Here is a 115343-nt window from a genome sequence, read left to right as displayed (position 1 = left end):
AGGAGGTGACGGGCGCGGGCGGGCGGTTTGCTGCTGGCCTGGCTCGCTTTGCTCTCAATCGGATAGCGCCACAGGGACAGCGCAGGCCCGCTTGAGGACTACATGCAGGAAAAGCATCAATCGGTGCCGTGCTTTTCATTGGACGTTGTTCTGCAAGCCGCGCACCATACGGTCTTACTAGGGTTAACCCGGAGAATGCCATGACAACCTCTCACGCTCTTCATCTGTTCGCATCTTCCCGCGCCGTGGGCGCTTCGGCCGCTGGCGCCGGCACCGTGGCCGCTGGCGCCGCCGTCAGCCTGGTCCCCAGGGCCGCGATGACCTTGCGCATCGCCGAAGGCCAGGCCTGGGTGACGCTGGGCAAGGGCCTGGGCGACAGCAGCGATGTGTTCCTGTGCGCCGGCCAGTCGCTGCAGCTCGCCGCGGGCCAGTCGGTGGTGGTGGAACCCCTGAACGGCCGCCGCCTGCAGTACCGCTGGGTGCGCGGCGAGGCTGCCAGTGCCCGCCCTGCATCGTGGTGGCGCCGCGCATCCGTGGGCAACGGGGCTCCCGCCTGGGGCGACGCCGCCTGCTGCGCCTGAGGGCTCCGGCCTGATCCGGAGAGGGGCCTGCCCCGCCGGTGTTCGGGTGTGCAATAGAGCTTCAAAGAGCTGCTGGCGCTTGACCATCAAGCGCTAGCAGCTCTTTTTTTGATAGCAATGGGTGAGCGCCAGGTTGTCAGCGTGCGTTGCCGTCGCCCAGCAGCCCGATCAACTGGGCCTGCAACGTCGTCAATATTTCATCCGACAACGCCGGCCGCGCCGCGGCGGTGGCGCGGGCCAGCACCAGCCCGCCGACCATGGTGGCCAGCACCTGCATGGCGCGGGCGCGGTCTTGGGGCTGCACGGTGGCGTCCCCACCGCAGAGCAGCTGGGCAAAACGCCCGATGTTGCGCTCAATGCCCTGGGCGAACACTTCCGACAGCTCGCAGCCCGCCCGCGCGGCGTCCACCGCCAGCGCGGCGGCCGGGCAGCCCGTGCCGGGCGAGTCGCGGTGCTGGGGCGAGAGGTAGCTCTGGATGCGCTCACCGACCGTGGTGTTCGGGGTGGCGCCGTCCAGCGGGGCGATGGACCAGTCGAACGCCCGCGCACAGGCCTCCTGCACCAGCGCGTCCTTGGAAGCGAAATGCCGGTACAGCCCGCCATGCGTGAGCCCGGCGTCGCGCGTGATGTCGGCCACGCCCACGCCGGTCAGCCCCCGCTCGCGGTACAGGCGGGAGGCCGCGTCGAGGATGCCCTGCCGGTTCTCGGCGGCCTGTGCTTTGGAAACCTTCATGCTGCCTCTTATTGATTGCGATCGTACGCAAAAAGTGGTGATGCCTTTATGATGACGGCTGCAATCATAAAGGCGCGGATCGTTTCCGCGTGTCGCCGCAGTGCCCTGGAGCCGGTTCCTGGTGCTGCGCCCAATCTGTCTGACGAGGTGAATCCATGAAGAAGATGATCCATGGCGGCCGTGGTGCCGAGGTGTGGAATGGTGTGTGCTGCGACAAGGCGGTGGCCTGATGCGGCGCGTCGTGGTCACGGGCATGGGCCTGGTGTCGCCGCTGGGCTGCGGTGTGGAACTGGTGTGGCGGCGCCTGCTGGCGGGGCGCTCGGGCCTGTCGCGCCTGCCGGACGCTGTCACGGACGGCATTACCGCCAAGGTGGCGGGGCAGGTGCCGGATGTCGCTCAAGACCCCGAAGGTGGCTGGGACGTGGATGCCGTCGTCTCGTCCAAGGACCAGCGCAAGATGGACCGCTTCATCCCCTTTGCGCTGGGCGCGGCGCAGCAGGCGCTGGCGCAGGCCGGCTGGCCGCCTGCCGACGAGCGGGCGCGCGAGCGCACGGCCACCGTGATCGCCTCGGGCATTGGCGGCTTTGGCGCGATCGCCGAGGCGGTGCGCACCACTGATACGCGCGGCCCGCAGCGCCTGTCGCCGTTCACGGTGCCGTCGTTCCTGGTCAATCTGGCGGCGGGGCAGGTGTCGATCCGCAACGGGCTCAAGGGGCCGCTGGGCGCGCCGGTCACCGCCTGCGCCGCCAGCGTGCAGGCGATTGGCGATGCCGCGCGCCTGATCCGCAGCGGCGAGGCCGACGTGGCCGTGTGCGGGGGCAGCGAGGCGGCCATTGACCGCGTGAGCCTGGGCGGCTTTGCGGCGGCCAAGGCCCTGGGCACGGCGTTCAACGACACGCCCGAGCAGGCCTCGCGGCCGTTTGACGCGCAGCGCGACGGTTTCGTGATGGGCGAGGGCGCGGGCATGCTGGTGATCGAGGCGCTGGACCATGCCCTCGCGCGCGGCGCGCGGCCGCTGGCCGAGCTGGTGGGCTACGGCACGTCGGCCGACGCGTACCACATCACCTCCGGCCCCGAAGACGGTGACGGCGCCGCGCGCAGCATGTGGGCCGCCCTGGCGCAGGCAGGCCTCACGGCCCAGGACGTGCAGCACCTGAACGCGCACGCCACGTCCACGGGTGTGGGCGACCGGGGCGAGCTGGCCGCCATCCGCCGGGTGTTTGGCGCGGGGGCGCAGGTGGCCATCAGCTCCACCAAGTCGGCCACCGGCCATCTGCTGGGGGCGGCGGGAGCGGTGGCGGCCATCTTCACCGCGCTGGCGCTGCGCGACCAGGTGGTGCCGGGCACGCTGAACCTGCACACGCCCGATGCGCTGGCCGAGGGGCTGGACATGGTGGCGTTGCGGCCCCGGCCGATGGCGCTCACGCACGCCATGCTCAACGGGTTTGGTTTCGGCGGGGTGAACGCCAGCCTGCTGCTGCGGCGCTGGCCGGACGCCGCATGACGCGGCTTCAGCCCCCGCAGGGGCCCATGGGGGCCGGCGCGTGGGCGCGTGTCAGAGGACGAGCTGGCTGCGCATGGACTCGAACGCGGCCAGCGCTGCTTCGCCGTCGAGCCGTTCCATGCGCGCGAGCGCATCCACGTCCTCCACCGTGCTGAAGGCCAGGCTGAACTGCTGGAAGCGGCGCGCCGCCAGCGGGCCGTTGTGCAGCACCTCGACGTTGATGTGGCGGGGGTCGTTGCGGATGCGCTCGATGAGCTTGAGCACGGCCTTCTGCGGGCCTTCCAGCTGCTGGCAGAAGCGCTGGCCGTCGAAGATCAGCAGCCCCGTGATGTCAAGCTGCGCGTTCACCAGGCGCGCGCGCCCGGCGACCTCGGCCACCACGCTGGTGGGTTGGTCGGGTGCGAGGGTGCTCACGTAGAGCACTTCGTAGAGGTCGGGGCTGGGTTTCATAGACGATCCCAATGTAGGGAGCGCCCGGTGGTTGTGCAATGTCAAAAGACATACATGTAACTATCGCGCCACCGGGCGGGGCCGTGGCATCGTGGAGCCCTTGGAATGCCGGCCGCAGTCCCTAAAATCTCCCCACCCTCCGTCACGCCATGAACCCCAGCCTGCCCACCCATGCCTGCCCGCCCACCTGCCATGAATGCAGGCTGCGCGCAACGGGGGCATTCACGGCGGTGAAGCCCGAGGTGCTGGACTTCATAGAAGGCTTTCGCACCACCACCCTGGCCGTGGAGGCCGGTGGCGCGCTGGTGCGCGAGAACGAGGTCAATGCCAGGCTGTTCACGCTGTATGCGGGCTGGGCGTTTCGCTACAAGACGCTGAGCGACGGGCGCCGCCAGATCCTGAACTTCCTGCTGCCGGGCGACCTGGTGGGGCTGCAGCAGGAGTTTGGCGAGGTGTCCACCCATGGCATCGAGGCGCTCACCGACTGCGCGCTGTGCGTGTTCCAGAACGACAGCCTGTGGGCGTTGTTTCGCGAGCACCCGCGCCTGGGCTACGACATCACCTGGCTGTCGGCGCACGAGGAGGGCCATGTGGACGACAACCTGCTGACCGCCGGCCGCCGCAACGCCACCGAACGCGTGGCCATGCTGCTGATGCACCTGTACCGGCGGCTGGACCGCATCGGGCTGGTGGAGGCCGACGGCACCGTGGCGTTTCCGCTGAACCAGCAGCACATCGCGGATGCGCTCGGGCTGTCGCTGGTGCACACCAACAAGACCCTGCGGCGGCTGGCCACCCTGGGCCTGCATGAAATCAGGAACGGGCGGCTGCGCCTGCTCAACACCCGGGCGCTCGCGCGCATCGCCGAGTACTACGACAGGCCGCCCCGCCTGATGCCGCTGCTGTAGCGGATTGCCCGGCACGGGCGGGCGCAGCCGATAATCGTGGCCCAGCCTGCGCGGGGCTTCCCGCCCGGTATCGAATCTCCCCCAGAAGATCCATGACGCAACTCGACATCCTCATCATGGCGGCCGGCAAGGGCACGCGCATGAAAAGCCGGCTTCCCAAGGTGCTGCAGCGCCTGGCCGGGCGCCCGCTGCTGCACCACGTGCTCGACCAGGCGGCGCACCTGCAGGCGCGCAGCGCCATCGTCATCACCGGCCATGGTGCTACAGAAGTGGAAGCTGCCAGCGCAGGTGCAGCAAGCGCTGGGGGCACTTTGGATGTGAAATTCGTGCGCCAGGAACCCCAGCTCGGCACCGGCCACGCGGTGCTGCAGGCCGTGCCGCACCTGCGCGACGACGGCATGGCGGTCGTGCTGTCGGGGGACGTGCCGCTCACGCAGGCCGACACGCTGCGCGCGCTTGTCGCGGCCTCGGCCGGCGGGCAGCTCGCGCTGCTCACCGTCACGCTGCCCGATCCCACGGGCTACGGCCGCATCGTGCGCGATGGCCAGGGCCGGGTGCGGGGCATCGTCGAACACAAGGACGCGAGCGAGGCCCAGCGCGCCATCACCGAGGTCTACAGCGGCATCATGGCCGTGCCCGCGCGCCTGCTGCGCGGCTGGCTGGCCCGCCTGACCAATGACAACGCGCAGGGCGAGTACTACCTCACCGACATCGTCGCGATGGCCGTGGCCGATGGCGTGCCCGTGGCGGCCCACCGCATCACCGATGCGCTGCAGGTGGCGGGCGTGAACAGCCCGCTGCAGCTGGCCGAGCTGGAGCGTGCGCACCAGTTGCGCCAAGCCCGGGCCTTGATGGAGCAGGGCGTGCGCCTGGCCGACCCCGCGCGGTTCGATGTGCGCGACGACACCCGCACCGGCGCGCGCGGCGAGCTGGTGTGCGGGCAGGACGTGGAGATCGACGTGAACTGCGTCTTCACCGGCCGCGTGGAGCTGGGCGAGGGCGTGAGCATCGGCGCCCACTGCTGCATCGCCAACGCGCGCATCGCTGCGGGCGCGGTGGTCCATCCCTTCACCCACATCGACGGCGAAAAGGCAGGCGCCACGGTGGGCGAGGGGGCGCTGATCGGCCCGTTCGCCCGCCTGCGCCCCGGCGCGCAGCTGGGCCGCGAAGTGCACATCGGCAACTTCGTCGAGGTGAAGAACAGCACCCTGGCCGACGGCGCCAAGGCCAACCACCTGGCCTACCTGGGCGATGCCACGGTGGGCGAGCGCGTGAACTACGGCGCGGGCGCCATCACCGCCAACTACGACGGCGCCAACAAGCACCGCACGGTGATCGAGGCCGACGTGCACGTGGGCAGCAACTGCGTGCTGGTGGCGCCCGTCACCATTGGCGCGGGCGGCACCGTGGGCGGCGGCAGCACCATCACCAAGAGCACGGCCCCGGGCGCCCTCAGCGTGGCGCGCGGCAAGCAGGTGAGCATCGCCAACTGGGCGCGCCCCGCCAAGCTGCCGAGGCCATGACACCCTCCGACGCCACCGCCGGGCAGGAGCTGCAGCTGTTGCGCGCCGAGCTGGCACGCAGCCAGCAGCAGGTGGCCGGCATGGCGGCGGCGCAGGAAGAGTTTCTGCGCGCCGTCTCGCACGACCTGCGCGCGCCGCTGCGGCACGTGACCTCGTACGGCACGCTGGTGCGCGAGGTGCTGGGCGACCTGCCGCCGGACGTCGCGCAGTCGGCTGCGGTGCAGGAGGCGCTGCGTTTTCTGGGCACCATGGACCAGTCCGCGCGGCGCATGGGGATGATGATCGACGGCCTGCTCGCTCTGGCGCGTGCCCAGCGGGCGCCGCTGAACCTGCAGCCGGTGCCGCTGGCGGACGCCGTGGCCCGGGCGCGTGCCGCCCTGGCCTCCGCCGAGGCGGGCCGCGCCATCGACTGGCGCACCGCGGATGCCACCCGCCTGCCCACGCTGCAGGCCGACCCCGCCCTGCTGCAGGAGCTGCTGGTGCAGCTGCTGGGCAATGCTCTCAAGTTCACGCGCCACAGCGCGCGGCCGTGCATCGCGGTGCAGGCCGAATCCGACCCCGCGGCGGCGCAGGCGGGGCAGGTCGTGTTCACCGTGCAGGACAACGGCACGGGCTTCGATCCTGCGCGCGCCGACGGCCTGTTCGGCGTGTTCCATCGCCTGCACCGCGAGAGCGAGTTCGAGGGCGTGGGCGCGGGGCTGGCGCTGTGCCAGGCCATCGCGCAGCGCCACGGGGGCGCCATCACGGCCACCGCATTGCCCGGGGCGGGTTGCACGGTGCGGGTGGCGTGGCCGGGCTCGGCGGCTGTTGCTGCCGTTGCCGCGCCATCGCGCGCCTGAGGCCGCGGTTGTCCGTGGGCAGGCCGCGGGCCCGGCGCTACGCGGCGGGCACCAGTGGCGCGGCAGCGTCCGGGCCGCCCGAGACGCGGTTGCGCCCGGCGTTCTTGGCGGCGTAGAGCGCGGCGTCGGCCGCATCGGTCCATTCGCGCACGCTGGCGTGGCCGCGCTGGGCAGGCGCCACGCCGATGCTGCTGGTAAAGCGCAGCTGCGGCAGGTTGCGCAGGCGCGTGCCCTCGGTCTGCTCGCGGATGCGCTGGGCGATGGCCATCGCGTCCCGGGCCTGCAGCCCGGGCAGGATGATGGCGAACTCGTCGCCGCCGTAGCGGCCCGCGCAGTCGCCAGCGCGCACATTGCCCCGCACCACATGGGCCAGCGCCCGCAGCGCCTCATCGCCCACGGTGTGGCCGTGGGCGTCGTTGATGTGCTTGAAGTGGTCGATGTCCATCATCAGCATGCAGGCCGGTTCGCCGGTCGCGTGGTGGTGGCGCAATGCGGCCTCGGCCTGTTCCTCCCAGTGGCCGCGCCGGTACAGGCCGGTCAGCGAGTCCACGCGGCGCAGCTCGTCCAGCTGCTGGTTCTGCCGCGCGGTCTTGCGGATCAGCCGGTAGCTCACCACGCTGACCGACAGCGTATGCAGCATCATCACCGGCAGGCACGCCACGATCACCCGCATGGAGGTCTCGGGCGCCCAGTGCATGCCGGTGGCCACCGCGCTGGCCACACCGGCCGCGAGCATCACCGGGATGGACCGGGCCCAGAGCCCGCCGATGCCGGTGGTGATCTTGTCCACCATCGTCAGCGTGACCAGCAGCGCGCTGGGCAGCAGGTTGAAGTGCATCAGCGGCACCAGCGCGGCCGTCATGGCCGAGTCGGCAAGCAGGTTGCGGATTTCAGCGCGGTAGGGGTCGGCGCTGCGCCGCGCGAGCAGGTAGGCCCCATGGGGCCAGACGAGGGCGGCCAGCACCAGCGCCGCCCAGGCCGGGAACGAGGCCTGGCGCTCCCACAGCACCACACCCACCACCATCCCGCCCAGCCCCATGCCCAGGACCCGGAGCGGGTAGATACGGCGGGGCATCTGGCGTTCGGGTGTGGGCATGGGTCCTGGTGTGCATCTGGCGGACCCGCCGGCATGCGGTACCGCGCGAAGCCCGGCGGGCTGGAGGGTGGAAGTCTGGGGCAGCTTACCTTGCCGCGGGGCAAGAGGCCAGCAAGGCATGGCACCTAGCGGGGGAACTGGCGGGGGATGCGCCAAGCAGGCGGTTGCTATGAAAAATATAGCTTATAGCGCTTGTCAATCCAGCGATAGCGGCACTTTTGTATCAAATTTTGCCCTGCGGGTGGCGAAAAAAGCCTTGACGTTGCGCACATTGGCGTCGCCGGTGAAAAGCCGCTGCGACAGCGCCAGGTAGCCGGGCATGTCCCGCGTGTGCACCACCAGCACGAAGTCCGGCCCCGGCGAAACCCGCCAGCACTGCTGCACGGCGGCGTCCGCCACCGCGCGGGCCTCGAACGCGTCGAGCTGCTCGGCCCCCTGCCGGTCCAGCGACACCTCGACGATGCACGCCAGCCCGTGGCCCTGGAGGGCGGCCAGCCGGTCGGGCTGCAGGATGGCGACCTGCCGCTCGATGAGCCCGGCATCCTGCAGGCGCTTGACCCGGCGCAGGCAGGTGGGCGGGGAGACATGCACCCGCTCGGCCAGGGACTGGTTGCTTTGCGCGGCGTCGGTTTGCAGGAGGTTGAGCAGCTGCAGATCCACGAGGTCGAGTGCGATAGATTCCATATTTCAATGAAAACTGATTGAAAATTTCATCAACGATTGATAGTGAAATTAAAGTTCAAAACAAGATGAATATCAATCATTAATTTCTTTCTGTGCCGCCTACCATCGCCCCCATCGCTTTCCAACCAGGGCAACCACCATGTGCGGCATCGTCGGCGCGGTCTCCACGCGCAACATCGTTCCCATCCTCGTGCAGGGCCTGCAGCGGCTCGAATACCGGGGCTATGACTCTTGCGGCGTGGCCGTGCACGCCTCCAGCCTGGACGCGGCACGCCCCGCCGGCCTGCAGCGCGCGCGCAGCACGGCCCGCGTGGCCGAACTGCTTGAACAGGTGCAGGCCGACCATGTGGATGGCGCCACCGGCATCGCCCACACCCGCTGGGCCACGCACGGGGCACCGGAAGTGCACAACGCCCACCCCCATTTCAGCCACGGCGCGGGCGATGCGGCGGGCACCCCGGGCCGCGTGGCGCTGGTGCACAACGGCATCATCGAGAACCACGAGGAGCTGCGCGCCGCCTTGCAGGCGCGCGGCTACGTGTTCACCAGCCAGACCGACACCGAGGTCATCGCCCACCTGGTGGACAGCCACTACAGCGGCGACCTGTTCGATGCCGTGCAGGCCACGGTTGCCCAGTTGCACGGCGCCTACGCCATCGCCGTGATGCACAAGGACGAACCCCACCGCGTGGTGGGCGCACGCGCGGGTTCGCCGCTGATCCTGGGCGTGGGCAAGGATGGCTCAGAACACTTCCTGGCCAGTGACGCCATGGCCCTGGCGGGCGTCACCGACCAGATCGTGTACCTGGAAGAGGGCGACCTGGTGGACCTGCAGCTGGGCCGCTACTGGGTCGTGGGCAAGGGCCGCGAGGCGCTCACCCCGGCGCAGCGCCCCGTGCGCACCGTGCTGGCCCACAGCGGCGCGGCCGAGCTGGGCCCCTACCGCCACTACATGCAAAAGGAAATCTTCGAACAGCCGCGCGCCATCGCCGACACGCTCGAAGGCGTGGAGGGCATCGTGCCCGAGCTGTTCGATGGCGCGGGCCAGCACGGCCAGCCCGGCGCTGCCGCCTGGCGCGTGTTCAAGGAGATCGACAGCGTGTTGATCCTGGCTTGCGGCACCAGCTACTACAGCGGCTGCACGGCCAAGTACTGGCTCGAGGAGATCGCCGGCATTCCCACCCAGGTCGAGGTGGCCAGCGAGTACCGCTACCGCACCAGCGTGCCCAACCCGCGCACGCTGGTCGTCACCATCAGCCAGAGCGGAGAAACCGCCGATACCCTGGCCGCCCTGCGCCATGCACAAAGCCTGGGCATGGCGCACACGCTCACCATCTGCAACGTGGCCACCAGCGCCATGGTGCGTGAATGCAAGCTGGCCTACATCACGCGCGCGGGCGTGGAGATCGGCGTGGCCAGCACCAAGGCCTTCACCACGCAGCTGGCCGGCCTGTTCCTGCTGACGCTGGCACTGGCCCAATCCAAGGGGCGCCTGACCGAAGCGCAGGAAACCGCCCACCTCAAGGCCATGCGCCACCTGCCCGTGGCCCTGCAGGCCGTGCTGGCGCTGGAGCCGCAGCTCATCAGCTGGGCCGAGGACTTCGCGCGCATGGAGAACGCGCTCTTCCTGGGCCGGGGCCTGCACTATCCCATCGCGCTCGAAGGTGCGCTCAAGCTCAAGGAAATCAGCTACATCCACGCCGAGGCCTACCCGGCGGGCGAACTCAAGCACGGCCCCCTGGCCCTGGTCACCAGCGCCATGCCCGTGGTCACCGTGGCCCCCAACGATGCGCTGCTGGAAAAGCTCAAGAGCAACATGCAGGAAGTGCGCGCCCGCGCGGGCGTGCTCTACGTGCTGGCCGATGCCGACACCCGCATCGAGAGCAGCGAGGGCATCCACGTGATCCGCATGCCCGAGCACTACGGGCCCTTGAGCCCGCTGCTGCACGTGGTGCCGCTGCAGCTGCTGGCGTATCACACGGCCTGCGCGCGGGGGACGGATGTGGACAAGCCCAGGAACCTCGCGAAGAGCGTGACGGTGGAGTGAGTGACTGCAAGAAATAAAGTTCTGACTCCAATAAATAAAGTCAGTCGGGCGCAAATAAAGTTCGTCGGGGATATTCCATATTAAGAAATGCAAAAGAACCTAAGTTGAGGCGCCTTTTGTGCCTTGTGGCGAATGTGTGTAGGCGGTGGGGCGGTCTGCTTCAGGCTGATCTCGGTCGTTCGACCATGGCGCTCTAGGTGACTGCTATTGCCGAAAGCGGTCGAACGACCTGGGACGGTCTGGCCGGCAGCTTCGCCCCCCGGAATAGGCCGTTAGGCCCGGCGTTCGCAATTGAACTGGACGAGTGACCGTTATCGCGTCCCGCTACGGCACCTGGATCAGGCCGACTCGCCATTGCGCTTCCTCTTTAGGTGTCGAGCATGCCCGCTCAGCTTGCTGTCCTTGGTCTCAGAAGAATTTCTTCTTCGCGCGACGCTGAGACCGCCGACGAGGCATGCGGAAGGTCGAGTCGTTCCGAGGGCGGATCCGATGGTCAATTTCGTCAAGCGTTGCTCGGGCCTGGAAGGCGTCAATCTCGAGGAGCTGCTCGAACATCGCAAGCCCTTCTAGCCTGGTCGCGTCGAGGCCGTGCAGCGTCAGTACCAAGTCAATGAAGTGCTGGCCGCCCCAGGAGATCAGTGTGGAACTCGGATCCTTCAATTGATCCTTCCAACGGCGGATGAGAGGGCGGGCAATGCGTGCAATGAGCTGCGCGTGCAGTGGCAACAGCGTGTTCAAGCGTTCAACGAAAGCTGAACTCTGCGGGATCGGAGCGTTGTCGATCTTGGCTGCGATGACCTCGAGCAGCCCCAGCGTGTAGGGCTCAGATTCCAGTCGATCGACGAGGGTGAAGAGCTCGAACAATTGCTCCCACACCCCTTTCTCGTCGTGCTCCATCAGGTGAATCAGCAACTCGGTTGCTTTGGGGCGGAAGGGCAACTCGTGCCAGAGCAGTTGAACCGCGGATGCGGTCGCACCCAGGCGCGCGTCACCGTACTGCGGGTCGCGCCAGATCTCGGTGAGCCAGTCTTGCATCTGCGGATCGCCTCCCACGATAGCGATCACAGCCACGAGCTCGCCGTATCCCTTCCGGGCAGACAGGCGCGATGAATCGCGCCAGCGCCGCAGCGAAGGAACGATCTCCGGTAGCGCAATCTTGTAGATGCGCGCCATCAGGTGAGCTGGCCCTCGGGTGCCATCCAGTTCGGGCATCGACGCGAGGAGTTCGCCGATGAACGCCTTGCCGCCCGGCAGAATGGCATCCGTCAGGGGCGCCAAGTCGTCGAGCACGCCCTCCAACGCCTGCGAGGAGTGAGGGTTGGCGTGATACTGCTTCAGCGTATCGAGGAGCCGGGATTTCTCCTGCCGCTGGTAGCGCGCGTAGACGATCGCGCGCAGGAGCGTGTAGTCAGGGTCATCGTACCCCTGCCCGCCTTCGAATCCGGAAAGTAGGAAGCGCCGTGGATCTTCAGCATTGCTCTCCAAGCCGAGTGGGCCTCGCGGGTCATTCTCCCGAGCTTCCCTGACCAGCCAGCTCTCGAGCATGGCAAGGAGATCATCGGAAAGCCGGACGTCCTTTTCCAGCAGAGCGTTGACTGCCTGGCACGCCAAATACCGGAATTCGCTGCTGTCGGACGCTCCGAACCCCGCTTTGTGCAGGTCGACCAGTGTCTCCATGAGCAGGGTTGAATCGATCTTGTCCTTGGCGAGTTCGCTAACGATTGCGCCGGCTGTCCGTTGGCCGAACGACGGCTGCATCAACTTGAGCACCGCCATGCCCAGTTCTGGCTTTTGCGCGGCTGCTTCGCCAATGGCTCTGGCCAACTGGATATTGCCGCCTCGATGAAAGTGATTGGGGTGTTCCCAGTTGGTGCCATCGGGCACCTTCCTGACCGCATTGGCGATTTCAGCGGGTGTGGCCTTGAGGAGTTGCTCGACGCTGATGGGCGAGCCAATGAAGCCTCCCGTCATCTCGGAACGCGGAAGCTGGGGGAAGATTCGGGTCTCTGCGTCGATGTTTTTCTGGAGATCGTCAGTGCGAGCACGAAGCGGCAACGCGCGCACCATTGCCAATCGGGTCCGGCGTACGGTGCGCGACCAGTGCTTGATCAGCTCGGGCGTGTTGCGCTCCGGAGGGCGTGGCGGCGAGTAACGCTTGACCGCCGCCGTGAACGTTGCCACCTGAGTCGAGTCCCAATGCGGCGAGACTGCTTCGACCAACTGGACGGTCGTACTCCAGCTGTCATGGTGGCTGCCGAGAAAAAAGCGCCGGTCGTCGGCGAGCAAATACTCGAGCGCACGTTTCGCAAACCGTGCCGGGTTCTGGGCCAAGGCGTGCGAGATCAAGCGTTGCACCGGTGTGAACTCGATGCCTTCCTGCTCGTTCACCCACTTCTCAAGCGCGTCGGGTGAGTCGATTGCCATCTTTTCAAGCGTGAAGGTAATCGTTTCCAGCAGCGCGGAGGGCGTCAGCCCGTTGGCGGCTTCGCCCTCAAAGCGCAGGTCGACGTAGAACCAGAGCGGGTAGCCAAAGTATCGATCATCGCCCGCAGTCATCAGGCTCGCTAGGGCTCGGCAGGTGTTGACGAACCACGGCCAAATCAGGTCAACGAACTGCTCGGGAACTTGCTCCGCGATGGCCTGGAGTCCGTCCCAGGAGTTAGTGTCGTCGAGCATGTCCAGAACCGGGCGCGTCGGCAAGGACACGGTGAGGATGTCATCCTCGTCGCTCTCGTTGCGAGCTCGCTTCTCGGCGCGGTTCTCTTCCCGCTGCCGCGCAGCCTCTGCGCCTTGAGCCGTCCGTCGCTCGAGCTCGCTGTCCAGGTACCAACGGAGCATCTGGATCGCGACTGCCGGGGATTTTGAGCTGACCTCCACAATGGCGTGATCGACATAGATCGTGCCGAGCGCGCCGCGCTGCAGCACCAGCTTGGCGAGACCCAGGTTCGCGTCAGTCCAAATAGGAGCGATTCGAAGCGTTGCCAGAGTCGCGCGATCGTTCTTCTCGATGGGTGCCCAACGCTGCGTCAGAAGGTGCGTCACAGTCTCAGGCTCGACCGACCATCCCCTGGTCAGCAGCGGAAAACACAGCTCTGCGAGCACGTCATCCGCCATCGCCTGGGGGATGATGTTGTTCGCCAAACGCTTGAACCAGCCTTCACTGCCCTCGACGGACTTCAGCACCAGAGGTCGGAGCTCGGGTGTCCCGAACGCTTCGACCATGTAGATGGTCTCCTGATCGCTCGGATGCACCTGCGACCCGAGAAAATCGATGAGCAAGAAGCGCAGATGTGCACGGAGATCCTTGTTAGCCCATAGCGTCTTGAACTCGCTCTCGTATGCGGAGCTCTGGGTATTTCGCAGGAACGTCAGCCCATAGAGCACCTTCGGCCTGACGAAAAGCGAATCCATGCGGCCCAGGACGTAAGTCGACAAGCCACCCATTGTTTTGACGAAACTACGGGCGAGCGCGTATTCGAAAACGGTCTGGTGGGAAAAGCCGATCTTGCCGTGCTCGCCCTCGGTGATCACCCCCGTTGCCAGCAACGCCGTCAGATCATCGTTCGCATCTTCGAACAGCAGCCGCGAGAGCCAGAGTTCCTCGCGATCGGCCATCGCCTCGGCTATGCGATATGCGAGTTGTGAGATCTGCACCCGCTGTCCCTCCACGACGCGGGCATTCCATAGGCGCTCGAGCATCGCCTGGTAGTTGGAAACCGGCTCGTCGATGCCTTGGGCTCTCAGTTGCAAGAATGTGTTGAGCTGCTGGGGAACACGCAAGACGTTTTTGGCGTCATCTGGCCAGCCGCTCGTGGCAACGCCGTTGGCTTGAAGGATCGGCACGACCTCTTCCCACGAGGGTAGCGCGAGCGCGACCTCTTGCGCAGATATGGTCGTCAGGCGCGTGTCGTGACTGAACTCGAAGCGCCTGCAGGACAGGAAGACGCGGACGCCCGACACGAAGCTCATCTGCTGGATAAGGGTCAATAGCAGGCTGAGTCGGCTAGTCTTCAGATCCAGCCGGTCGGCCAGTGCGTCAACCTGGTCAAGCAGCAGCACGACCTTGCCTTGCTTGGCCAGTTTGCGGAGCATCACGCTCGGCGGCTCGGGCAGCCCAAGATCGGCCTGTAGGTCGCTTTCGGTTGTCACGGACCCAGAGATCAGGTCGGCCTTGATGGCCAGCACCGTGAGATCGTCTCTGGCCGAAAGCTCACCGGCAAACTTAGAGAGGAGCGCAGACTTTCCGGAGCCAGGGTCACCCAATAGCGCGCAGGTGACCGACTCGTCCTGCTCAAGCAACTCGTGCAGCCGCGCGAGTTCTGGTCGGTCGATGTGCTCACCGGCGCCGGCGCCAACTACCTGTCGCCATCCGAGAAGCGGCTTGGAAGCTGCGGCGAAGGCAGTCTTCCAGGTCTTCAGCATTTCGGCATCCGGCTCCTTGAACTGCGACTGAGCCGACACGGTTTTTCCGAGATCAGATTCCAACCGGTTGATCCGGTTGATGATCACTTCAGTGGCTGCGGCCGTCGTAGCCGCAGCACCAACATCGTCCACGCGCGTTGTGATGTTGGCGACCATCACTGCACGGATGGAATTGAGAAAGGCCGCCGACTCCTGGGGATTGGCGCTGGCGACTTCCTCATAGTGGCGAGCAAGGCGTTCAAGAGTTTCGGAAGACGCAGGCCGCTCTAGTACGTCAGCCGCTTGAACCTCACGCAGTGCATCGACGATGCCGGGCGTATCGAAGAACTGGCGAGCGCTGACATCAGTCAGCTGCGACGGCAGCAAGACGTTCGCCACGACTCGCTGACCGGAATCGACGAAGTTGTCGTGCACGGTCGGCGACTGTAGTCGCCGCAAGGGCGCTTTCAATGTGGCCTCGGTCACAGGCTCTGCCAGCTCTGGCTTGCGCGCGACCTTGAACTCTTCGCGGACGGTACGAGTGCTCTTGAGCGCCACCGTGGCGGCATCCTTGACTTTGTCAAAGAGGACCTTGGCGCCCAAGATCAAGCCGGTCAGAGACATTCCAATATCCTTCAGCTGGCATTCGGCAGATCGCGTCCTGTTGCGGCGATCCTAGCCGGCTGATCCATTATCCCCTCTGTTCACTCCTCTGGTTTCGACTTGAGTGACGGCCTGAAGCAGTCGCGGCGCATTCCATCTGCACGCCGTGTGGTCAACGACCGCAATGCCAGCGAGAGCTGTTAGCGGCATCGCAACCGTGGACGACGGCTATCGCTGCCAAACCGTCATCAGAGTCTTAGGGGCTGCTGTAGGCTGAAAGAAGTCACCTATCTCGCCGTTAGCGAAAGTCCGCCCGTATCGAGAGAAGTTGTTGGTTGTCCAGGCTATACCGACCACTCAGAACAAGATCTGACACAGCCGGAGCGGTTAGCCGATTCGGTCATTTCTCCGGGGAAAGGTCCAACCCCTCAAGACCTAGCAAGGCAGTTGCACCAGGCACGCAGTAAGGCTGAGAGCAAGGGGGCAGGCATGGACGACAACAACACGCTCAGCGCTCTGCTGGAGCTGCATGTACCGCCGGCGGGCCTTTTCCGCCACAAGGTTCAAAGAGTGCAGGTGATGTTCGCAGGTATGACCTGTCAGCGCTCGGTGCCAGTTGCATTGCGACTCGTGTTCCAGGAACCGAAGGCTGGCAACTAAGGCGGCTCAAAGCCGGCCGATGGCACCGGCAGAATCTCTGATTCAAGCTCAGGCTGCGTTAGGTTAGTAAAGTCTAAGCCAACGCGACAGACAACAAATTGGGGTGCATCGTGCAATTGAATAAGGATAGTCGGCAGCCTGAGGTCTTTCTTTCGTACCGGGAGGGCGAAACCCGGGTCTCGGAAATCAATGCTTGGCTCAAGCAGCGGGGTGTTCGGACTCACTACTTCCATGACATGGTTGAGCTTGGTAAGCCTATCAACGAAGCTCGTGCACTCCGCGATTCCCGTTGCATGGTCGTATTTCTCGGTGACCGGGGCTGGGGTAACACCCAACAACAGCAGGTGGCCTCATTCCAGGCATCGGAACGACGAGTCCTCCCGGTCCTGATTGGCGATCCGCCCGAGAATGCGAAGTTCGAGCTCCAAGGTCTGTTCAGTCAGCGTCTCTATCTAGACATGCGTACGCATGATGAGCGCAAGCTCGAGCAGTTGCTCCACGCTATACGTGCAGCAGTCGATGAATCGAGGTTGGAGCTCAACCTTTCCGAAACTAATCGCGAGTCTTCGCAGACGTTGATTGATTCGGATGACGATCGACCCACCAGCGCACGAATTGCTCACGTGCTGCACATCCTCAAGGACGGCAGCGATCGGGAGCGACTGGACGCGCTGAAGCAGCTCAACGGGTTTCACACCATTGACCGCGGCACCCTCGCCGACAACTTGCGCAGGCACCTGCGCGGCGACTTTGCCGTCGGAACCGAGGAGAACTTCGCTGCAGCCGTCCGATCACCGAAGCGGCTTGCGTCTATCCGGTCCTGGATGCTCAGTGCGCTGATCCAATTGGATGCAGAAGGCAATGCTGACCTGATCCACCAACACATCCAGGAGTCGTTCGAGCCCGATCGCAATGTCCGCTTCTGGGCGCTGGCTGGCCTCTATGGCAGGGATGTAAGTTTCGAAAGCGAAGCGACTCTAAACGCATTGGCTGATTCAGAGCCCGAGATTCGCCTGCTGGCCGAGCTTATGCAGCGGCCGTCGGATCCCAAGCGCCTCTCAGAGCTCACAGAACGGCTTCAGTCCGGAGACTTCGAGACGGTATGGCAGGTGCTGCGCGCGCTGCGAATCGTTCCTGTACCGTCATTGGTTCCAATCCTAAGCGAGATGCTGTTCTCCTCAGCTAGTGGGACGCCACTCGCGTATGACGTGCTCTACGCGTTCACCACGCCACCCATGGCCAAGGCGGCGGCGCCAATTCTGCTGGATCGATGGACATCGGCCAAGGTGACCAAGGAGATCGTTACGACCACGGCCGGCTCGGCCTACCAGGCGGGCGAGCACTTCGTGAATCTGCTGAGCCTACTGGTCCCCGCAGAGACGATCGGCGCACTCAAGCAGTGTCTGTCCGACCCTCGGCTGAAGTACTCGGCGGAGCAGCTGTTGAGCCAGCTTCACCGTCTTAACGGCGAGACGGCCGGCCGCGCGCGGCACCGGCCGGGGTTCCACAGCGACAAACCCGGCGACACCACCGATCGCCTGGGCATCACCGCTGAAGCCAGGACCTTCGCCGCCATCATGACGGCTCACGACGTCAGCCCCCCGCTGGCAATCGGCCTGTTCGGCGATTGGGGGTCGGGTAAGAGCTTCTTTATGGGCGAGATGCGGCGTCAGGCGGAGGCCTTTTCCGACCACGCCAAACTCGACGACAGTTCGCCCTTCTGCGCGCAAGTGGAGCACATCGAGTTCAACGCCTGGCACTACGCCGACAGCAACCTGTGGGCAAGCCTGGTGAGCTGCATGCTGGAGAAGCTTCACGGCCGGGTTAATGGCCTCAAGACGCCAGCCGAGGAGCGAGCGGAAATTGAGCGGCAAATGCTCCAGGCGTTGCAGGACCAACAGAGCGCAATGCTCAAGGCGGATCAGGCCGCCGAGGAGCTGCGCAGGAAGAGCGAGCAGTTGGCGGCAGCGCAAGCGGAGCGCCAGCAGCGCCCGGTCAAGGTCACCGAGCTCGGTGCGGCAGACTGGAAGCGCCTGATAGACAAAGACGAGAACGCGAAGAAGGCCATCGCGAGTATCGCGGGCCGACTCGGAATGGGCGACCTCATGGCCGCCACGACGGACTGGCAGGCCGCGCTATCGGAACTTCGTTCCCAGACCGAAGTCAGCGTGAGCCTTGCCCGTGCCGTCGCCACGGAGTCGCGCAAGCCGCTGTGGATGGCGCTCCTGGTCGCTTTCCTCGTGATCCCGCTGGTGGCCGTGGCAGTGAACCACTGGTTGGCAACGGACCAGAGCCAGGCGTGGCTCGTCAAGCTGGGCGCGATCTCCGCACAGATCACGGCCTTGCTCGCCGGCTCCGCGGCTTGGCTGCGCAAGGCCATGGCGAGTTTCAGCGATCGCAGGAAGCACTTGGAATCGGCGCGGGACTGGGTGAACCAGCTCCTGCAGGCCAAACGCCAGGAGGTCCCGGCGGCGGAGGCCCAGCTAAAGGATGATGTCCAGAAGGCCGTGACCGTCAAGGCTGCGGCAGACCAGCAGGTCGCCGCAGCCCAGATCGAGATTACCCGGCTGGAGGTTGAGCGGGAGAAGATCAGTCTGGCGCGCTTCCTAAGCGATCGCCACAACTCCGACGACTACCGCAAGCAACTGGGCATCTTCACGACGATCCGGCGCGACTTCGAGATCCTGGTCGATCGGCTCAAGCCCGTCCCCGGACAGCGCGCGGAACTCGATCGCATCGTGCTATACATCGACGATCTTGACCGGTGCCCTGCCGACAAGGTGGTCGAGGTGTTGCAGGCCGTCCACCTGCTGCTCGCCTACCCGCTGTTCGTGGTCGTGGTCGGTGTGGATTCAAGGTGGCTCCTGCACTCGTTGTCCAGCCACTTCAAGCAGTTCGACGACCATGTCGCCCGCCTCAGCCGGGAGCAGGATGATGACGAATCGGAGCACTGGACGGCCACGCCGCAGCACTACCTGGAGAAGATCTTCCAGATTCCCTATGCCTTACGGCCGATGACTGACGGCGGCTTCGGGCAGATGATGGACGCCCTGCTCAAGCCGGCCGATGACAGCAACACATTGCCACCAGCCGCGTTCGATGCGATGTCCGCGCAGCAAACAGGGTCTGAGCTTGGGTCGAAGATGTCCGAGTTCATGACTCTACCCGAGGAACAGGCCGGCCAGTTGGCACGCCAACAGATTCAACCAGCATCCGCCATCGCATCGAAGCCGGTTGCCCAGAACGAGGACGGTCCCGGGCCGGCATCGCAGAAGGCCGGTACTCCCGACGAGTCGCCGCTGCCCGTCCTGGACGAGCCGGCGTTGACCATCCAGCCTTGGGAAACAGAGTACTCGAAGCGGCTGTGCGCTTTCATCCCGTCGCCTCGGGCCGCCAAGCGATTCAGCAATATCTACCGCATCATGAAGGCCACAGTGCCGACCAATGAGCTGATGCGCTTCGAGGGATCAGCGAACTTCCCAGGCGAATTCAGGGTTGCGATGATCCTGCTGGCCCAGCAGATCTCGTCGCCGCAGCGCGCGGCTCGCTGGTTCGAGTTCCTCGCGGAACAACCGCCCGAGAGCACTTTGGAGGACGCCTTGCAAAGCCCACTCATTGAGCGGTTCTCAGACAAGAAACTAGTCAAGGACGCGCTTGAGGGGGTGCTTACTCACGATGCGCGTGACCTCTCCATCGAACGGATCCAGCACTGGCTCTCCGTAGTCGGTAGATTTTCCTTCGATCTCACTCGACGCCGAATCTGAAGTCCCAGAACCGCATACGATGACTCGTTGGGGCCGAGTCGTCCAGTGATTTCTCCTTGCGTCAATCCGGGGCGAGTCGTCTTGCAAATCCGGCCTGTACTTCAGCAGGTCAGCCTCAGCCTCGCTGCAGTCGGTCATGGCAGCTTGACCGACTGCGTCAATCGCTACGCAGCGGCAGTAGCGTTGATTTTCACGTAAGAGTGACACACTGGGGATGCGGACGAAAACTTGGACTATCAGGAGGTAGTTCATGTATTCCTACGAAGACCGAATCCGAGCCGTTGAGCTCTACATCAAGCTGGGCAAGCACGTCAGACCCACAATCCGTCAGCTGGGTTACCCCACCCAAGAATTCCTTGAAGGGCTGGTTCCGTGAATACGAGCAACGTCTTGATCTGCCAGCCGGCTACGCAGGTCGAGAACCCAAGTTCTCACCGGCTCAGAAAGCGGCGGCGATCGAGCACTACCTCGCCCATGACCGATGCATCGCGGCCACGATGAGGGCGCAGGGCTACCCCTGTCGTGGAACGCTTACCAAATGGGTGCGTGAGGCATCCCTGAGGCCAGGAGGGCTGTCGTTGGCAGTGTGGGCCAACGAAGGTATCCCGAGATGTTGATTTCCACGCAGAAGTGACCCACTAACCCCCAGGATTTCCATCCAAATCTGATCCACGTACTAACCCTAACCTGCTGCTTTGTTGAGCAGCAGGAGACCAGGAGTGATAGACGTGGCAACACTGAGTGTCATCAGGCGCTGGGCCCTGCGAGAGCAGCTGTCCATCAGGGAGATCGCCCGCCGCACGGGCCTCTCGCGCAACACCATCCGCAAGTACCTGCGCGCAGGCGAGGCCGAGCCGCACTATGCCAAGCGAGTCAGTCCATCCAAGCTCGATCCCTTCGCCTTGAAGCTCGCCGGCTGGCTCAAGACGGAGGCTGGCCGATCCCGCAAGCAGCGGCGCACCGTCAAGCAGATGTACGTGGATCTGCAGGCGCTCGGTTATGGCGGCTCCTACAACCGTGTGGCGGCCTTTGCGCGCCTCTGGCACGAGCAGCGCCTGGTTGCACAGCAGACCACCGGCCGAGGTACCTTCGTTCCGCTGACCTTTGGCCCGGGTGAGGCCTTCCAGTTCGACTGGAGCGAGGACTGGGCTGTTCTCGCCGGCGTGCGCACCAAGCTGCAGGTAGCCCACTTCAAGCTCAGCCACAGCCGAGCGTTCTACCTGCGCGCCTATCCGCTGCAGACGCACGAGATGCTGTTCGATGCCCACAACCATGCGTTCGTGGTCCTGGGTGGCGTGCCCCGCCGTGGCATCTACGACAACATGCGCACCGCTGTAGACCGGGTGCGCCGTGGCAAGGAGCGCGACGTCAATGCGCGCTTTGCGGCCATGGTCAGCCACTTCCTGTTCGAGGCCGAGTTCTGCAATCCCGCGTCGGGCTGGGAGAAGGGCCAGGTGGAGAAGAACGTGCGCGATGCCCGCCATCGCCTGTGGCAAGTGGTGCCGCCATTCCCAAGCCTGCCCGATCTCAATGCCTGGCTTGAAGAGCGCTGCGTGGCGCTGTGGCACGAGATCGAGCACGGCAAGCTGCCGGGCACCGTCGCGGATGTCTGGGCTCAAGAGAAGCCCGCCTTGATGCCAATGCCCCGGCCCTTCGATGGCTTTGTGGAGAACACCAAGCGCGTCTCACCCACCTGCCTTGTCCACTTCGAGCGCAATCGCTACAGCGTGCCGGCGCCGTATGCCAATCGGCCGGTGAGCCTGCGGGTCTATGCGGATCGCTTGGTGATTGCCGCCGAAGGCCAGATCGTGTGCGAGCATCAGCGCCTGATCGAGCGTAACCACCATGGTGCGGGACAGACCGTGTACGACTGGCGCCACTACTTGGCGGTGCTGCAGCGCAAACCAGGAGCTTTGCGCAACGGCGCCCCATTCCTGGAGCTGCCAGCGGCCTTCAAGCGACTGCAAGCCACCTTGCTCAAGCAAACCGGCGGCGACCGGGAGATGGTGGAGGTACTGGCACTGGTGCTGCACCACGATGAACAGGCTGTGCTCGCTGCAGTGGAGTTGGCACTGGAGTCAGGGGCTGCCAGCAAGACGCACATCCTGAACGTGCTGCACCGCCTGCTGGACGGCAAGCCCGCTCCAGCACCGGTCACGTCGCCGCAGGCCCTCAAGCTGGCGGTGGAACCCCAGGCCAATGTGCTTCGCTACGACCAATTGAGGGAGGTGCGCTATGCGTCATGACCCTGCCATCGCTTCCATCGTGATCATGCTGCGCGAGCTCAAGATGCACGGCATGGCCCAGGCGGTTGCGGAACTGGCTGAGCAAGGTGCACCGGCCTTCGATGCGGCGCAGCCCATCCTGTCCCAACTGCTCAAGGCCGAGACCGCCGAGCGCGAAGTGCGCTCTGTGGCCTACCAGCTCAAGGTGGCCAGGTTCCCTGCGTACCGGGACATGGCGGGCTTTGACTTCAGCCACAGCGAGGTGAACGAGGCACTGGTACGCCAGTTGCACCGCTGCGAATTCTTGGAGAACGCCAACAACGTGGTGCTGGTGGGTGGACCGGGTACGGGCAAGACCCACATTGCCACGGCCCTCGGGGTGCAAGCCATTGAGCACCATCACCGCAGGGTGCGGTTCTTCTCCACGGTGGAGCTGGTCAATGCACTGGAAGAGGAGAAGGCCCAGGGCAAGCCGGGGCAGATCGCGCACCGCCTGGCCTATGCTGACCTGGTGATCCTGGATGAGCTGGGCTACCTGCCGTTCAGTACGTCAGGAGGAGCCTTGCTGTTCCACCTGCTGTCCAAGCTGTACGAGCGCACCAGCGTCGTGATCACCACCAACCTGAGCTTTAGCGAGTGGGCCAACGTGTTCGGCGATGCCAAGATGACCACGGCGCTGCTGGACCGACTCACGCATCACTGCCATATTCTGGAAACCGGCAACGACAGCTACCGGTTCAAGAACAGCTCCGCACAGCAACCACCACAGACCACCAAGAAGGAGAAGATAGCCAAGAACTTATCCACAACGTGAGCGTGAAGTTCACGAACAAGGGTGGGTCAGATCGAGATGGAAATGGTGGGTTACGGTTGGATGGAAATCAACAGGAGTGGTTAGATCGAAATGGACTCAGTGTTCAGGCGCGCCTGGAATACGCAGCACTATGGCTTGCCAGAGCTCCTTGCACAGTTAGGTCTTGCACGCGGTGGGCGACAAGTACCTCTCTGCACGTCGTGCGATCACCGACATCTTTGAGTCGAACAACCGCTGCTATGGCTATCGCAGGCTACAGGCCTCGCTGACCAGGCAAGACGTCTCCATCTCAGAGAAGGTGGTGTAGCGCCTGATGAAGCAAGAGAGCCTGGTCGTTGCAAAGCCCAAGCGGCGCCGGTACGCGTCCTACCTTGGCGAGATCAGCCCGGCGCCGGAGAACATCGTCAACCGATACTTCCAGGCTGCAGCGCCCAACGAGAAATGGCTGACCGACATCACAGAGTTCCAGATCCCAGCAGGCAAGGTGTGCCTGTCGCCCATCATCGACTGCTTCGATGGCATGGTAGTGTGAGCTGGACCATTGGTACGAGCCCTGATGCACAGCTGGTCGCACCATGCTGGATGCAGCTATTGAGACGGTGACTGAAACAGGCGCCCGACCAGTGGTCCACTCTGACCGCGGTGGTCACTACCGCTGGCCTGTCTGGCTATCTAGAATGAGCGATGCCAAGCTCATCCGCTCCATGTCCCGCAAGGCCTGCTCTCCTGACAACGCTGCTTGCGAGGGCTTCTTCGGGCGGCTAAAGAATGAGCTGTTCTATCCTCGGGACTGGAAGGGCACGACCCTCGAGCAGTTCATTGAAGTGGTCGACTCGTACATCCGCTGGTACAACGAGAAGCGGATCAAGATCTCCCTGGGGGCCCTCAGCCCGATCGAATATCGGGTGAGTCTTGGACTTGCGGCATAAAACCAGTCCAAGTTTTTATCCGCACGCCCTTCCCGATGAATGCCAGTACCTTCAGCACCTCCCGGAGATAGATACCCCAGCCACGAATAGCCATCATGGGCCGCAGCAACCGCTGCACCAACAACCCGAATGTAAGGCAGCAAACTCTTCAGACCATCACGACTTAGAAGCTTGTTCTTCTTGGGCGGACCATGTAGGCGATTCAAATGTGGAAAGAATCAGAGATCGAGATCTCGAAAGACAATGCCTACAATCCGTACGCCTTTCTCCTCTCGGGAGTCGGTCAACGTGACATGGATTGACACTGGAGAAGTGGGCTTGCCTTCTTCAAATACTAAGAAGCACCGGTTGTAGGCGATATGCAGTTCCTTGCCTGACGGGTTCATGCACCGACCAGGATTTGCACGGTATGTCATCCATTTTTCGTTCTTGGCTGATGCGAGTATCGAATAGATGTCACTACTCATCATCTCTGTCGATGCTCCGGTCTTCAGTTCAAGTTTTTGTTGCAGTAGCTGGTTTTTGCTGTCATTGACCACAAGCACACTTGACGTGAGGTAGTTTGGGACTTCTGCCTCAGAAATGCCGCCCTGAAGCAGCCGCGCAATCCGATCAAAGTTCTCTTTTCCTGTTCCCTGGACCTTCTGATTTCGAAGGCGGTTAAGGTCTTCATAGCTGCTGATGGATGCGGCCAACTTTGGCGTAAGTGCAAGTGCTTCGCGAAGAGTATTTTCGCAGCGCGGATTATTCGCATCTCTAAATTGGACATCAGCGTTCCACTGGCGAGTCTGTAGAGCTATAAGCGTGAGTACGGCTGAGTCATAGATGTTGAGACCATGTTTTCCCAGGCTGCTCAGCATGTCAAAGCAATAGGCCTCGAAGTCAATCGTCGTAGAGAGCTTAGGGTTTGCAGGCCCCCCAAGTTCACCGACGGAGACACCACCAACTTCGCGACGCCTGATTTCTAGCGAACCTAGCTCGCTGACCAGGGGCTTGTCCAACGACATAACGCTTCCATCGGTAGTCAGCAGACTTGCGCGAGTTTGTACATCTACCGTAAGAACCACACTAGCGCCCCGAGCGTCACGGGACACGAAGTCAATGGCTGAGTGGATTTCCGGGTTGATCTCTATCGTTTCCGAGGCAGAGTCTTTTCCACTCAGCAGATCTGCAAGTCTCTTGTCGGCTTCAATTGCTGACTTTTTTGCGCCTGCTGACGTAAGCGCGGTGACGGCTGCACCATAGGGGCCGGTATACAGAGGCGCGAGGAGGGTGCCAGCGGCAACTAGCGTGTCGAGAATAGATACGCTAGCCACTTCGGTGAACTTTACTGCGACCTTCACAAAATTGTTGCCTAACGTAGACCTCGTGAAATAAGGAGAAACACTACATGTTTCCTTGAGAATGCGCTGTCGATACTGCCCGCCGTCCTTAATACCTGCAAACACCGGGATCGGAGAGACAGTTTGACCTGCTGCCCCAGCACCGAGGGTTATGACGCTCTCCTGAGTTTTGCTGTAGACATACTGCTTCATGAAACTTTCCAGCGCACTGTTCTGCTCTATAGATAGCCGGGCGGAATCTGTGCAAGGAATTTTCAATCTCCAGTATTGGTCTCCCAAATCAAGCTTATTCGCGCGTAGCCGGGCAGTGACATCGAACTGCGATGCATACTCGCGCGCGCTGACCTCCGCGGAGTTGGTCTTACCCACCTTTGCTGGCAGGCGGGAAAGCAATTCCTGCTCCCCTTCGGTTTGTGCGAAGGAGGTTGTGCAAGCTACTCCGAGCGCCAAAGTAAGTGCGGTTAGTTTGAACATTTCTGTCTCCCCCAGTTCGTATTTCTTAGATCTTGCATGGCCATTGATGGGCGACATTTGGAAATCTCTCTCGAATCAGCCGCGCTCCATTGACCATGCGCCTTTCATGTGAGGTGGATACGGATCGGTTGGTCCGCTTGTTGCCATCTACCCCACCAGCACGATCGAGCAGCACTTCACATATCGTTGTCACGTTGCTGGGCAGGCTGATGGAATAACCACTTACGTTCTCCAAGTCGACCGCCAGGACTCCCAAAGCGGTGCGTTCATCCTTACTCCAATGTGGATATCTCGCAGACAAACGCTTCTCCCAGGTTTTTGTGTTGGCGTCAACATAGAGGGCGTGCGACGCTAGCAGGAGTTCTTTTGCCTCAATACGCGAAAGCTCTTCATTCGCTGCTCGTCCCACCACGGCATACCATTGATTTAACTGATCCACATCCCAACGACGCACAGGCGTTCGATATGCGGTTTTCGGTTTCATCGTGCCTAGCGTTGATGGCATCAGTCGCGCAACGAGTTGGTTAGCCTGTTCATTGTTCGTGCCAAAATCGAGTTGCCTCAATCCAGTGCTAACCCCTGAATTCAAGTAAAGGGCATCGCCCGTGTGAAAAGCCTCGCGGGCCAGTTCGTCACCAGGTGGTGCAGCTTCGTTCTCTTCGATCAATTCGGCTGCCACGCATGCCAAGTCGTGGGATGTATTGGTGCAATTCAGGTTGGCTTCGCGTTTGAAGGTTGCGCTCAAATCAGCGCGAGTCGGTCGACGACCTTTCGGGAACTCCGAGACAAGTTCTCGGTTGCGGTAGGTGCGAAGAGCTAGATTGATCCATGCTTCCGCGATCCACCGCTTCTGATCAACATTCGTCGTCTGGCGATAGGCCGCGTCATAGCTTTTCGCCAATGACCATGGCTCATCAAATCCCCCGCCAAACAACGCTGGAAAGATCCAAATAAAGCGGCCCGACGCGTCGCCGTCCATTTTCCACGGCCTTCTGCGAGCATCTTGACCAAACTCAGTGTTGAAACGGCCGTCATCAACACTCGCCAGCAAGCGGCCGTTGGCTAGACGTTCGATTCGCGGCTTGTAAACCCGCATGGTGATCCGATTGCAATGTTTCGCACTGTCATAGTCTGGGACGTTCTCAAGCCTCACGCCGAGAACTCCAACATCTCGCGAATACCGACCTACCATGCCGATGAGCGAATCTAAGTCTTTTCCCAAGTCAAGAATCAACGTCTGGCGGTCGTACTTGCTATGTCGCTGGTTGATCTGCTCAGATGCCTCAGTCTTGACAATGGTGTCGTCCGCAGGCGGAGGAGGCTGTTCAGGAATGAATCCGCTGCGATGATTGCATTGCGCGCTGCGCGCTTCTGGGTGGAACAGGAGTGCGACTACGGTTGCAATGCACATGCTGATAGTCTTGACCGACATTTTCGCGTCCCTCCAAGCTGGAATTCGCAGACCCGACGCTGTGGTTGTCGTCGGGAAATTCTGAGCTGACGAGAGACTAGTAAAAATGGACGGGGAACTCAACCAATCAATTGCCCTACAGGAGCCCAAGTGCATCAACATACCGACGTACACTGAGTGTGGGACTCAGTGAGGAGCAAAACCAAAACGGAGGCTAATTGCGCATGAATAGTCTCGCTTCAATTGCGAGGAACCGCTTTTGTGCAAGCAGCAAGGCGATCATCGCCACCCCATGCGCTGTAGGCAGCATTGGCTCTCGCAACCGTTGCTTCCTCGTTTTTGCTGTCGAACTTCTCCGGAGGATTTTTGAAGAAGACCCACAAAATTATCGGTTTGTCGACTTGACCTACGAAGCGCTCGCTCCTGGGGATTTCGGGCTTGAGCGGCTGTCCGGCTACTAGGCGCGCGAGCGCAACACTTCCTTCGCCTATTCGGGGCCCTAAATCCCCGACCACGAACGGGACTGCGATTTTTTTGTTCAAATCATAGGCAACACCGAAGCTCCCTATTTCGATGCCGCGGGACAGTACGCTCTTAGGTACTACAGCTGCTGGCACGCGCAATGCATTGACATAACGCGACTGATCAGCGCGATCCTCGATGGCCGAATCGGCAAGCGCTGTGGGTGAAACAAAGAATCCCGAGCCATCGGTTTGAGCGACGGGCACAACGGACTTCACCTTGCGCCCTGCGATTCTCACCGAATCGCTACCCAAGATCCCGTACCAGTTGACTGCTCCTACAGAAGGGTTCTTCCAGCCTGCAGCGCCGATGCGCGCCACGTCGGTCATGAAGCGCCCGGTACAAGTAGCGTTGCTCTCAGAACCTTGGTACGAAGTACCATCGGCCAAGAAAACTTCGCCAGCATTGCATAAGTGAATTAGTGCTCCAGCTTCCGCGTTCTTCGGATGGTAGGCGCGCTTATAGCCGTCAACGTTAATGTTCATCTTCGCAAGGGCTGCGATACCTCCATCCGATAGCACCCAAGCACGACTCACCCCTCCTAGCTCGGAAATCGCAGTGCCGGCGCAGTCAGCAGCATTTGCGCTGTTCGGCACAATTGCAGACGCCAGCGCGGCTGCGATCAATCCAGTGGAAATGCGGCTCATAGGCAAACTCCTTGTACGACGGCAGCGGCAACTCATATGAAATCGCCCCAACAATGACGGAAAAATAAGACGCTTGTGGTAGCCGTCTCGGCTGAGAGGCCCAACGTGGCAATGCAGCGCTAACAACTCGTTGGTTCCACCGCCATTAGGTGATTCGACACCCCATCTTTCGTTTCGCACCGCCAAGTGGCCCAGAGTTTTGAGCCAGCGGCATTGGCCCCACCAATATCCAGCTCGAGAGCAAGCCAGTTCCGGGCAGCCAATACCCGCCTGTTCGACTGCGGGAAGATCAGCATCTCTGCACTGGTGTTGACGTTCAAGTTCTGCGTGATCCGGCCCACGTTATCTAGGACATGAAAGAACAGTCGCTCGGCCACAGACACCAGCGACGGGTGCACCACCGCTGTCGATGTGAACTGCTGAATCTGTGCCCAGTTGTCTTGCGGGCCTACGTCTTTGCGGTAAGCGACTCCGTGAGCCGCCACATGCACGTCCCCTGAGACGATGGCCACTCTGAGTTGCTTAGCCTTTGCGGTCGCGAACAGGGTTTCGAGCAGACGCAGGCGTTCGCCCTCATGGTCGTCATGGGTCCAGTGATCTTTCAGATCATCTGCACTGCTATCGAGCACATGGTCGGAACCGAAGTTGTCGAGGAACGCTTCCGCAAGCGAAAGCTTCGGGTGAACGACCGGGACGGAGGACATAAACAGCAGGTGCTGGCAACCTTCTCCGGGGTGCTTGCGCCCGTTCTCTGGAATCTGCTCGAGCCAGGCCTTCAGCGCAGTCCATGTTTCCGGTCCCAGTACCTGCTCGTGCGAGCGTTCTGTTCGCAGATCGGCAACCAGTAGCTGCACCGGGCCTATAGCGTGCGCGAAACTGAAGCCCGGCTGTTTGTTCAGTAGAGGTAAGGCCAGAGCATCGCCTTTGAGTACTGTCTTCCACTCAATCTCTTTGAAGAGCGGATCGTTCGCTCTGACTTGAACGTCATCCCTCGGCTCAAGATCAGGGAGGCAGTCAGCCGCATGCTGCATCTGGAATACCCAGAATGCTCGACGTGCATGATGGAAGAGCCGTTTAAACAGTGGACTGTGCTGCATCTCGCAGCTGTAGGAACCCCACCCATCGAAGATATCGTGGTCATCCCACATCATCACTGTGGGAGTCCGCGCCATGGCCTGCGCCGCATCAAGCGGCTTTGTCTCTCCACCCCAAGTGCCTCGCTCTTTGGGTAGCCATCTGTCAGCGTACAGGTTGAGGTAGTAGTCCTCAATCCTCGCCTCCAGCTCGGGGCCGATGGGGAATACCAACTGCTCCTCTCTGGGTAGGCCAATCCACCCCTTGAGTTCCTTGACGTCTTCCCAGATAGAGTCAAAGTAGATCTGATCTCCTCCCATCAGCAGCAAGTGGAAACGCTGTAGATTCTTGTCTTGGGTCCTCGACTCATGCCAAAGCTGCTCCTTGTCGAGCATGTAGCCCGCAGGGCGCACATGCTTGTCGTGGTTGCACAGCAGATCCGCCCAGACGGCGTTTTCACCCTTGATCAGCTTGCGGATGCTGCTGGGGTCCGAAAAGCCATTGCACGACACATAGGCCATGCGAGGTGCATAGTTTTGTCCTGGCACAGTGAAGTGCCATACCTCGTCTACGCCTCCAATCGTGTACTCAACCTTGCGCTCTTGATTCCCTTGATCCGTTGTCAGGTCGTAGCGCAGGTATTGGCGTCCTCCATGTTTGAGCAACAACTTGCTCTTTGGCGCAGCCTTCCCATCGACGATGACTTTGGGTGCTTTGTCGCCCTCATCAATTCCGATGAGCGCACTGACTTTCCACTTTCCTTGCGAGACTCCCCGAAACGAAAGTACGGGCCCAAGCAGAATTTTTGTTGCCATTGAAGTGATCCCTCCGTGGTTTTCGTTGAACTTCTTTCAAGCCTTCTGACGCTGCTCTTGAGCAATGGCTTTGACGATCCGCGCTCGTGCCTGCGCCCGCTCGGCCAGGTACTTGCCTTCGCCTGACTGTTCCAGCCAATCCAAAAATCGCTGCACCGCATGACGCGTCTGACTTGGATCCCGGCAGTTCGCCAAGAAGACGAACTGCATTTTCTGAATCTCGTCAGCCACATAGATACCAAAGGGGCTGCTCACCACGGTGGCATCTGGAAACCCCAACAAGTTGGTTGCCTGGGTCTCGGTCACAGACCGGTGACATGCGATGAGATGCACAGGACCTCCTACCTTCTGCAGCGCGTGGGCAGAAAGATGATCCTGAAGATGGGGCCTCCCGATGGGTTCTCTTGCTGCTGCGATGGTGAACGCAGCAGGGACCGCATCGACTTTGATCAAAGTCGGTTTTTGGTCAATGGGCAGAACCACGCCGACTTCAGTCGTTTGCGAGCCAGTCCGCTGCCCTAAGGCGTCACCGACAACATGACGCATGACCTCGCGCCGTCCGGCGAAGTCCAGCCTGTTCCATTCCAAGGCCGCGCCCAAATCAGAACGAAGCGTTCCAGTTCCTTTGCCACCTTCGCGGGCCTGTGCGAGTACAGCGTCCACCAGTGCTTTGTGAACCTCGTTGACAAGTGCCGGAACTTCCTGAGGAACTACCCCGCCCCGAAATGGTGACTCGCTGTCTTTGAATACCTTGAAGCGATCATTCCGATCAGTCTGAGCCACATCGCTCGTGGCTGCGCATGCGGGCAGTTCTATCAGCCGAACCTTGCTTCTTGAGGTATTCAGGCCCTCTATGTACTCCGCGTGGCAAATGCCGATGTCACCTGCTGCTCTTGCCCATCCAGCGTGGCCGTTGTAGAGAACGATCAGCACGTCACAATCTTGGACCTGTTTCAGGCAGGCATCCCAGCTGTTCTCCACGTGGTCAAGAGCTTCAGCGTCTTCATTGATCCAGACTTCGAAAGCCTTTGCGCCAAAGAGTTTTTCCGCCTCGATACTCTTCTTGATCTGACGCCGTATGTCAGTTAGTGGCGTTCCTCCTTGACCGGGAAAAAGATCTACGCATCGGCTGGAGATCATTACGCGAAGTTTTCGACTTGTTGCCATGAGGTAGTACGGTATTCCCTTGAAGAGATGCGCTGCTGGTGCTGAGCCAATGCGTTGAGGAAACGCGTCATTTCACTGTCTTCTCGCAAGATGCTGCCATCTCAACGCTAGTTCATCAAGAAGAACATGGCACGGACAGCTACACAACTTCAAGCATGGCCAGCACCGAAGCGTCCAGAAGCCTGATCGACTGCGACCAAACTCCCATTTGAAAAGTGCCTGGGCAGCTGATCCCGCGCGAAGCACTCTCTCGCTTCGGGCGCTCAGGCCTTTGGCTGCCACAAAGGTTATTCCGAAAGCAACCGTGTCATGAGGCAGTTCGTTCAGGATGTAGAAATCTGCTGAGAATCCCTGACCGAGCCTGGGCCACTGCAAACTTTTCAGAGCTTGGAAGATGGAGACGTTCTGCACTTTTTGCGCTAGAGTAATTTCAAGACTCAAATCTCCCGATTGGTGATTTTGCGCAGTTGTTACCATCGCTCATGGATAGAGGAGGGCATATGGACGATGAGATCAGAAGAAGAAATGCCGCAGCTACACAGCGCCAAATCGCGTTTTCCGAGGCGCTGCCAAAGGCATTGCGCGATGAGGAAGATGCCATTCCAGATGTCATTCGCGCAATGAATGCATCAAGTCGAAGCAAACTGCAGCGGATTTATCGCATCGCAGATGCAGTCAGGAGTACCGGGAGCCATTTGTTGCGTGCAAAAAGGGATGTTCAGATTGTTGCCATATGAACATCACAATCTCGACCGGAGAGGCTGCCAGAATAGGTGCCGCTAGTCGACGAAAAGTAGAGAAATTGCTCAGTAACGTCCAGCACGAAGTGACCGCCTTCGCGGGCATTCCTTGCCCGTTTCTAGAAGCTGACTCTGCTTGTTCAGCATATGCAGAAAGACCCTTGGTCTGTCGAAATCATGCGTCGTTTGACGAGGATGCCAAGCTGTGCAACCCGAAGCTGATGAACGATGTTCAGATGCCTGCGGTGAATTACGCGGGAATCGAGGAAGCTTTTGGCTCCCTGGTACCGGCAAGCAAAAACTCGGTACTCGCAGATATTCGGGATTTTTTCCCGAATGTTTCAGCGTGAGCGTGAGGTCAATTTCACAAAATGCAAACTGCCGCCGTCGACTACAGGCTGGTTGCTGACGTCTACGCGACCAAGCTTGAGCGACCGCTAGTGACACGTTGCAAGCGTCGTCGAGCTGCGCTCTCGTTGAGCATGGTCTTACTCCGCCAGTCAATCGCGATCGTCAATCTGGTTAATGCTATGGGGCTGAAACCCTTGCGACTCGGCGACCATGCGCCACAATCAAGTAAAAAGCTATAGGGGACCACTAGTGGTAGCTGCACCGAGCACGGCGTTTGGAAAGCTTCTAGACCGGATTGACGGGCTCGACAACGTGTTGAAGGAGGTCGACGCCAGCCCACGACTCGAACAGCCTCGCCTGCTTTTTCTGAGGTTTCGCCAAGAAGAACCAGAACTAGATGCGCTTGCCGAATTGTTGACCGATCTACTGGTGGACTACGCGATTCCGCTAAGCAAGCGCCAACAGGCAAACGCGGCCGGTAGCAACTCGGCGACCCAGGGCAACACGGTCATGCATGTCCGGTTGTACCGAGAAGCCAAAAGGCTGCTTATCGAGTACGAGAAGATCAATCAAGGTCGGTACGGCGAACTAGGGGAACTGCTTTCGTACGCTCTCGCCGTGCACTACCTCGGCGCCGCACAGATAGGGTCCAAGATGGCCCTGAAGACGTCCCAGGGCATGCCTGTTCATGGCGTCGATGGCTTGCACGTGAAAGCCAACGCTGACGGCACGGTCACGTTTTTCGTTCTGGAGTCGAAGGTGATGCCGGATGCCACCGATGCGTCGAGGGACATGGTCGCGTCGATTTCGGATTATCGGGCAGACCGTTCCAAGAAGCTCAACGAACTCAGGTTAGTTACTGACCTGTCGAACTTTGACGCCCTGATCGGCGAGCAGCGGGAAGCCGCGAAGTCATTCTTCAATGCCTATCAAGGAAACGGAAACCATTTGAAGCGGCGCGACGTGCACGTTGGGAGCTTGGTTTTCAGTGAGTCGGCATACCAGAATCGGCTGCCCGTTGACCACGAGAAGCCCATTACGATCCACGAAGAGCACCTAGAGAAACAGTACAAGAAGAAGCATGACCGATTCAAGGCGAACCTTGAACGGCAGGCCGTGACGAAGAGCCTCGACTTAGGGAACTGCATCGTCTTCTTTGTGGCTGTTCCAGACATTAATGAATTGAAGCGAGTGTTCGCGGAGCTCAATCAATGAAAAGCTTTGCATCTGAGCTCGCCCACGATATTCGCCAAGAGCCCGCGTTTTGGGTTGACCTTGCTTCGCTGCGAGCCGTGGGAATTCGCTCCACCCTGCTGTCCACGGACGTGGACAATTCGTTCTCAGTGGGCACCACAGTCAATGGTCCAAACCTGGACGGCGAGGCTCTCATCAGGCTCCTGAATTCGGCAAGTGTCTTCGCGCAGGCAACCGATGAGTCGAGTCGTGACCTAGCGCAACAGATCGCCGTCTTTGCGTCCCTTGCCTCCAGCGATGCCGGCATTCATGACGCTGCGGTCCATATTCTCTCGGGCCTCGGTAACTTCCCAGGATTGAATAAGCTTCGGGGGGTGGGGTACGAGACTCAAGGCTTGCAGGCTCGCGTCCGCAACGCCCTATTGCGAGAGCTTAATTCTGTAGACATGGCCGGTAAGCGAGTGGCTCTCACGGAGTTCCAGTTGGAAGTGTGGGACAGCCTTCGAACCAAGGTCTCGACGGCAATATCTGCTCCAACGTCAGCAGGTAAGTCGTACGTCGTCATGGAGTACCTCTGCGAAAGCGCCATCGCGGCCGAGCACTTTGTTGCGCTCTACATAGCCCCCACGCGCGCGCTACTTGCGGAGATTCAAGGAAAGCTGGAAAAGCGTCTGGCATCAGTCAGCAAAAAGCTGCGGGTGACGACGGTTCCAGTTCTGGATCCTGAGGACCGGCCGAAGCAAATTTACGTGCTGACGCAGGAACGAGCTCAGCTATTGTTGTCTTCCGTCGACGTAAGCGGTCTGATCGACTTAGTCATTGTCGACGAGGCCCAAGCCATTGGCGACGATAGCCGCGGCATGATCCTCCAGGATGCTTTGGAAAAGGTTCATGCGAGTAACCCCGGGGCGCGCATCCTGTTTCTCGCACCTGGTGCTAGCGGTTTCGGGCTTGTTGGGGATAGCGTCGGACTCTCGAAGCTGGACGTGAAGGAAACCGGCCTGTCGCCGGTCGTGCAGAACCGCATCAGCGTTCGGTTCCCCATCGAGAACGAACATTTGGTTGAACTCGACTTGGTTACTCCCACGCGCCTCGAGCGCATCGGTTCGTACACCTTCGAGCGCGGCTTCGCCCTCACTGAAGACGCGAAGCTTGCTGCGGTAGCGGAGGAATTTGGCTCCTCTGGACGGTCGCTCGTTTATGCCACCGGCGCAAAGAACGCCGAAGACCTGACGGCGCTCATTGCGCTGAATCGCGAGGACCGGGACTCGTCCCCCCTTAAGGAGTTAGCTAAGTTCATTGAGCAGCATGTTCATAAGCAATACTCCTTGGCGCGATTCGTGCGTCGTGGCGTAGCGTTTCACTACGGCAACATGCCAAGCCTTCTTCGCGAAGGGATCGAGGCGAGCTTTCGCGATGGACATCTCGACTATCTCTGTTGCACGACAACGCTGTTCCAGGGTGTCAACCTGCCTGCAAGGAATGTGTTCATCGACACCCCAACCCGAGGAAAGGGCGATCCGCTGGACGAGGCGGCGTTGTGGAACTTCGCAGGACGCGCGGGCCGCCTTGGTGAGGAGGTCGTGGGCAACGTCTTCTTAGTCAACTACGAGAACTGGGAAACGCAGCCGCTGACCACCCGCAAGCCCTTCGAGATAAAGGTCGCCTTCAAGGAGACGATTGAGGATAGCTTTGACGAGATCCTCGATGTCCTTGAGGGAGCAAGCCGACCGCAGCCAGACGAGATGCGCAAGCGTGTGGAAGACCGGGTGACCGCTGCGGCTGGCCTGGTGCTCTTCCGCGCAGCACAGGGCAATCTCGACGCGCTTCTTGGGAGAGCAAACCTTTCGCTCAGTCCAAATCAAAAGGCAACGCTATCCGCCAGTGCCGGTCTTGCGGTAAAGCAACTTGGCCTACCACCGGCAGTTCTGACAAGCAGCTGGATGGTCGATCCAGTGGCGCTGGCCAGTCTCTTGAAGAGACAGAAAGAGCTGATCCGCAAGGGAGAATTTCAAAAGCTGATGCCTGTCAATCCAGCGACGGACTCGTACGCCGTGTACAACAGCATCATTCGCCGCATGTACAAGCATCTTGGCAGGATTACGCTCAGTGGTGATGAGGGTAAAAGGGCCCGAGGCTTTGTCAATCACGTTACAGTGACCGCTCTCAGTTGGATGCGAGGCGACCCACTCACAAAGTTGGTCCGAGAGGCAGTGAAGTACCGGGTTTCCGTTGCCAAGCAAGGCCCTAAATCTAAGTCTGAGCAGGCTGTCGTGGATGCGGCCATTCGCGAGATGTTCACACTCATCGAACAGACGATCCGCTTCAAACTTGTCCAATGGGCCAAAGCCTATGTCGATCTTCTCAAGTTCGCGCTTGAAGCAGAGGGAAGGTCCGAGATGGTTGCGCAGGTATATGACTTTTCACTGGCGCTAGAGCTTGGGGTGTCAACGAAGACCGGTAGGTCGCTCGTAGAGTTCGGGCTGTCCCGAATCAGCGCGTCCGCGATTGCGGGCCTCATCACTGACTCTTCGCTGCCTCCGGACAAAGTGAAGGCCTGGATACAAGCCCAGCCAGAGGAAATGCTGTCGAAACTGTCCAGTCTCATCCTCGCAGAGCTGAGAGCCAAAGACCTGCTGCGCTCCGATTCGGTGGCCGACGTGGTTTTGTCAGTCCAGGAGGCCAGCTTCTTGGCCGACAGCGGACGCTCGGAATAGGCTTTGCGAACGACAGCACCCGCTGCGTTGAGGTCGCCGCCCGATTCGATCGATGGGGCGACGGATTTCATCCTCGCTGGTTTCAGGGTGGTCCTCCCACGGTAGCATCTTTCGCTTGCCAAGAAAGGCCCTCTCATGCTCACGACACTACTTGCCATCACATTGCTTCACTGGATCGTTCTCGTCACGCCAGGTGCTAACGTCCTCGTCGTAGTGAACATGGCCGCGAGTGGGCAGCGCAAAGCTGCCTGCTTCGCTGCTGCCGGCGTCACCACGGTGGCCGGGATCTGGTCTGCTTTGGCCGTCATGGGTGTCGGAGCCATTTTTTTGACCCTGCCCACTTTGCGAGTCGTAGTGCAGTGCGCGGGTGGCCTGTATCTGTTCTATGTGGCCGTGCGCCTATGGCGTAGCCAGCAGATTGATGCGACGGGTGCGGCTGATGGCGTGAGCCCGTTAGCTGCCTTTCGCATGGGGTTCCTGACGAACATCCTCAATCCGAAGTCGGCCCTGTTCTTTGGCAGCGTGTTCGCCACGGCACTACCGTCCAATCCGTCCGCCGAGTTGCTGGCAGCATCCGTGGCCCTGGTGTTGGTCAATGCTCTGGTGTGGCACCTCTTTTTAGCCTTCGCTTTCTCGGCCACGCCTGTCCAGAACGCCTACGCACGCCAGCGACAACGGCTGAACAAGATTGCCAGTGTGCTGGTTGGCTTTTTTGGTGTGCGGCTGCTCGTGACCGCCTTCCAGAATCGCAACTGACCGCAGGCTCTCGGCGAACCTGTGAGTCAGGCGACTGCCGCTTTGGTCGATGACCAGATGGCTTCGTGTTGTTTTCCGATTTTCACTGTGCCCACACGGACGCTGGAGTGTTGAACACGAAAGAAGGAGCTGAGGGGCCAGAAGGTCAAATTGCGGGTGTTCTGAATATCTGCGAGTTTCATGGGACGAAGAGGGTCAATAGCCATCAGCACCCGCCACTTCGAAAACACGTGCCAGATGACCCTGCTCTATAGCCTGGCGCGGTGTCCGGCCGCCCAAAGCGCCCGATGGCGTCTCCAAGAAGGCAAGCAGCGCCCAGCCCTCGGTGGTTCCCAAGGCTTTTGAAAGCTTGGGCACGGCATCCCATAGAACGGGTTCAAACTGCCAACTTGGCAACTTGGATCCACGCCGAGGTTGAGCCAATCCGATAGCCCGCCCTTTGGCGATCCACGCATTGATCGTCATTGGGGTGGTACCAACCAGATCGGCAGCCATGTCTGTGCTGAGCATGTCCTTGGCTTCCAAGCGCGCCATCCGGGCAGCCAGACTGCCAGCCAATAAGGCCTTGGTCTGAGCAGCAGACGCGTAGGGCGACGGATGTGCAACCGCGCTTGGGGTGTTGTTTGTGCGGTGGCGAGTCGTTGAGGTTGATGTTGTCGAGGGTGTTTTCATGGGGACTTCATCAATGGCGCGTTGTGGCCGTTGACCTTGCTACTGAAATAGGAAGTGCGGGGCAAGTTCAAAGCTAGAGCCTGCTTCAGCTTAGCCATCGGACGTGAGAACAAGGCGAATACCTCGGCACTATGGCGAGCCGGTACTTCAAGAACCGCAGGGCACATCTCAAGCGCCATGACGTCGAAATGAGCTGTCCGACGTGCGAGCACATTGGACAAGATCGGGAGTGTGTCGCGACTTTCCACGATGCCAGCGACAGATTGCAAGACCGCAAGGACCTTGTCTTTTGCATATCGGAAGATGGGCTTGCCATAACGATCCAATCAATGAAGCCGGCGGAGTAATTGATGTGATCCCACCCTACGTCTAACTGCCATGGAGGGCTGGCGAGAGCATCGAGGCATCAGGTTGCCCAAGCGTCATCACCCACGGTCCACCGCAACTCGTCCACCACCCTGCGCATGATCCACACACACTGCGCATCGGTGCACCACCGCTTGGCCAGCAGGCCCTTCAGCGCAGCCTTCACTGTCGCCTCCTGGTTGCCTTCGTAGGTGGCGAGTTTTCGCTGGCAGTACGCGACCATCTGCGAGACCAGATCGTCACACATCTGGAAGGCCGCCATGACCTCCCCTGGCGACGTGCCCAGGGCATAGAACTTCCCACCTTCTTCGACCAGGTTCATCTTGGGCTGGGCACCCGCAATGGCAGACGGTACTGCCGTCACCGGAAAGTCTTCCGGCACCCCGGGATAGTTGGCACGGTCCATCGACATATCGACTCCTTGCTGGCTGATGCACCATACAACCGGTACCCGGTGCGGTGCAATCGAATTGCTTCAAAACGGCGCAGGCGACTCCACCAGCACCACAGGCCCGGGCCCCGCATACAGCACTTCACCCGAGTGCTTCACCGTCACCCGCCAGATCTCACCCTCCTGCGTTACCGCATACGCCTCCGCCTCCAGCGGCAGCACGGTCTCCGTAGGGAACACACCATCGGCTCCGCCCGGTGGCGTGCGCATCAGCGTCGGGTAGTTCCAGGGCGCGTTGATCGGCATGGCGTGTCCTCAGTGGACCTTTACCCTCACACCAGCCGAACTTCAAAGTACGCCCCATCCCCTTCGCCCAGGTCCCGGAACCCCGCCTGCCTGGCCGCCGCACTGGCCTTGCCCCAGGCCTTGAGCAACGTGAGATCGCCAGGCGACACCACCTCGGGTGGCGACTCTTCCAGGCTGTGCATGGTGTCCAGGGCGGCGGCCACCTGCTCGGGGCCACCAAGCTGCTTTTCGAGGGCTCGGGCATACCGGGTTTCTGCGGCAATCCGCTCCTTGGCGGGGATCTCTTCGGGGTAGTCGCGCAGGGTGACGGCATAGGTGGATTCGATGACTTGCATGGCGCTGCTTCTCCTGTGGTTGAATACTGGATAAATATACAGCTTTTGCCACAAAAGCGCATGTAGCATGAACCCAAGGAGGCCTCCCCATGGAGCACTCTTTCGCCCCCCACAGTCCTGGTTTCAATCCCCTGGTCGGGACCGCCTCCTGGTCGGACAAGACGCTGCTCGACTGCGGCAAGTTCTATCCACCCACGGCCAAGACGCCCGAAGCACGGCTGCGCTTTTACGCCTCGCAGTTCAACCTGGTGGAGGTGGATACCAGCTACTACGCCATCCCTGCAGTCACCACTGCCCAGCACTGGGCAGAACGCACGCCTCCTGGGTTTGTGTTCAACGTGAAGGCTTTCAGTCTGTTCACAGGACAGTGGACCAGTACCGATGTCTTGCCCAAGGACATCAAAGAGGCATTAGGGCCTGGGCGGCGCATGGTCTACAAGGACATGGCGGCGGAGTTTCGGGAAGAGCTGTGGAAGCGCTTTGTGGCCTGCCTGGTGCCTTTGCAGGTCAACGGCAAGCTGGGCCTCGTGCACTTCCAGTTCTCGCCGAAGGTGGTGCGCCACCCAGCTGCTGTGGCCCACATCGAGCACTGTGTGGAGCATCTTCCCGGTCACACCTTGAGCATCGAATTGCGGCATCCGAGTTGGTGGGAGAACGATGCGGTGACGGCAGACACCTTGGGCCTGCTCTGGAGCCTGGGCCTGGTCCACACCATCGTGGATGGGCCGCAGGGATCGCCGCACAGTGTTCCGGCAATCTGGGAGACCACCCATCCGGAGCATGCACTGCTCAGGCTCCATGGGCGCAATGAAGTGGCGTACGGGATGCCTGCCAAGTCAGCGGCCGAGCGGTTTGACTATGCGTACACCTCCGCAGAGTTGCAGGTGCTGGCCAAGCGTTACAGCCCGATTACGCGCTCGGTGCGGTATCCGCATGCGGTGTTCAACAACTGCATGGAGGACAAGAGCCCGCTCAATGCGCGGGAGTTTTTGGAGGCTTTGAAGGCGTGCTGACGGAGTGCTGAATGAGAAGCGAAGGAGCGGAGTTTCGGCGTAGGAAGGCGCTGAAAGATTGTTCTCGATACTGGAACAGTTAGTTTGTGACTGGATGGTTTTTCTCTGAACACCATCGGCGTACAGTTCAACCCATCGATGAGCCGAACCCGCAAGGCGACTCACCGAACCCGGTTCAGGAATGGTTTTTGACCCGGCTTTTTTGAGACGCTTTTAACTTTCAAGGATTTTCATCATGAACAAGACCGCTCGTTTCCTCTCCGTCGCCGCTGTTGCTGCTTTCGCCGCTTTTGGCGCCCATGCTGACGAGGCCGATGGCTCGCAATTTGCCCTGAAGTTCGACACGAACCGCACCCGCGCTGAAGTGGCTGCTGAAGCTGCTACGGTCGCCCAGACTCGCAGTATCGAGCCCGCAGGTTCGCGTGTGGTGACTTACAAGTCCACCGCTGACCGCGCTGCCGTGCGTGCCCAGGCTGCTGAAGCTCTGCGCACCGGCCAGATCCCTTCGGGCGAATTCAGCGCCATGTAATTGGTAGACCAACTGCTTGAGTTTGGTTGAAGCAGTTGCGGGACGTCCCATGGTGGCGGCGCTTTGCATTTGCGGGTGCTGCTGCCATGGGGAGTGTTAACTGAGCCGCAGGGGCGGGCAGGCAGAAAGGGCTCCCTTTGGGAGCCCTTTCTGTTGGTGGGCCCCTTCTCTGCAAGCAGCTGTAAAACCCTGCAGGATCCGAGCATTCGAGCCAGGAGTGAGCGATGAACGGTGCTCCAATCGGGCTCCGTTTTGTTCGACCCGAATGCCCCTTCTGTGAATCGTTTGTTCTCTTGGCCAGGCCGTGTGCGCCTGGCGGCTGTGCTGGTCCTGTCTCTCGCCAGCGTTGCTCTTCCGAATCTTTCCTGGGCGCGGTTTCCGCAAATTGACAGTGCGGCGCTGCTCACGCCCGAGCCCACCTCTTTTGCGCAGTGTCCGCAGTTCTTTGTGAATGGCACACCACCCGCCATCACGCCCCGGCCGCAGCTGCGCGAGCTTTGCTATGAAGCTTTTGCGGTGCTGCACTCCGGAACCACCAAGACACCGGTGTTCGTAGCCCAGCGCTTGAACCGAAAGCTCATCGAGGATGCCGATGAGAAACGGGCGAAGCGGTTCTTTGCGGATGCGCGCTTGCCCAGTGGGGAGCGGGCGGAACTGGAGGACTACAAGAACTCTGGCTACTCCCGAGGGCACATGGCACCTGCGGGAGACATGCCGACGCCAACGGCGATGGCCCAGAGCTTCAGTCTGGCGAACATGGTTCCTCAGAATGCTCAGCACAACGGCGGAGCGTGGAACAAGATCGAGCAGGACACGCGGCACTATGTGAAGCGGGCCAAGGGAGATGTGTTTGTAATCACCGGACCGGTGTTTACGGATGCGGGGCCACGCATTGGTGCCAATGGGGTGAAGGTGCCGACCTATCTGTACAAGCTTGTGTATGACGCCACCACCCAGAGGGCCTGGGCGCACTGGCAGGAGAACCGCGAGGGGGAGACGGTGGGTCGACCTATCAGCTACCAGGAGTTGGTGAAACGCACGGGCGTGGAGTTTTTGCCAAGAAGTGCACTGCAGCATTGAGTCGCAGCAAGGGCCGTGTCAGCGGCGAGGTTATAAATCGGTCCTTCCAACCTCTACACGTGAGCATCCATGAACCGCGCAGAACTCGTTGAAATCCTGGCTTCCAAGAATGACCTGTCCAAGACCGCAGCCAATGCAGTGCTGGAAACGCTGATCGACACCATCCAGACGGCCGTGAAGAAAGGTGACGCCGTGCAACTGGTGGGCTTTGGCACCTTCAAGTCGGCCAAGCGTGCAGCGCGCACGGGCAAGAATCCATCGACCGGTGCTGCCCTGAAGATCCCTGCAAGCACGGTGCCGAAGTTTGTGGCGGGCGCGAAGTTCAAGGCGGTGGTGGATCCCAAGGCTGCCAAGCGCAAGGCGGACAAGGCTGGGAAGTAAGTACCGCGTTCTCGGTCAACGTCGAATAAACCGCCACAGGCTATTGCCTTTGGCGGTTTTGTTTTTGGGGGGGCGAAGAATGAGTGCGACAAAGCCGGTGCGTCTGCACCCTAAGTGCGCGATAAGGCGTCAAAGTTACCATCGGGCATATGAATACGTTTTCCAATGCCTTTCGCGCTGAAGTTGTTCGCATGGCGCGCAAGGAGCTCAAACCTGAACTTCAGGGCATGCGCAAGGCGATCACTGGCCACCGCTCTGAGATCGTCGCTCTTAAGCGGGAAGTGAAGAGCCTCACTTCTCAGCTCAAGACAGCACAGCGCCAAGCCAAAGTTGTGGGCGTGGCTGCGCCATCTGATCTGCCCAAAGTTTCGAAACGCGCCGCGCGCGAGGACTTCGTATTCGCGCCGGAGATGCTGGCGCAGATGCGCAGTGCATTGGGCGCCACCCAGCTTCAAATGGCGGCCCTGCTGGCCGTCTCTCCTCTCACGTACTCGCGGTGGGAGAAGGGGCAGGCTCATCCCCGAACCAAACAGCTGGCGAAGATCGAAGAACTGGTCCGCATGGGGCCAGTCAAGGCCGAGAAGAAGATGCGTCAGGCTGCCAAGGCCTGAGGTCCAGTTGCGCGGCATGTGTGGCGCACACCCTTGCAGGAACTAGGCGAAGCTGCCTTTCTGGATTTGCAGAAGCGTTGCTCGGATCAGCGCCAGCCCTTCGGGTTCTTGCAGTACGTCCCACGGACGGCGGTTTCCAAATGCGGGGAGTGGCGCCGCTAGCCACTCCTGCAGCCAAGCCTCGGCGTTGAAGCCTTCAGGATTGCCAGACTCCACCACGATCTGCTGGACCAGGTCCGTCAGAACTTGTGGGGGATGTGCGTCGTTGGTGTGGGCCATGCCGCATTCTGGTCTCGTGCCCTTCCACTCGCAACACTGGGGCTGAGTCTCTGCGTGAAGATTTCGCACGGCGCGTTTGCCTATCATGCGTGTGTTGATTAATTTGGTCGTGTTCCTTCCGCCGCTGCTATGCTCGCCCCCAATACATCCCAAAAGGCCTCCTCGTCGGCGAAGATGAACCTGTTTGAGGGGTACCCGGCCATGGTTCCGGTGGCCATGCCCTGGAACCTTGATTGCGTCAGGGCGGGGCTCTGACTCGCCCCGGCGCTCGCCTTGACCTGTTCAATCGCCTTTTCGCGGGCAATGCCTTTTTGCAGATCAGCCTGAAGTCGGGCTCTCGCGAGCGAGTTGATCAGGGGTTCGCAGTTGGGCGCGGTGGCACTCAGGAAGTAGCGGAGCCCCATCGTGTGGACTTCGCCAGCATGGGTGCGGGTGCGCAGGATCTGGATCGTGCCGGCGCTCTCGTCCACGGCCACGATTTCCCCATGCAGGGGGTATGTGGTGGTGTCTTCGCCGCGCCGCTCGAATGCCATCTCCACGCCCGAACCAGCAAGCGCGGAGAGGACTTTCAGGAACTCATCGTCAATTTCGCGGTGCATTGAATGGCCTCACGCGGCAGAACGACAACCTAAACCACCGGATATAAAAGGCATGAATATGGGCCCTTGAGTGAAGCTGGGCAACGTTTTCAGGAGGAATGGCCACCCCTTATGGGGGATCAGAATTTCATTTTTCTGCGGTGTCGTCCCACGCCAACCCGAGAGCCCGCTCTGTCGCCAGTCGGCGGGCCTGAATGAATTCCTGGCGCTCTTCCTCGCTGTCCAGCGCGTAGCGCAGGAAATAGTCATCGGCGTCCTCGCCAGCCTGTTTTGCCATGTCGGATATGGCCTTGTAAGTATCGGACTCGTGGATCTCAGCCAGCTCGACTCCCAATGCGTTAGCCACCGCCTGAGGTACAGATAGCACCTTGGCCTTGACTTCGGGATGCGCATCAAGGAAGCGCTCTCGGCCGGTGGCCTGCTGTACGGGGCTTAGTTTCATAGTTTTCCTTGTGTGAGGTGGGTACGGGGGCTCAGGGCCCAAGAATCGTCTCAAAAGACAACTGGCACGTGGCTAGGAACAACTTGGGATCGATATCGCGGTCGCGGGGGATTCTGGTGGCGCCCTGGATGTCCGGTGTGACCCCTGAAAACGCCTCCTGGATCTCGCGCTCAACGGTGGCCACCTCACGGGCGTGAAGGGTGGGCTTCACGATCGCGTTCCACGTGTGTTTGAGCTGGGGCAGCATGTGTCCGAAGAGCAGAAGCGTGTCATGCACGTACAGAAGGTCCTGCTGGCGCTTGTTCTTCGTGCGGTCCTTGAGGATGAGGAATTTCTGGACCATGAAGCACAAGGGGTTGGCCACCTGCAGGTCAACCGGCCTGTCGAGTGGAACGCCGACCTCCGGGCCCACCGTCACGATCCATGGGTCTTCCAACAGCACGCCCAAATGCGCGATCTTGTGGGCGGAGATTCCGGCCACAGCCGCAGTCGCATTTGGCTCACCGTTGCGTTTGAAGGGGGGCTCCATGAGCGGGGTCAGGAACTCGGCATAAAACCCGTTTTCCTCATTGCCAAGGGTGTAGTGGGCTGCAGGGGGCTTGGAGGTGCCGGAGAACTCCTCATTGAAGCCATGGGCCGCCAGCGCGGCCTTGATGTTGCCTTCCAGCGGCGCGCGGTTGGCAAAAGCGAGGTCGGTGTCGCGGGTGAACACCGGCTCGAAGGCCTGCTTTTGGGCGTCTGGATGCAGGGTGTGAAGCCGGTGCCCCCACCCGCCAATGAAAATCATCTGCCCGCGCCACGGATCCAGCGCTTGGACAAGTTTGGCGAATGCTTCGAGGTCGTTCATCAGTACGCCTCCACCAGCGGCTGCAGCACCTTCCGGTAGATGTGGTCCGCCTGCTCGGCGCCCCGCGTCGGGTGGTTGACCACATCCAGCCACACCTGGATCACGTCCGTGCACAACTGGCCATCGCGCAGCACAGCGCCTCGGAAAGTGGAGGTTGGCGCCATGGTCTGCCGGACGTAGAAGTCCGGCGCTTCTCCGGTCTTGCACACGTCCGCAACTTGCCATTCGGGTCGCTGCGCCAATATCCCAGGTAGCTTCTGCATGTAGATGTACGGGGGAACGCCACTCACGTGCCCCATGCCCAATTGATCAGCCGCAGAAAAGAGCCCCAGGCAGGCCTTGTCGCCCAGCTTGCGTAGCAGGGTTGCGAGCTGGTCTTTCATGGCAACGCGAGCGCGAAAGCGCATGGAGTATTCGGCAGGGGAGGCCATCGACGCGGAGCGCCAAAGGTTGAAGAACTCCTCCCGCCTTCCCAGGGTGAGCCCGGTGCGGCCTTCTGCCAGGAACCGCTCTTTCTTGAGGTACTGCAGGAGTCGGTTCGCACTCATTGAGGAGGCCCCTGCAGCGCGCGCCAGATCGGCGCCCGAGTAGATAGCCTCACGGGGGGCGGTGAGGAACTCAAGGCTGATTTCTGGTGCAAGGAGCACCTTCAGCATCCACTGGTTGAGGTCTGAGAATGGGTTGAAAGGGGCAGCGTTCGTCGGCCCGCGACCGAGGAAGTTCCGTTCTTTCGCCTCGTACAGAGTCGCCTCCAACATGGCGTTGTTACTCCAATTGCCTTGGAGCTTCAGAAGACTGGCGCCCTCCTGTGTCACCAGGGCTACGTTCGCTTGGTCTGCATACTGGTCTGCGAATTCCCTGACTTGGCGGAGCATTGAGGGGAGCACATTGGACACATAGACGATGGCCAAGGGCTCGGAGCCCGGAATCTGCTTGGCATAGTGGCTGGCCTGGATGATGGCCACGCTCAGTTGGGCTATCACCCGATCAGCGCGGCCGTCCCTTACGACCTTTGCCTCTGCGACGTACAGAGCCCCCCGCCCATCGCTGAACACGAAGTCTGGCCCGCCTGGCAGGCCGCCTTGGTGGTCACGATCCTCCGTAAGGCCGTAGCTTGACGCGGCGTTGCGAATTGCAATCTCGGAGGCGTCGCCCTCATGGGACTTGTTCAGGTCGGGCATGGCGGAAGGCGCGTAACACGCGCGTGATTCATAACGTGCGCATGTTATCAATCGTGCGCGTGATATGCAACACGCGCGTGTTATCTGGGAGTTGGCTCTTGTAGGGGTGATCTCGTTTTTCGTGCAAAAGACCCGGTTAGCGATTCGATGAACCCTTTGAAATCAACAGCTTAGCGTTCTGGTGAAGAAATAGGCAGCTCTTTTTGCGTGCGATTTACCGGGTTAGCAGTTCTGGTGGGGGTCCTGGCCGGGGCTCAGGTTTCCTTTCCCCAATGAACATGCTCTTTCCCCAATCGAGTTGGCCACCTGCTCTTGCGAATCAAGGGGTTGCATTGGAGAACAGACGCTAAAAATCCCCAATCACCCCCAATGCCCAACCCAATCGAGCATTGGCTGGCCTTGCGCGTGAAGAGGTTCACGAAAGCCCCCGGCGATGGCAGAAGCTGCAGGAGGGGGCTCCTATGATGGTGGCAATCCACTGCCACCCACCCGAGCATGCGCTTCACCTTCACCCCATTCCTGGCCGCCTGGCTCCTCACTGCAACCGGTGTCACCCACGCGGGGCTCTCATCGATCGCCACCATCCCAAAGGCAGGGGGCAAAGTCATTTTCGAGCTGTACGACGACCCGGCAACCCTGCCAGAGTGCACCGGCCGCAATGACATGGGAGCGATCGCACGCATGGAAACCGGTGGGAAGGTGTCCCCATACGGCACCGGCTGCTGGAGCGCAGGAGGGGACGGCTTCATCACCTTGAAGATCAAGAGCCTCGACGACGGTGTGGTCCGCACCAGCCGTGTACACAACAGCGAGTTCAAAGCCCCACCAGTTGCTCAGTCAGGCGGAAAGGCGAACATCGCCTCGGGCTTCACCCCCTGGGAGTTCAGCAAGGGGGCCACCAGCCGTGGGACACCCGTTTGCGCGCTGTCGGCGGCCGACAACATGAAATCCGGCGCGCGGAACATTTCGATCAAGGCCCTGGGCAACCGAGACCAGCTCAACATCACCCTCTACGACACTCGCTGGGGCTACAAGGCCAACAGCAAGCACATGGCAACGTTGGATTTTGATGACCAGAAGCCGCTGCAGCTGGATGCCTACGGGGATGGCCAGGTCCTGGATTCCGATCTGCCGGTGGCGGCGACGGCTATCTTCCTGTCGCTCTTGCGGGAGAAAAAGACGCTGCGGATCTCTCCACCAGGTGGCGAGGTTGTCACGGTGGGGCTCACTGGCATTTCTGAGCCCCTGCGCAGCTTCGTGGAGTGCGCGCGGGGGCTCAAGAAGCGGTGAGGGGTCTCACCTCTCTCATCAGAGCACGCAGAGTGGTTGGTGGCCCTGCCCGCGTGACTGCAGGGAGACAACATTCCCTTTGACCCATTGGGTTGAAAAGAAGGATCTGAAAGACAGCGCCCCATAGGGAGATAGCGCTTCGCATCGAACGGCGAAATTGGGCCGCAGGCCAAAACGGGCGGACGCCAGCCATAGTGCGGCCCATGAAAACCCTTTTCCACCTCATTGCGGCGATCATCATGGCCGTCGTCGTCATCCACGCGCTGCAGCCTGACACCAAGCGCCTGGTGTTCAGTGCACCGGGGATCAAGCTCGAAACAAAGTGAGCCCCGGCCCCGACGCCCACCAGCCACGCAACCCCAGGAGCCATCTTGTACGTCTACCTCGAATCCAAGGCCGAGATCGCAAAGGCCCAGAAGGCTCTGGAAGCAACGATCAGCAAGGAGTTCACGACGCGGCTGGTGAAGAACATCGGCTGGCCGAGCGGACGTTTGCACTCGAAGACCTTGCACGCCAGCGATGGATGGTGGTTTTTCTCGGAGAGTCGTCGCGAAAAAGCTGTGCCGCAGACATTGAACTTGTTTGGCCGGCACGGTGAAGGTCGGGGCGTCCAGATCACAGTCGAGGTCAATGTGCCCTCGGAGGGCCGACACGATTCCATTGCGGGGTTCTTCGCGCGACACGTGGACACCGGCCGCGTCTACCTCTTCCACTCCGGCCGCGTCGGGGGCGGGGCAAAAGGCGTCGGCAAGGAGACCTTTCTGGCGTGGTCTCAGGTTGACCTTCACCAGGTCATCGATTCGGCAGGGGGCTCGCGCGATGGAGTGATGGTGATGCCGGTGGAAGGACGCTGGGCGACCAGGCCCGCTCTCGCCTATGTGCAAAGCATCGTTGAGTTCAAGAAGGCCGCGAGGGCGGGGGTGATGGAGCGCCCCGAGATGCAGCGGCGGATTGACAGGCTGCAGGCCTATTTTCGTGAGAGCAGTGGGCGGCGAAGGGGGTATTCACCGGGACGGGCCATCGACTACGTGTCGCGGCATGGCGATGTGGTGGATGCCCTGGCCAAATGGGTTATGGAGGTGCGTGGTTTGCCGCGTGGGGGCTCGCTGGCCAAGGATCGCCTGATTGACCTGGGCGCCCAGGTCAAAGGGCGGCTCGTGGAGGTCTGGGAGGTCAAGTCGAGCCTCTCGCGCGGCGACCTTTACACGGCCATAGGGCAGTTGTCTGTGCACGCCCCTGATGCTGATTGCAAGCAGACGATCGTGCTGCCAGCAGATGGCCAGATGCCCGAGGGTCTTGAGCGGGCGTTCAAGCGCCTGGGGGTCTCAGTGATGCGTTACAGGCTGACATCAAAGAGCGTAGAGCTGCTGGCTTGATGTCGGCCTGCGCGTCGAACGCAAGCTATAGGGATGCTAAAACCCGTGAGCCCTCTGCCTAGGGTTTCGGAAGGAGGCGCGATGAACCCGCCAGAGGGCAGAGAGGCTTTCGAGCTGGTGTCAGTTACCTCTCTGGGGGAGCAGGCAGAGCACATTCTTAGGAAGGTGCTACGCCCCTTGGTTTAAAACGGCTGTCGTGCACATGGTCAAACACGGGGCGTTGCGCGATCACTCTGCAGCGATTGCCGTCTGTTGATTTCCACGCAGAAGTGACCCACTAACCCCCAGGATTTCCATCCAAATCTGATCCACGTACTAACCCTAACCTGCTGCTTTGTTGAGCAGCAGGAGACCAGGAGTGATAGACGTGGCAACACTGAGTGTCATCAGGCGCTGGGCCCTGCGAGAGCAGCTGTCCATCAGGGAGATCGCCCGCCGCACGGGCCTCTCGCGCAACACCATCCGCAAGTACCTGCGCGCAGGCGAGGCCGAGCCGCACTATGCCAAGCGAGTCAGTCCATCCAAGCTCGATCCCTTCGCCTTGAAGCTCGCCGGCTGGCTCAAGACGGAGGCTGGCCGATCCCGCAAGCAGCGGCGCACCGTCAAGCAGATGTACGTGGATCTGCAGGCGCTCGGTTATGGCGGCTCCTACAACCGTGTGGCGGCCTTTGCGCGCCTCTGGCACGAGCAGCGCCTGGTTGCACAGCAGACCACCGGCCGAGGTACCTTCGTTCCGCTGACCTTTGGCCCGGGTGAGGCCTTCCAGTTCGACTGGAGCGAGGACTGGGCTGTTCTCGCCGGCGTGCGCACCAAGCTGCAGGTAGCCCACTTCAAGCTCAGCCACAGCCGAGCGTTCTACCTGCGCGCCTATCCGCTGCAGACGCACGAGATGCTGTTCGATGCCCACAACCATGCGTTCGTGGTCCTGGGTGGCGTGCCCCGCCGTGGCATCTACGACAACATGCGCACCGCTGTAGACCGGGTGCGCCGTGGCAAGGAGCGCGACGTCAATGCGCGCTTTGCGGCCATGGTCAGCCACTTCCTGTTCGAGGCCGAGTTCTGCAATCCCGCGTCGGGCTGGGAGAAGGGCCAGGTGGAGAAGAACGTGCGCGATGCCCGCCATCGCCTGTGGCAAGTGGTGCCGCCATTCCCAAGCCTGCCCGATCTCAATGCCTGGCTTGAAGAGCGCTGCGTGGCGCTGTGGCACGAGATCGAGCACGGCAAGCTGCCGGGCACCGTCGCGGATGTCTGGGCTCAAGAGAAGCCCGCCTTGATGCCAATGCCCCGGCCCTTCGATGGCTTTGTGGAGAACACCAAGCGCGTCTCACCCACCTGCCTTGTCCACTTCGAGCGCAATCGCTACAGCGTGCCGGCGCCGTATGCCAATCGGCCGGTGAGCCTGCGGGTCTATGCGGATCGCTTGGTGATTGCCGCCGAAGGCCAGATCGTGTGCGAGCATCAGCGCCTGATCGAGCGTAACCACCATGGTGCGGGACAGACCGTGTACGACTGGCGCCACTACTTGGCGGTGCTGCAGCGCAAACCAGGAGCTTTGCGCAACGGCGCCCCATTCCTGGAGCTGCCAGCGGCCTTCAAGCGACTGCAAGCCACCTTGCTCAAGCAAACCGGCGGCGACCGGGAGATGGTGGAGGTACTGGCACTGGTGCTGCACCACGATGAACAGGCTGTGCTCGCTGCAGTGGAGTTGGCACTGGAGTCAGGGGCTGCCAGCAAGACGCACATCCTGAACGTGCTGCACCGCCTGCTGGACGGCAAGCCCGCTCCAGCACCGGTCACGTCGCCGCAGGCCCTCAAGCTGGCGGTGGAACCCCAGGCCAATGTGCTTCGCTACGACCAATTGAGGGAGGTGCGCTATGCGTCATGACCCTGCCATCGCTTCCATCGTGATCATGCTGCGCGAGCTCAAGATGCACGGCATGGCCCAGGCGGTTGCGGAACTGGCTGAGCAAGGTGCACCGGCCTTCGATGCGGCGCAGCCCATCCTGTCCCAACTGCTCAAGGCCGAGACCGCCGAGCGCGAAGTGCGCTCTGTGGCCTACCAGCTCAAGGTGGCCAGGTTCCCTGCGTACCGGGACATGGCGGGCTTTGACTTCAGCCACAGCGAGGTGAACGAGGCACTGGTACGCCAGTTGCACCGCTGCGAATTCTTGGAGAACGCCAACAACGTGGTGCTGGTGGGTGGACCGGGTACGGGCAAGACCCACATTGCCACGGCCCTCGGGGTGCAAGCCATTGAGCACCATCACCGCAGGGTGCGGTTCTTCTCCACGGTGGAGCTGGTCAATGCACTGGAAGAGGAGAAGGCCCAGGGCAAGCCGGGGCAGATCGCGCACCGCCTGGCCTATGCTGACCTGGTGATCCTGGATGAGCTGGGCTACCTGCCGTTCAGTACGTCAGGAGGAGCCTTGCTGTTCCACCTGCTGTCCAAGCTGTACGAGCGCACCAGCGTCGTGATCACCACCAACCTGAGCTTTAGCGAGTGGGCCAACGTGTTCGGCGATGCCAAGATGACCACGGCGCTGCTGGACCGACTCACGCATCACTGCCATATTCTGGAAACCGGCAACGACAGCTACCGGTTCAAGAACAGCTCCGCACAGCAACCACCACAGACCACCAAGAAGGAGAAGATAGCCAAGAACTTATCCACAACGTGAGCGTGAAGTTCACGAACAAGGGTGGGTCAGATCGAGATGGAAATGGTGGGTTACGGTTGGATGGAAATCAACACCTATGGCCCTCAGGGACCTGACCAAGGCTGTCAGCATGCCTTCCGGGAAGATCCATCCCTACTTGGTGAGCTTTGGGAAGATCGGGCTCGTGGCACAGGACCCCGTAACTGGTCAGTACTTGCTGGGACCTATGGCGATCCAATTGGGGCTCACCGGGCTGCAGACTCTCAATCCCATTCGCGAAGCGACGCCCATGGCGGAGGCGTTGGCTGCTGAAACCGGGCACACGGTTGCGATCGCGGTCTGGGGAAACCTCGGGCCCGTCATCGTTCGCCTGATCGACGCCGCGTACCCGATCAACACCAACATCCGTACCGGAACGGTGATGTCGCTGGCCAATACAGCAACCGGCAGGGTGTATTCAGCTTATTTGCAAAGGCCATTGATCGACCGGATGCTTCAGGATGACTACATCCGTTTGGGCCCTGACATTGCCCATCCGCTTGATGGCAAGGCGGTTGAGGATCTGATCGAGGAGGTGAGGGCGCGGGGAATGTCGCGAGGGGTGAATCATCCAACGCCGGGGATTGTTTCGTTCTCGGCACCAGTCTTTGACTACTCCGGCGCGATTGCCCTGACTATCACGATGATGGGCCCTACGGGTACCTTTGACCCTGATTGGAATGGTCCGATGGCCGTGGCCCTGCGCACTTGTGCCCTCGCTATCTCGCAGAGGCTCGGATTCAGGAAGGCGTAGGTGAACCTCGCCAGCGGCAGGCAATCCCGGCCAATGGATGTCAGCGCGGATCCAGAGAGGCTCTTGAAGGTCCGCCTAGGCGTTTGGATACCTCTTGGCCGCATGCGCGCACGGCTGTGGCTTGGGTGCCATTCCAGTCCGTGTCAAAAGACCTTGAGCGCCCCATGAGCGTGACGCCCAGGACGATGTTGCCTGAATAGTCAAAGACGGGCGCGGCAAAAGAGCAAACACCAGGGGTGGGGTTGTTGACCGAGCGCGATACCCCATGCTTGCGCACCTCGATCAACATTCTCTGCAGTTCTTCCGTGTCGACGGGTTTCGCAATGTCCGGCCCTAAGCGCCGCTCGTCTTCCAGCAACGACTCTTCGATCAGTTTCGCGGGAAGGTATGCGGCGAACAATCGACCAGTCGCAGTACCGGCAAGGGACATTACCGTTCCAGTACGGATGTTGGTGTGCAGCGGATAGATGGCGTCAAAGAGGAAGACCATCGTCGGGCCTTGATTTCCCCAGACGGACAATCCGACGCTGTGCCCAGTTTCCCGCGCCAGCTGCTCGGCGAAGGGAGTGGCTTCGCGTACTGGATTGAGCATGCGGAGGGTCACAAGGCCTAGTTGCATTGCCGTGGGTCCTAGCCAATAGAAACCCGTCGAGGCTTCCTGGGTCACAAGCCCCAACTTGGCAAAGCTCACGAGATAGGGGTGCGCCTTTCCTGGAGCCATGTCGGCAGCTCGCGCCAGTTCTCTCAACGGCAACGGGCGACCTTGCGCACCAAGTGCGAGAAGCAACTGACCGCCGGCTTCAATAGACTGAATTCCTCGGCGCTCCTTCTCGGAACCACCTTCATTGCCGTCTTCATCAAGTGCGCCCATGGTCTTGTCCTTGGAGTTAAATTTGGCGGTCTCGTTTGCCATAGATGAATTTTTAGTCTAGTGCTTATGCATTAGGATGTCTGTGACCAGGCGCAATACGGCGCTGAATCGGGAGCCATGGGGCTTTTGTTTCCGTCTGTTCATTTTTTTGCTCTGCACTCAGGCGCCGCGCCGGAGGCTCCCGAGGCGCGTGGAGATCGCTGAGCCGCATGCTCTTGCCGCCTTTGCCTGGTTTCCGCTCCAGGCTGTGTCAAATGACCGGGTACGCCCCAGGAGTGTGACCGCCATCACAACATTGCCCGAATAGTCGAAAACCGGGGCTGCAAACGAGCTGACCCCCACTGTGGGCATATCCACGGAACGTGAGAGTCCATGTTCGTGTACCAAGCTGAGCATATCTTGCAGCTCGCTCGACTCAACGGTTTTTGCGATATCTGGGCCCAGGCGACGGTCATCCTCCAGCAGTGACTCTTCTATGAGTTGTCGAGGTAGATAGGCCACGAACAAGCGCCCTGTTGCTGTTCCGGCAAGAGACATCACCGTCCCCACACGCATGTTGGTATGAAGGGGATAGGTCGCATCGAAAAGCGATACCACCGTCGGCCCTTGATTTCCCCAAACAGACAGTGCAACGCTGTGCCCTGTTTCTTGCGCGAGCAGTTCCGCAAGCGGTGCGGCTTCGCGCAAGGGATTGACGGTGCGAAGCGTCAGGAGGCCGAGTTCCATGGCGGTACGACCGAGCCAGTAGTGGCCGGTTGAGGCGTCTTGAGTCACCAGACCGAGTTTTGAGAGGCTCACCAAGTAGGGGTGTGCCTTTCCCGGAGCCATGTTGGCAGCCCAGGCAAGCTTCTTGAGGGGAAGAGGGTGCCCGTGGGCCTCCAGCGCAAGAAGCAGCTGCCCACCAGCCTCTATGGCTTGAATGCCTCGGCGCGCCTTGTCTGGGGCCACGTCAATTTCTTCCATCACAGATGTCCCCGTAGTCGATGCATGGTATCTGATCCATTCAATTGCATTTGATTGGGGTAAACCATTAGTCTATAAAAAATGCATTAGCACCATACTAACGTCATTGGGTCGCTAAAAGCGGCCCCTACGTCCAAGGAGTGATGACCATGAGTGAGCTGGAAACGAGCTATGACGTTTTGGTAGTTGGAACTGGAGCGTCCGGCATGTCCGCGGCCGTGACGGCTGCGTACGAGGGGTTGAAGGTACTGGTTGTCGACAAGGCGCCTGTCTATGGGGGCACCACGGCCCGGTCTGGTGGCTGGTTGTGGATTCCCGGGACAAAGCTCGCCAGGGAGCAAGGCATCAGCGAACCCCCAGGGGCGGCACGGGCATACCTGCAGCACGAAACCACTACGCATTTCGATCCCGCGCGCGTAGACGCCTTTATCGAGAACGGGCCAAAGGCCATTGATTTCTTCACGGAAAAAACGTGCGTGCAATTCGACATGCCGCCAGTGTTTCCGGACTATCACGCAGAGGCCCCCGGCGGCCAGCCAGGTGGCCGCTCCATGGTGACCCGCCCATTCGATGCCCGTGAACTCGGAGCCTATGTTTCAAAACTCGCCCCCCCCGTGCCCGAGTTGACGGTTTTCGGGATGATGCTTGGATCAGGTAAGGAGCTGTGGCACTTCTTGCGTGCCTTCAAGTCGCTCGAGTCATTCTTGTATGTTGCCAAGCGCTTCGGCGGACATCTCATGGATGTTGTCAGGTACGGCCGTGGGATGACGCTGACCAACGGCAATGCACTGGCCGGTCGGCTGGCCAAGGCCGGCATGGACCTGAACATCCCCGTGTGGCTGAATGCTCCGGTCAAAAAACTCATCGTGGAAGGCGATGCGGTCGTGGGTGCAACTGTGGTGCGGGACGGCAAGTCAGTAGAAGTTCGAGTGCGCAGAGGCGTCGTTCTTGCCTGTGGTGGCTTTCCCTACGACATCGAGCGTCGCAAGCAGTTGTTCCCACATGCGCCAACCGGCCGAGAGCACTTCACTCCGTCCCCTGCGCTGAACACCGGTGACGGGTTGCGCCTCGGCGAATCCGTAGGGGGCTGGGTCGATCCCAGCATCCCGAATGCGGCCGCCTGGTGTCCAACCTCGGTGGTCCAGCGCAAGGATGGCACCCAGGGAGTTATGCCGCACTTCATCGATCGCGCGAAGCCCGGTGTGATCGCCGTGACTTCAAGGGGGCGGCGATTTACCAACGAGGCGATGTCTTACCACGACTTCATTCAGGACCTCGTGAAAGCTTGCAAAGGGTCCGCCGAAGTGACCTGCTGGCTCGTCTGTGATCACGAGCACCTGCGCGAATATGGGTTGGGGGCGGTAGCTCCATTCCCTCTGCCCATTGGCAAGCATCTCAAAAGTTGCTATTTGAAGCGAGGCAGCAGCCTTCAGGAACTGGCGAGCCTCATCGGCGTTCCAGCCGCCGCCCTCCAAGAAGAGGTCGAAGCCTTCAATCGGGATGCCGCGTCTGGAGTGGACACAAAGTTTGCCAAGGGAAGCACCGCCTATAACCGGTATCAGGGCGACTCGCTGGTCAAGCCCAACCCCTGCATGGCCCCGATCCATAGAGGTCCGTTCTATGCCATCAAGATAGTTGTGGGTGAAATCGGGACGTTCGCAGGGTTGGCAACCGATGAGTCCTGCCAAGTCCTTTCAAAGGACCGGCAGCCAGTCAAGGGCTTGTATGCAGTTGGCAATGACGCCGCCAGCATCATGGGCGGCAACTACCCAGGCGCAGGCATCACCCTCGGTCCAGCGCTCACTTTTGGCTATGTCGTCGGTCAGATGCTCGCAAGGAAAACAAGTGAACCGACAGCCAGTCCGAATCGGACCTCTGCTGGGCGCCTGCAACCCCAAACAGCATAGATCGAATACATACCAAGAAAGACAGCAATGGAAATCTCTGAACTCATGGCGCCCAAGGTCCTCCATGGACGCATCGCGCTTGTGACCGGCGCAGGACAAGGCAATGGCAGGGCTATTGCCAAGGGCCTTGCAAAGGCAGGGGCTCGGGTCGTCGTGACGGACTTGAACGAAGAGAACGCCAAGCTTGTTGCCGCAGAAATTAGGGCCGCTGGCAGTGATGCAATCGCGTACAAGTTGGACGTGACCTCCAATGATGCTTGCCAAGCCTTGGCAAAAACTGTGGCCACTGAAATCGGCAATATCGACATCCTGGTCAATAACGCGGGCATCATCATTCGCGAGGGGCTGGACAGCCCCCAGGTGGCGTCCAACCTCGAGCGCACTCTGAATGTCAACGTGATGGGATCTTTCCTTCCATCGCATGCATGGCTGGATGCGCTGAAGCAGACCAGGGGAGTGATCATCAATGTGGGGTCTATTGCCTCGAGCACTGGAATCCCCAACGTGGTGGGCTATTCACCATCCAAGGGCGCCGTCAAACTCATGACGCAAGCCCTCGCCGTCGAGCTTGCCAAGGACGGAGTTCGGGTGAACGCAATCGCTCCCGGAGTCATCGAAACTCCGATGACTTCCTACACACGGGAGGCTCCTGAGCGACTCGACAAATTCATGCTGCGCACGCCCATGGCACGCGTCGGCCAGCCCGAAGAATTGGTCGGTCCCGTGGTTTTCCTGGCATCCGGCATGGCCTCCTATGTGACGGGGGTCACGCTTCCTGTGGATGGCGGGTTTCTCGCCTCCTGAGTCCTTGAGTCGTTTCCATCCAGATTTCCAACCCAGAACTCACCGAGTTCACCATTCCAAAAAGGAGACAGCCATGAGTATTCCTAAGCTCTTCAAGCGAGCCATCCTGGCAGCCGGCGTTATCGCTGCTGCCACCGCAAGCGCGCAAGACATCAAGCTTGGATACAACGGAGATTTGTCCGCATCCCCATCGGCGCAAAGTGGGCAGGCAGCGGTTCTGGGCATGGAGGCCGCAATCGCCGACATCAACGCTGCAGGCGGCGTTCTGGGCAAGAAGCTGACGCTGGTTACGCGGGACGATACCTCTGCGCCTCCAAAGTCGATCCAGAACATGAGCGAATTGATCGACAGCGAGAAGGTCTCTGCGGTCTTTGGTCCGACCAACTCCGGCAATGCGATGGCCTGGAAGCACATCGCCAACCAAAAGAAGATCCCTGTGATCGGCAACGTGGGGTCGGGCACCGATATCACCAAGCCCATGAGTCCTGGTGCGGACAACTATATGTTCCGAGTCTCGATGGTGGATCGTGAGCAAGTAGCGGCCTTGATGGCCTACGTGAAAAAGAATGCGGGCCAGTCAAAAGTAATCGGTTTGATGGCGGAAACCACGGGCTATGGCCAGGGCGGTCTCAAGGACATGGAGGAAATCGCGAAGCTGCAAGATATCAAGATTGCAGCGACTGAGCGCTTCGGTGTGGGCGATACCGATATGACGTCTCAGCTGAGCAAGATGAAGTCCGCGAACGTGGACACTGTGGTGGTCTGGGCTCAGGGGACGCCCATCGCGCAGCTTGTTCGCAGCATGGAGAAGACAAATTACTTCCCCTTGGTGCTGACCTCCTGGGCTGCCGACAACATCACTTTCTATGATGCGGCAGGCAAGGCGCTTGCCGAGAAGCCAATCTTCATGCGCACGGTGAGCGAGACGCGTACACCTTCCCAGCAGAAGCTGTTTGATCGCATCGGGGCCAAACTCAAGGCGCCCGGCTCGTTCTCCTTTGCATTGCATGGCTACGACTCGGTGCAGCTCTACGCTGCGGCTGCCAAGCAAGCCAACAGCTTTGATGGCTCGGCTGTACGTGTCGCGCTGGAAGATCTGAAAGCACCGGTTCAAGGCGTACTCAAGACTTACGACAAGCCGTTCAGCAAGGCCAACCATGAGGCTCTGACAGCCAAAGACCTGGTCTGGATTCGCTGGAAGGACGGCAAGCTGATGCCCTATGCGGATCCGATCGTGAACTCGCTGAGCAGCGCGGACTTCAAGCAATAACGCGCAACGCTTGTCTGGACTGCGCGAAGCAGTCCAGGAAATCATCTCGGAGATAACAATGACAGAGGCGCTCTTGCAGGCGATTCTCAGTGGCTTGGCCGTGGGCGGTGCCTACGCCCTGGTAGCCCTGGGTTTCAGCATCACATTTACAACCACCAAGACCTTGAATTTCTCCCATGGGGAATTCGTGTCCGCGGGTGCATTCATCGGCATGAGCGCGCTCTTCCTCGTCCTCGGTCTTCCTGTGACTTCCACTACGTTCGGCCAGGCCCAGCCTGGTGCCGGTGCCCAGCTGCTGGCGCTTGTTGCAGCCCTTGGAGTGATGGGCTTTTTGGGATGGCTCCTCTACGTGATTGGCGTACGCCCTTTCGCTGGGCGGCCTGGCATGGCATGGGTCATGAGCACCCTGGGCTTTGGCGTCATCCTCCAGAGTATCGGCTTGGCCATTTGGGGCCCCAAGCCGGTGGTCGTCCCGGGACCGGTGGGCGACACTGTAATACGTCTCATGGGAGTCGGTGTGCGACCGCAGGAGCTGCTCACGTTGGGGGTCGCCGTTGTCATCATGATCGGCTTCGACTTTGTGATGAACCGAACGATGGTGGGCAAGGCCATGCGGGCTGTTGCGGCTAACGGCAACGTCGCGAGCCTCATGGGCATCAATACCAACGCAGTGATGATTGGCGCTTTCGTTGTCAGTTCTGCGCTGGCTGGCCTTTCGGGCTTCCTTCTCGCTCCTATTGCGCAGGCATCCCTTTTCATGGGCCTCACCGTGGGGCTGAAGGGATTCTCCGGCGCCATGATCGGCGGGTTGAGCAATCCACGTGGTTGTGTGATTGGCGGGTTCGTTCTCGGCGTCCTTGAGTCCCTGGTGAACCTGTGGTCGGCGCAGTGGCGCGAGGTCGCTGTTTTTGCCCTTGTCATTCTTGTTCTTGCGTTCCGGCCGACCGGTCTTTTCGGCAAGCAGATGGTGGAGAAGGTATGAAGCGCGGCCAACATCTTTTCGGGGTCATGCTTGCCGTCGCTGTTCTCGCAGGCCTGGTTTCCTTTCTGGGAAATGACTACTACCTGCGCATCGTTTTCATGATGTGCGTGTATTACCTCTGTGCTGCAGGCATGAACGTGCTTGTGGGCTATGCAGGGCAGAAGTCACTGGGCCAGGCTGGCCTGTTCGCAGCCGGGGCATATGCGGTGGCGTTGATCACAACGCGCACGGAGATCAACCCGTGGTTCGCGCTGTCGTTGGCAGCTGTTGTCTCCGGCATCTGCGGCGTGCTGATCGCGCTGCCGTCCTTGCGGGTCAAAGGACCCTATCTCGCGATGGTGACGCTGGCGTTCGGCATCGTTGTCGAAAAGCTCGTCGGCGAATGGACTGACGTTTTTGGGGGCGCCCAGGGTATCTACGGCATCAAGCCACTGACCTGGAACGGACAGCCCCTTACGTCCCTGCAATGGGTGTGGCTGGGCATCGCCCTGTGCGCGGTGACGCATCTGCTGCTGCGCAATCTTTTGCAGGGCCGTTTTGGCCGGGCGCTGCTCTCACTGCAAGCCGATGAGATCGCTTCATCTTCGGTGGGCGTCCGTGTCTATCGAGCCAAGGTCATAGCCTTTGTGGTTGCGGCAGTTACCTGTGGCATTGCTGGCGCGCTGGTGGCACAGCAGAACCAGTACATCAACTCCGACTTCATCACATTCCATCTGTCGATCTTTATTCTGCTGTTGGTGCTGTTTGGTGGTGCTGGCTCGCAGTACGGCCCTTTGGTTGGAACAGTGGTTCTGACTGTGATCGACGCTGCTCTGGCCCGTTGGCCGTCAGCCCAGCACTTTCTCTATGGATTTCTGCTGCTGTTTGCGCTCTACATCATGCCGGGAGGGGTCATGGGGCTTCTTTCGACGTGGTTCCGCCGGCCGGCGGCTGCCCCTGACATGCCTATCAAATCCGCAGCTCCGACGCGCATTGGTCCGCAGGGAGAGGGCGAGTTGCTGGTGGCCCAAGGTGTCACCAAAAACTTTGGTGGAGTACGGCCTGCTCAAAACGTGTCTTTCCGACTTCAGCGTGGGCATATCCACGCGCTGATCGGACCCAACGGTGCGGGTAAGAGCACGATGATCAACATGCTCACGGGTCTTCTGGATCCAAGTGAAGGCTCGATCAAGTTTCTTGGCCAGGAGGTATCGAGCCGACCGGTGCATGCGATCTGTCGCATGGGAATGGGGCGCACCTTCCAAAACCTGCGGCTGTTTGCAGATCTGTCGGTTCTGGACAATGTCATGCTGGGCCGCCATACGCGCATGACGAATGGGTTTCTCGCATCCTTGTTTGCGCTACCCAGTGCTAGAAAGCAGGAAGCCGCCACCCGTGCCCGCGCCTTGCAACTGCTGGATTTGGTCGGTCTGCTGCATCTGGCCTATCAACCGGCCGGCAGCCTCCCCTATGGCCTTCAGCGCCGTGTCGAGCTTGCACGGGCGCTAGCCACTGAGCCTCAACTACTGTTGCTTGACGAGCCAGCTGCAGGTCTCAATCCACAAGAGACAGCGGAGTTGGGCGATCTTCTTGTCCGTATTGGCAAGTGCGGTGTGACCATCTTGATGGTGGAGCACCACATGGATCTCGTCATGTCGATCTCCGACCACGTGATCGTGTTGGACTACGGGATCAAGATCGCAGAGGGAAGGCCCTCTGAAGTGCAAGCCAACCCCCGTGTCGTCGAGGCCTACCTAGGCGTTGACGAACCGGCGGACGCTCTTGTCGCCCCCTGATCTGGAAAGCACCCTATGTTGAAACTCGATTCAGTGAAGGTCGCCTATGGCGCGATCCAGGCCGTCAAAGGCGTGAGCTTGGAAGTGCGGGAGGGCGAAGTGGTCACCATCATCGGTGCGAATGGCGCGGGTAAAAGCACTCTTCTCAAAAGCATCTGCGGGCTGGAACCCGTTGCCGAAGGCAGCATACAGATTGATGGGAAGGATGTCGCGAAAGTCAGAGCACACGAGCGCGTCGCGCTGGGGGTAGCCATGTCGCCCGAGGGCAGAGGTGTCTTTGCCGACCAGACAGTTCGCGAGAACCTGATGTTGGGCGGCTACTCCCGCCGGCGCAATCCAGCCGCGATTGAAGCGGCGATCGAGCGAGAGTTCAACCGCTTCCCGAGATTGCGTGAGCGTCAGAACCAGTTGTCCGGAACCATGTCGGGCGGTGAACAGCAGATGTTGGCGATCTCGCGTGCGCTGATGAGTGAGCCACGGCTCCTGTTGCTGGACGAGCCGTCTCTCGGATTGGCGCCTTTGATCATCAAAGACATCTTCAATGCCATCCGCCAGCTGCGCGAGTCGGGTCTGACGATCCTGCTGGTTGAGCAGATGGCCAAGCAGGCTCTCGGTGTCGCAGATCGTGCCTACGTGCTCGAGACTGGCCACATCACTTTGGAGGGGACCGGTAGTGCACTCCTTAACGATCCCAAGGTCAAGGCCGCGTACCTCGGCTCACATTGACCGTCATCAATCTATTTCAGAAGGAATATCCCATGAGCCAAGAAACCAAGAAGTTTGCCTCGCAAGCCGACCTTGAAGAGAAGAAGGTCACCTTTAGCCAGATATCCGAACACGCGTGGGCCTACACAGCAGAAGGCGATCCAAACACCGGCATCATCATTGGCGACGACGCAGTGCTCGTGGCTGATACACAGGCCACGCCGGCCATGGCGCAAGACGTCATCCGCCGTATTCGCGAGGTGACCGACAAGCCGATCAAGTACGTCGTTCTGACGCACTACCACGCTGTGCGCGTGCTCGGTGCCAGTGCATACGGCGCAGATCACATCCTTGCGAGCCAGGACACCTACGATTTGATCGTTGAGCGTGGCGAGCAGGACAAGGCCAGCGAAATTGGTCGCTTCCCTCGTCTCTTCGCGGGAGTTGAGACCGTACCCCCTGGCATGACTTGGCCCACGATGACTTTCACCGGAAAAATGACGCTGTGGCTTGGCAAGGTGGAAGTCCAGTTGTTGCAACTCGGCCGTGGTCACACCAAAGGCGATACCGTCGTGTGGCTGCCTGGTGAGGGTGCTCTGCTGTCTGGCGATCTGGTCGAGTTCGGCGCCACACCCTATGCGGGCGACGCCTACTTCAAGGACTGGCCGCAAACCCTGAAAAATCTTGCTGCCCTCAAACCAAAGGCGTTGGTGCCAGGACGCGGAGTGGCTCTGACCACTCCTGAAGAGGTCGCCAAAGGTCTTTCAGAGACAGGTGAATTCATTGCCGACGTGTATGCGAATGTGCAAAAGGGCGTCTCTGCGGGCAAGGATCTGAACACGATCTACAAGGAAACATTCGCAGCGCTGAAGCCCAAATATGGTCACTGGGTCATCTTTGACCACTGCATGCCGTTCGATGTAACCCGTTGCTACGATGAGGCGACTCAATACGCTGATCCACGCATCTGGACTGCAGAGCGCGACATCGAAATGTGGAAGACGCTGGAAGGCTGAGGTTTCTCCTTCAGTCCCCAACCATCTGTTATCTCGGCTCGGACCGACCTTTGGGACGGTGCGGACGGGTCGGTCCGTCCCTGCATTCTGGGGATTTGCCGGCTCGCAATACCTGTCAAGGAGCAAAGCGTGATTGACCACTTGAATTCGGAACGCCGCTATCAAAGTGGCTTCGGCAACGAGCATGCCACGGAGGCCGTGCCTGGCGCGCTGCCTCAGGGGCGCAATAGCCCGCAAAGGGCTCCGTTTGACCTGTATCCCGAGCTTATTTCTGGAACTGCGTTCACCGCGCCGAGGCATGAAAACCGCCGTACATGGATGTACCGACGCCAGCCCTCGGTGGTGGCGGGGCGCTACAAGGCATACCACCAGCCGTTGTGGACCACGGGTGGAGATCGCGGAACGCTCCTCGCGCCAGAGCCAATGCGCTGGCATCCCATTCCTTTCGAGGAGGGCGTGGAAATCGACTTCGTTGATGGAATGCGAACCCTGGCAGCCAATGGCGACGCGGATGAGCAAGCGGGTGTTGGTTCTTTGGTGTACCTGGCGAACAAGTCCATGGACAGGCGCGCATTTGTCAATGCGGATGGTGAATTGCTCATCGTCCCCCAGCAAGGGCGGTTGGTCATCACAACCGAATTGGGCGTCCTGGATCTCAGGCCCGGGGAGATTGCAGTCTTGCCTCGTGGCTTGGCCTTCAAAGTTGCAGTGCCGGATGGACCATCGCGGGGGTATGTGTGCGAGAACTATGGTGCGCAGTTTCGCTTGCCTGAACTGGGGCCCATTGGGTCGAACGGGCTTGCGAATGCGCGAGATTTTCTGTCTCCTGTTGCTGCCTTCGAAGAGCAAACAGGTTCCTGCGAGCTGATAAAGAAATTTGGTGGGCACTTCTGGGTTGCACCTGCGAAGGGCTCGCCATTTAACGTTGTGGCGTGGCATGGAAACTTGGCGCCGGTGAAGTACGACACGGCCAACTTCATGACCATCGGTTCCATCAGCTTCGACCACCCAGATCCTTCCATCTTCACGGTGCTTACTTCGCCCAGCGATACGCCTGGCACGGCGAACTGCGACTTCGTGATATTCCCGCCGCGATGGCTCGTCATGGAAGACACCTTCCGACCGCCTTGGTACCACCGCAACCTGATGAGCGAGTTCATGGGCCTGGTCTACGGCGAGTACGACGCAAAGCCTGGTGGGTTCAAACCTGGCGGTGCCAGCCTTCACAACGCGATGGTGCCGCACGGCCCTGATGAAGAGGCCTTTGAAAAGGCCTCAAGCGTGGAGCTGACACCACAGAAGCTGGACAACACCCTGGCGTTCATGTTTGAAAGCCGGTATCGCTTCATTCCTTCCGCCTTCGCACTCAGCAAGGCGCCTTTGGATCATGACTATGCCGACTGCTGGGCGGGTCTCAAGGATCAGTTCAAGCCTGCCGGAAGGAGTTAAGAGACTATGTATGACATCGACGCTACCCACGACCCGAAGCTAAAGAGCTGGGTCGATTCGGCCAATCTTGCAGGCTGCGATTTCCCAGTGCAGAACTTGCCTTTCGGGCGATTCAAGCGAGTGGATAGTCAGGGCGACTGGAAGATCGGTGTGGCCATTGGTGATCAGGTCTTGGGTCTTCGGGCCGCTGGTTTGATTGACACCGACGACATGAACCTCGTCATGGGCGCTTCGATGAGCGATCGGAGGGCCCTGCGTCACAAGATTTCTGAAGGCTTGCGTGACGGAAGTCCTCAACGTGCGACCTGGTTGGGCGCCCTGGTGCCGCAGGTTGAATGCGAGTACACAGTGCCTTGCCGTGTGGGCGACTACACCGACTTCTACACGAGTGTTCACCACGCGACCACGGTGGGCAAGCAGTTCCGTCCAGACAACCCATTGCTGCCCAACTACAAATGGGTACCCATTGGGTATCACGGCCGCGCATCTTCGATCGGTGTGAGCGGCGTCACCTTCAAGCGGCCCCGTGGCCAGATCAAGGCTCCCGACATGTCTGTACCTGGTTTGGGGCCGTCCAGGCGCCTGGACTATGAGCTGGAGCTGGGTTGGCTCGTAGGGGCAGGCAATCAGCAGGGAGAGTCCATCGAGATTGGAGATGCTGAGTCTCATCTCTTTGGAGTGGCCCTGTTCAACGATTGGTCCGCGCGTGATATCCAAGGCTGGGAATATCAGCCTCTGGGCCCCTTCCTCTCCAAGAATTTTGCAAGTACCTTGTCCCCTTGGATGGTGACCATGGAGGCATTGGCTCCCTTTCGCGTAGCGTTCGAGCGGCCCCCCGAAGACCCGCAACCCCTCCCGTACCTTGACGGTGACGGCAATCGCAAAAGGGGAGCATTCTCAATATCTCTTGAGGTTCTTCTGCAGACCCAAACGATGCGCGACGCGGGCGAGGGCCCTGTGCCCCTTTCAAGAACCAATGCCAGTCGAGCGGCGTACTGGACCCCCGCGCAATTGGTAGCGCACCACACTGTGAATGGGTGCAACTTGCAGGCTGGCGACTTGTTGGGGTCTGGGACCCTGTCTGGCCCAGATCCGAGCGAGGCGGGCTCGTTGATGGAGCTGACGACAAGTGGAAAGCACCCGGTCAAACTACCCAACGGAGAGGTCCGCAGCTTCCTTGAAGATGGAGATACGCTGATCCTGCGCGGGTGGTGCGAAGCCGAAGGTGCGGTGCGCATTGGGTTTGGGGATTGCGCTGGCACGGTCGCGGCGTCATGAAGAAGCGCGGAACCCATGCATCCTGAAAGTCCGCGCACTGTGAGTCGCCGGGCACTTGGGGTGCAGGTGACCCTCATCGCCGCGATGGCGATCTGGGGGCTCAATGTCACCGTGGTGAAGCAGCTGACCCTCAGCTTCGAAACTTCCATGCTCGCAGCCTTGCGGATGGTTGTGGCGCTAGCTGTCTTGTCAGGAATTCTGGTCTGGAAACGCCAGATAGTTACCGGCCTGGATTGGAAGCAAGTTCGTACCCTGGTTGGGTGCGGCGTACTGATGGTCTACCTGAATCAACTGCTCTTCGCAGAGGGGTTGCAGCGGTCTACTGCGACGAACGGCGCTCTCATCATGGCTCTCAGCCCCTTGGTGTCTGCAGTGCTTGCCGCGATCATGTTCCGTGAGCGCCTGACCCCGCAACGTCTGCTCGGTGTTGCTTTGGGCTTTGGCGGTGTTTCTGCTGTAGTGCTTAGTCACCCCGGCGCCGGACTGTCTAGTGCGAGCATTGGCGATCTGATGCTGGTGGCGGGGGTGGTGAGCTTTGCGGTCGGGGGGGCGCTGGTGCAGCGCCTTGCCCGCTCTTTACATCCCTTGACCATCAGCTGGTCCATTTACCTCGTTGGTACTTTGATGCTAGTGCTGCAGGCGGCAATCAGAAGTCCTTCCTTGGCCCCTGAAGCGATTTTCCCTGGATGGTGGCAATGGGCGCTGATCTTGTTCTCCGGGGTGATGGCCACGGCCTTGAGCAATCTGCTTTGGAACCGCGCCATTGCCTCTATTGGTGTAGCACGCACAGCGGTCTTCCTCTACTGGGTTCCTGTTTTCGGCGTGCTCTTTGCTGCGATGTTGCTGGACGAGCGTTTGACTACGTGGCACCTCGTGGGCTTTTTCGCAGTCATGGCCGGCACTTTCCTCGGCACTAGACCACCAGTGCCGCCTTCATCGAACTCTTAAGCCTTTCAAATTTCATCATGACTATCCATGAGCCGCTGTTGTTTCAGCCTTTGAGGCTTCGAGAGCTGCAGCTGAAAAATCGCGTTGTCATATCTCCGATGTGCCAGCATGCCGCCGAAGCGGGGCGGGCCACTTCCTGGCATATGGTTCACCTCGGGAAGTTCGCACTTGGTGGCGCAGGTCTCATCTTGACGGAAAGTACTGCTGTCGACCCGCGTGGCCGTATTGGAACCGCGGATTTGGGTTTGTGGGATGACAGCCAAATCGAGCCGCTGAAGGCAGTGGTCGATTTCGTGCACGCAAACGACTGTGCAATTGGCGTCCAGTTGGCTCACGCGGGCAGAAAGTCGGGTAGCCAGCCGCTGTGGGAGGGAGGTGCGGCATTGAGTGAAACGGAAATGCAAGCCGACACAGAGCCTTGGCAGCGGCTCGGCCCCAGCGCGCTCGCTGCAGGTCCAGGTTGGTCCCCGCCCCGAGCTATGGATGCTCAGGAGATTGAGGACGCGATTCAACGCTTCGTCGATGCAACAGTGCGGGCGGACAAGGTGGGCTTTGACGTCGTGGAGTTGCACTTCGGTCACGGCTATCTAGTCGCTAGCTTTCTGTCCCCGAACTCAAACCACCGAGACGATGAGTGGGGCCGCAGCCTCGATGGCCGCATGAGACTTGCGGTCGAACTGGCAACCCGAGTGCGGGCTGTCTGGCCTGCCAGCAAGCCTCTCTTCTGCAGGCTGTCCGCAGTGGATGGCAGCGTTGACGGGTGGAGCTTGGAGGATTCGGTTGTCCTCGCACGCGAGTTGGTCAAAGTCGGCGTGGACGTCATCGACTGCTCATCGGGCGGGTTGACTGAGGAAACGCGCGCACTTCCGGTGCCACGTGGACTGGGCTTTCAGGTGCCGTTCTCTGAACGCATTCGGCATGGCGCCAATGTGCCCACGCAGGCGGTTGGAATGATCGTCGATGCGGTTCAGGCAGAGGCCGTACTTCAAGAAGGCAAGGCTGATCTGATCGCTTTGGGTCGAGAGGCCTTGTTCGATCCGTATTGGGCTCACCACGCGGCGGGTGCATTGGGTATGGATTCGAACTACCAGCGCTGGCCCATTCGCCATGGCATATGGCTGGCAAAACGTGCACCCGGCTTGGCGCGAGCACGTGCGGAGGCTGCCGAGCAGCAGAGCTGACATAAAAGGGAAGGACACGCATATGACGGTACGCATGGGACTCATCCGAAAAAAAGTCGGCTGGACTTTTGAGGATTTCAATTCATATTGGCGCGATAGCCATGGAGCGCTCGCCAGTCAGTTGCCCAATTTGCGCGAGTATTGGCAAAACCCCGTCGTGGATCGACTGCAGCGAGGTATTGACTTCGCGAGGGGGCCATGGGATTTCGATGGATTTTCGCAACTGTCTTTTGACGACGCAAAGCAGTCTGACCGAGCTTTCAGCGATAGCGATTTGGCGAACGACCTCATCCAGGACGAGCAGTATTTCCTTGGTGACTTGCACATCGTGACCGCCGAGCAGTCCGTGGTCATTCCGGTGCCTACACAGAAAGAGCGCTCCCAACTCCTAAAGCGCATGTCGGCCATCAAGCGTCTGCCGACCCTGAGCGAAGAAGAGTTCCGTCGAGAATGGAAGACTCACGGCGACTTGGTTCGCAAGATGTCTGGCGTCAGCGCCTACCGCCAGAATGTGATCACTGGACGGGAAAGATTGAAAGGGCGCCCCTGTGCCTACAGCGATCTTCCTATCGACGGGATCGTCGAGCTTTGGTTCAAGGACGCGGAGACGCTTGGTGCAGCGTTCGGTTCAGACGCTGGCAAGGAAACAATGGCTCATGCCAAGACTTTTTTGTCTGAAATCACAGCGTTTGTGGTGGCCGAGCGGCAAATTCTCTGACGGTAAGGGCTTCAGATGATGAAACGTATGACGCTCCTGGCCAAGAGGGAAGGGATGGCCACGAGTGACTTCCGTGCATATTGGGCGGGGCCTCATGCGCAGCTTGCACTCGGGATGAATGGAATTGTCAAATACACGCACAATCGGGTGGACAAGGTTTTGTGGGCGAGCGATGGTGAGCCGACCTTCACCGTGGATGGTGTCGTCGAACTGTCTTTCTCCGACGCCGAGGCCATGCGGCAGGCCCAAGCGTCAGTTGTAGGGGCCAAGTTCATTCCGGCCGACGAGCCGCAATTCCTCAGGGGGTGGACGTTGTGCGTTGTGGAGGAGCAGGGCGACGAACCTCAAGAGCAATGCACCAAGGTGCTCATTCCGTTCCATGCGCAGCCAGAGACGCGCAATGCGTTGTGGTCTGAACTGCAAGACCTGGATAAGGCTTTAGGGATGCGTTCGGTGCTGAACTGGACGGTGTCGACAGCACGGCGCGAGAAACTCTGGGCGGAGCCTGTCCCTCCCACAGGGGTCATTTCCGCTTGGCTAGCCAGTGTCGCGAAGGCTCATGAAGCGTTCGAGCCCGAGTCCAGGCTCCGCCGGGTGGTCGAGACGTACACCACAGATGGCGTTGCCTATCTCGTCGACCGGCTCCACATCAGGTAAGGCGCCACCTGTCCGTGCCGGTGCGCGAATCCTTGCTTCCTTGCCGCATTCCCGGTGGAGCTCTGACCGCTGTGATTGCGTGCCGCACAAGTGCGAAGGTGAACTCGACGGTGTTTCCGACTCTAGGAAAACAACCCATTTGATCAACCATGGAAAAAGCCGCATGGATGATGGGGTCCTGTTATCGACTCTCATTGGCCCGCATACGGGTTGATTCCAACCATAAAGTCCGTCGGAAGAATTCCGTGTCGCGAAATGCCAAGCGCCTCGGTTGAGGCGCTTTTGGGGTCAAGATCGCAAAGGTCTGCGGGGAGTCGGATGGGCTGCTTCAGGCTGGTTGCAGCCGCTTGTGCCCCATCTGACATACGACAGCTTTATGCGCTCAACGGGCAATCTACCAGGCAGCGCCTAGGGCCTCCATGCAATAGCGGAGGTCCACCGTTCAAGGTTGATCGCATGCGAACGCGAACACTCGGACGAGAAGAGTGGCCATCGTGCTGCGAAAATGCGCTGCATGACGACGCCCCCTTCGCACACTGCCAATGCACAGCCCGGAAAAGCTCCCAAAGATTCCGGGAGTAACGCGACACCGCCTTCCAGGCGCGATGGCGAACAAGCCCGTCAGTTGCTGGCTGCGGCGGGTCAGCATGTGCTGACGCATGGCTTCGGGGACTGGTCATTGCGGGCCATCGCACCGCACCTTGGTACCAGCCACCGCATGCTCATCTACTATTTCGGTTCGGCCGATCATTTCTGGGAGCGTGTGCTACACGAAATCCGCCGCGACGAGGTGGCCAAGCGCCGTGAGATCCTGGGCAACGACCTCGGCATGGCAGGCAACATCGAGCGCGCATGGGACCGCTTCTCGACCGAGAGCTACTTGCCCGTGATGCAACTGCTGTTCGAGCTCTATGGCCGAGCAGTGCGAAACCCTGAGCGCCATGCGGATTTCCTACAGGACGTAGTGGCAAGTTGGCTGGAACCCCTGGAACGCCAGATGATCCACCAACTGGGTCTGCGCCCGAAAGAGGCCCGGCTGCGTGCGAGGCTGCAGCTTGCGACATTTCGTGGCCTGATGCTGGACCTGCTGGCGACAGGGGACCGCAAGGAGACCACTGCTGCCCTCAAGTACTTCGCCCAACTCATCGCGCAGCCGCCTCATCCTGACTGACTGCCACCCGAACCGCCTTCTGCTTAGCGCCCGCGCCTTCTGGCTCGGGCGCTTTTTTTTGCACTTGCGCTTTCCCTTGATTTCTGTACCATGCGGTTCATTGCAACCGTGTACCACACGGTACATACTCTTTGAAAGGAGCTGATGATGAAGCCGTTGAACCGTCGTCCGGGGTTGAAAGTGCTCGTCGCCTTGGGCGTTTTGCTGGCGCTGCCAGCGTGGTCGCAGACCTGGCCCGCGCGGCCGATCAAGCTCATCGTTCCCCAGGCCGCAGGATCGGGCAATGACGTGCTGGCGCGCACCCTGGCCGAGCAGCTCGGCAAGGGCCTGGGCCAGAGCGTGGTGGTGGAGAACCGGCCCGGCGCAAACGGCAGTGTTGCGGCGAGCTACACCGTGGGACAGCCGGCCGACGGCTACACGCTTTTTCTCGCTGGGGTGTCTAACCTGGCCTGGAATCCCTATCTCTATCAGCGTCTGAGCTACAACCCTGCGCGCGACTTCGCCGGGGTGGCCGTGTTTGCCAACACGCAGTTCGTCACGCTGGCCTCGCCCACGCTGCAGGTGCGCAGCTTTACCGAGCTGGTGAAAAAGGCCAAGGAAGCACCGGGCCAGATCAGCTATGCATCGGCAGGCATCGGCAACTCGACCCATCTGTCGATGGAACTCGTGGCCGAGCGCAGCGGCATGAAGCTACAGCATGTGCCGTTCAACGGCGCGGGCGCCACCACCAGCCTGATGGCTGGCGACACGCCGGTCATGACGACCGTGCCCGGCGGCATTACGGAGCTGGTGCGCACCGGCAAGCTGTTGGCGCTGGCCGTGACAGGTGACAAGCGCATGGGTGCATTTCCAAATGTGCCTACCTTCAAGGAGCTTGGCTATGACGTAGCTGTGCCGGGCTGGTACTCGATCGTTGCTAAGACAGGCACGCCACCGGCCATCGTGCAGAGGCTCAACACTGAGATAAACAAAGCGATCCAGACTCCTGAGGTGCGCGAGCGCCTGGCCGCGCAGACGCTGGAGCCGATCTCGGCGCCTGCCTCCGAGGTCGAGCGGCTGGTGCAGCGTGACGCTGCAGCCTGGGGGCCATTCATCAAGAAACTCGACATCGCGCAATAAGCAAGCAACCCGAAGAAGGAAAAGAACGCCATGCCCCGCCTCACCACCACCGTGCGCGACGCCCGTACGCAAGCCATGCAGGCCCTGATGGACCGCTTGCGCGTCGATGCGTTGGTTTTCACCACTCCGGATTTCTTTCAGTATGCGAGCAACTTCCAGCTTGACGTCTGGCCCTGGGAGCGCCCGGTGTTCCTTTTTGTGCCGCGCCATGGCGCACCGTTCGCGGTGATGAACGAACTCTCCACCCACCACCTGCGCTTTTGCCTGGAAAAGCAGAGCCTGTGGCTGGACGCTGACCGCATTCACTACTACAGCGAGCACCCCCGCATCACGAACAGGCTGCCCTTGCCAGCGCAATTGCCCGAGGTGGTGGCGGGCCTGCTGCACTCGAACGGCTTGGCCGGTGCTCGGCTAGCGGTGGATCTCCCGCACCCGGTGCTGGCGCTGGCGCAGCGCCATTTGCCTGAGCTGGTGGTGCGCCCCTCCCACGGCGAGATGCGTGCGCTGCGATGGGTCAAGCATGCCGAGGAACTGCAGATCATGCGAGAACTCGGCAGTTTGACGGACTGGGCGCAGGACCGCTACCGCGAGCTCTACAAGCCCGGCGCCCTGGTCCAGGTAGTGGATCACACCGTGGCCGCGTTGATGGCAGAGGAAGCCGCGAGGCGGTTCCCCGGCGAGGATTTCGAAGTCATGAAGTGCTGGACGTTGACCGGCCCCGCCTCGGCCTCGCCGCACGGCGATGGCGCTTCATGCGGCGCCCGCATTGCACCGGGCGACACCATCGTCAACTTCGTGCTGCCGCGCTTGAATGGCTACTACGTGGAGAACGAACGCACCTGGTTCTGCGGCGCGCCGAGCGCGCAGCAGGTGCAATGCTTCGAGACCGCGCGCGCCGCGACCGATGCCGCCGTCGCCGCCGCGCGCCCGGGCAGGCGCGTGTGCGACATGGACGCTGCGGCGCTGGCGGTGATCGAGAAGGCCGGACTGGCCGACCACGTGTTCCATCGCACGGGACATGCCGTGGGCCTGATGCTGCATGAGTACCCCGAGGACATGGCTTTCAATACGCGTGCGCTGCTGGCCGACGAGGTGTACTCATCAGAGCCCGGTCTCTATGTGTATGGCCTGGGCGGTTTCAGGCTCGATGACACGGTAGTGGTCGGTGATGAACCGGAGGTATTGGTGAAGACCCCCAAGGACCTCGCCTACGCCACAGTGGGCTAGAGGAGGTGCTCACCACACAAAGCCGCCACGCCCGGTGAATCGCAATTGATCCCGTCCGGTAGTTACCCCGGTGGCTCGAGGAAGACGGCATGCCGCAGTGCCGTCCTGCCGTCCAGCCAGTCAAGCGTTGCAGGAGTAGATGGCGGCCACTGGCTTGGTGCGCGCATGCAGCAACTGAACGGCCCCAAGGACGAAAAGCACCACCGCCTCGCCCTTGAGGCCATTGCTGCGTTCGCAACAGATGGTCCGGCGCCTGCGTCGGCGGCAGGGCGTCGGGATCAAGTTCAAGGCACGTTCAATGGTCAGGATTTCCGGTTGTCGCCGGTGCCAGGCAGTGCCTGCAGATTGAACCGGACGCGGATTTTCTCGCGAAGAGCCGGATGGATTCCTTGAGTGTCCACCAGCAATCCCCACTGCTGCTTGTTGTGGTGGTGCGAAAGTTGGTGCAGCCCGAATGCGTGCATCATGGCATTGCGACGCGCTCCGACGTCCTGTGCATGGTTCACGGATTCCTTGACTGCCTTGAGGACGAAACTCCCCTTGTTGGCGATCTTCTTGGCGAGGTTCAGCGCGCTTTCCATCAACGCACCCGCCGGGAAAACCTGATTGACCATCCCGCATTGCTTTGCATCTTGAGCGGTCAGCCAGTCACCGGTCATCAGCCATTCCTTTGCCTTGCGGGAACCCAGTTCCCACGGATGCATGAAGAACTCGACGCCTGCGACGCCAAACTCGAGCGTTGGATCGCGAAACCGGGCATCGTCAGCCGCGACGATCATGTCGCAGCACCAGGCAAGCATGAGACCGCCGGCCACGCAAGACCCTTGCACCACCGCGATCGTCGGCTTGGCGAGGTTGCGCCAGCGTTCACACATCTCCAGGTAGATCTCCTTTTCCCTTCCATAGAGGCCTTCGACGCCCGGGCCGTCGAATGCAGCCCAGGTGCCCACCGTGCGGAAGTCACGCCAGGTTCTGTTGTGGTCGCCGCCCATGTCATGGCCGGCCGAAAAGTGATCGCCGTCCCCTGAGAGGATGATGACCTTCACTGCGTCATCCTGCGCGGCGCGGTCGAACGCTGCATTCAGCGCGTACGTCATCTCCATGTTCTGCGCGTTGCGCACGGCCGGTCGCGACATCGCGATGTTCACGATGTCCTGCGTGAAGTGCTCGTAGCGCACGCCGTCGTATGTGTGGGGGTCGAAGAATGTGGGCTGCATGGAAGTGGCTGCTGTGTTAGTGCTGCTGGTTGGGGTAAAGAGGGATCGGCTGTATCTTGGCTCCCGTGGCGGATGCGATGTGCTCACGCATCCGCAAGGTGATCTCAGCCTGCATTTCGCCCGGTGCGGGATGCAGTTTTTCGATGTCGTCGAGGATTGACGGGATGGGGTCGCTGACGGGGACGCCCAGCGAAAGTGCCCATTTCTCGACCTGGAAGATGAATTCCGGACTGATCCGTGGAGGAACCTCGGCGTTCATGGGGTCGCCCATGGCGTCATCCAGCGAAACAAAATCGACTGCTGCGGCCCGAAAGCAGTCCAGGATTTCCTCCAGGCAGTCCGCGGCAATGGACGTGCCATGGATCAGCCAGATGTGGATCGGGTCGCGGCCGAACACCGCCCTCGCGTTTGCCGCGTGAACACGCAACTCGTGCAGCGCGCTGGCCACATAGGCACGACGTATCTGCGCCGCCTCCTCGGGCGAACCGCGTTTCAATACCCGGCAGTACGCCGCATTCCAACGTATGTCGTGGAATCCGATGCTGACCGGGACCGGCGTGTAGCCCATGTCCTCGAGCCTGTCCAGGATGGCTCCGCACTTGCACGCGGTGTCGCCCCACAGATCCATGCAGAACCGGAAGCAGCGCCTTGGCGCCTGGTTGATGTAGCGGCCAAGGTACTTTTCTGCCTCTTCGATATCGCGGGCGTAAGTGTCTGCGTCCAACCAGTTGAGCGGTGGGTGGTTGTGCGTGTGGTTGGCCACATGATGGCCACTCTCGACCCACGTGTCGAAAACCTCCAGCAAGTTCGCGTCGTCTTCGATCGGGGCGGTGTTGGAGAACTGGTAAACCCCGGCCACGCCATGCGACTTCAAGGCGGAGATGATCGCGCGAATGTTTGATGGCACACTGTGCCTGGGAGCCATTGGCACCCCTCGAAGCAGCAGCATGTCGTCGATCGTGATCGCGATCTTCAGTCGGCCCAGGGGTGAAACGGGCAGGGGAGTCTTGTTGATGCCGGGGGTGGAATGCATGATGTCGGGACTAATCATTTGTCGGTCCCCGAGCATCGCCGCTGCACAGGCGCTCGTCTATTCAACAATACGAAAGGTGACTTTCAGCATGGAAAAGTGCAGGCGGCCGGATGTCGAAGACGGCATTTGGTCATCCACATGCTAGACCGCCCCCAGGAGCGGCCACAGGGCATGCCCAGGCGCTCTGTCCACTTCGATCTCGCCGACCTTCGCCTGATGGTGCGCATCGCCGACACCAACAGCCTCACGCGCGCTGCCGAACAGGTCCACATCTCGCTGCCTGCTGCGAGCAATCGGATCAAGCAACTTGAACAATCGGTGGCCACGCGCCTGATCAACCGGACCAGCAAGGGGCTGACGCTCACGGCCGCGGGCCAGGCGATGATCAAGCACGCGCGGCTGATCATGGAGCAGGTCGAGCTGTTGCGTGCCGAGATGCTTGATATCTCCGACGGCATCGATGGGCGCTTGCGGATCATGGCCAGCACCACTGCCATCAGTGAATTTCTGCCGCCTGTGATCGAGCAGTTCCTCGCAAGTCGGCCCGGAACCAGCATCGACTTGCGGGAACGCCTTTCAAGCGACATCGTTCGAGCGGTTGCGGAAGGGGTGGTTGATGTCGGCGTGATCCTCGAAGACGTTGGCACAACTGGTCTGGAGATTCTTCCCTATCGCACCGATCACATGGTGCTCGCTGTGCCGGCAGGACATCCTCTGGCCGAGCGGCGTTCTGTTTCTTTTGCCGAGACGCTGGATTTTGACCACGTCGGACTTTCCCAATCGAGCACGCTTCACAACTTCTTGCTCCAGCAGGCTGAAATGCTCAGGCGACACATCAATCTGCGAGCCCAAGTCGGCAATTTCGAAGCACTGTGCCGGATGGTTCAGGCACGGATCGGCGTCGGCGTGCTCACCCATCTGCCAGCCGCACGCCATGCGAAGTCGATGAACATCCGCATCGTGAGCCTGGAGGACGAGTGGTCGATTCGACCCCAGTACATCTGCATCAGAGGATTGGAGGAACTGCCACCGTTCGCACGTGAATTCGTCGAGATGCTGCGCGCGGATGCACGCGATAGCCAGAGCACCGTGAGTTGATACGTTACGGGGGTTAAGCAGGGCGAAACTGCTGTTTTCCAATAGTGAATTGCCAGGAGGCCGTCGCCTCGCGAATATGCGGGTCTGGCGGACACGTGCGCCTGCTGACAACTTCAAAATTGGAGACGAATATGTGTATCAAAAATGGCGTGAAGGTCGCGATAGCTGCTGTACTCGCTTTGACGCTTCAGAGTGGATTTTCCCAGGCGTGGCCATCGAAGCCGGTGCAACTGGTCGTGCCGTACCCGCCGGGAGGCGTGCTGGACAACTTCGCTCGGCCGATGGCGGAGGCGCTCAGCAAGGAGCTTGGGCAGCCTGTGGTGATCGATAACCGGGCCGGCGCGAATGGGATCATCGGGACGACGCGGTGTGCGAAGGCCTCCGCCGACGGCTACACGCTTTGCATCAGCAACGGCGACATCATGTCGCTCAATCCACAGCTGTACTCGAAGCTGCCCTATAGCCCGAAGACTGACCTGGTTCCCGTGGTCCGCATGGCGAACATGGTGGCGGCGATCGTGGTCTCCTCCGGCGTCGGCGCGAAGAACCTCAGCGAACTGGCTGCACTGGACAAGGCGAATCCCGGGAAGGTCAACTGGGGGACTTTCGGAACGGGCAGCACCTCGCACGTGTTCTTGACCGAGTACAACCGTGTGTTTGGAACCCAGCTGACCCACGTGCCGTACAACGGCTCGGCGCCGTTGATGCAGGCCTTGTTGGCGGGTGACGTGCAGTCCGCGATGTTGGCGCACGTCGCAGTGGCCCCGTACATCGAAACCGGAAGGCTGCGCGCGATCGCCGTGATGGGTGAAAAGCGGTCCGACTTCTTCCCTGGCGTGCAGACGATCAGCGAACAGAAATTCGCTTTCTCCGGCGAGAACTGGATCGGGCTGACCGCTCCTGCCGGCACGCCCCCGGCGGTCTTGGAGCGCGTCAATCTCGCAGTCAACAAGGTTCTCGCCGACCCGGGATTCCGCAAGCGCAGTCTCGAGGCCCTGGGGCTGGAGCCCGTGGGTGGATCGAGGGACGCGTTTGCGCAGTATCTCGGGCGCGAGCAGGCACTTTGGGCCGAGTTGATCTCGCACAGCAAGATCAAGCTGGACTGAGAACCAATCGGGATTTTTAGCCATATGAAACTGCATCACCCCCCCACCTTCTTCTCGTTGGTGCTGCGTGCCTTGCGCAAGTACCCGGGCCGCACAGCCTTCCGCCAGGGCGAATTGGCAGTTCTCTATCAAGACGCCATCGATTTCATGGGGAAAGTTCAGGCGGTGCTGAGTTCGCACGGCATGCGCCGGGGCGCGCGCGTCGCATTGCTGACGGAAAACAGGTACGAGACTTGGTGCGCGTCCGTCGCGGCACAGGGGCTCGGCGCTGCCACCAGCTGGCTGCACCCGCTCAGTTCGCTGGACTCCCAGGTGTCCCAGATCCGCGATGTGGGTGCTACCGTCCTGATCATCGACACGGATGGATTCACAACGCGGGCCCATGAACTCGCCGAGGCGCTCCCGGGCGTTTCCGTGTTCCACGTGGGAGAGGCTGGACCCGGTGCCGATCTTCTGGCGCTTGTCGCCCGGCATGAACAGGTCGAACCGGTCGAGCGGGCGATCGCGACCGACATCGGCACGTTGAATTTCACCGGGGGCACGACCGGCCGCCAGAAGGCCATCGTGCGCGAGGCAGGTCAGGTCGCGCTGATGTCCATCGCCATGAACAGTGAACTGGAGCTGCCCGATGGCGTGCAATATTTGGCGATCGCGTTGATCAGCCATGTCACAGGACAGTTGATTGCACCGACGCTGATGCGTGGCGGCACTGTCCATTTGATAAAGAAGTTCGACGCAGGCCAGGTACTGGAGATCATCCAGCGCGAGCGCATCAGTGCAACCCTGATGGTGCCCACGATGATCTACAAGCTTCTGGATGCGCCACTCGAGGAGTTCGACCTGGACAGCCTCGAGCTCGTGGTCTATGCGGGGTCCGTCATTTCGCCGGACCGCCTGAGGGAAGCGATTCAACGCATCGGCCCGGTCTTTTCCCAGGTCTATGCGCAGACAGAATGCACCCCCATCGCGATCTTGCGCCGCAAGGATCATGATCTGGACGATCCTGCATCCCTGGCAGCGTGTGGCTACTCCATGGCGACGGCCGAAATCGCGATTCTCGACGACAGCAATCAGCCGCTGGCGGCGGGCGAAATCGGTGAGATCTGCGTGCGAAGCCCGTCGGTGATGCAAGGCTATCTCGAGCAGCCGGAAGCCACCCGGCAAGCACTGGCTGGCGAGTGGTTGCACACCGGGGACATCGGTTTTTCCGATCCGCATGGCCGCCTGTCGATTGTGGACCGCAAGAAGGACATGATCGTGTCAGGGGGCTCGAACGTCTATCCGCGGGAGGTCGAGGATGTTCTGGCCGCGCATGCCGCTGTCGCATCCGCCGCCGTGATCGGCGTGCCCCATGCCACGTGGGGTGAAGCCGTCGCGGCGTTCGTCGTGTTGCGGGACGGGGCTGAAGCCGAGGCAGCTGACCTGATCGCCTACGTGCGGGAACGCAAGGGGCCGCTGATTGCACCGAAGCAAATCATCTTCGCAGATGCGCTGCCAACGACCCCCTTTGGAAAAATCGACAAGAAGAAGCTGCGAGCGCCTTTCTGGGAGCGAGAGACGAGATTGATTTGACGCGGGCAAGCCTCGCGTCCCGTGGCTTTTTTTGGTGCGCCGGTGGTAAGCCAGGCGCACGCCGATAGACGCGAGAATGACCGGCCTCGGGGCGCTTCAGCAAGCCGCAGCCTGCAGCGACGGGCGCCCCGTTTTTCGGGCATGGCCGGCCTGGAGCGCACACCCTTTCTCCTGACCGGGCAACAACCCGGTCGAAGCCCAGGCGGTGCAGGTCGCCCGTCCGGTCAGCGTCGTGCCGTCAAGCGACGCCAACACGGTCACTCGATGGCCACCCTGGCCGTCTTGACGTACTGGCCCCAGCGATCGATCTCGCTGAAATAGAAGTTCTGGTACGCGCGCTGATCCATGTGCTCGACGACGAAGAACATCTTCTTGGTCTGCTCGACGATGGCTGGCTCCCTGAGGGTGGCGTCGACTGCCTCGTGCACGCGCGAGATGACGTCTTCCGGCATTCCGGCCGGGCCGAAAATTCCCACCCATGGTCCCCGTTCGACATTGAGACCGATTTCTTTCAGGGTCGGGACGTCCGGAAACTCCGGCAGGCGTTGGGGCATTGAAACCGCCAGCAGGCGCAGCGTACCGCTGCGGATGTGGGGTTCCACGGTCGACAGGACGTTGATGGAACAATCGACCTGTTGAGACAGCTGGGCATTGAGCAGGGGCGCGGTGCCGTTGTAGGGCACATGCAGGAGATCGACGCTCTTGGCCACCTTCAGGGCCTCCATCATGAGGTGTCCGGACGTGGCGGTGCTCCACGAGCCGAAGCTCATCGGGGTCTTGGCATCCTTGGCCATCTGCAGGAACTGGTTCAGGTTCTTGGCTGGGTGTGAAGCGCTCACGACCAGGGCCGCAGGGAAGAAGCCCAGCGGCGCAATGGCAACAAATTCCTTCTTGGGGTCGTAAGGTGCCTTCTTCATCGCATGGGGCGCGATGGTGTGCGACTCCATGCCGCCGTAGACGAGCGTGTAGCCGTCGGCCGGGCTGCGCGCTGCCGCGACGCTACCGATGGTTCCGACGGCGCCGGGGCGGTTGTCAACCACGACGGCCTGGCCGAGCCGCTTCTGAAGACTCGTGCCCATGAGGCGCACGATCACATCGCCGCCGCCCCCCGCAGCCCAGGGGACGATGATCTTGATCGGACGGTGGGGGAACACAGCACCCTGTGCGAGCGTGGGGCACGCCCACGTTGACAACATCGTGGCGCCGAGGGAACCGAGCACGGTGCGGCGCTTGACCTGAGGTTGTGTCATGTCGATAGTCTCCAAGTTATGAGATGGGTGAACGGTCTGGCTGGCTTCGAGGCCGGCGGAATCAGCCGCCCCGCCGGCAATGGCGGCTGTCTTAGTTTTGGCGCAGCTCTTCAAGCAAGACGACCGCCCGGTCGGTGCGTACGTCGTGCTCCGCGGCCATGCGCCTGGCAACGACTTCGATCTCGTCACCCGTTGCCCCTGCGACCAGCGCGATGTTGCGTGCGTGTAGGGCCATATGGCCGCGCTGGATCCCTTCGGTGGCCAGGGCGCGCAGCGCTCCGAGGTTCTGGGCCAGGCCCACCGCGACGGCCACCTCGCCCAGTTCCTGCGCCGACCTGACGCCCATGATCTTGAGCGACAACCGGGCCAGCGGGTGTGTCTTGGTCGCGCCGCCCACCAGGCCCACGGGCATGGGCATTTCGATGGTGCCGACCAGCGCGCCCTGGGTGTCTTTCTCCCAGGTCGTCAGCGAGGTGTAGCGTCCGTTTCGGCAGGCGTAGGCATGGGCGCCGGCCTCGACCGCGCGCCAGTCGTTGCCGGTGGCAACGATGACGGGATCTATGCCGTTCATGATGCCTTTGTTGTGCGTGGCCGCGCGGTACGGATCGATGGCTGCGAAGGTGTAGGCATCGAGCACGCCTTCGATGATCTCTTCGCCGCTGCGCTCTTTGGTTCTGAGCGTTTCGGGCGTGAGCCGCACGCGGGCGCGTGACAGACGCAGGTCGGCCAGGTTGGACAGGATGCGCAGCCGCACGGTGCCGCCCGTGAGCTTCTCGACCAGGGGCGAAACCGATTCGGCCATGGTGTTGACGGTGTTGGCACCCATCGCGTCGCGCACGTCGACGATCAGGTGCATGACGACCATGGGACCGCGGGCCGTGTCGGGGAACACGTGGATCTCGATGTCGCGGCAGCCGCCGCCCAGGCCGATGAGGACCTTGTCGCGGCTGTTGGCGACCTCCAGGATCTCGTCACGGTGCTTCAGGAGCGCCAGGCGGGCGCCATAGGGGTCGGTGATGCCGATGACCTGCACCTGGGCACGCATCAGCGGTCCCGTGCTGGAGGTTTCGAAGCCGCCGCAGTCGCGGGCCAGCTTGGCCATGAACGAGGCCGCGGCCACGACGGAAGGCTCTTCGACCACCATCGGCACCAGGACATCGCGACCGTTGATCTGGAAGTTGCCGCCGATGCCGAACGGAAGTTCGAATGTTCCGATGACGTTCTCCACCATGCCGTTGGCACGTTCGACGCTGAGCGCGCCGGGCTGGTTGATGAGCGCGACGTCTCCCTCGGACAGGTTGGTGATGCGTGCGACATGTTCCAGGCGCTGCGCAGGGGTGAGTGAGCGGAAATTGGGGAGTCGTGAATCGACCATTGGGTGTCTACTGGGTGGTGGATACGGTATGGGCAAACTTTAAAACCGCCGTACCAAATAGTGAAGGTACAGTTTTGCCAAACAGTTTGCTTTCCGGGCAAAGACCGGCGATGTGTCATAGTTGATCAATGACAGTTGAAGGAAGCTCCCAGACACGTCGCCCCAGATCGGTTACCTTGCCCGTCGCGGTCGCCGACGACATCGAGCGGCAGATCCGCGACGGTGCCTACAAGGTCGGCGACAAATTGCCCTCGCTGCGTGAGATGGCCGAACTCCACAAGTACGCCAAGAACACGGTGGTCACCGCATTTGAATTGCTCGTTTCGCGTGGGCTGATTGAACCCCGCCGCGGTGCTGGGTACTTCGTGGTCGACAAACCGCCTTCCAGGGCGGCCGATGACGAGGCGGGAAGCTTGGGGCGAGCCATGGACATCGTCTGGCTGATGCGTGAGCAGCTCAAGAACGAGCCGGGCGCCTTGGCAATCGCCGATGGCTTCCCGCCAGTCGAATGGCTTTCGGATGTGAGGCTGGACAAGTACCACCAGAAAGTCGTGCGCACGGGGCTGGGCTCCCTGTTCCGCTATGGCAGCCGCTTCGGGTACGCGCCGCTGCGTGAGCATTTGGTGCGCAAACTCGCGGACTTTGGGATCGGCGCCGAACCGCGGCAGATCGTACTGACGCACGGTGCCAATGAGGCGATGGACATCGTTATTCGCTACTTCGTGCCGCCCGGCGGCAAGGTTCTGGTGGATGACCCTGGCTACTACCCTTTGTTCGGCAAGTTGAAGATGGCCAGCGCCGAGGTTCTAGGCGTGCCACGCCTGCACGATGGGCCGGACCTGGAGGCCCTGGAGCAGTTGTTGATCACCCAGCGGCCCAGGCTCTTCTTTACGCAGTCGATCGCACACAACCCGACAGGCTCGGACCTGTCCGCGGCAAAGGCCTTTCGCGTTCTGCAGCTGGCACAGAAATACGACCTGCTGATCGTTGAGAACGATCCGCTTGCGGACTTCAAGCCGACCTCGTCGCCGCGCCTGGCTTCTCTGGACCAACTCGAGCGCACGATCTACATCGGCAGCTTCTCAAAATCGTTCTCGGCCGCACTGCGCGTGGGCTTCATTGCTTGCGGCGCGGATTTGGCCAGTGACCTTGCCGATCTGAAAGCGCTGATCCACGTGAGCAGTTCTGAGTATTGCGAACGGACCGTCGATGTCATGTTGAGCGAAGGCCACTATCAACGACACCTGACCCGGTTGCGCAGTCGGCTGGGCGAAGCGACGGAGGGTGCGCGCGCGCTGTTCGAATCTGTAGGAGCGAACATCTTCGCAAAGAACGCCCAGTCCCTCTACCTGTGGGTATCCATGCCCGGGGTGGATGATTCGATGGCCCTTGCAGATTCGCTGCGCCCACACAACATCCGGTTGGCTCCGGGCAGGATTTTCAGCGTTGACACCTCCGCGACCTCGCCATGGTCACGCTATAACGTGGGGGCGGTGATGGACCCGAGGTTCAGAACAGCCCTCCAAAACGCGCTGGTGCAATTGGGCTCCTCCTAGCGTCCCACGATGCTCAAGAGCCTTGCTGCAGGTTCTCAATCGTTGTGCTTTCGTTGTTCGAGGCTCTCAAACGACGCATATCTAAACTGAGCGAGAGATCGGTAGTCACTTGTCGGTGCAGGGCACTCCAGGCTGGAATCGACCATGCGCTACCTCGGCATGAGGGGGTGATGCCTGGGAGAACTCCGGGCAGATCGATATCTGATCGACAGGCACCGAGGGTGGGGTGGCTCAGCGCCTGCGGTTCTTTTTCTGCCGTGGTCGTTCCTCACTTCTTCCAGGACCGTAGCATGAGAGCGTTGGTCACCACACTCACGCTGCTCAGGGCCATGGCAGCTCCGGCCACCATGGGATTCAGCAGTCCCAATGCCGCCAGGGGAATCCCGACCACGTTGTACGCGAATGCCCAGAACAGGTTCTGGCGGATCTTTGCGTAGGTACGCCGGGAGATATCGATGGCATCCGCGATCAGCGCAGGGTCTCCGCGCATGAGCGTGATCCCCGCCGCATGCGTGGCCACGTCCGTGCCCGTGGACATGGCAATTCCCACGTTTGCAGCCGCCAGAGCGGGCGCGTCGTTGATCCCGTCACCCACCATCGCCACCTGTCTGCCACCGGCCTTGAGCTGGGCCACGATATCCGCCTTGCCTTCCGGCAGCACATCGGCGCGAACCTGATCGATGCCCAAGGCGCGGGCCACCGCGCCTGCGCTTCCCTTGTTGTCCCCGGTGACCAGGACGGTCTGGATGCCCAGGCTGTGCAGTTGGGCAATGGCCTGTTGGGAGCTGGGCTTGACGGTGTCTCCAAACGCCAAGAGTCCCACCACTTCCGGCGCATCGGTCACGTCGGCCAACCAGGACACAGTGCGGCCTTCTTGCTGCATCTGTGCGGCGGTAACCGTCAGGCTGGCCGTGTCGACGCCTAGCTCATCCATGTAACGCGTGCTTCCCAGGCGGATCTGGCGTCCTTTGACGACAGCAGACATACCTCTGCCAGGCACGGCAGTGACCTCGGTGGCCCGAGGCACGATCACGCCCTGGATGCGCGCTGCATCCATCACCGCCTTCGCCAGCGGATGCTCGCTGCCGTTCTGAATGGCGGCCGCAAACGGCAACAGCTGATCCCGGTGGCCTTCGGCGGGTATCGCTGCCGTCAAGGTGGGCTTGCCCTCTGTCAGGGTGCCGGTCTTGTCGAACGCCACCGTGTCGATGCGGTGGGCAACTTCAAGTGCTTCGGCATCCTTGATCAGAATACCGTGGCGTGCTGCTACACCGGTGCCCGCCATGATCGCGGTGGGAGTCGCCAAGCCGAGCGCACAAGGGCACGCAATGACAAGTACCGCGACGGCATTGAGGATCGCCTGCTCCCAGTGGCCAGTGGCGAAGCCCCAGCCCATCAGTGTGATGGCAGCAAGGCCGAGCACCACGGGCACAAAGACCGCACTCACTTCATCCACTATCCGCTGGATGGGAGCCTTCTTGGCCTGTGCCGACTCCACCATGCGCACGATGCGCGACAGGGTTGACTCAGCGCCAATGGCGGTGGTGCGCACCAGCAGCAAGCCTTCCGCGTTCACTGCGCCCCCTGTCACCTTGTCACCGACGTGCTTCGCCACGGGCAGGCTCTCCCCGGTGATCAATGACTCATCCACCTGGCTGGCGCCTTCGATCACAGCACCATCCACCGGGACTCTTTCCCCTGGACGAACAACCACCGTATCACCTACTTTCACACGTGAAAGCGGTAGATCGATGTCACCGGCATCAGTGCGCACGCGCGCAATCTCCGGGCGCAGCGCATGCAGCGCCCGGATGGCCTCAGTGGTTTGCCGCTTGGCCCGGGCCTCCAGCCACTTCCCCAGAAGGACTAGCGTGACGATGACTGCGGAGGCTTCAAAATACAGGTGGGGGGTGCCGTGCTCGGCGTGCTTGAACAACAGATACAAGCTCAAGCCGTACCCGGCCGACGTACCCAGCGCCACCAGCAGATCCATGTTTCCTGCCCCTGCACGCAGCGCCTTCCAGCCGGCACGGTAAAACCGCGCTCCCAGCCAGAACTGCACTGGCGTGGCCAAGGCGAGTTGAATCCAGCCGTTGAGTGTCCAGTCCTGGCCGAACAGCATGCCCACCATGGGCAACACCAGAGGAACGGACAGGCCCCCCGCCAGCGCGACCGGCCACCAAGGCGCAGACTGATTCGCGGGTTCAGCCGGAGTGCTCGCATCCACCATCTGGGCCTCATAGCCCGCCTTTGCAACGGCGGCTACCAGACGTTCGGGTGGCAAGCCTGCATCGAAACGAATCTGCGCACGCTCGGTGGCCAGATTGACTTCGGCATGCTTCACGCCAAGCACGGCCTTCAGCGCCTTTTCGACACGTCCAACGCACGAAGCGCACGTCATCCCGCCGATCAACAACTCCATGGATTCCTCCGCCACTGCGTATCCCGCCTTTTGCACGGCCGCAGCCAGAGCAGTGACTGCCACCGTGGCGGCGGCCACCACGGTGGCGCGCTCCGTGGCAATGTTCACGGTCACCTCGCGGACACCGGGTACGGCTTTCAGTGCCTTTTCAACCCGCCCAACGCAGGAGCCGCAGGTCATGCCCAGAATCGGGAGATTCAGGTGTGCGCTCGACAGGGCGGCGGACGAGGCCGCTTCATTCACGGGGGTATTCATGGCAATCTCCAAGTGGTGTTCAACTCCGGCGGTATCCGGCACAGCCCGGACTTTCAGGGTTGACACGGTGGGAGACGCAAACGAGTCAGCATGTCTTGGACAGGCCACCATCCGGCCACTTGACCTTGCCCCTGTGGCAAACCGGAGACTGGGCACCTCTTAACTTTTCCCCAGAGGTGAAAAATGCACGAATTCCAACTTCCCGACATGACCTGCGGACACTGTGCGGGGATGGTGAACCAGACGCTGCAGATGGCAGACCCTGACTGCAAGGTGCGGGTGGACATGTCCAGGCGGATGGTCACGGTGCAAAGCGCGGAAGACCGCAAGACACTGGCCGAGGCACTGACCGAGGCCGGATACCCACCCGCCTGATTCGGTCCGGATAAAAAAGGAACGTCCGGGGAGCTTGACATTGACACGGTGGCAAGGAGGAAAGTCCTGGCTACCGGGTTATTTCATTGCACAGGAGCATCCATGACCACACTCATGAACATCGGCGACGCGGCCAAAGCGGCAGGCGTATCGGCCAAGATGATCCGCCACTACGAGCAAACAGGATTGTTGCCAGAAGCCGAGCGCAGCGAGTCTGGCTATCGAAAGTACGGTGAACGTGAAGTTTCGGTACTGCGTTTCATCCGGCAGTCGCGCCGCCTCGGATTCTCCATGCCACAGATTGCGGAGTTGATCGGCCAATGGGGCGACACGCACCGCACCAGTCGGCAGGTGAAAGCGATTGCCGAGCGCCATCTGGCGGATCTGGAGGAGAAGCTGCGGGAGATTGTCGAGATGAAATCGGCGTTGGAGCAGTTGGTTTCTGTGTGCGCTGGCGACGACCATGCGCATTGCGCAATCCTGGACAACTTGGCGGCGGACAGTCCGTCGAAGCCCAACCACAACGCCAGTTTCGTCAAGCCCACTCGGCGCGGAGCCAAGGCGTCCAGAACACACCTTGAAGCGACCCACGCGCCGACGAACAGTCATCTGGATCTCATGACGTGGATGCGAGGTGTCCACGTACATCGAGGGGGGCACTGAACCAGGCCGCGGGTGGGACCATGGAACCATCGCCTTGTGCCGCGATGGTGGCCGACCGTGGCAGGGCCTTCTTGTGCGGCGCGGCCTCACGCACCGGCTTGCCTGGCAGGCTCCATGGCGCTGACGACCGTCTTGCAGCCCTCATCGATCACCATGAACTGGATCTCAAGGGCGGCCGCTGTGGGCGCTTGACATTCCCACCGTGTCAAGCCTTAACGTTGCAACAAGGTCTCGCACCATCTTGAGGACTTCTTGGAGAACGCCATGAACAACGAACCCACCACACAGCGCCTGGAGAGGAATCGGACAAAAAATAGCCTCGGCAGACTTTCAACACATCGATAGGGAGGCCATCCATGCCAGCTGCAGCACCGCACGATCACGCAAGCCACGGACATCAGCATCATGAGGGCCATCACGGGCATTCACCTGCGCCATCAACAGGGTTGAAAGATCCAGTCTGCGGCATGGAGGTGACGGACCAGTCGCATCACTCGGCAGAGCACGAAGGACATCGCTACTACTTTTGCAGCGCCAAGTGCAAAACACGCTTTGTGGAAGCGCCGCAAAAATTCCTGTCTACGCCGCGGAGCGACCGTGCCCCTCAGCCCAAGCCCGCAGCGGCGCAACCCGGCACGATCTACACCTGTCCCATGCACCCGGAGGTGCAGCAGGACCACCCCGGGAACTGCCCCAGGTGCGGCATGACACTGGAGCCCATGCTGCCCACGCTGGATGAGGGAGAAAACGCGGAACTCGTGGATTTCCGGCATCGCTTCTGGTGGACGCTGCCTCTCACAGTAGTGGTCGCTGTCCTGGCGATGCTTGGGCACCGGTTGCAGTGGTTCGAGATGGCGACTCAGAGCTGGATTGAGCTGGTCCTCACGGTACCCATCGTCCTGTGGGCGGGCTGGCCCTTCTTCGTGCGCGGTGCGCAGTCGGTCGTGAACCGCAGCCCCAACATGTGGACGCTGATCAGCCTGGGCACCGGTGCCGCTTTCGTCTACAGCGTGGTCGCGACCGTTGCGCCGGGGGTGTTTCCCGCCTCGTTCCAGGCCATGGGGCGCGTGGCGGTGTATTTCGAAGCTGCAGCCGTCATCATCTCGCTCACGCTCCTCGGCCAGATGCTGGAGCTGAAAGCGCGCTCCCAGACCTCGGCCGCCATCAAATCGCTGTTGGGCCTGACACCCAAGACGGCGCGGCGCATCGACGCCAACGGCCAGGAGAGCGACGTGCCGCTGTCCCACGTCCATGTGGGTGACCTGCTGCGCGTGCGCCCCGGGGAGAAGGTGCCGGTGGATGGCGTGGTCGTCGAGGGGAGCAGCGCCGTGGACGAAGCCATGCTCACTGGCGAGCCGGTGCCCATCGTCAAAGGGCCCGGGGATGCGGTCATCGGTGCCACGCTCAATACCAACGGAGCGCTCGTGATCCGGTCGGAGCGGGTCGGCTCCGCCACCATGCTGTCCCAGATCGTTCAGATGGTGGCCCAGGCACAGCGCTCCCGGGCTCCCATGCAGCGCATGGCGGACCAGGTGGCGGGGTACTTCGTGGTGGCCGTGGTCGGTATCGCGTTGCTCACGCTCTTCGCGTGGGGCCTGTTCGGTCCTGAGCCACGGTGGGTCTATGGCCTGGTCAATGCCGTGGCCGTGCTGATCATCGCGTGTCCCTGCGCGTTGGGCCTGGCAACACCCATGTCCATCATGGTGGCCACGGGCCGGGGGGCGACCCGTGGCGTGCTGTTCAGGGACGCGGCAGCCATCGAGAACCTGCGCAAGGTGGACACGCTGATCGTGGACAAGACTGGCACGCTCACAGAGGGCAAACCCTCCTTCGAGCGTGTGGTGGCCATGCCCGGCATATCCAACGACGAAGTGTTGCGTCTGGCTGCCAGCCTGGACCAAGGCAGCGAGCACCCGCTGGCCGACGCCATTGTGCAGGCGGCCCGCGCCAAGGGGCTGGCCCTGGACAAGCCCGAGGACTTCGAGTCCGGGTCGGGCATCGGCGTACGCGGACGGGTCGGCGGGCGCCAGATCGCCCTGGGAAACACGGTCCTCATGGAGCAGGTGGGCGTTTCTGCGGATCCGCTGCTTGCGCAGGCAGAGGCCTTGCGCGCCACAGGCGCCAGCGTGATGTACCTGGCGGCCGATGGCCAGCTTCAAGGCCTGCTGGCGGTCTCGGATGCCATCAAGGCCAGCACGCCGGAAGCGCTGGCGACCTTGCACGCGGCGGGACTGCGCATTGTCATGGCCACGGGCGACGGCATGACCACCGCCAAGGCGGTGGGGGCCAAGCTGGGGATTGATGAGGTCCATGGCGAGGTCAAGCCTGCGGACAAGCTGGCCCTGGTGTCGCGGCTGCAGGCCGAAGGCCGTGTTGTCGCCATGGCGGGGGACGGGATCAACGACGCGCCCGCCCTTGCCAAGGCGGATGTGGGGATCGCGATGGGCACCGGCACCGACGTGGCGATGAACAGCGCACAGGTCACCTTGGTCAAGGGCGATCTGCGGGGTATTTCCACAGCGCGGGAACTGTCCGAGGCGACGGTGGGCAACATGAAGCAGAATCTCATGTTCGCCTTCCTCTACAACGCGCTGGGCATACCGATTGCGGCAGGGCTGCTGTATCCCTTCACCGGCTGGCTGCTGTCGCCGATGATCGCGGCCCTGGCGATGAGCCTGAGTTCTGCCTCGGTGATCACCAACGCCCTGCGGCTTCGCAAGGGCTGAGATGGACTCGCAGGCACCGAGTTGATCTGGGTGAGGTCCCTGGCCGGCATTTCCGCAAGACAGCAAGGAAACCGGCATCCTGTCAGCATGCACGGTGCTCGCAGGCCCGTTTTCGACGGCTTCGGCCTGGCGGGCACCACGACGGTGATGGAAGCCGTCTGCGGTGCCGCTCCGGGGGGCTCGGTGGGCCATGGGCCCGAATCGATCGATGCGCTTGCGCGGCTTTTTGCCGACTCGCATTCAATGCCAATTGCGATGAGCGATGAGCGGTCCAATCATGTGGTCCTGACGGCGCCCACATGCCGCATCCGGCATGACGGGGTCGTCTCGTATGCTCTCTACAGAGAATGACTCCCAGATGGATACCTCCCAGGAACCCGATATGAAGCCCCCGCTCACACCAACCGGCATCACCCTCTACGGCAACCGTGAATCTGGCCATAGCAACAAGGTGCGCCTGGCATTGGTGTTTGGGCAGGTTGAGCATGACTATGTCCATATCGACATCTTTGTGCCGCCTGAACAACGACCAGAGCCATTTCGCAGCCTGGCGCGTTTCAATGAGGTACCGCTCCTGGTGTGGGGAGCGGAGAGTTTCGTGCAGTCCAACGCCATTCTGTGCCTGCTGGCAGAGCGCCTGCAGCGCCTGGGTGGCGAGAGCCCGCAGCGCATGGCGCGTGTGCGCGAATGGCTGTTCTGGGAAGCCAATCGTCTCGGCCTGTCGCTGCCACATGTTCGGTTTGCCCGCCAGTTTGCCCCGCAGGAGTATCCCGGCGGCACACCGGAATGGCTGCTGGCGCGCTATCAGCGCGACATAGCGCGGCTTGAGGCCGAGCTGAGCGACGGACGCGCATTCATCCTCGACGAGCAGCTATCGGTCGCTGATTGCGCGCTCTGCGGCTACCTGTTCTGGGCGGATGACGTGGGGCTCGACGTTCCGCCACACGTGCGTGCCTGGCTGCGTCGAATCCAGCAACTGCCGGGCTGGCAGCCTCCTCGCGAACTGCTGTCCGCTGCGCCTTGATCTGGCCCTGGCAGCGCCACCATGAAAAGCCGCTGCAATGGACGCAACCGGATGGCGTGCCCGCGCGTTGCGTTCACGCGCATATGCCTCAGCTGACGGGCATCCACCGGCAGCGCGCCCGTGTGACTGCTTGGCGTGGCCCTATGCGGTCTGCGCACATTGCTTGTCGGGTTCGCACCGTGCCTGCCGTGGCAACAGCGGACGTCCGCGCAGCCGACCGAAGTCAGAACGCGCAGTTGGGCGACATATTTCGCAATTGAAAAGGAATTGCAGCTTGAACGCGTCATGGTGTCCACCGTTATCGCTTGGTGGACACCATGACGACCGCCTAGCGCAATCCATTTACTACGGGACGAGCGCGCGCTTGCGACGGATCAGGCCCATCATGACCATCAAGCTGGACAGCATGACAAGTCCCCATTCCGAGAGCGTGGGAATCGATGCCGGAGCATTGGCCGCTTCTACGGCGATGACGCGCGACTGCGTATTGTTGGATGTATCACCGTCGCCTGCTGCGCCCGTTGTGCCGTTGGCGGTAGCCGTCCCCAAGGTCGTGGGGGTGCCGCTCACCTGGCATGTCACCGTCTGGCCTTGGGGAATGGCGTTCCCTGCGACCCATGCCGAGGCCCCAGGGCTGACCGTGCAGGAGCTCGTGGACAGGCCCGGAGGCAGACCGGCGACAGAGCAACTCGTGCTGGACACCGCATCGGCAGAACCAGCGTTGGTGCAGGTGTAGCTCCCTGTGTAAGAGACACCCACTCTTGCAGTGGCAGGCAACCCGCTCACATCCACCAGTACATCCGGGGCCGTCGTCATAGACACAGGCTTCGATGCTGTGTTGTTGCCGACATTGATGTCGCCCGTGGCGCCGGTGGTGCCGTTCACGGTCAAACCACCAGAGCTGGTTGGCGTGCCGCTCACCGCACAGGTGACGAAGGCCCCCGCAGGTACGGCGTTTCCAGCGGTCCAGGCGCCGCCTGTGCTGATGCTGCAGGCCCCTTGGTTCACCCCTGCCGGGAGCCCTCCCACGGCGCAGGTGGTGCCGGTGAGCGCCGTGGCGGCACCGATGTTCTGGCACGTGAAGCTACCGCTGTAGGGCACACCAACTGTCCCTGAGGGCGGAATACCTGCCAAGTCGATCGCCATGTCAGGCGTAGGTAGAACACCAGCGATGGCGATGATGGCGGTACGTTCATTGTTCAGCGTATTCGGATCGTTGTCGGCCCCGGTGGTCACATGCACGGTCACGCTACCCGTTGTGGTGGGTGTTCCAGAAACTTGACATGTCACAGTCTCTCCGGAAGGCACGGTACCTGGCTGGGTCCAGGGCGTATTGGTCGGGCTGACGGTACATGCCGAGACGCCCACGCCTGCGGGCAGGTTTGCGGCATCGCATGTTGCAACATCCGCGGCAGCAGCCCCCTTGTTGGTGCAGGTATACGAGCCGGTGTAAAGCGTGCCTACATTGGCAGTCGGTGGCAGGTTCAGAGTCACGGCATCCACGTCCATGTCGCTGAGCGTCGAAGGGCTGACCAGATCCGTTTTCCACATGGGGCCGGGAAGCGGATCGACCGCGTCACCCGCGATGGTGTAGTTCCCGTTGTTGATGGGCCCCATTGCCCCATCGGGAACAACTACGGTGACAGTAAAAGACCCCGACTGCCCCGGCGCCAACGTACCCACGTTGCAACTCAGGGAGCCGCCTGGCGTTGGCGGTGTGGCAGTGGCGCCACCAGAAGCCGGCGTGCAGTTTCCTCCGCTGGAAGACACGTAGGTCACGTTCTGAGGGACGGCCGAATTGTCTTGCGGCATCACCGGCGTCACAGTGGCGTTGCTCACTGGGTCGCTGGTCTTGTTGGTGTAGGTATAGGTGTAGGTGATCTGAGTGCCATTGGCGCTGCTGACAGACACGGGGCCAGAGACGCTCACCCACAACACGTCGGGGAGCCTGAAGCTAAAGCTGTCCACATGCACATGGCCTTCGTGCCCGCCAGGAGAGCAACCCGCCGCCACCAGTTCAAGCTCGATCCAGTCGCCCACCTGCAGTTTGGCATTGCCGGGGGCTATGTCAAAAGTGATGAATTCCGAATAGGCGTAGTTCCGGGTGTTGTTCGTGGTGTCATGCCACACGGTCCCTGGCTGGTTGGAGAAGTTGAAGGTGAAGAACAACTGGCCAGGGGAGCTCGCGGGGGCACCGGGCACAGGAACAGGGGTGGAATCCACGGCCGACGTGATCTTGCGCACTTCGACCGCAAAGTAGGGCTGTTCTTCGGAGAAATGCCCACCGGAAACGCTGGAAACATATACCGCACCATTTGTCACGTTGATGGCGTTGCTGGTCAGCGTAATTTGCGTGTCACTGTCAACGGAAAGTACCTGACGATCCGTATTGTTTGTGCCAAGACGCACATAGTTTCCAGGGCTCACCGTGGCCGTGAAATTGGTCCCCGTGCCTGTGACGATGGCGGAGCCGGAAGCAGCACTCACGGTGCCGCCCAGCACTTTGATCAATCCTGGGTTGTCAAGCACGGGCGTCATGGCGAAGCGAACGTGTACCTTGCCGTCTGCGTCCACATCGGCAGCCGTCACTTGGGCGCGTTGCCGAATGGAGCTGGCACGGGAAGCATGGCTCGTGTACTGCACGGGCGGGTTCCCCAGGGTCGGGCTGCCACTTCGGGCGATATGACGCGTTGCCTGGGTAGATCCAAGTGGATTCAGATTCACCAAAGCACTGTTGTTGCCAGCAAAGGGCCAGCGCAAGGAGGCAGCGGGGATGGCGCCAGTGAGCAGATGATCCTGTTGGCTGCGAGCGCCCGCGCCACCTGCATCCAGCACCACGGACAGGTCCGTGGCATCTGGTGCCGTCCCCGTGGTGGTATAGAGATTGGGGTCATATCCCGCGTCACCAGCATTGGCCCGAAGATTCAGATCCTTGATGGATTTGGGGTTGATGGTGTGCGTACTAACTGTGGGCACGCCGTTGTTCTGCAGAGTCGTTTTGATCCATTCGCTGCCAAACGTGCCGCCCTCAAACCCGCCATTGACGAATTCGGCGTGCGCCGGATGCGCTGCCAGAAGCATCCCCCCAACACCTATCGCGGCCACGCCGCTCAGGAACTTGTGAACCAAGGCATGCATGGTTCTCCAACCATTTGTTCTTTTCAACACGATTTCCTCTTTGGATTTAAACGCTGCTCAGAACGGTGAAGCAGTGAGCAGACATACAACAAACAACTTTCGGATCGTGGGTCCGCGTCATGAAACGAGGGGCCCAGCGAAAAAAATCCTGCCCCTGTCCAAAATGGGCGCAATGCCTGCGGCATCGCACAAAGGACATTCAGCGCGTTACGGCAGTGCGGAAATCACGTCGAGATTCGATACGCCGAAAACGACGCACGGTCGTGCCAACGCCAATGGACTAGCCAATCTGCAGATAACTAACCGGCGCCTCCGGGGTTTCCCGGTCAGCCCTCCAGGCCCAACCCGTGGCCGACAAGTGCTACAGCGCGCCGATTGGACGCTGTGCAGCGCAGGTGCGACTGCATCCGAACGCCAGGACGCGGACCTCACTGCCGAGCCATCCCCCTCGGCACGGTCTCGAGTAAATTGCCGCCGGCATTTCGCTCATCAGCGGTTTGATGCGGGGACTGCAGGTGCGCCTTCTGCGACGCAGCTCTTCAGGCCGCCACGCACGGCGATTTCAAGCCGTCATGTGCTGTCAAGCAAGGCACCGCATAGGTGCCCATGCAAAGGCAACCGTGCAATCAGTGGGGCGAGCGATTTTTGTGACATGGCGAAATAGGACGTTGGGGCAAATTGCTCCAGCTGCCCAATACTCATGTCACATACGGTAACTCGCCATAAATCAAAAATCCGAGAATTGACTATTGTTTGCAATCTCGATCACGGCCTGATCGATGGGGGCCATGCCTGCGCTACGTGCGGCGAGCCCCATCTGTGAACGGACTTATTGCAATTCGGTACCCCCGCCAATACGGCGCCCCCATGCCGCAGATGAAGTCCTTTGCACTGAAGCAAACGGGGGCAACCGTCGGATGTGCTCGATACCGGCCCCCTTCCCCATGCGGCCTTCCATTCGGTGGCGTGGCGTGCGCTGCCGGGTTCGTTCACGCGGAAGGTGATCAAGCCTTGTGGCTGGGCCTCTCGCAGAGCTGCGTGCGGGGGCGATGAACACGGCATGGGCACGGGTTTTCGGGTCGAAAAGCGCCCTGAGGTGGCACCCGGTTCAGGGCGTTCACGGGGACCGATTAACATTGGTAGCAATTCTTATTCTCAATTGCATACATGTTGATCGGTATTCTTCTGACCTTTGCGTGTGGCTGGCTGGTTCTGCGCGCCACTCCCCGCGCGGACGGGCCGCACCTGAGGTGGCCGTACGCAGCGCTGGGAGTGGCGGCGGCGCTGGTCGCTGTAGGTGGCATCCACGCCAGCGGCATGGGGCTGGCCGTGTCCATCGCCTTCGTGTTGGGGGTGGCCATGCTGGCGATACCCTGCCTGAGCTACTGCCAGGCCAGGCGCCGTGGCGCTTCTAAAAGAGCTGTGCGATGAGTCGTCGCAAAGATCCCGACGCAGCGCCCCGTCATCTGCTCTTCAAGGGATTGACGGGTTTTCTTCTTGGCTTTCCATTGGCACTGTGGCTCAGTTGGCTGCTGATGTACGGCGGGCTCTTGCCACGCCATGTGCCGGTACGCGACCAAATTGCCATGTGGCTGGCGGTCCTGCTGTGGGCGGCCGTGCCGTGCGCGGCATTCCTGGCCCGAAGCCGTCGGCAATGCCTGGCAGTTTTCCTGCTGGCCAATGCAGCTGCTTTCACCGCCTGGAGGGTATTGCAATGAAGGCGCAGACCGTTCGCGACTACCTGGCGGTTCACACCTGGGTTGGCATCCTCTGCGGGCTGGTGTTGTACGTCGCCTTCTACGCTGGCGCGTTCTCGATGCTGGAAGCCGAGATCACCCGCTGGACCCAGCCACCGGCCGCCGTATCCCGTGCGATCAGCAATGACGGCGACGCGCTGGCCAAAGTCTTCCTCGACGCGAACCCGGACTTCAAGGGCCGCGTGCGTTTGCGCTGGCCCAGTGCGGACCACACCCAGCCCGCGCTTGCGCACATGGTGCGCGGCCAGGATGCGGTGTGGTGGCAACTGGGCAACGATGGTCAATTGCACCGCATGCACTCCATGCCGCGCGAGGACGACACCAGCGGCAATTTTGTGGACTACCTGCATCGCAAGGGTGGCCTGCCCATTCCGCTGGAATTGGCCGAGCCGCTGATCGGCCTCGTGTCTCTGGCCTATGCGCTGGCCCTGGTGTCAGGCATCGTGGTGCTGCTGCCTTCGCTGGTGAAGGACTTGTTTTATCTGCGCCTGGGATCCAACCTCAAGCGCATGTGGCTGGATGTGCATAACCTGCTGGGCGTGGCCAGCCTGCCGTTTCACCTTGTCATCGCACTGAGCGCCGCCGTGTTCGGGCTGCACGACATGGTCTACCTGGCGCAGGACAAGTTCGTCTATCAGGAAGGCCTGCGCGCCACCGTCGCGCGCGACAGTGTCAAGCCGCCGCAGGTGGCGCGCGCAGACTGGCTGCCTCCGAGCGAAATCATGCGCCGCGTACAGGAGCAGGCGCCGGGATTTGCGCCCCTGGGCCTGGACTACGTGATGCTCCCCAGCGGCCCCGTGGGGCTGGTGGGGGGCGTGGATGAACGGCACTTCCAGCGCGCCTCGCGCTACGGCCTGGCTTTCGTGAACCTGGGCAGCGGCGAAATCTACGATCGCAACTATCTGCCGGGTGCCAGCGGCTATGCGTCGACGGCGCTCCTCAGCAGCCTGTTCGCGCTGCACTTCGGCAGCTATGGTGGCGACACGGTGCGCATCCTGTACCTGCTGCTGGGGCTGTCGGGTGCGCTGCTGTTCTACACCGGGAATTTGCTGTGGATAGAGACGCGGACCCAGCGCGCGCGCAAACCGCAAGACGGGCAGCCCATGAGGCGGCCGCGCCATGTGCGTGTCGTGTCCGCGCTCACGCAGGGTGTGTGCCTGGGCTGCGCTGCGGCGCTACCCGCGACGCTTGCCCTGGCGCACTGGTTCGCGCCGAGGGTGGGCGACATCGACATGCTCCACCAGGGTGTGTACTACACGCTGTTTCTCGCCTGCATCGCCTGGGCGATCTGGCGCGGCACGGAACGCGCTGCGCCCGGCCTGTTGTGGTTCACGGCGATCTGCAATGCGCTGGTACCCGTGGCCGCCGTGCTGAACCCCAGTCCGGACGGGGTACTGCTGGGCCTGACCTGCCTGCTGCTGGCACTGTTCTTCGGATGGCTGGGTTGGCGCCAGCGCGCCAAGGTGCATCCGGTCGGCGTGGCTGCCTGATGTGCATGCGCAAAACTTCATTTTCATAGCTGTCTGCGCTTGCTGCATAAGCGCTGGAGGCCAATTTGACTTCCAGAAACAGGCCTACCGTACTCAGTCGCCAGCAGGGTGTCGGTTACAACATGAAATATAATGAGAATTATTTTCATTCGTATCAAATAACGGCAAGAAGCAATGTCCAACAAAGCATCCTTTGGCCGCACCGGCCGGCTTACTCCCATCGCTCTGGCGCTGCTGGCTTTCAGCGCCTCCGTCGCAGGGCAGACCGCGGACGGCGGCACGGCCGCCGCCACGCTGGAGCAAGTCAATGTGCGCAGCAAGTACGAACGTGAAGACCTGCCGACCCGTGCGCCCGGCCACAAGGCCGCATCGGGCGCGCGCCTGGGCATCCTGGGCGCCACGTCCATCCTGGAGGCGCCCGTGCATGTCAACGCCTACACGCGCGAGCTGGCCGAGGACTGGTCGGCCCTCACGCTGCAGGACGTGCTGGAGAACGACTCGTCGGTCGTCTTCATCACCAACAAGAACCACCTGCTGCAGAACTTCAACCTGCGCGGCCTGGACATGAGCGCGATGGACATCGCCACCAACGGCCTGTACGGCATCGCCCCGGCCAATGCGGTGCCGGTGGAGATGTTCGAACGCATCGAGGTGCTGCGCGGCCCGAACGTGCTGCTCTCGGGCATGCCGCCCAACAACAGCGTGGCCGGCACCGTCAACATGGTCACCAAGCGCGCACTGGCGCAGCCCATCGCCGACCTGACGATGACCTACGCCACGCATTCATACCTGCAGGGCCATGCCGACGTGGGCAAGCGCTTCGGCGATGAAAAGCGCCTGGGTATCCGCTTCAACGGCGTCTATGGCAGCGGCGAGATGGGCGCCAAGGAAGAGGACCAGACCCGCCGCGTGGGGGCTCTGGCGCTGGACTACCTGGGCGACCGCGCGCGCTTCTCGCTGGACGTGTACAGCAGCGTCACCAAGATCGAGGGCGGCAGCCCGGGCATGTTCAACTTTCTGGGCAACGCCCAGATCCCCGGCGTGGGCCGCCTGCTGGCGCCGCCCGAGGGCGACACCAACATGTTCCGCGGCACGCACGGGCAGTACGACAACAGCGGCGCGCTGGCCCGCGCCGAGGTCGACTTCACGCCCGACTGGCAAGGGTACTTCGCGATAGGCGGCTCCGAGGCCGAGGGCAACGGCCTGCTGTTCGGCACGCGCGCCTTCGTCACCGGCGCGGACGGCACCACGCGCGGCGCGATCTACAACGTCCACACCGAATCCGAGCGCCGCACGGCCGAGACGGGCGTGATCGGCAAGTTCGACACCGGCAGCGTCAAGCACCGCCTGCAGCTTTCGGCCAATATCCTCAAGCACAAGGAAGGCACGGTCAACACCGCCTGCAACTACTGCTACACCACCAACATGTACAACCCCGTGGCGCCCACCTTTCCCGCAGCGCCCAAGTGGACCGGCTACACCACCGTGAACGACTACCGCTCGCTGGCCGTCGCCGACACCATGGCCTTTGCCCATGAAACCGTGCTGCTGACAGTGGGCGGGCGCCACCAGACCGTGAAGATGCCGCTGCAAAAATACAGCGAAAGCCGCTTCTCCCCCATGCTCGCCGCCGTGGTACGGCCCTGGGGGGATTCCCTCTCGCTCTTTGGCAATTACACCGAAGGCCTGGAGCCCGGCCAGATTGTTGGAGTGGGCTACGCCAACACGGGTGAGGCCCTGCCACCGAAGCAGACCAAGCAGTTCGAACTGGGCGTGAAGCTGCAGACGGGTGCGCTCACGCACACCGTCAGCGCCTATGAGATCAAGCGCCCCTCCTTCGTCACCAACAGTGCCAACCGCATGGTCGATGACGGCGAGCAGCGGCTGCGCGGCCTGGAGTGGAGCATGTACGGCATGTTGACCAAGGACCTGTCGCTGCTGGGCGGCGTTACCCACATCGAATCCGAGCAGCGCAACACCGGCCGCGATACCTACGGCACGCCTGAGCTGCGCGCGCGCATCGGCCTGGATTGGCAAACGCCCGTGCAAGGTCTGAAGGTGGGCGGCCGCGTGGTCCATACCAGCTCGCAGTGGGCGGATTCGGGCAACAAGCTGCGCGTGCCCTCCTGGAACCGCCTGGACCTGAATGCCAGCTACGCCACCAGGTTCGGCAGCATGCCCGTGCGCTTCAACGCCAGCGTGGAAAACGTGGCCGACAAGAAGTACTGGATCGGCATCTTCGGCGACGGCTTCGTGATGCCAGGCGCACCGCGCACCTTCAAAGTGTCTGCGACCGTGTCGTTCTGATACGGGGGACAGGCCGGCTGCAGGAATGGCGCTTTTCAGCGTGGCCTGACTTTCGAAAGCACCGGCGAGGACCGCTTGTGGCGCGGCGGTGGGTCCTCGCCGGTACTGTCCGTCCGCGGCAACGGCAGGCGCTGGGCCGCGATGCCGCTCAGGAAGTCAAAGCACTTTGGTGAGCGTGACGATCACGCGCGACTTGTTGACGGGGCCGAAGAATTCTTTCTTGCTGGCGCCCGCCACCGCAGCGCCCAGCGACACACCCGAGCCGAAATCGTAGGCACCGCCCACGCTGTAGTCCATGAAGTTGGGGGCCGTGATGTCGCCACCAAAGCGGGTGAAACCCACGGATGCCTTCAGCGTGATCTTGGGGGCCACTTCGTGCGCGAACGCCAGGTTCAGGTAGCCGGTGTTGCGGCCCTTGAAGCCGGGGCCGGCGTAGGCGAAGTAGTCCTTGGACAGTGTGTGCGAGTACCGGGCGGTCAGGGGGCCGAACGTGGCCGCGCCATAGACTTCGGTGGTGTTGCCGTTGCTGTTGCCGGGGTAGATGTAGGTCAGCACGCCCAGGTCCAGGTCCGCGTCGCCGGCCTTGAACTTGTAGCCCCCGTACACATCGGATTCGAGCGAGTTGCCCGACAGCCAGTCCACGCTGGAGTTCCAGTTGCCCACATAGAAGCCGGATTCACCAAAGGCATAGTCAAAGCCGCCTTGCAGCGCCGGCTTGACGGCCCTGGCCTTGGAGGTGTCCTGGTCCTGGCCGCGGAACTTGTAGTTGGTGGTCAGGCTGACGTTGCCGGTGAGCTGGGCGCTGGCCAGCACGGGAAGGGTGGCGAAGAGCGCAGTGGCGAGCACTTTGGAGCATGAGAAGGCCATGAAGGAAATCCTGCGGAAACAAAAGAAGGTGCAAGCGTAGGAAAACGTGCATATAAAGTTCGTAAAGAATGCGGGCAAAGCCGTAAATGTTGCCGAGCGCCGACGGACGCCACGAATCGCCAACCACACACCGTGACGCGCTGGCAACATCGCCGGCATCCAGTGTTGCTTGAGGTGCTGTGATGTTGATCAACTGCGTCGTGTATGAGGATGGCACCAAGCTCGCCGACATTCCTGTCCGTGAGATCCGTGAGCACATATCGCTCCCCGGGTGCTTCGTGTGGGTGGCATTGCATGACGCCACCCCGGAAGAACTTGACGAGTTGCAAAAGGAGTTCGGCCTGCATCCCCTGGCGGTGGAAGATGCCCGCCATGGCCATCAGCGGCCCAAAGTCGAGGAATACGGGCCTTCTCTTTTTGTGGTTCTTCATCTCCTGGAGTCGGGTGGGGACCATGAGACCGTCACGAGGCTGGGCGAACTCAATGTGTTCGTGGGCAGTAACTATGTGGTGTCGGTGCGCAACCGCAGTGAGCGAGGATTCTGGGATGTGCGGGAGCGTTGTGAGAGAGAGCCTGAACTCTTGCGCAGCGGGCCGGGATTTGTGCTGTATGCGCTGATGGACGCGGTGGTCGATCGCTACTTCCCGATCATCGATGCCCTCGAGGTGGAGCTTGAAACGATCGAGCAACAGATATTCACCAAGGGTGTCGCGCGGACCAGTATCCGGCGGCTCTATGAACTCAAGCAGCGCCTTACCCTGCTCAAGCACGCCGTTGCCCCGTTGCTGGAAGGTGCGGCCAAGCTGCACGGTGGCCGGGTGCCGCAAATCTGTGCTGGCTCTCAGGAGTATTTCCGCGATGTGGTGGACCACCTTGGCCGGATCAACACCTCCATCGACTCCATTCGCGACACGATCGGGACGGCAATCCATGTCAATCTGTCCATGGTCACCATCGAGGATGGCGAGGTCGTCAAGCGCCTGGCTGCGTGGGCAAGTCTGTTTGCCGTGTGCACGGCGTTCGCGGGAATCTGGGGCATGAATTTCGAGCACATGCCGGAGCTCAAGTGGCGCTACGGATACGCGGCTGCGATCGCCCTCATCGCCACCACCTGTTGCTATCTCTACTATCGCTTTCGCAAGGCGGGCTGGCTCTAGATAGCAGGTGCGGAGCCGTCCGGCGCGCGGGTTCCAGCAGCCAGGCGCCGGTAGATCGGTGGCCCTCGCAAGGGCCGCATTTTTACGCCATTTTTACGGCGACCTCCCCAGTCTGTGCACACTTTTTACAGCGACATCCTGAGAATCAAACACACGTTTTGATGCAGGAGTTGTCGATGGACATGATCTGGATAGCCGCATTGGCGGCTTTGTGGGTGGCCATGGCCGAGGCCGTGGTTTTGCTGGGCAAATTCGGCCCGGCCAAGGGTGAGCGCGCATGATCGGCCTCGAAGTGCTTTATGGCTTTGGCGCGCTTGTGGCCATTGCCTTGCTGGCCTATCTCGTGTTCGCGCTGATCTGCGCGGAGGAGTTCTGACATGGAAACCTCTGCCTGGAGCCTGCTCGGGCTCTTTCTGGTTGCGCTTGGCGTCCTGGCATGGCCGTTGGGCAAATGGCTGGCCGCCCTGTGTGAGGGCCGGTTGCCTCGGTGGATGCATGTGGCCGAAAAACCGCTCTACAAGATGGCCGGGGTGGCTCCCGATCAGTCGATGCACTGGCACGGCTATGCGCTGGCACTGTTGGCGTTCAATGCCATCGGTGCATTGGCTGTGTATGGCCTGCAGCGCCTGCAGCACCTGCTGCCGCTCAATCCCCAGGGAATGGGGGCGGTGTCCGGCGACTCGTCGTTCAACACTGCCATCAGTTTTGTTGCCAATACCAACTGGCAGGGCTACGCGGGTGAGTCCACGATGAGCTATCTCACGCAGATGCTTGGCCTTTCCGTTCAGAACTTCTTGTCAGCTGCCACCGGTATCGCCGTGGCGTTCGCGTTGGCCCGCGGCTTTGCGGCCCGGCGCACCGACGGACAGGGATATGTCGGAAACTTCTGGACCGACGTCACCCGGATCACGGCTTGGGTGCTTGTGCCTGCCTCCTTTGTGATCGCGCTCGTTCTGGTCGGGCAGGGCGTCATCCAGAATTTTGACGCCTACAAGGAGGTCGCAACCCTGGAGCAGACGGCCTATGAAGTGCCCAAGCTGGATGGTGCAGGCCAGCCCGTGACAGGTACCGACGGAGCACCGGCCATGGAGGGCAGGACCAGCAAGACCCAGACTCTGGCCATGGGACCGGTGGCCTCGCAGGAGGCGATCAAGATGCTCGGCACGAACGGCGGCGGGTTCTTCAACGCCAACTCCGCCCATCCCTATGAGAACCCCACCGCCTTGACGAACTTCGTGCAAATGCTGGCGATCTTTCTGATTCCCGCAGCCTTGTGCCTCGCATTTGGCCGTGTTGTTGGCGACCAGCGCCAGGGCGTCGCGATCCTGGCGGCGATGACGGTGATGTTCGTCGTGGCCGTCGTGGCCGTTGTCGCGGCGGAACAGGCCGGCAATCCGCAATGGAGTGCGCTGGGGGTGGACCAATCCGTCAGCACCCTGCAATCGGGCGGGAATATGGAGGGCAAGGAAGTGCGGTTCGGAATCACCGCGTCAGCGCTTTTCGCGGCCGTGACCACCGCTGCCTCATGTGGCGCCGTGAACGCGATGCATGACTCGTTCACGCCTCTGGGAGGCATGGTGCCTCTGGTTCTCATGCAACTGGGCGAGGTCGTGTTTGGCGGCGTGGGCACCGGCCTCTATGGCATGCTGGTATTCGCCATCCTTGCCGTGTTCATGGCGGGTCTCATGATCGGCCGGACGCCCGAGTATTTGGGCAAGAAGATCGAGGTGCGCGAAATGAAGCTCACATCGGTCGCCATTCTGGTCACGCCGATCCTGGTGCTCGTGGGTACCGCGGTTGCCGTGAGTGCGGGCGCAGGACAGGCCGGCGTTGCCAACCCTGGCGCCCATGGGTTCTCCGAAATCCTCTATGCATTGACATCCGCCGCCAACAACAACGGCAGCGCGTTTGCGGGGCTGTCTGCCAATACGCCGTTCTACAACGTACTGCTGGGGCTGGCGATGTGGTTTGGCCGCTTTGGAGTGATCGTGCCCGTCCTGGCCATCGCTGGTTCGCTGGCCGCGAAGAAGCGCCTGCCGGTGACGGCAGGCACCATGCCCACCCATGGGCCGCTGTTCGTGGTTCTTCTCGTGGGGACCGTGCTTCTGGTGGGGCTTCTCAACTACGTGCCTGCCCTGGCTTTGGGTCCGATGGTCGAGCACCTGATGCTCTGGGCCAAGTGAGGTTTGCCGATGACTAAAAAGAATACTTCTACTTCTCTGCTGGATCCTGTCCTGATCCGGACAGCGTTCTGGGGGGCGCTGGCCAAGCTCAGCCCGCTGGTTCAATGGCGCAACCCGGTGATGTTCATCGTGTACATCGGCAGCATCTTCACCACGCTGCTGTGGCTGCATGCCCTCAATGCACCGGCGGATGCGAGCATGCGCCCGGGCTTCGTGCTGGCCATCACCGTCTGGCTCTGGTTTACGGTGCTGTTCGCCAACTTCGCCGAAGCGTTGGCCGAAGGCCGCAGCAAGGCCCAGGCAGCCTCCTTGCGTGGATTGCGCAAGGAAACCTGGGCCAAGAAACTCAAGGAGCCGGTCCATGGTTCCGCGTTCCTGCCGGAGCAGGCCACCAACTTGCGCCGCGGCGACGTGGTGCTGGTGGAGGCGGGCGATGTGATTCCGCTGGATGGTGAAGTGATCGAGGGCGTAGCCTCTGTCGACGAAAGTGCCATCACCGGCGAATCTGCGCCGGTGGTTCGCGAGTCCGGTGGGGACTTCTCCGCCGTGACGGGCGGCACCCGCGTGCTTTCCGATTGGCTCGTGGTGCGCGTGTCCGTGAATCCAGGCGAGTCTTTCCTGGACCGGATGATTGGAATGGTGGAGGCCGCCAAGCGGCAAAAGACGCCCAATGAGGTCGCCTTGACGATCTTGTTGGTGGCATTGACGATTGTGTTCCTGGTGGTCACCGTCACCCTGCTGCCTTTTTCGATCTTCAGCGTGCAGGCGTCAGCGGCTGGGACTGTCGTCTCTCTGACGGCCCTGGTGGCCCTGCTGGTGTGCCTCATCCCGACCACCATCGGTGGACTGCTGTCGGCCGTTGGCGTGGCTGGCATGAGCCGGATGATGCAGGCCAACGTGATTGCGACCTCGGGGCGGGCCGTGGAGGCCGCAGGAGATGTCGATGTGCTCCTGCTGGACAAGACCGGGACCATTACCCACGGGAATCGCCAAGCCAGTGCGTTCCTGCCTGCTCCAGGGGTTTCACCTGGCCGCCTGGCCCGCGCAGCCTTGCTGGCATCGCTTGCGGACGAGACGCCTGAAGGGCGCAGCATCGTCGAGCTGGCCCGCCGTTCGGGCACCCCCGACGAGAATCCGCAGGGCGTGCTGCTTGTGCCTTTCACTGCGCAGACGCGGATGAGCGGTGTCGACCTCCCTGCCGTCGAAGCGTCCGGGCAGCCCGCAACCATGCTGCGCAAGGGAGCCGTGCAAGCCATTGCGCGGCATGTGGAAGCGCTGGGGGGCGCCATGCCACACGAAGTGGCGGCCGCCGCCGACCAGGTGGCGTACCGGGGAAGCACCCCCCTGGTGGTGACGGAAGGGCGTCAGGTGCTCGGTGTTGTGGAACTCAAGGATGTCGTGAAGGTCGGCATCAAGGAGCGCTTCGCCGAGTTGCGCCGCATGGGCATCCGCACCGTCATGATCACGGGTGACAACAAACTCACGGCAGCCTTCATCGCCGCGGAGGCCGGGGTCGATGACTTCCTGGCGGAGGCGACCCCGGAGGACAAACTGGCGCTGATCCGCAAGTACCAGTCGGAAGGACGACTGGTGGCGATGACCGGTGACGGCACCAACGATGCGCCGGCATTGGCGCAGGCCGATGTCGCCGTGGCGATGGGGAGCGGAACGCAAGCCGCCAAGGAAGCTGGCAACATGGTCGACCTGGACTCCAACCCGACAAAACTCCTGGAGGTCGTTGAGACTGGCAAGGCGCTCTTGATGACGCGAGGCTCTCTCACGACGTTCTCGATAGCGAACGACGTGGCGAAGTATTTCGCCATCATTCCGGCCATTTTCGTGTCGACCTATCCGCAGCTTTCCGCGCTCAACGTCATGCAGCTGGCGAGCCCGTCGTCTGCCATCTTGTCGGCCGTGATCTTCAATGCGCTGGTGATCGTCTTCCTGATCCCCCTGGCATTGCGAGGGGTGCGGTATCGCCCTGTGGGGGCGGCGGCCCTGCTGCGCCGCAACCTCGCGATCTATGGCCTCGGAGGTTTGATCGTGCCGTTTGTCGGCATCAAGCTGATTGACTGGATACTGGTGGCCGTAGGGCTGATTTGAGGAACCTTCCATGAAAAACATTCTTCGCCCAGCACTTGTCGTGTTTGTAGCCCTCAGCGCGCTGACGGGCTTGCTGTACCCCTTGGCCGTTACCGGAGCGGCGCAGGCCGTTTTCCCCCACGAGGCTGCGGGAAGCCTTTTGCAGCGCAATGGCCAGGCCGTTGGCTCTTCGTCGATCGGCCAGAATTTCACGGAACCCGCGCATTTCTGGGGGCGTCCGTCGGCCACGGCGCCCATGCCCTACAACGCGACGGCGTCGGGCGGCTCCAACCAGGGGCCCCTCAATCCGGCGTTGAACGATGCGGTCAAGGCCCGCGTGGAGGCATTGCGCGCGGCCGACCCCGGCAATCTGGCGCCGGTGCCCGTGGACCTGGTGACGGCGTCCGCCAGCGGTCTGGATCCGCATATCAGCGTCGCGGCGGCACAGTACCAAGCCGCCCGCGTGGCGCGGGCCCGCCACGTCCCCGTGGCGAGCGTGAATGCCCTTGTCGACAAGCTCACCGAAAAGCCGATCCTGGGCCTGCTTGGCGAACCCAGGGTGAACGTACTGGCACTGAATCTTGCCTTGAATGATGCACGGTAGCAGCGCATCCCGCCTTTTGTCATTCTTGCCCATGGGGCCCGCTTGGAGCCAGGCACGCCATGGCTGACATGCAGCGCCCAGACCCCGATGCGTTGATCGCGCAACTGCGCGCGCAGGAGGCGCAGACCACGCGCGGCAAGCTGCGCATCTACTTCGGCGCCAATGCAGGGGTGGGCAAGACCTGGGCCATGCTCAGTGCGGCGCAGCGGGAGCGTGGTGCTGGCCGCGACGTTCTGATCGGGGTGGTGGAAACCCATGGCAGAGCCGAGACGGCGGCCTTGCTCGCGGGATTGGATGCATTGCCCCTCAAGGAGGTGGAGTACCGTGGCCGGCTGCTCCTTGAATTTGACCTGGACGCGGCCCTTGCACACAAGCCGGCCATCCTCCTGGTGGATGAGCTTGCCCACTCCAACGTGCAGGGATCCCGCCATGCCAAGCGCTGGCAGGATGTCCAGGAACTGCTCGCCGCGGGCATCGATGTGTGGACTGCGCTCAATGTCCAGCATCTGGAGAGCCTCAATGGGACCGTGGGTGCGATCACGGGGATCAGGGTCCATGAGACGGTGCCCGACACCGTGCTGGACGACGCGGACGAAGTGGTGCTTGTCGACGCCACCCCCGATGAACTGATATCCCGCCTGAGTGCAGGGAAGGTGTATGTCCCCCAGCAGGCTGAGCGTGCGGCCCAGAGCTTCTTCCGCAAGGGCAACCTGATTGCCCTGCGCGAAATCGCACTGCGCCGCACCGCTGAGCATGTGGAGGACGACGTCCTGGGATGGCGGATCGAACAGTCAGGCACTCCCGGCGAGCGCGTGTCTGCCGCCTGGAACACCTCGGGCAGCATACTGGCGTGTGTCGGGCCGAACGAAGATGCCGCGCAGACCGTGCGCGCGGCCGCGCGCCTGGCAGGGCAGCTCAATGTGAAGTGGCATGCCGCATACGTGGAGACACCGCGCCTGCAGAGGCTGGACGCACCGCAGCGCGACAGGATTCTGGCCGTGCTGCAACTGGCGCAGGAGCTGGGCGCCGAGACGGCGGTGCTGACGGGCGACCACGTTGCGCCGGCCCTGGCTGCACAGGCGCTTCACCTCAATTGCGCCACCCTGGTCCTGGGTCGTCCTGCGCCGCGGCGCTGGTGGCAGAAGTGGCCTTCGACCAGGGAGGTGGGCCGGGAAATCGCGGGACTTGCCCCCTCGCTTGATATCGTGGAAACGGCGCGCGCGGGTAGTTCGAGGCGGTTGCCGCAGGCACTCTGGAGCCACAAAGTCGGCGTTGAGGCCAGGGAAACCGACGAGGCCGCACACCCGCGCTGGCAGGGCTTCCTCTGGGCGCTCGGTGCCAGCATTGCGGTCACGTTGATGGCGACTCTGTTGCACGGCGTCCTGGAGTTGACCAACATCGTGATGCTGTACCTGGTCGGCGTTGTCGGGGTCGCCATGCGATTCGGGCGCGTGCCTGCGGCGATGGCCGCACTGCTCAATGTGCTGGCCTTCGATTTCTTCTTCGTATCACCGCGGCTGTCTTTCGCGGTCAGCGACGTGCAGTACGTGGTCACTTTTGCCGTGATGCTCGGGGTGGGACTTCTGGTGGGACAGCTCACAGCCGGCCTCAGGTTCGCGGCCGGAGTGTCCAACAGCCGGGAGCGCCGGGCCCAATCGCTGTTCGAGCTTGCGCGCGAGCTGTCGGCGGCCCTGGAGACGAGCCAGGTCATCGAGATCGGCGCGGCGGCTGTGCAGGGGCATTTTGGCGGCAGGGCGGTGGTGGTTGCATTGGACGCGTCGGACCGCCTTCACTACCCCGATGATCTGCCCCAGGAATTTGACAAAAGTGTGGCCGACTGGACCTTGCGGCAAGGACAGAGCGCGGGGCTGGCCACGAGCACCCTGGCGGCGCAGGCATGGCGCTATGTCCCCCTCAAGGCGCCCATGAGGGTGCGCGGTGTGCTGGCGCTGGAGCCCGCGCACCCAAGGTGGCTGCTGATTCCGGAGCAGGCTCAGCAACTCGATACCCTGGCCCGGCAGATCGCCATCGCGCTCGAACGTGTGCACTACGTCCACATCGCGCAAAAGGCGGTGGTGGACATGGAGTCCGAGCGGCTGCGCAATGCCTTGCTGGGCGCTGTCTCCCATGATGTGAGAACACCGCTGACGGCGCTGATCACGCTGGCCGAATCGCTCAAGGGGTTGCCGACGGAGGAGCACGATGCCGTGGCACAAGCCATCGTGCATCAGGCGCACCAGCTCAACGCGCTGGTCAGCAACCTGCTGGACATGGCCAGGCTGGAAAGTGATGTTTCGGGACAAAGTGTCCACTTGCGGCGTGACTGGCAGTCGGTCGAGGAAGTCGTGGGCGCCTCGATACGCGCCGCCAAGCCCGCGCTGAAGGAGTTGACCGTTCGCACGGAAATCCCCGCCCATTTGCCGCTGGTGGAGTTCGATCCCGTCCTCATTGAGCGCGTGCTGGTGAATTTGCTTGAGAATGCCGCCAAGTACGGCGCACCGCCCGTTGTCATCAAGGCGTTTGCGACAGAAAGGAGTCTGGTGTTGACCGTGACGGACCACGGGCCTGGCCTGCCACCCTCTGTGCGTGGCAAGGAACACCTGCTGTTCGAGAAATTCACCCGGGGACAGGCTGAATCGGCGACACCGGGCGTGGGCCTGGGGTTGGCGATCTGCAAGGCGGTGGTGCACGCGCACGGCGGAACGATCTCCGCTGCCAGCGCAACCGGGGGCGGGGCGGAATTCACCATCACGCTCCCGCGCCGAGAGCCTCCCCCCGATCCCGATTTGGAAGATATGGAGCGGGGCGTTGCCGCCCCGGGATACGATGCAAATACGTACCGTGCTGGTGGTTGAGGATGAGCCGCAGATCCGGCGCTTCGTTCGCAGTGCGCTCGAAGCAGAAGGATGGCAGGTTCATGAAGCCGCGACGGTGCGCGAAGGACTGTCTGCGGCGGGTACCCGCCAGCCCGATCTGCTGGTGCTGGACCTGGGATTGCCTGACGGCGATGGCATTGACCTGATCCGCGACGTGCGGGGCTGGTCCGCCGTGCCGATCATCGTCCTGTCTGCGCGCACCGATGAGGCCGACAAGGTCTCCGCACTCGACGCTGGAGCGGATGACTATCTCACCAAGCCCTTTGGTACGGGGGAGCTTCTGGCGCGCGTGCGTGCCAATCTTCGCCGCCCGCGTGCGGCGACAGGAAATGGGCTCACCGTGGATGGGGTGGAGCCAGCCTTTCATTTTGGCGACGTGGAGGTGGACCGCAGCGCTCGGCTGGTACGCAAGGGCGGGGTTGAAGTCCACCTGACGCCGACCGAGTACCGCATGCTGTCGGTGCTGGTCGCCAATTCGGGAAGGGTCATCACCCAGAAACAGCTGCTCCGCGAAGTGTGGGGGCCGATGCGGTCGGACCAGAGCCACTACCTGCGCATCTACATGGGGCATCTCAGGCAGAAGCTCGAGGCAGATCCGGCGCAGCCTCGTCATCTGCTGACCGAATCGGGAGTGGGGTACCGACTCGCGGTGTGACTCCACAAGCGATGGGCTCCAGGGCTGCAGCGGTGCGCCCGGCGCGTTTCCCTCGTCGCGTGATGTGGCCGCGGAATTTGACAACGAATTGACGGCTCGAACCCCAGTTTTTACGAACGATTTACACCAGTTTTTCTAGACTGGGTGCATGTTCAATAGATGCCACTACCCCTTTTTTTGAAGGTTGCCCCGTGGCGAAAGACATGCTGCAAACATACGCAGGGATCAGCCTGCACCGGGTGGCCATGCTGCCCTTCCCCGGGGAGTGCGACGGTCCGGACTCTCTGGTGGCACTGCCCCTGGTCGCTTCATGCACCGACGCACAGGACTTGCGAAAGACACTTCATTCGGCTCTGGGCGCCCGGTTGCGGGGGTACCGAATGTGTCTGGACAGGCCCCGCGAGCGGGCAAGTCTCAGCTTGCTTGTGCAACGCAAGGATGTATTGCACACCGTGTGCTGCGTGATGCGCGTGTTGCCGCACGCCGAGTTTGGCCGCGTGGTGAAAGTCGCTGGTGCTGAGGAATTCCCGTGCCATTGACATCGCTCCACATCCAGTGGGCCCCATCCATGGGAGCGTGGCTGTCGGATCGCAGACGTTGCGATCCCGGAAGGTCGATCCATGGATGACTGGGTGCATGTGTCGCTGGCGCTGCTGGTACTGTTGGTTCCGATCGGCGTCGCGTGGATGGCATTGAAGCTATCTGACCGGGGGGCGCGCAAATCCGGGCGCGGTCTTCGATGAAGCCGTCTTCCCATCGGAGCAAGGTGGAGCCGGCGAACCGTGGCGATCTGGCCGCGCTCGATCGGCTGGAGCGCGCGGCTTTCGAGAACGACAGAATCTCGTTCAGAAGTTGGCAACGCATGCTGGCCAGCCCGTCGGCCCGCGTTCTCGTGTGCAGATCGAGCGAAGGCTTGGAGGGGGCGTGCGTGGTATTGCGCCGCAAGGGATCCTCTGTAGCTCGCCTGTACTCGATCGCTGTGGCGTCTGCCGCAAGGGGTTCCGGCATGGCCGCTGAACTTTTGACCGCGGCGATCAGGGACGCGCGAGAAGCCGGGTGCGCGGTTTTGAGGCTGGAGAGCAGGACTTCCAATGTCTGCGCACACCGCCTGTTCCTTCGCCATGGATTCGTGGGGATGGGCCGCAAGCTTGCCTACTACGGCGATGGCGAAGCCGCTTTGTGCTTTCAGAAGGATCTCTTCGACGACGCGCGGGCGCGAGAAGGGAACGCCTCTCGGGTGCGGCACTACGCCCAGACGCTGGATTTCACCTGTGGGCCCTGCGCATTGCTGATGGCCATGTCTGCCGTGGACCCGTCCATCCCTGTCAATCAAGCCGCCGAAATCCGCCTATGGCGTGAGGCCACAACGGTCTTTATGGCGGCGGGCCATGGTGGGTGTGGTCCTTTCGGACTTGCGCATGCGGCATTGCGCCGCGGCTTTGACGTGTCGGTCTATGCAGCGGCTGGCGCATCACTCTTCATGGACAGTGTGCGCGACCCTCTCAAGAAAGACGTCATCCAGCTGGTGGAAAACGACTTCCGGTTGGAACTGGAGGCTCACCGCGTTCCTGTCCATGCCCGGCCCGTCTCTCCCGAAAGCGTGATTGAGCAATTGCGCATGGGAAGCCTGCCCATTGTCCTCATCAGTCTGTGGCGGCTTCACCGGGAGAAAACGCCACATTGGGTGGTAATCACCGGCTTTGACGGCGCGGTTTTTCGCCTTCTGGACCCTATGGCGCGTTCCAGTGACCCGGACGGCGGAGTGTCCATCAGCTTTGGTGAATTCAAGAAGATCGCCAAGTACGGGCGCCGCAGGCGCACTGCCGCGGTCGTCATCTCCGGAAAGAAATAAATTGTCTTCAGAACATGTGATCGTGGTGGAGAAGCTCGCAGACTTTCGATGGAGCGAGCCCGAGATCAGAGTCATCACCGCCGATCAATTCGTCGCGGAGGAGCCGGATGCCCGGGGGCGTTTTCGCAAGGTCACGAACCTTTGCCGGACTTATGGCTACCTCAGCATGGGCTACTACTGCTCCCTGCTGGCGGAGGCGCGTGGCGACCGGGTCACCCCCAGCGTGGACACCATACTCAGCCTTCAGCGCAAGCGAATGCAGCCTGATGAAGCGTTCGTGCAGCTCAATAGACTGGTCGGTCCGCTGAAGGAAATCCCCGGCTCCGTGAATACGCTGACCTTGCATGTGTTCTTCGGGGTCATGGAGGACCCCGTGCTGGCGCCGCTGGCTCGAAAGAGCTTTGAACTGTTCCGTTGTCCATTGATGGAGATCACCCTCGAACGGCAGGAGCAGTCCGCAAACTGGCAGCTCGGCGGAATACAGGCGTTGGACCTTCGCGATGTCGAGCCTGCGCGCGATGAGGTCTTTGTTCGAGCGCTCCGCCAGTACACACGGCGCAGCTGGCGCCCCATGGTCGCCATGCCACTGCCCCGGATGGACCTCGCGGTCCTGCACGATCCGGATGACCCGCTTCCTCCGTCCAGTCTCAGGACGCTCAAGAAGTTGGTTGATGTGGGGCAGGACATGGGAATTGCGGTGGAGCTTATCGAGAAGAAGGACTTCTCCCGCCTGACCCAGTTCGATGCGCTGTTCATTCGGGAAACCACCGCGGTGACGCACCATACCTTTCAGTTTGCGAGAAAGGCTGTCGCCGAGGGCATGCCGGTCATAGACGACCCCGTGTCCATCCTGCGCTGCACGAACAAAGCCTTTTTGGCGGAGCTTCTGCGCGAGCATGCCATTGCCACACCGGTGACGCGCATGGCCAGCCGGCGCACGCTGGCCGGCATGGAGCACACGCTGGACTACCCCGTGGTGGTGAAAGTACCGGATGGTGCGTTCAGCCGCAGTGTCAAGAAGGCGGAGAGCTTTGAGCATCTCCAGGACATTGCGAAAGGCATGCTCAGGGAATCGGAAATCATCCTGCTGCAGGAGTACATGTACACAGACTTTGACTGGCGCGTCGGGGTTCTGGCGGGGCAAGCGGTCTTCGCGGCGAAGTACTTCATGTGCAATGGGCACTGGCAGATACTGCAGCACACAGCAAATGGCAAGTACACGGAGGGGCGGGTGCAGGGCGTACCGCTGCAAGATGTGCCCACAGAGGTGCTGGCGGCAGCCGTCAATTCCGCGCGCCTGGTTGGCAATGGATTTTATGGGGTGGACATCAAGGCCACGGCCTCTGGTGTCTATGTCATCGAGATCAACGACAACCCCAATCTCGATGTTGGCATGGAAGATGCAGCATTGGGCGACAAGCTGTATTCCACTTTGCTCTCGCACTTCCTGCTGCAGGTGGAACGCCGATTCACATCCACTGCGCAGCGTGGCAACGCGTCTCGTTTGCAACCTGACGCGGTGACGCCTGGGTAGTTCGACGCGGGAACATTTGGCGGCTTTTTTACGGACGGCGGGCCTGCTCGGAAATGGGCCGATCGCCGATGCGATGGACCCATCCTCCGCTGTTTTGGTTAGCATGGTTTCCGAAGCCCGGTTTGCGGCAGGTCGCGAGGAAATCCGGGATTGATTTCCTGGCTGCACCACGTGAAATGGGCGCTGGCGCCCACGCCATGATGGCTGAATGAACCGCCAGTCGGCGCAAGGTGCCCACGCCCCAAGTGTTTTGCTCGGCATCACGAACCAGACGAAAGGCCACTGCATGTCAACCGAGTCCCATCCCGCCTGCGTGCGGGAGTTGCGCCAGGTCCTGTTATGGCCCCTGCGCCTGATGCCGGTGCGGGGTTCCGAGGGGCGACACGCCAAGCCCTGGCAGGTGCTGGCGGACATGGGCGAGGCCTCGCCCTGGCGCGAGGTGGTGGATGAATTCACGGGCGACAGCGATCGTTTTCACGAGCGCCACTACAACGAGTTCGTGACCTTCTTGCCCTACGTGCAGCGCTTCCTGTACGGCGAGGGGCGCAGCCAGAAAGGCAGCAGCGCCGCAGGTTCACCGATGCGGGTATTCCGGCGCAGCGACGTCAGTGCCGTGCGGGCGGTGCTGCACCCCGGTGCGCCGCCGATCACGCTCGACATCGTCCATGTGGACCTTTACTTTTTCCTCGACCTGGATCTGGTGCTGCTCAATGTCGAGGTCAGCGCCCGCGACCTGGCGCTGGCCCAGGCGCAGGAACTGCTGTACCGCTTTGGCCGCGGCTACCCCGCCAGCTGGGATGCGAAGGGCCATGCGCAGCACTGCCTGTACAGCGCCGAGTGGCTGGACGCCGCGGGGCAGGTGCTGGCCCAGTCCGATGCCAACCAGCGCGACCTCTTCATGGCCCATGTCAGCAGCCACCGCGCCCCGCGCATCGCCGCCCATTGGGCTTGGCTGCTGGAGCCCCTGGTGAGCGACCATTCGGAGCGCAGCGGTCCCTTGCGCTACCGCCAGATCGAGTACTACCGCATGCCGCAACTGGCCTTTCTGGCGCTGGACAACCCGCGCGCACTGAGCCGCAGCGACTTCGTTCGCCTCGGCCTGGTGACCGGGGCGGCCACCTCCAGCGACGACGCCAGCCTGCCCTATGCCGAAGAGCATCTGGCCGACTTCGAAAACCGGTTTTGTTACGACCGATTCTGGAGCCACAGTGGCGCGGCTCCCAACACGCGGTATCTTTGCAGCGGCCATTCGCTGCTGGTGCTGGGCGATGCCCACAGCCCGTTTTTTGTCTGCCGCGACCGGGGGGTGCTGGCGCAGTTCCGGCACCAGCATTTCTTGTTGTTCCTGATCGCGCATTTCCAGAAAGCGGCGCTGCTGATGTTCTCGGACCGGCTGGCCGAGGCACTGAAAAACCTGGACATTGCCGACGCCGCCAGCGTGCGCCGCTTCAAGCGCACGATCCGTGACAGCTTTGCCGGCTTTCTGCGCTTCACGCACCGCTACTGGTTCCACGAAGTGTCCGAACAGGCCCAGGTGCGTGCCCTGTTCCGCATGTGCGCCAACCACCTCGGGCTGGACCCGCTGTACACGGAGGTCAAGGAGCGCATTGGCGAAATGAACCAGTACCTGGACGCGGACAGCCTGCGCCGCCAGGCCAACACCGTCGTCCGGCTGACGGTCGTGACCATCTTTGGCCTGATCGGCACCGTGACCACGGGCTTCCTGGGCATGAATTTGCTGGCCGAGGCCGATGCTCCCCCGGGCCGCAAGCTGGGGATTTTTGCCGTCGTGTTTGCCTTGACCACCTTGCTGACGGTTTACACCATGGTCAAGTCCAAACGCCTGTCGGACTTTCTGGACGTGCTTTCAGACGAACGCGCCAGTGCCTGGCAGAAAGTCAAGGCGCTGGGGCTGGTGTGGCGGTGCACAGGAGAATGAGGCGTGCTGCCCATGCCCCTGCTGGCCGTTCATCGCCGAGTTTTGACCAGGCAGTGACTGTTGTCGCCGATGGCACCCTTCTGTTGGAAAATCGCGCGTGACGGCAGTCGCTGTGTGGCCTACAGCGGTCATCCACCTTCGATGCAGCGACAGGCATGCACGCACGATTCAGTTGCGCCGTCCTGCCGCCCGCTGTGCCTGCAACGTCGATTCGGCCCTGCCGTGTGCAGGTTTCGAACGCCGTGCGGCCAGGCAACAGCCAGTTCTTTGCCCGAGCCGGAGGCGGCAGGCGCAGGCAGGCAGCCAGGTCGCTTGCAAGCTTTCTGTGCGAGGAGGATAATTCGCTCTTATGAAAATTCTCACCAACGTGATCAAGGCATCGTTCACCCCCTAGTTGCGCCCCTCGATCGCGTGTCGGAGGGCTGTGCGCCTTCCGGTCCATAAAACCCCGGCAGGCTCCACCTCCGGGGTTTTTTGTTTTTTCAGACTTTCTCACCACCCAACCTATGCGTACCTACGACAAGTTGATTGCCACGATTCCCGGCCGCCGGAGCTTGAGTTCCGTGCGCCCGGGCTTCGGCGACAGCACAACACCCATTCAACGCTAGCCTGAAGGCGAATCCATCTCGCCTGGGCTGGCAGATAGCCAACCAGGCGGCAGCTGCTCGCAGAGCCGGGCGCAGCCGCAAGAGATTGAAAGATTCGCCATGAGAAATTCACGCAACACCAGCAATGCCCATCTGCGCAACCTCGGCGTCATCGCCCACGTCGACGCGGGCAAGACCACGACCACCGAACGCATCCTGTTCTACACGGGCGAAAGCCACCGCATCGGCGAAGTGCACGACGGCACGGCGCACATGGACTTCGATCCGCAGGAGCAACAGCGCGGCATCACCATCAACAGCGCGGCCGTCACCGTGCACTGGAAGGGCACGCAGCTCAACCTGATCGACACGCCCGGGCACATTGACTTCAACATCGAGGTGAACCGCTCGCTGCGCGTGCTCGATGGCGCAGTCGTTGTGTTCGACGGCGTGGCCGGCGTGGAGCCACAGACCGAGACCAA

95 protein-coding genes and 2 pseudogenes (2 of these 97 running past the window's edge) are annotated in these 115343 nt (G+C 61.5%); 68 read left to right on the top strand and 29 right to left on the bottom strand.

The genetic code is table 11. The features are described from left to right. Both AC3RCE_RS21950 and AC3RCE_RS21945 read left to right on the top strand, forming a co-directional pair. Window positions 1-95, top strand: partial view of a DUF2917 domain-containing protein gene (locus AC3RCE_RS21950; protein ID WP_218339851.1) — the 3' portion only. The gene continues 445 nt to the left of window position 1, outside the view; only the last 95 of its 540 coding nucleotides appear in the window; the start codon falls outside the window, past its left edge; it ends in the stop codon at window positions 93-95. 105 nt (window positions 96-200) lie between these two features. Further along, a complete protein-coding gene (locus AC3RCE_RS21945; RefSeq protein ID WP_492253961.1) occupies window positions 201-581 on the top strand; it encodes a DUF2917 domain-containing protein in 381 nt (126 codons plus the stop codon). Between the two features lie 136 nt (window positions 582-717). Here the strand turns inward: AC3RCE_RS21945 and AC3RCE_RS21940 are convergent, their stop codons facing one another. Then, window positions 718-1314, bottom strand: a complete 597-nt coding sequence (locus tag AC3RCE_RS21940; protein WP_492253960.1) for a TetR/AcrR family transcriptional regulator — start codon at window positions 1312-1314, stop codon at window positions 718-720. Window positions 1315-1543: 229 nt separating this feature from the next. Between AC3RCE_RS21940 and fabF the strand changes: the two genes are divergently transcribed. Next, window positions 1544-2818, top strand: a complete 1275-nt coding sequence (gene fabF, locus AC3RCE_RS21935; protein ID WP_492255422.1) for a beta-ketoacyl-ACP synthase II — start codon at window positions 1544-1546, stop codon at window positions 2816-2818. A gap of 51 nt (window positions 2819-2869) precedes the next feature. Here the strand turns inward: fabF and AC3RCE_RS21930 are convergent, their stop codons facing one another. Further along, window positions 2870-3268, bottom strand: a complete 399-nt coding sequence (locus tag AC3RCE_RS21930) for a BLUF domain-containing protein (protein ID WP_218296229.1) — start codon at window positions 3266-3268, stop codon at window positions 2870-2872. Window positions 3269-3417: 149 nt separating this feature from the next. Here AC3RCE_RS21930 and AC3RCE_RS21925 point away from each other — a divergent pair, with 149 nt between their 5' ends. The 3 genes from AC3RCE_RS21925 to AC3RCE_RS21915 all read left to right on the top strand — a co-directional run bounded on the left by AC3RCE_RS21925 (window position 3418) and on the right by AC3RCE_RS21915 (window position 6538). Next, entirely contained in the window at window positions 3418-4176 is a 759-nt protein-coding gene (locus AC3RCE_RS21925) for a Crp/Fnr family transcriptional regulator (protein WP_218296228.1), read from the top strand. A 92-nt stretch (window positions 4177-4268) separates the two neighbouring features. Then, complete coding sequence (gene glmU, locus AC3RCE_RS21920; RefSeq protein ID WP_492253959.1) at window positions 4269-5699, top strand: bifunctional UDP-N-acetylglucosamine diphosphorylase/glucosamine-1-phosphate N-acetyltransferase GlmU; 1431 nt, start codon at window positions 4269-4271, stop codon at window positions 5697-5699. After that, a complete protein-coding gene (locus AC3RCE_RS21915) occupies window positions 5696-6538 on the top strand; it encodes a sensor histidine kinase (RefSeq protein WP_369643445.1) in 843 nt (280 codons plus the stop codon). Before glmU ends, AC3RCE_RS21915 begins: the two co-directional genes overlap by 4 nt. Before the next feature lie 37 nt (window positions 6539-6575). Here the strand turns inward: AC3RCE_RS21915 and AC3RCE_RS21910 are convergent, their stop codons facing one another. Further along, window positions 6576-7634, bottom strand: a complete 1059-nt coding sequence (locus AC3RCE_RS21910; RefSeq protein ID WP_369643444.1) for a diguanylate cyclase — start codon at window positions 7632-7634, stop codon at window positions 6576-6578. A gap of 195 nt (window positions 7635-7829) precedes the next feature. Beyond that, the gene (locus AC3RCE_RS21905) at window positions 7830-8318 is read right to left on the bottom strand and encodes an Lrp/AsnC family transcriptional regulator (RefSeq protein ID WP_218339845.1); all 489 of its coding nucleotides are present in this window, start codon (window positions 8316-8318) and stop codon (window positions 7830-7832) included. A 139-nt stretch (window positions 8319-8457) separates the two neighbouring features. Here AC3RCE_RS21905 and glmS point away from each other — a divergent pair, with 139 nt between their 5' ends. Beyond that, the gene (glmS, locus tag AC3RCE_RS21900) at window positions 8458-10365 is read left to right on the top strand and encodes a glutamine--fructose-6-phosphate transaminase (isomerizing) (RefSeq protein WP_218339844.1); all 1908 of its coding nucleotides are present in this window, start codon (window positions 8458-8460) and stop codon (window positions 10363-10365) included. A 408-nt stretch (window positions 10366-10773) separates the two neighbouring features. Here glmS and AC3RCE_RS21895 read toward each other — a convergent pair whose 3' ends face one another. After that, the gene (locus tag AC3RCE_RS21895; protein ID WP_492253958.1) at window positions 10774-15390 is read right to left on the bottom strand and encodes an NACHT domain-containing protein; all 4617 of its coding nucleotides are present in this window, start codon (window positions 15388-15390) and stop codon (window positions 10774-10776) included. Window positions 15391-15858: 468 nt separating this feature from the next. Here AC3RCE_RS21895 and AC3RCE_RS21890 point away from each other — a divergent pair, with 468 nt between their 5' ends. The 6 genes and pseudogenes from AC3RCE_RS21890 to AC3RCE_RS21865 form a co-directional block, all read left to right on the top strand. Next, window positions 15859-16029, top strand: a complete 171-nt coding sequence (locus tag AC3RCE_RS21890; protein ID WP_492253957.1) for a hypothetical protein — start codon at window positions 15859-15861, stop codon at window positions 16027-16029. Between the two features lie 293 nt (window positions 16030-16322). After that, window positions 16323-19793 carry a P-loop NTPase fold protein gene (locus tag AC3RCE_RS21885; RefSeq protein WP_492253956.1) on the top strand — a complete coding sequence of 1157 codons (3471 nt, stop codon included), beginning with the start codon at window positions 16323-16325 and terminating at the stop codon, window positions 19791-19793. A gap of 250 nt (window positions 19794-20043) precedes the next feature. Next, a pseudogene (locus tag AC3RCE_RS21880) lies at window positions 20044-20409 on the top strand (IS3 family transposase); the annotation flags it as partial. A 103-nt stretch (window positions 20410-20512) separates the two neighbouring features. After that, entirely contained in the window at window positions 20513-22039 is a 1527-nt protein-coding gene (gene istA, locus AC3RCE_RS21875) for an IS21 family transposase (protein ID WP_492253782.1), read from the top strand. Continuing rightward, window positions 22029-22832: an IS21-like element ISThsp10 family helper ATPase IstB gene (istB, locus tag AC3RCE_RS21870; RefSeq protein ID WP_492253781.1), complete on the top strand. Its 804-nt coding sequence runs from the start codon at window positions 22029-22031 to the stop codon at window positions 22830-22832. The genes istA (AC3RCE_RS21875) and istB (AC3RCE_RS21870) overlap by 11 nt, the downstream gene beginning before the upstream one ends. 129 nt (window positions 22833-22961) lie before the next feature. Continuing rightward, window positions 22962-23761, top strand: a pseudogene (locus tag AC3RCE_RS21865) (IS3 family transposase); the annotation flags it as partial. A 218-nt stretch (window positions 23762-23979) separates the two neighbouring features. On the opposite strand, the gene AC3RCE_RS21860 reads toward AC3RCE_RS21865, so the two are convergent. The 5 genes from AC3RCE_RS21860 to AC3RCE_RS21840 form a co-directional block, all read right to left on the bottom strand. Continuing rightward, window positions 23980-25635, bottom strand: coding sequence for a hypothetical protein (locus AC3RCE_RS21860; RefSeq protein ID WP_492253955.1), 1656 nt, complete (start codon window positions 25633-25635; stop codon window positions 23980-23982). Beyond that, the gene (locus AC3RCE_RS21855; protein WP_492253954.1) at window positions 25604-27010 is read right to left on the bottom strand and encodes a hypothetical protein; all 1407 of its coding nucleotides are present in this window, start codon (window positions 27008-27010) and stop codon (window positions 25604-25606) included. The genes AC3RCE_RS21860 and AC3RCE_RS21855 overlap by 32 nt, the downstream gene beginning before the upstream one ends. 218 nt (window positions 27011-27228) lie before the next feature. After that, window positions 27229-28158 carry a hypothetical protein gene (locus AC3RCE_RS21850; RefSeq protein WP_492253953.1) on the bottom strand — a complete coding sequence of 310 codons (930 nt, stop codon included), beginning with the start codon at window positions 28156-28158 and terminating at the stop codon, window positions 27229-27231. A gap of 119 nt (window positions 28159-28277) precedes the next feature. Beyond that, window positions 28278-30047, bottom strand: coding sequence for an alkaline phosphatase D family protein (locus AC3RCE_RS21845; RefSeq protein WP_492253952.1), 1770 nt, complete (start codon window positions 30045-30047; stop codon window positions 28278-28280). A gap of 36 nt (window positions 30048-30083) precedes the next feature. After that, a complete protein-coding gene (locus tag AC3RCE_RS21840) occupies window positions 30084-31187 on the bottom strand; it encodes a DUF4062 domain-containing protein (RefSeq protein WP_492253951.1) in 1104 nt (367 codons plus the stop codon). A 527-nt stretch (window positions 31188-31714) separates the two neighbouring features. Here AC3RCE_RS21840 and AC3RCE_RS21835 point away from each other — a divergent pair. From AC3RCE_RS21835 to AC3RCE_RS21815, 5 genes are all read left to right on the top strand, one after another. Then, the gene (locus tag AC3RCE_RS21835; protein WP_492253950.1) at window positions 31715-31951 is read left to right on the top strand and encodes a hypothetical protein; all 237 of its coding nucleotides are present in this window, start codon (window positions 31715-31717) and stop codon (window positions 31949-31951) included. Beyond that, on the top strand, window positions 31948-32304 hold the full coding sequence (locus AC3RCE_RS21830) for a YkgJ family cysteine cluster protein (RefSeq protein ID WP_492253949.1): 357 nt from the start codon (window positions 31948-31950) through the stop codon (window positions 32302-32304). The genes AC3RCE_RS21835 and AC3RCE_RS21830 overlap by 4 nt, the downstream gene beginning before the upstream one ends. 211 nt (window positions 32305-32515) lie before the next feature. Continuing rightward, on the top strand, window positions 32516-33520 hold the full coding sequence (locus tag AC3RCE_RS21825) for a HamA C-terminal domain-containing protein (protein ID WP_492253948.1): 1005 nt from the start codon (window positions 32516-32518) through the stop codon (window positions 33518-33520). Beyond that, window positions 33517-36216 carry a DEAD/DEAH box helicase gene (locus AC3RCE_RS21820; protein ID WP_492253947.1) on the top strand — a complete coding sequence of 900 codons (2700 nt, stop codon included), beginning with the start codon at window positions 33517-33519 and terminating at the stop codon, window positions 36214-36216. Before AC3RCE_RS21825 ends, AC3RCE_RS21820 begins: the two co-directional genes overlap by 4 nt. Window positions 36217-36351: 135 nt before the next feature. Further along, the gene (locus tag AC3RCE_RS21815; protein WP_492253946.1) at window positions 36352-36972 is read left to right on the top strand and encodes a LysE family transporter; all 621 of its coding nucleotides are present in this window, start codon (window positions 36352-36354) and stop codon (window positions 36970-36972) included. 26 nt (window positions 36973-36998) lie between these two features. Here AC3RCE_RS21815 and AC3RCE_RS21810 read toward each other — a convergent pair whose 3' ends face one another. From AC3RCE_RS21810 to AC3RCE_RS21790, 5 genes are all read right to left on the bottom strand, one after another. Then, entirely contained in the window at window positions 36999-37154 is a 156-nt protein-coding gene (locus AC3RCE_RS21810; RefSeq protein ID WP_492253945.1) for a hypothetical protein, read from the bottom strand. Between the two features lie 13 nt (window positions 37155-37167). After that, window positions 37168-37644, bottom strand: a complete 477-nt coding sequence (locus AC3RCE_RS21805; protein WP_492253944.1) for a hypothetical protein — start codon at window positions 37642-37644, stop codon at window positions 37168-37170. 406 nt (window positions 37645-38050) lie between these two features. Continuing rightward, window positions 38051-38422, bottom strand: coding sequence for a hypothetical protein (locus AC3RCE_RS21800; protein WP_492253943.1), 372 nt, complete (start codon window positions 38420-38422; stop codon window positions 38051-38053). Window positions 38423-38485: 63 nt separating this feature from the next. Further along, a complete protein-coding gene (locus AC3RCE_RS21795) occupies window positions 38486-38707 on the bottom strand; it encodes a hypothetical protein (protein ID WP_492253942.1) in 222 nt (73 codons plus the stop codon). A 26-nt stretch (window positions 38708-38733) separates the two neighbouring features. Next, window positions 38734-39042 carry a hypothetical protein gene (locus tag AC3RCE_RS21790; protein ID WP_492253941.1) on the bottom strand — a complete coding sequence of 103 codons (309 nt, stop codon included), beginning with the start codon at window positions 39040-39042 and terminating at the stop codon, window positions 38734-38736. 89 nt (window positions 39043-39131) lie between these two features. Between AC3RCE_RS21790 and AC3RCE_RS21785 the strand changes: the two genes are divergently transcribed. The 5 genes from AC3RCE_RS21785 (at window position 39132) to AC3RCE_RS21765 (ending at window position 42656) form a co-directional block, all read left to right on the top strand. Further along, on the top strand, window positions 39132-40055 hold the full coding sequence (locus tag AC3RCE_RS21785; protein ID WP_492253940.1) for a DUF72 domain-containing protein: 924 nt from the start codon (window positions 39132-39134) through the stop codon (window positions 40053-40055). A 235-nt stretch (window positions 40056-40290) separates the two neighbouring features. Beyond that, window positions 40291-40584: a DUF4148 domain-containing protein gene (locus tag AC3RCE_RS21780; RefSeq protein WP_192428445.1), complete on the top strand. Its 294-nt coding sequence runs from the start codon at window positions 40291-40293 to the stop codon at window positions 40582-40584. A gap of 276 nt (window positions 40585-40860) precedes the next feature. Continuing rightward, the gene (locus tag AC3RCE_RS21775; RefSeq protein WP_492253939.1) at window positions 40861-41664 is read left to right on the top strand and encodes a DNA/RNA non-specific endonuclease; all 804 of its coding nucleotides are present in this window, start codon (window positions 40861-40863) and stop codon (window positions 41662-41664) included. Window positions 41665-41733: 69 nt separating this feature from the next. Further along, the gene (locus AC3RCE_RS21770) at window positions 41734-42045 is read left to right on the top strand and encodes an HU family DNA-binding protein (protein WP_056057356.1); all 312 of its coding nucleotides are present in this window, start codon (window positions 41734-41736) and stop codon (window positions 42043-42045) included. Window positions 42046-42194: 149 nt separating this feature from the next. Next, window positions 42195-42656 carry a helix-turn-helix domain-containing protein gene (locus AC3RCE_RS21765; RefSeq protein ID WP_492253938.1) on the top strand — a complete coding sequence of 154 codons (462 nt, stop codon included), beginning with the start codon at window positions 42195-42197 and terminating at the stop codon, window positions 42654-42656. 42 nt (window positions 42657-42698) lie between these two features. On the opposite strand, the gene AC3RCE_RS21760 is transcribed toward AC3RCE_RS21765, so the two are convergent. The 5 genes from AC3RCE_RS21760 to AC3RCE_RS21740 form a co-directional block, all read right to left on the bottom strand. Then, a complete protein-coding gene (locus AC3RCE_RS21760; RefSeq protein ID WP_492253937.1) occupies window positions 42699-42935 on the bottom strand; it encodes an MbcA/ParS/Xre antitoxin family protein in 237 nt (78 codons plus the stop codon). Between the two features lie 98 nt (window positions 42936-43033). After that, the gene (locus AC3RCE_RS21755) at window positions 43034-43534 is read right to left on the bottom strand and encodes a hypothetical protein (protein WP_492253936.1); all 501 of its coding nucleotides are present in this window, start codon (window positions 43532-43534) and stop codon (window positions 43034-43036) included. Between the two features lie 127 nt (window positions 43535-43661). Further along, window positions 43662-43976, bottom strand: a complete 315-nt coding sequence (locus AC3RCE_RS21750) for a DUF6388 family protein (RefSeq protein WP_492253935.1) — start codon at window positions 43974-43976, stop codon at window positions 43662-43664. A 31-nt stretch (window positions 43977-44007) separates the two neighbouring features. Beyond that, complete coding sequence (locus tag AC3RCE_RS21745) at window positions 44008-44823, bottom strand: GSU2403 family nucleotidyltransferase fold protein (RefSeq protein WP_492253934.1); 816 nt, start codon at window positions 44821-44823, stop codon at window positions 44008-44010. Continuing rightward, window positions 44823-46004: a hypothetical protein gene (locus tag AC3RCE_RS21740; RefSeq protein ID WP_492253933.1), complete on the bottom strand. Its 1182-nt coding sequence runs from the start codon at window positions 46002-46004 to the stop codon at window positions 44823-44825. The genes AC3RCE_RS21745 and AC3RCE_RS21740 overlap by 1 nt, the downstream gene beginning before the upstream one ends. Window positions 46005-46499: 495 nt before the next feature. Here AC3RCE_RS21740 and AC3RCE_RS21735 point away from each other — a divergent pair, with 495 nt between their 5' ends. From AC3RCE_RS21735 to AC3RCE_RS21710, 6 genes are all read left to right on the top strand, one after another. Beyond that, window positions 46500-47294: a hypothetical protein gene (locus tag AC3RCE_RS21735; protein ID WP_492253932.1), complete on the top strand. Its 795-nt coding sequence runs from the start codon at window positions 46500-46502 to the stop codon at window positions 47292-47294. A gap of 203 nt (window positions 47295-47497) precedes the next feature. Beyond that, window positions 47498-47620: a hypothetical protein gene (locus AC3RCE_RS21730; protein WP_492253931.1), complete on the top strand. Its 123-nt coding sequence runs from the start codon at window positions 47498-47500 to the stop codon at window positions 47618-47620. Window positions 47621-47665: 45 nt separating this feature from the next. Continuing rightward, on the top strand, window positions 47666-48670 hold the full coding sequence (locus AC3RCE_RS21725) for a hypothetical protein (RefSeq protein WP_492253930.1): 1005 nt from the start codon (window positions 47666-47668) through the stop codon (window positions 48668-48670). Between the two features lie 358 nt (window positions 48671-49028). Beyond that, window positions 49029-50555, top strand: a complete 1527-nt coding sequence (istA, locus tag AC3RCE_RS21720; RefSeq protein WP_492253782.1) for an IS21 family transposase — start codon at window positions 49029-49031, stop codon at window positions 50553-50555. Beyond that, on the top strand, window positions 50545-51348 hold the full coding sequence (gene istB, locus AC3RCE_RS21715; protein ID WP_492253781.1) for an IS21-like element ISThsp10 family helper ATPase IstB: 804 nt from the start codon (window positions 50545-50547) through the stop codon (window positions 51346-51348). The genes istA (AC3RCE_RS21720) and istB (AC3RCE_RS21715) overlap by 11 nt, the downstream gene beginning before the upstream one ends. 76 nt (window positions 51349-51424) lie before the next feature. After that, window positions 51425-52120, top strand: coding sequence for an IclR family transcriptional regulator (locus AC3RCE_RS21710; protein ID WP_369643438.1), 696 nt, complete (start codon window positions 51425-51427; stop codon window positions 52118-52120). A gap of 40 nt (window positions 52121-52160) precedes the next feature. Here the strand turns inward: AC3RCE_RS21710 and AC3RCE_RS21705 are convergent, their stop codons facing one another. After that, window positions 52161-52991: an IclR family transcriptional regulator gene (locus AC3RCE_RS21705; RefSeq protein WP_218296328.1), complete on the bottom strand. Its 831-nt coding sequence runs from the start codon at window positions 52989-52991 to the stop codon at window positions 52161-52163. Window positions 52992-53150: 159 nt separating this feature from the next. Then, window positions 53151-53954 carry an IclR family transcriptional regulator gene (locus AC3RCE_RS21700; RefSeq protein ID WP_492253929.1) on the bottom strand — a complete coding sequence of 268 codons (804 nt, stop codon included), beginning with the start codon at window positions 53952-53954 and terminating at the stop codon, window positions 53151-53153. Window positions 53955-54103: 149 nt separating this feature from the next. On the opposite strand from AC3RCE_RS21700, the gene AC3RCE_RS21695 reads away from it, so the two are divergent. The 16 genes from AC3RCE_RS21695 (at window position 54104) to AC3RCE_RS21620 (ending at window position 72161) form a co-directional block, all read left to right on the top strand. Continuing rightward, entirely contained in the window at window positions 54104-55861 is a 1758-nt protein-coding gene (locus AC3RCE_RS21695; RefSeq protein WP_492253928.1) for an FAD-dependent oxidoreductase, read from the top strand. Between the two features lie 27 nt (window positions 55862-55888). After that, complete coding sequence (locus tag AC3RCE_RS21690) at window positions 55889-56665, top strand: SDR family NAD(P)-dependent oxidoreductase (RefSeq protein ID WP_255594778.1); 777 nt, start codon at window positions 55889-55891, stop codon at window positions 56663-56665. Between the two features lie 73 nt (window positions 56666-56738). Then, window positions 56739-57935 (top strand): ABC transporter substrate-binding protein, encoded by a 1197-nt coding sequence (locus AC3RCE_RS21685; RefSeq protein ID WP_492253927.1) that lies wholly within the window; start codon window positions 56739-56741, stop codon window positions 57933-57935. A gap of 58 nt (window positions 57936-57993) precedes the next feature. After that, window positions 57994-58917: a branched-chain amino acid ABC transporter permease gene (locus AC3RCE_RS21680; RefSeq protein ID WP_218296215.1), complete on the top strand. Its 924-nt coding sequence runs from the start codon at window positions 57994-57996 to the stop codon at window positions 58915-58917. Continuing rightward, window positions 58914-60692, top strand: a complete 1779-nt coding sequence (locus AC3RCE_RS21675; protein WP_492253926.1) for a branched-chain amino acid ABC transporter ATP-binding protein/permease — start codon at window positions 58914-58916, stop codon at window positions 60690-60692. Before AC3RCE_RS21680 ends, AC3RCE_RS21675 begins: the two co-directional genes overlap by 4 nt. 15 nt (window positions 60693-60707) lie before the next feature. Next, window positions 60708-61418, top strand: coding sequence for an ABC transporter ATP-binding protein (locus AC3RCE_RS21670; RefSeq protein ID WP_369643433.1), 711 nt, complete (start codon window positions 60708-60710; stop codon window positions 61416-61418). Between the two features lie 32 nt (window positions 61419-61450). After that, on the top strand, window positions 61451-62413 hold the full coding sequence (locus AC3RCE_RS21665) for an MBL fold metallo-hydrolase (RefSeq protein ID WP_369643432.1): 963 nt from the start codon (window positions 61451-61453) through the stop codon (window positions 62411-62413). A gap of 129 nt (window positions 62414-62542) precedes the next feature. Further along, a complete protein-coding gene (gene hmgA / locus AC3RCE_RS21660) occupies window positions 62543-63862 on the top strand; it encodes a homogentisate 1,2-dioxygenase (protein WP_492253925.1) in 1320 nt (439 codons plus the stop codon). Between the two features lie 6 nt (window positions 63863-63868). Further along, the gene (gene fahA / locus AC3RCE_RS21655; protein ID WP_218296211.1) at window positions 63869-65140 is read left to right on the top strand and encodes a fumarylacetoacetase; all 1272 of its coding nucleotides are present in this window, start codon (window positions 63869-63871) and stop codon (window positions 65138-65140) included. 66 nt (window positions 65141-65206) lie between these two features. Continuing rightward, the gene (locus tag AC3RCE_RS21650; protein ID WP_492253924.1) at window positions 65207-66088 is read left to right on the top strand and encodes a DMT family transporter; all 882 of its coding nucleotides are present in this window, start codon (window positions 65207-65209) and stop codon (window positions 66086-66088) included. A gap of 17 nt (window positions 66089-66105) precedes the next feature. Beyond that, window positions 66106-67269, top strand: a complete 1164-nt coding sequence (locus AC3RCE_RS21645) for an NADH:flavin oxidoreductase/NADH oxidase (protein ID WP_492253923.1) — start codon at window positions 66106-66108, stop codon at window positions 67267-67269. A 22-nt stretch (window positions 67270-67291) separates the two neighbouring features. Then, window positions 67292-67987: an EthD domain-containing protein gene (locus AC3RCE_RS21640; RefSeq protein ID WP_492253922.1), complete on the top strand. Its 696-nt coding sequence runs from the start codon at window positions 67292-67294 to the stop codon at window positions 67985-67987. A gap of 27 nt (window positions 67988-68014) precedes the next feature. Further along, window positions 68015-68644 carry an EthD domain-containing protein gene (locus AC3RCE_RS21635; RefSeq protein WP_492253921.1) on the top strand — a complete coding sequence of 210 codons (630 nt, stop codon included), beginning with the start codon at window positions 68015-68017 and terminating at the stop codon, window positions 68642-68644. 514 nt (window positions 68645-69158) lie between these two features. Beyond that, entirely contained in the window at window positions 69159-69815 is a 657-nt protein-coding gene (locus AC3RCE_RS21630) for a TetR/AcrR family transcriptional regulator (protein ID WP_255591051.1), read from the top strand. 147 nt (window positions 69816-69962) lie between these two features. Next, a complete protein-coding gene (locus AC3RCE_RS21625; RefSeq protein ID WP_492253920.1) occupies window positions 69963-70934 on the top strand; it encodes a Bug family tripartite tricarboxylate transporter substrate binding protein in 972 nt (323 codons plus the stop codon). A 30-nt stretch (window positions 70935-70964) separates the two neighbouring features. After that, on the top strand, window positions 70965-72161 hold the full coding sequence (locus tag AC3RCE_RS21620) for a M24 family metallopeptidase (protein WP_492253919.1): 1197 nt from the start codon (window positions 70965-70967) through the stop codon (window positions 72159-72161). A 302-nt stretch (window positions 72162-72463) separates the two neighbouring features. Here the strand turns inward: AC3RCE_RS21620 and AC3RCE_RS21615 are convergent, their stop codons facing one another. Together AC3RCE_RS21615 and AC3RCE_RS21610 are read right to left on the bottom strand one after the other, a co-directional pair. Continuing rightward, window positions 72464-73378 (bottom strand): enoyl-CoA hydratase, encoded by a 915-nt coding sequence (locus tag AC3RCE_RS21615; RefSeq protein WP_492253918.1) that lies wholly within the window; start codon window positions 73376-73378, stop codon window positions 72464-72466. 16 nt (window positions 73379-73394) lie between these two features. Beyond that, window positions 73395-74411, bottom strand: coding sequence for a polysaccharide deacetylase family protein (locus AC3RCE_RS21610; protein WP_492253917.1), 1017 nt, complete (start codon window positions 74409-74411; stop codon window positions 73395-73397). A 171-nt stretch (window positions 74412-74582) separates the two neighbouring features. On the opposite strand from AC3RCE_RS21610, the gene AC3RCE_RS21605 reads away from it, so the two are divergent. From AC3RCE_RS21605 to AC3RCE_RS21595, 3 genes are all read left to right on the top strand, one after another. Then, complete coding sequence (locus AC3RCE_RS21605; RefSeq protein WP_218296204.1) at window positions 74583-75509, top strand: LysR family transcriptional regulator; 927 nt, start codon at window positions 74583-74585, stop codon at window positions 75507-75509. 131 nt (window positions 75510-75640) lie between these two features. Then, window positions 75641-76615 (top strand): Bug family tripartite tricarboxylate transporter substrate binding protein, encoded by a 975-nt coding sequence (locus AC3RCE_RS21600; protein ID WP_218366903.1) that lies wholly within the window; start codon window positions 75641-75643, stop codon window positions 76613-76615. Between the two features lie 24 nt (window positions 76616-76639). Beyond that, a complete protein-coding gene (locus AC3RCE_RS21595; RefSeq protein WP_492244634.1) occupies window positions 76640-78187 on the top strand; it encodes an AMP-binding protein in 1548 nt (515 codons plus the stop codon). A gap of 257 nt (window positions 78188-78444) precedes the next feature. On the opposite strand, the gene AC3RCE_RS21590 is transcribed toward AC3RCE_RS21595, so the two are convergent. Next, a complete protein-coding gene (locus AC3RCE_RS21590) occupies window positions 78445-79437 on the bottom strand; it encodes a Bug family tripartite tricarboxylate transporter substrate binding protein (RefSeq protein WP_492253916.1) in 993 nt (330 codons plus the stop codon). A gap of 91 nt (window positions 79438-79528) precedes the next feature. Then, a complete protein-coding gene (locus tag AC3RCE_RS21585; protein ID WP_218296200.1) occupies window positions 79529-80812 on the bottom strand; it encodes a hydroxymethylglutaryl-CoA reductase, degradative in 1284 nt (427 codons plus the stop codon). A gap of 128 nt (window positions 80813-80940) precedes the next feature. Between AC3RCE_RS21585 and AC3RCE_RS21580 the strand changes: the two genes are divergently transcribed. Further along, window positions 80941-82368, top strand: a complete 1428-nt coding sequence (locus AC3RCE_RS21580; protein ID WP_492253915.1) for an aminotransferase-like domain-containing protein — start codon at window positions 80941-80943, stop codon at window positions 82366-82368. Between the two features lie 268 nt (window positions 82369-82636). On the opposite strand, the gene AC3RCE_RS21575 is transcribed toward AC3RCE_RS21580, so the two are convergent. Further along, window positions 82637-85045: a heavy metal translocating P-type ATPase gene (locus AC3RCE_RS21575; RefSeq protein WP_492253914.1), complete on the bottom strand. Its 2409-nt coding sequence runs from the start codon at window positions 85043-85045 to the stop codon at window positions 82637-82639. A gap of 183 nt (window positions 85046-85228) precedes the next feature. Between AC3RCE_RS21575 and AC3RCE_RS21570 the strand changes: the two genes are divergently transcribed. The 4 genes from AC3RCE_RS21570 to AC3RCE_RS21555 all read left to right on the top strand — a co-directional run bounded on the left by AC3RCE_RS21570 (window position 85229) and on the right by AC3RCE_RS21555 (window position 89833). After that, a complete protein-coding gene (locus AC3RCE_RS21570) occupies window positions 85229-85420 on the top strand; it encodes a heavy-metal-associated domain-containing protein (RefSeq protein ID WP_218296197.1) in 192 nt (63 codons plus the stop codon). A gap of 102 nt (window positions 85421-85522) precedes the next feature. Further along, complete coding sequence (gene cueR, locus AC3RCE_RS21565) at window positions 85523-86083, top strand: Cu(I)-responsive transcriptional regulator (protein WP_369643419.1); 561 nt, start codon at window positions 85523-85525, stop codon at window positions 86081-86083. A gap of 356 nt (window positions 86084-86439) precedes the next feature. Continuing rightward, window positions 86440-88809, top strand: a complete 2370-nt coding sequence (locus AC3RCE_RS21560; protein ID WP_492253913.1) for a heavy metal translocating P-type ATPase — start codon at window positions 86440-86442, stop codon at window positions 88807-88809. Window positions 88810-89191: 382 nt separating this feature from the next. Continuing rightward, the gene (locus AC3RCE_RS21555) at window positions 89192-89833 is read left to right on the top strand and encodes a glutathione S-transferase family protein (RefSeq protein ID WP_492253912.1); all 642 of its coding nucleotides are present in this window, start codon (window positions 89192-89194) and stop codon (window positions 89831-89833) included. Between the two features lie 345 nt (window positions 89834-90178). Here the strand turns inward: AC3RCE_RS21555 and AC3RCE_RS21550 are convergent, their stop codons facing one another. Next, on the bottom strand, window positions 90179-92971 hold the full coding sequence (locus AC3RCE_RS21550; protein ID WP_492253911.1) for an IPTL-CTERM sorting domain-containing protein: 2793 nt from the start codon (window positions 92969-92971) through the stop codon (window positions 90179-90181). A 1427-nt stretch (window positions 92972-94398) separates the two neighbouring features. Here AC3RCE_RS21550 and AC3RCE_RS21545 point away from each other — a divergent pair. The 3 genes from AC3RCE_RS21545 to AC3RCE_RS21535 all read left to right on the top strand — a co-directional run bounded on the left by AC3RCE_RS21545 (window position 94399) and on the right by AC3RCE_RS21535 (window position 98525). Further along, a complete protein-coding gene (locus AC3RCE_RS21545) occupies window positions 94399-94689 on the top strand; it encodes a hypothetical protein (RefSeq protein WP_492253910.1) in 291 nt (96 codons plus the stop codon). Further along, window positions 94686-96218: a PepSY-associated TM helix domain-containing protein gene (locus AC3RCE_RS21540; RefSeq protein ID WP_492253909.1), complete on the top strand. Its 1533-nt coding sequence runs from the start codon at window positions 94686-94688 to the stop codon at window positions 96216-96218. Before AC3RCE_RS21545 ends, AC3RCE_RS21540 begins: the two co-directional genes overlap by 4 nt. A gap of 174 nt (window positions 96219-96392) precedes the next feature. Continuing rightward, on the top strand, window positions 96393-98525 hold the full coding sequence (locus AC3RCE_RS21535) for a TonB-dependent receptor (RefSeq protein ID WP_492253908.1): 2133 nt from the start codon (window positions 96393-96395) through the stop codon (window positions 98523-98525). A gap of 156 nt (window positions 98526-98681) precedes the next feature. On the opposite strand, the gene AC3RCE_RS21530 is transcribed toward AC3RCE_RS21535, so the two are convergent. Further along, a complete protein-coding gene (locus AC3RCE_RS21530; RefSeq protein ID WP_369643413.1) occupies window positions 98682-99392 on the bottom strand; it encodes a TorF family putative porin in 711 nt (236 codons plus the stop codon). Between the two features lie 182 nt (window positions 99393-99574). Here AC3RCE_RS21530 and AC3RCE_RS21525 point away from each other — a divergent pair, with 182 nt between their 5' ends. The 12 genes from AC3RCE_RS21525 to fusA all read left to right on the top strand — a co-directional run. Continuing rightward, entirely contained in the window at window positions 99575-100549 is a 975-nt protein-coding gene (locus AC3RCE_RS21525; protein WP_218296190.1) for a magnesium and cobalt transport protein CorA, read from the top strand. Window positions 100550-100826: 277 nt separating this feature from the next. Further along, window positions 100827-100925 (top strand): K(+)-transporting ATPase subunit F, encoded by a 99-nt coding sequence (kdpF, locus tag AC3RCE_RS21520; protein WP_218296189.1) that lies wholly within the window; start codon window positions 100827-100829, stop codon window positions 100923-100925. 1 nt (window position 100926) lies between these two features. Continuing rightward, window positions 100927-102732 carry a potassium-transporting ATPase subunit KdpA gene (kdpA, locus tag AC3RCE_RS21515; RefSeq protein WP_492253907.1) on the top strand — a complete coding sequence of 602 codons (1806 nt, stop codon included), beginning with the start codon at window positions 100927-100929 and terminating at the stop codon, window positions 102730-102732. Window positions 102733-102741: 9 nt separating this feature from the next. After that, the gene (gene kdpB, locus AC3RCE_RS21510) at window positions 102742-104835 is read left to right on the top strand and encodes a potassium-transporting ATPase subunit KdpB (RefSeq protein ID WP_218339786.1); all 2094 of its coding nucleotides are present in this window, start codon (window positions 102742-102744) and stop codon (window positions 104833-104835) included. A gap of 10 nt (window positions 104836-104845) precedes the next feature. Further along, window positions 104846-105418, top strand: a complete 573-nt coding sequence (gene kdpC, locus AC3RCE_RS21505) for a potassium-transporting ATPase subunit KdpC (RefSeq protein ID WP_492253906.1) — start codon at window positions 104846-104848, stop codon at window positions 105416-105418. 59 nt (window positions 105419-105477) lie between these two features. Then, window positions 105478-108273, top strand: a complete 2796-nt coding sequence (locus tag AC3RCE_RS21500; RefSeq protein WP_492253905.1) for a DUF4118 domain-containing protein — start codon at window positions 105478-105480, stop codon at window positions 108271-108273. Then, window positions 108245-108949, top strand: a complete 705-nt coding sequence (gene kdpE, locus AC3RCE_RS21495) for a two-component system response regulator KdpE (protein ID WP_255591049.1) — start codon at window positions 108245-108247, stop codon at window positions 108947-108949. The genes AC3RCE_RS21500 and kdpE overlap by 29 nt, the downstream gene beginning before the upstream one ends. 620 nt (window positions 108950-109569) lie before the next feature. Beyond that, window positions 109570-109692, top strand: a complete 123-nt coding sequence (locus tag AC3RCE_RS21490) for a hypothetical protein (RefSeq protein ID WP_255591048.1) — start codon at window positions 109570-109572, stop codon at window positions 109690-109692. After that, entirely contained in the window at window positions 109689-110801 is a 1113-nt protein-coding gene (locus tag AC3RCE_RS21485) for a GNAT family N-acetyltransferase/peptidase C39 family protein (RefSeq protein ID WP_492253904.1), read from the top strand. Before AC3RCE_RS21490 ends, AC3RCE_RS21485 begins: the two co-directional genes overlap by 4 nt. Before the next feature lies 1 nt (window position 110802). Next, window positions 110803-112335 (top strand): RimK family ATP-grasp domain-containing protein, encoded by a 1533-nt coding sequence (locus AC3RCE_RS21480; RefSeq protein WP_492253903.1) that lies wholly within the window; start codon window positions 110803-110805, stop codon window positions 112333-112335. Between the two features lie 286 nt (window positions 112336-112621). Continuing rightward, window positions 112622-114274 (top strand): hypothetical protein, encoded by a 1653-nt coding sequence (locus AC3RCE_RS21475; protein WP_492253902.1) that lies wholly within the window; start codon window positions 112622-112624, stop codon window positions 114272-114274. Window positions 114275-114981: 707 nt separating this feature from the next. Continuing rightward, a protein-coding gene (gene fusA, locus AC3RCE_RS21470) for an elongation factor G (protein ID WP_492253901.1) crosses the window boundary here: on the top strand, window positions 114982-115343 show its beginning. It continues 1672 nt past the right edge of the window; 362 of the gene's 2034 nt are visible here — the first part of the coding sequence; the start codon lies at window positions 114982-114984; the stop codon falls past the right edge of the window.

It is taken from the genome of Acidovorax sp. GW823-FHT05D11 (assembly GCF_058795695.1).
Note: the sequence above shows the minus strand (reverse complement) of the source record. Positions and strands in the feature narration are given on the sequence as shown.

Bases quoted from the DNA above. Each gene is read 5' to 3' on its own strand.
- AC3RCE_RS21945 (WP_492253961.1), top strand. From the start codon at position 201: ATGACAACCTCTCACGCTCTTCATCTGTTCGCATCTTCCCGCGCCGTG.
- AC3RCE_RS21940 (WP_492253960.1), bottom strand. From the start codon at position 1,314: ATGAAGGTTTCCAAAGCACAGGCCGCCGAGAACCGGCAGGGCATCCTC.
- fabF (WP_492255422.1), top strand. From the start codon at position 1,544: ATGCGGCGCGTCGTGGTCACGGGCATGGGCCTGGTGTCGCCGCTGGGC.
- AC3RCE_RS21930 (WP_218296229.1), bottom strand. From the start codon at position 3,268: ATGAAACCCAGCCCCGACCTCTACGAAGTGCTCTACGTGAGCACCCTC.
- AC3RCE_RS21925 (WP_218296228.1), top strand. From the start codon at position 3,418: ATGAACCCCAGCCTGCCCACCCATGCCTGCCCGCCCACCTGCCATGAA.
- glmU (WP_492253959.1), top strand. From the start codon at position 4,269: ATGACGCAACTCGACATCCTCATCATGGCGGCCGGCAAGGGCACGCGC.
- AC3RCE_RS21915 (WP_369643445.1), top strand. From the start codon at position 5,696: ATGACACCCTCCGACGCCACCGCCGGGCAGGAGCTGCAGCTGTTGCGC.
- AC3RCE_RS21910 (WP_369643444.1), bottom strand. From the start codon at position 7,634: ATGCCCACACCCGAACGCCAGATGCCCCGCCGTATCTACCCGCTCCGG.
- AC3RCE_RS21905 (WP_218339845.1), bottom strand. From the start codon at position 8,318: ATGGAATCTATCGCACTCGACCTCGTGGATCTGCAGCTGCTCAACCTC.
- glmS (WP_218339844.1), top strand. From the start codon at position 8,458: ATGTGCGGCATCGTCGGCGCGGTCTCCACGCGCAACATCGTTCCCATC.
- AC3RCE_RS21895 (WP_492253958.1), bottom strand. From the start codon at position 15,390: ATGTCTCTGACCGGCTTGATCTTGGGCGCCAAGGTCCTCTTTGACAAA.
- AC3RCE_RS21890 (WP_492253957.1), top strand. From the start codon at position 15,859: ATGGACGACAACAACACGCTCAGCGCTCTGCTGGAGCTGCATGTACCG.
- AC3RCE_RS21885 (WP_492253956.1), top strand. From the start codon at position 16,323: ATGGTCGTATTTCTCGGTGACCGGGGCTGGGGTAACACCCAACAACAG.
- istB (WP_492253781.1), top strand. From the start codon at position 22,029: ATGCGTCATGACCCTGCCATCGCTTCCATCGTGATCATGCTGCGCGAG.
- AC3RCE_RS21860 (WP_492253955.1), bottom strand. From the start codon at position 25,635: ATGTCGCCCATCAATGGCCATGCAAGATCTAAGAAATACGAACTGGGG.
- AC3RCE_RS21855 (WP_492253954.1), bottom strand. From the start codon at position 27,010: ATGTCGGTCAAGACTATCAGCATGTGCATTGCAACCGTAGTCGCACTC.
- AC3RCE_RS21850 (WP_492253953.1), bottom strand. From the start codon at position 28,158: ATGAGCCGCATTTCCACTGGATTGATCGCAGCCGCGCTGGCGTCTGCA.
- AC3RCE_RS21845 (WP_492253952.1), bottom strand. From the start codon at position 30,047: ATGGCAACAAAAATTCTGCTTGGGCCCGTACTTTCGTTTCGGGGAGTC.
- AC3RCE_RS21840 (WP_492253951.1), bottom strand. From the start codon at position 31,187: ATGATCTCCAGCCGATGCGTAGATCTTTTTCCCGGTCAAGGAGGAACG.
- AC3RCE_RS21835 (WP_492253950.1), top strand. From the start codon at position 31,715: ATGGACGATGAGATCAGAAGAAGAAATGCCGCAGCTACACAGCGCCAA.
- AC3RCE_RS21830 (WP_492253949.1), top strand. From the start codon at position 31,948: ATGAACATCACAATCTCGACCGGAGAGGCTGCCAGAATAGGTGCCGCT.
- AC3RCE_RS21825 (WP_492253948.1), top strand. From the start codon at position 32,516: ATGCGCCACAATCAAGTAAAAAGCTATAGGGGACCACTAGTGGTAGCT.
- AC3RCE_RS21820 (WP_492253947.1), top strand. From the start codon at position 33,517: ATGAAAAGCTTTGCATCTGAGCTCGCCCACGATATTCGCCAAGAGCCC.
- AC3RCE_RS21815 (WP_492253946.1), top strand. From the start codon at position 36,352: ATGCTCACGACACTACTTGCCATCACATTGCTTCACTGGATCGTTCTC.
- AC3RCE_RS21810 (WP_492253945.1), bottom strand. From the start codon at position 37,154: ATGAAACTCGCAGATATTCAGAACACCCGCAATTTGACCTTCTGGCCC.
- AC3RCE_RS21805 (WP_492253944.1), bottom strand. From the start codon at position 37,644: ATGAAAACACCCTCGACAACATCAACCTCAACGACTCGCCACCGCACA.
- AC3RCE_RS21800 (WP_492253943.1), bottom strand. From the start codon at position 38,422: ATGTCGATGGACCGTGCCAACTATCCCGGGGTGCCGGAAGACTTTCCG.
- AC3RCE_RS21795 (WP_492253942.1), bottom strand. From the start codon at position 38,707: ATGCCGATCAACGCGCCCTGGAACTACCCGACGCTGATGCGCACGCCA.
- AC3RCE_RS21790 (WP_492253941.1), bottom strand. From the start codon at position 39,042: ATGCAAGTCATCGAATCCACCTATGCCGTCACCCTGCGCGACTACCCC.
- AC3RCE_RS21785 (WP_492253940.1), top strand. From the start codon at position 39,132: ATGGAGCACTCTTTCGCCCCCCACAGTCCTGGTTTCAATCCCCTGGTC.
- AC3RCE_RS21780 (WP_192428445.1), top strand. From the start codon at position 40,291: ATGAACAAGACCGCTCGTTTCCTCTCCGTCGCCGCTGTTGCTGCTTTC.
- AC3RCE_RS21770 (WP_056057356.1), top strand. From the start codon at position 41,734: ATGAACCGCGCAGAACTCGTTGAAATCCTGGCTTCCAAGAATGACCTG.
- AC3RCE_RS21765 (WP_492253938.1), top strand. From the start codon at position 42,195: ATGAATACGTTTTCCAATGCCTTTCGCGCTGAAGTTGTTCGCATGGCG.
- AC3RCE_RS21760 (WP_492253937.1), bottom strand. From the start codon at position 42,935: ATGGCCCACACCAACGACGCACATCCCCCACAAGTTCTGACGGACCTG.
- AC3RCE_RS21755 (WP_492253936.1), bottom strand. From the start codon at position 43,534: ATGCACCGCGAAATTGACGATGAGTTCCTGAAAGTCCTCTCCGCGCTT.
- AC3RCE_RS21750 (WP_492253935.1), bottom strand. From the start codon at position 43,976: ATGAAACTAAGCCCCGTACAGCAGGCCACCGGCCGAGAGCGCTTCCTT.
- AC3RCE_RS21745 (WP_492253934.1), bottom strand. From the start codon at position 44,823: ATGAACGACCTCGAAGCATTCGCCAAACTTGTCCAAGCGCTGGATCCG.
- AC3RCE_RS21740 (WP_492253933.1), bottom strand. From the start codon at position 46,004: ATGCCCGACCTGAACAAGTCCCATGAGGGCGACGCCTCCGAGATTGCA.
- AC3RCE_RS21735 (WP_492253932.1), top strand. From the start codon at position 46,500: ATGCGCTTCACCTTCACCCCATTCCTGGCCGCCTGGCTCCTCACTGCA.
- AC3RCE_RS21730 (WP_492253931.1), top strand. From the start codon at position 47,498: ATGAAAACCCTTTTCCACCTCATTGCGGCGATCATCATGGCCGTCGTC.
- istB (WP_492253781.1), top strand. From the start codon at position 50,545: ATGCGTCATGACCCTGCCATCGCTTCCATCGTGATCATGCTGCGCGAG.
- AC3RCE_RS21710 (WP_369643438.1), top strand. From the start codon at position 51,425: ATGGCCCTCAGGGACCTGACCAAGGCTGTCAGCATGCCTTCCGGGAAG.
- AC3RCE_RS21705 (WP_218296328.1), bottom strand. From the start codon at position 52,991: ATGGGCGCACTTGATGAAGACGGCAATGAAGGTGGTTCCGAGAAGGAG.
- AC3RCE_RS21700 (WP_492253929.1), bottom strand. From the start codon at position 53,954: ATGGAAGAAATTGACGTGGCCCCAGACAAGGCGCGCCGAGGCATTCAA.
- AC3RCE_RS21695 (WP_492253928.1), top strand. From the start codon at position 54,104: ATGAGTGAGCTGGAAACGAGCTATGACGTTTTGGTAGTTGGAACTGGA.
- AC3RCE_RS21690 (WP_255594778.1), top strand. From the start codon at position 55,889: ATGGAAATCTCTGAACTCATGGCGCCCAAGGTCCTCCATGGACGCATC.
- AC3RCE_RS21685 (WP_492253927.1), top strand. From the start codon at position 56,739: ATGAGTATTCCTAAGCTCTTCAAGCGAGCCATCCTGGCAGCCGGCGTT.
- AC3RCE_RS21680 (WP_218296215.1), top strand. From the start codon at position 57,994: ATGACAGAGGCGCTCTTGCAGGCGATTCTCAGTGGCTTGGCCGTGGGC.
- AC3RCE_RS21675 (WP_492253926.1), top strand. From the start codon at position 58,914: ATGAAGCGCGGCCAACATCTTTTCGGGGTCATGCTTGCCGTCGCTGTT.
- AC3RCE_RS21670 (WP_369643433.1), top strand. From the start codon at position 60,708: ATGTTGAAACTCGATTCAGTGAAGGTCGCCTATGGCGCGATCCAGGCC.
- AC3RCE_RS21665 (WP_369643432.1), top strand. From the start codon at position 61,451: ATGAGCCAAGAAACCAAGAAGTTTGCCTCGCAAGCCGACCTTGAAGAG.
- fahA (WP_218296211.1), top strand. From the start codon at position 63,869: ATGTATGACATCGACGCTACCCACGACCCGAAGCTAAAGAGCTGGGTC.
- AC3RCE_RS21645 (WP_492253923.1), top strand. From the start codon at position 66,106: ATGACTATCCATGAGCCGCTGTTGTTTCAGCCTTTGAGGCTTCGAGAG.
- AC3RCE_RS21640 (WP_492253922.1), top strand. From the start codon at position 67,292: ATGACGGTACGCATGGGACTCATCCGAAAAAAAGTCGGCTGGACTTTT.
- AC3RCE_RS21635 (WP_492253921.1), top strand. From the start codon at position 68,015: ATGACGCTCCTGGCCAAGAGGGAAGGGATGGCCACGAGTGACTTCCGT.
- AC3RCE_RS21630 (WP_255591051.1), top strand. From the start codon at position 69,159: ATGACGACGCCCCCTTCGCACACTGCCAATGCACAGCCCGGAAAAGCT.
- AC3RCE_RS21625 (WP_492253920.1), top strand. From the start codon at position 69,963: ATGAAGCCGTTGAACCGTCGTCCGGGGTTGAAAGTGCTCGTCGCCTTG.
- AC3RCE_RS21620 (WP_492253919.1), top strand. From the start codon at position 70,965: ATGCCCCGCCTCACCACCACCGTGCGCGACGCCCGTACGCAAGCCATG.
- AC3RCE_RS21615 (WP_492253918.1), bottom strand. From the start codon at position 73,378: ATGCAGCCCACATTCTTCGACCCCCACACATACGACGGCGTGCGCTAC.
- AC3RCE_RS21610 (WP_492253917.1), bottom strand. From the start codon at position 74,411: ATGCATTCCACCCCCGGCATCAACAAGACTCCCCTGCCCGTTTCACCC.
- AC3RCE_RS21605 (WP_218296204.1), top strand. From the start codon at position 74,583: ATGCCCAGGCGCTCTGTCCACTTCGATCTCGCCGACCTTCGCCTGATG.
- AC3RCE_RS21600 (WP_218366903.1), top strand. From the start codon at position 75,641: ATGTGTATCAAAAATGGCGTGAAGGTCGCGATAGCTGCTGTACTCGCT.
- AC3RCE_RS21595 (WP_492244634.1), top strand. From the start codon at position 76,640: ATGAAACTGCATCACCCCCCCACCTTCTTCTCGTTGGTGCTGCGTGCC.
- AC3RCE_RS21590 (WP_492253916.1), bottom strand. From the start codon at position 79,437: ATGACACAACCTCAGGTCAAGCGCCGCACCGTGCTCGGTTCCCTCGGC.
- AC3RCE_RS21585 (WP_218296200.1), bottom strand. From the start codon at position 80,812: ATGGTCGATTCACGACTCCCCAATTTCCGCTCACTCACCCCTGCGCAG.
- AC3RCE_RS21580 (WP_492253915.1), top strand. From the start codon at position 80,941: ATGACAGTTGAAGGAAGCTCCCAGACACGTCGCCCCAGATCGGTTACC.
- AC3RCE_RS21575 (WP_492253914.1), bottom strand. From the start codon at position 85,045: ATGAATACCCCCGTGAATGAAGCGGCCTCGTCCGCCGCCCTGTCGAGC.
- AC3RCE_RS21570 (WP_218296197.1), top strand. From the start codon at position 85,229: ATGCACGAATTCCAACTTCCCGACATGACCTGCGGACACTGTGCGGGG.
- cueR (WP_369643419.1), top strand. From the start codon at position 85,523: ATGACCACACTCATGAACATCGGCGACGCGGCCAAAGCGGCAGGCGTA.
- AC3RCE_RS21560 (WP_492253913.1), top strand. From the start codon at position 86,440: ATGCCAGCTGCAGCACCGCACGATCACGCAAGCCACGGACATCAGCAT.
- AC3RCE_RS21555 (WP_492253912.1), top strand. From the start codon at position 89,192: ATGAAGCCCCCGCTCACACCAACCGGCATCACCCTCTACGGCAACCGT.
- AC3RCE_RS21550 (WP_492253911.1), bottom strand. From the start codon at position 92,971: ATGCATGCCTTGGTTCACAAGTTCCTGAGCGGCGTGGCCGCGATAGGT.
- AC3RCE_RS21545 (WP_492253910.1), top strand. From the start codon at position 94,399: ATGAGTCGTCGCAAAGATCCCGACGCAGCGCCCCGTCATCTGCTCTTC.
- AC3RCE_RS21540 (WP_492253909.1), top strand. From the start codon at position 94,686: ATGAAGGCGCAGACCGTTCGCGACTACCTGGCGGTTCACACCTGGGTT.
- AC3RCE_RS21535 (WP_492253908.1), top strand. From the start codon at position 96,393: ATGTCCAACAAAGCATCCTTTGGCCGCACCGGCCGGCTTACTCCCATC.
- AC3RCE_RS21530 (WP_369643413.1), bottom strand. From the start codon at position 99,392: ATGGCCTTCTCATGCTCCAAAGTGCTCGCCACTGCGCTCTTCGCCACC.
- AC3RCE_RS21525 (WP_218296190.1), top strand. From the start codon at position 99,575: ATGTTGATCAACTGCGTCGTGTATGAGGATGGCACCAAGCTCGCCGAC.
- kdpF (WP_218296189.1), top strand. From the start codon at position 100,827: ATGATCGGCCTCGAAGTGCTTTATGGCTTTGGCGCGCTTGTGGCCATT.
- kdpA (WP_492253907.1), top strand. From the start codon at position 100,927: ATGGAAACCTCTGCCTGGAGCCTGCTCGGGCTCTTTCTGGTTGCGCTT.
- kdpB (WP_218339786.1), top strand. From the start codon at position 102,742: ATGACTAAAAAGAATACTTCTACTTCTCTGCTGGATCCTGTCCTGATC.
- kdpC (WP_492253906.1), top strand. From the start codon at position 104,846: ATGAAAAACATTCTTCGCCCAGCACTTGTCGTGTTTGTAGCCCTCAGC.
- AC3RCE_RS21500 (WP_492253905.1), top strand. From the start codon at position 105,478: ATGGCTGACATGCAGCGCCCAGACCCCGATGCGTTGATCGCGCAACTG.
- kdpE (WP_255591049.1), top strand. From the start codon at position 108,245: ATGCAAATACGTACCGTGCTGGTGGTTGAGGATGAGCCGCAGATCCGG.
- AC3RCE_RS21490 (WP_255591048.1), top strand. From the start codon at position 109,570: ATGGATGACTGGGTGCATGTGTCGCTGGCGCTGCTGGTACTGTTGGTT.
- AC3RCE_RS21485 (WP_492253904.1), top strand. From the start codon at position 109,689: ATGAAGCCGTCTTCCCATCGGAGCAAGGTGGAGCCGGCGAACCGTGGC.
- AC3RCE_RS21475 (WP_492253902.1), top strand. From the start codon at position 112,622: ATGTCAACCGAGTCCCATCCCGCCTGCGTGCGGGAGTTGCGCCAGGTC.